The organism is Sulfitobacter sp. R18_1 (genome assembly GCF_017743915.1).
GTDB classification, from domain to species: domain Bacteria; phylum Pseudomonadota; class Alphaproteobacteria; order Rhodobacterales; family Rhodobacteraceae; genus Sulfitobacter; species Sulfitobacter faviae.
Genome location: NZ_JAGHRG010000015.1, coordinates 1 through 87,216 on the forward strand (window position 1 = coordinate 1; position 87,216 = coordinate 87,216).

Genomic DNA, 87,216 nt, shown 5'->3' on the forward strand with positions numbered 1-87,216 from the left:
CGCTCTGCGCTCACCATCCGCTACCATCGGCTCGAAGCATTCGAGGCGTGGAAATCCGCGGCACAGGCCGCTTGATCAACGAACAGCTTGCCAACTTGCAAATTCGGCGAGTTAACGTGACAACACCACCTTTTCTCCTGCAGCCGATATTTGCAAGGACCGCGCCACGCCCGAACTGTTGGAGCTTTCCGCAAAACTGGGCGCAAAATTCTCATATCGTGAAGCATCAGACCTATTGGCAACTTTCTTGCCGGATCAATCGGCGCGAACCTTCACCACGCTGCGCAACCGCACATTGGCCATAGGCAAGCGGATCGAAGAGGCTGAAAGGCAGCAGCGATGGTTCGAAAACCTGAACTATCCGGACAGAACGCAGCTCGAGCTTGCGCTCGCGGGCGATCCGGCAAGTGAATTTGTCTTCAACGTCGACACGGCACATATTCCCCTGATCAAGCGATACGGCGGTCGAACGTTTGAAGCGGTCGTTGGGCATTGCGGACGAGGTGGCAGAGGCGATCCGCCGGGACCTGTATTTGCTTTTGAAGGTACACATCCCAAAGAATTGAAGGTGACGGCTGCCCTGGCGTTAAAAGGGCAAGGCTACGCTGACCGGGGTGAAATCACCGTCATTTCGGACGGTGCTGAATGCCTGAAGCGCCTGGCGGGCATGCTCCCGCAACCGGTGGCTCATATCCTCGACTGGTTCCATATTTCAATGAAGGTACAGCCGCTTGCGCAACTCGCAGCAACGGTTCCGAAGCACATCTCGAACTTCGAGAACCGTGTCGAAAAAATAAGGTGGCGATTGTGGAACGGGCAAGCTGGCCGGGCGTTGGCCCTCATAGCAAGGGTTCGACGAGATGTTTCCAAAGACACGGTGCCAAGCATTTGGGCGCACCGCGCCGACAAATTGCTCGAAACCCTGCAAATCTACATAAGAAGAAACAAGGGATCGGTGGTCAACTATGCCGAGCGGTATCGAGATGGGAAGCGCGTTTCGACCGCACCGGCTGAGGCGAGCGTCAACAGGCTTGTTGCCAAGCGATTTGTGAAAAAGCAACAAATGCGATGGTCACGCACCGGAGCGCATTACCTGCTAAAAGTCCGGGCATCAGTGCTGAACGGAGATCTGTCTGACCGAACGAAATATGAAGTGCCAAAGCAGCCTATCCCGGGCAACATTGCGAGATTTATCAGCCCTACACCACCATTGCTCAAGGTGGCCTGACCCCACAGTTTTAAACGGTCCCTATCAGAATTAAAGGCAAAATCTCATATTTAAGGGCAAAGCTCAGCCGTTGATTTCGTTGGATTTCCCATCTCACAATTAAGGGCTACGCGACAGCAGCCCTTCAAGGGCATTTGGCGCATACACATGTTAGGTTGCCAAATAGCGGAGCCGATACCTCAGACAGCAAAACCGGCCTCAATCCTCACCAGAAGATGCTCTACGCGATCACGACCAAAATGGCTGCTCAGCAGATCTTGGGGTGCATGCATGTTCAATAACGGATGCTGGCGTGACAGCCATTCTTGTGCACGATCTTCAGATTTCAGCACGCGCTTCGCCATCTCAATCAACTGATCTCTAGTCATCGGCGCCCTCCTCTTAACGTCCTAAGATCATGGTGAACCTAACGCTGTCACAGCATGATAACTATAGGCACAAAAATATGAAGTCTCAGGCAGTTTATGACCTTGTGACACCTGAGACAGTCAAGAAGCGCACACTCTCCGCGTCTTCACGGGCAAAGCATGAGTAGGATATGAATGGGCATGATAATTTTTCTGATGCGTATAGGGAATGGATTGGCGCGCTGTTTCATCCAGGGCGCTCTCCTCGCGGAATTTTCCCATGACGCGACGGCATCCAATGAAAACCTCGAATTAGGGGCGGTTCAAGGTGATCACGCCTTCTCGAATGGCGGGCCAAATAAGAATCATACGAAAGGTAATCTTGCAATAAAATGGCTTAGTGAAAGATAAACGTACAATGCATCTAACCTTGGATACCGCCACTTGCATCCAGCTCACCTCAGCACAGTCGCAAACGCTGCATTCTTGACGGTTTTCCAAGTGGATTCTTGCCCACCCGATGCGCCTGCATTTTTTGGCGACCGAATCGACGGAAGCCAAAGTTTGTGTTGTTACCAGCCAGCGAACCTAACAACTTCAGCATCGCTCACCCGTCCTGCCAACGCGTCTTCGACCGCCTGCGCCAAGATCGCTGCGCCGCGCTTGGCCTCAGCCTCGCTCAAGATCAAAGGGGGCGTCAGTTCCAGCACGTTCGAATGCATCCCGACGTAGTAGAACACCGCATCCAGTTGCCAAGCCCGGAACACAGTCTTTCGGGCCAAGTCCGCATCAACCGCGTTGCTATCCGCAGCTATCAGCTCAACGCCGATGGCCAAGCCGCGGCCCCGGATATCGCCAACCTGCGGCAGATGCGCCGTCGCGCTGGCGATCTCGGCCATCAGAACATCGCCCACGCTTTGCGCCCGAGCCGCAAGACCGTTATCTTCAATCGCGGATAAAACCGCCAGCGCCGCTGTAGCGCAGACGGGATTGCCATGGAGCGTCTGCATTGAAAACGCCGTTGTGTGATCCATAATTTCGGCCGGCCCGATCACTGCCGAGATTGGCAGCCCGCCGCCCAGCCCTTTTCCCAGAACCACGATGTCGGGCATAAAATCCTCATGCTCGAAACAATGCAGCCTGCCGGTTCGCGCCAGCCCAACTTTGACCTCGTCGCAGACGGTCAGGATGCCGTAGCGCTCGCAGATTTCTGCCAGACGCTTCAGGAAAGTTGGAGGCGGCACGATCAACCCGCCGTCGGCCTGTATCGGTTCAATAAAGAAACAACCCACGTCCTCTCCGGGGCAAGTGGTGGTAAGCAAATGTTCGATATGCGCCAGCAACGCGGCGCCGCTGGCATCACCCTCAAGGGGCCGAAATGGATCGGGGTAAGGCACCAATGTCAGGCCACCTGATTTCGCGACCCCCTCTTGCGCGGTATGTCCGGAAACCGCCATCGAGCCTTGCGTTCCGCCGTGGTAGGCGCCGGAAAACGCCATCATCCGCGTCCGCCCGGTTGCTGCCGGCACCACCCGTGCCACGGTTTCATTGGCATCGCTGCCAGAATGCCCCAGCCAGACCCGTCGCTCCCCCGCCCCCGGGGTCAGCTGCAATAGCCGTTCAGCCAGCGCCACCGCCGGTTCGTTGGTTCCCGACAGGATCGACGCACCCGCTTGATCCGACAGCGCACCATCCACGGCCGCGCGCAGGGCCGGATGACTATGACCAAGACTTACAGCCCCCCAGGACGCCGACAGATCAAGCAGCTCGCGGCCGCCCTCCTCAATCAGGGTGCAGCCCGAACCGCCCGTGACAGCCAGCGGAAAAAACCGAAGTTTTTGCAATGCCGACAATGCGGCCCCATCCCGCGCGATCAGGGCGACGTCGGTCATAGGGCCTTCAACTCTTCGAGTAGTTCTTGCGTGGCCACCTGGCGGCAGTACCCCTTAATGGTAGAAATCGAATTATCCTGTCGGGCCTGGCTTTCGGTGGCGCAGGCATCGGTCACTTGGGTTACCAGATAGCCCAGATCACAGGCATCGCGGATCGCACCTTCAACGCATTGATCCGTCAGCAACCCGCAGATCACCAGTTGCTTTACACCCAGATTGCGCAGCACATAGTCGATATGGGTCGAAACAAAGACAGAGGAGGAGGATTTCGGGAACACAATCTCGTCCTCGCCCGGCGCAATCTGATCGATCACTTTGCCATCCCATGAGCCCTTGGCCACGTTGAAGCCGGTGATCTTGTAATCAAGGCTGCGGTCGCGCCCGTCCAGCGTCAGGCTTTCGATCGTGGTGTACATCACTTCGATCTGCTTTTCGCGGAAGGCCTTTTGCAGCGCCTGCATCCGCGGAATCACCTCTTCGAGCTGTTCAAACAGCCAGCCGTGCTTGGCTTGAAATTCTTCCTCAGTCAGGCCGTCGAATTCAGCACCGTCTCGATGAGCCGAAAAATTCTGGACATCCACGTACAAAAGCGCCGATTGCGCCGGAACGAGGGGAACATTGCGTGTCAACGTCATGTTAGACTTCCTTGAGATAGCGGTTAATGGCTGTGCTTAGGGTCTCTGCCCAAGCCGCCCGGCCTTGGGAATCCCTGATCTGGTCATTGCGAATTTCAATTAGCGAATGCGGCAGACCGCTGGCCTCGCCGTGCTGGGGCACGAACCAGTCGGACTCGTCGTCAATCTGATAGGGCTCATTCATGCCGATGGTTAACTCGGGTCGCGCCTCTTGAACCAATCGCGCCAAATGGGTCGAGGCATGGGTCTCGTGTCGGAACAGAAAACCAATTTCCCAAGGACGCGAGGTCTTGCCCAATGTCGGGGTGAAACTGTGGATTGCCAGCACCATCCGGCGCGACGGCTGACGCAGGTATTCCGCAACCTTTTCCTGGAAAGGCTCAAAAATCTCCCGCACCCGAGCGACGCGGGCTGCGTTGTCGAGTGCACGGTTGCCCGGCACCGACACCCCATGGTTGCTTTCCGGGATCGCATCGGGGGCCTCGGGCGGGCGGTTACAGTCGATCACCAAGCGGCTGTAGGATTGCAGCACCGCCGGCGCGTTGAGCGTCTCGGCCATCAGCCGTGTCACCGCTTCGGCACCGATATCCCAGCCCACGTGACTGTCGCGGTCGTCCGCCTTCATACCAAGCCCGTTCAGCGCCTGCGGCACCGCTCGTCCGGCATGTTCGCACACCAGCAGCACCGGATGGTTGCTATCGGGATTGAGCACCGTGACCGGGGCGGGATCATCCGCCCCCAGCAGGGGCCGTGTCGTGTCCAGCGTCATCGTCAAACCTTTACACTTTTAAGGGAAGCCGCCGGGATCAATCCGTTAGGCCTGAACAGCAGGACAAGCACGACGATGCTCAGCCCAATGGGGTCGCGGAATTCCTGCATCGCCGGCGGCAGGAAGGCGGCCAGATAGATCTCGATGAACCCCAACAAGAACCCTCCTGCCACAGCCCCACGAAGGCTGCCGAGCCCGCCAAGGATCGCGGCGATAAAGGCTTTTACCACCGGCAGGAAGCCCATATGCGGTGCCACAGAAGATCGCTGTGAAACCCAAAGCACCGCCGCCACCCCGGCCAGCAGCCCCGACAGGGCAAAGGCGCCCGCGATCACCGTATTGGCGCGGATGCCCATCAGCCGCGCAACGTTGAAATCCTCGGCCGCGGCCCGCATCGCGATGCCGGTCTTTTGCCGCTTCATGAATATATCGAGAAAGATCAGCATCACGATCGTCGCCACGATCGCCGCAATCTTGTTCACCCCGATCACCAACCCACCAAAGGTGATGGAATCCGAAAGCACCTGCGGCAAGATCACCGGTTGCGACCGGGTCGAGATCAGGTTCTGGAACAGCACTTGCAAGATCATCGAAACCGCGAAGCTGGTCACCAGCATCGTCGCGCCGGAACTGTTGCGAACGGGGCGGAAGGCGATCCGCTCCATCAACACTGCGGCGATCATCGCCACCGCAATCGCCAACGGCACAGCCAGCAGGAACGATACACCGGCAATGCCACAATACATCAGCGTATAGCCGGAAATCGTCATCAATTCACCGTGGGCAAAGTTAATCAGCCCCATGATCGAAAAGACCACCGCGAGCCCCAACGCCAGCAGCGCATAGGTGCCGCCCAAGGCGAAGGCATTGACCGTCTGTTGCAAAAGCAAGTCCATCATTCGCCTCCCAGATAGGCAGATTTTAAGGTGTCGGACTGCGCCAGATCGGCGGCACTGCCCGCGGCCACGATCTGGCCATTGGCAAAGACATAGCCGCGGTCAGCCACTTCAAGCGCCATTGCGACGTTCTGTTCGACCACCGCGAGCGTGACGCCCTGCCCGCGCAGCCGTTCTATCAGCTCGAACACCTGCCCGATGATCTTCGGCGCGAGCCCCAGCGAGGGCTCGTCCAGCAACAACAGTTTGGGATTACTCATCAGCGCCCGCCCCACGGCGAGCATCTGTTGCTGCCCTCCCGACAGGGTACCCGCGAACTGGTCGCGGCGTTCGTGCAGAATTGGAAAAAGGTCGTAGACCCGATCCCATGCGGACTTGACCGCCGCCTTGTCGGTGATCGCAAAGGCCCCCATCCGCAAATTTTCCGCTACGCTTAAGGAGCCAAACACCCGCCGCCCCTCAGGCGACAGCGTCATTCCCGCCGGCGCTAGCAATTCCGGCGCCCAATCGGTGATGTCTTTGCCCTTGAAATAAACCGCGCCGCTGGCCACGGGCACCAGCCCCACCAGTGCATTCAAGGTCGAGGATTTGCCCGCACCGTTGGCGCCAAGGAAGGCCACGATCTCGCCTTCCTTGATCTCAAAGTCGATCCCCCGCACCGCTTCAATCGGGCCGTAGCTGACCGCAAGGGACTGGACAGATAGAAGCGATGTCATGGCCATTGACCCTTATTGCATCCGCGGTGCTGGAATCAGCTCAGCGGTCGGGCTCGGCTGGCCCACAAGCTCACGTTCACCATCGGTGACACGGATCAGAGTCACCTCGCGCACTGGCATGCCGTTGGTGCCTTTGTAGGTGATCAGACTGGTCGCGCCGCGCACGTTCTCCAGCTCGGCCAGGGCATCGCGGATGGCAATCGGATCGGTTGTCCCCGCCGCCTTGACCGCCTCGGCGACCACGATCACCAGATCATAGCCCACGGCATTGAACACGGTTTCCGACGGGCTGCCGGTCGCGGCCTCATATTTGGCGTTAAACTCAGCCAGCGGGTTGCCCTCGGTTGCATGTCCGGCAGTGGTGAACACCACCCCCTCGCCGACATCGCCCAACGAAAAGGTCGTCGGGCTGTCGATGCCGTCCGAACCGATCATCTGACTGGTTACGCCCGCCGCGCGCAGTGCCTTGAGCATCGACGGAAAGTCGGGCTCGTAAGATGAGGTCATGATGACATCGGGCTGCGGATCAAGCGCCGCGATCCGGGTCGCAATCGCCGAAAAATCCTGCTGACCGATGGAATGGGTGTCCTGGCCGAGAACCTCGCCGCCCAAAGCCTCGAACACGTCGCTGAAGTATAGCGGCATGGTGGTATACTGGCTGTCTGGCGAATAGATAATATAGGCTGTCTCATGGCCCTGCTCGCGCGCCCATTCGGCGGACACCGTGGCTTGCACGTTGTCGCCGGGGAAGTTGGCAAACATGAAGTCGCCGCCGATCATCGGCAGGGTGGGCGAAGAAGCACAGGTCGAAATCGCTGGAATCTGCGCTGAAGTCACTGTCCCAATCGAGGCCAGCGCCGGGTCGGCGTCACACGGCAGCACGATCACTGACACGCCCTCGTCGGCCAGTTCCTGCACTGCGATGGCGGTCTGCGCTGCATCCGAGCGCACGTCTTTCTCTACCAGTTCGATCTTGATGTTGCCGTTGATCCCGCCTTCGGCGTTGATCTCGTCCACAGCAATATGCACGCCCTCGATCACCGGCCCGTCATAGCCCGCCAATCCGCCAGTCTGAGCGGTTGCCAGCCCAATCTTCAGGGTTTCAGCAAAGGTCGGTCCGGCAAGGGCCGCCGCCACTAAGGTTGATGCAAGTATTGTCTTTTTCATTGAACTTCCTCCAGTTGGTTGCCGTTGTCTTCTTGTTTTGGGCCGAGATAGGCCTCAATTACGGCCGGATCGTTCTGAATCTCTGCCGGGGTCCCTTCGGCGATCTTGTGCCCTTCGTTCAGCACCACCAACCGGTCGCAAAGCTGGTTGATTAGTTTCAGATCGTGATCGACCAGCAAGATCCCCAGCCTGAGATCACGGGTCAGACCGCGCAGGGTTTCCATCAAGTCATCGGTTTCATCGCGGTTCATCCCCGCCGCCGGCTCATCCAGAAACAGCAACGACGGCTCACAAGCCAGCGCGCGGGCAATCTCGACCCGTCGCTGATCGCCATAAGACAGCGTACCCGCATCTGCGTTCGCATGGCGGGTCACGCCCATCCGTTCCAGCGCGGCGCGTGTGCGGGCCTCGGCGTTGTGCCCGCCACGTGTCGACAGTGCCGCCACCAGCACGTTCTGGAACACACTCAAGGTTTCGAACAGTCGGATATTCTGGAAGGTCCGCGCGATGCCACGATCGGCGATGTCTTGCGACGCAAGCCCGGTCAGCGCCTCAGAGCCAAGGTGAACCTCACCCTTGGTCGGCACCAGCACTCCTGACAGCATGTTCATCAGCGTCGTCTTGCCCGATCCGTTCGGCCCGATCAGCCCGGTAATCTCGCCGGGAGTCAGCGTTATATCCACATTATTCACCGCCGTGAGCCCGCCGAACTGCATGGTCATGCCCTTGGCCACCAACGGTTCGGTGCTCGCGTTCTTTGCAATCTTGGATTCTTCCTCAGGCATAGGGCGGTGTGGGAACAGCCGTTCCTCCCATTCCTTCAGGCCCGCCAAACCGTCAGGCTTGCGGAACATCGCGAAAAGAATGATCAGGCCGATGCCAATCTGAGTGGTGCCAAAGACCGCTGGAACCTCAAGCCCGGCCAAGGAGAACCCACTCTCGAACCGGCGAAGAACCTCGGTCACCAGCGTGATCGCCACTGCACCGGTTATTGCCCCAGTAACGGTCGTCATGCCGCCGACAATCAGCATCGCCAGCAACAGGAAGGTATCGGTGAAATAGAATTTCTTGGGGCTGATCGCACCCAGAAAATGCGCGAGCAAAGCGCCCGATAAGGCCATCAGGGCCGCACTCAGCACAAAGGCAAACAGCCGCTCGCGCCGGATCCGAACCCCTACCGCACTGGCAGCGATCGCGTTCTCCCGTCCGGCCCGTAGCCGCAGTCCCGACACTGAATCGCGATACAGCCGCGCTACGATCAACGCCAGCACCACGCCCCCGGCCGCGACCCAAAGCGTGGTGACTGCTGGGATGCCAAAGAACGTTTGCGATCCGCGAGTAACATCGCGCCAACCAATGGCGACCCCATGCACGATGATCAAAAGCCCCAGCGTCGCGATCACCGCGGCCGACCCTTCTAACTTGCCGATCGCCAGACCGATGACCGCCGCCACCACGCAGGTCAGCAAGATCGCAACAATCGTCGCAGAAAAAATCCCCACCTCGGTCGTCGCGAGCCAACCAGGCAATTTCGGCAACGTCGCGATCTTAAGGTGTGCCGGAAGCGTAAGTAACGAGGCCGCATAAGCGCCAATCGCCATGAATGATAGATGCCCAAAGCTGAGGATGCCCGAGTTGCCGCTGTAGACCCCCATCCCGACCACCGCAATCAGCGAGATGTAGAACACGGTCAGCACCCGCTCACTCGCCGCGCCGACCGACGACGCGATCAGGGTCGCCGCGATCACAAGCGCGACAATCCCCAGAACCGAGGCGAATATATGCTTGCGTGGTGCAGTGATCATATCGAATCTCGCAGGTCAATTTCGGCCAGCATAGTGACCGTATTTTTTCAAAGTCAATAATATTGCCAGTCTTGACAAGATGTTTTCACAGGTGCTTCCTTCTTTGGAAAGGGAGAGCCAATGCAAGTTCGCGAACGCATAGAAAAATTGTCGGGCGATCTGACCGCGACTGAGCGTAAGCTTTCGACTGCACTCTTGCTTGACTATCCATTTGCCGGACTGGAACCGATCCAGGAACTCGCCCGTGCCACCAACACCTCGCCGCCCACGATCTCGCGTTTTGTCAGCAAACTGGGATTTCACGGCTATCAAGATTTCCAGCGCCATCTGATCGGCGAGCTGAAACAAGGCCAGCGCTCCCCCGTCGATCTGCAGGCGTCCAGCGCTCCGATTGAAGGCGCGTTCCTCGAGAACTTTCTCGAACGGGTCTGCACCCTTGTAAAAAGCGCAAACAAGGCTGTGTCCGAAGCCCAATTCGCACGCATCGCCGAAATGCTGGCAGATGAGAAACGCAGCATCTTTGTAATCGGCGGCCGGATGAGCGACCCGCTCGCGCAATACCTCTCGCGCCACCTACGTCAGATCCGCGCCAAGGTGTTCCATCTGCCCCCCGACCCCGACGTTTGGCCGGAATACCTGTTGCGAATGCGCGCTAAGGATGTGCTCTTCGTGATCGATTTTCGGCGGTACCAGCACAATCTGTCCGCGCTGGCGCTGAAGGCTACTCAGGCGCGCAATGTTCAGATCGTGTTGATGACTGACGAATGGCTCTCACCGATTTCAGCACAGGCCAGCGAAGTCCTCGCCGCCTCAATTGACGTCAGCACCCTGTGGGACAGCTACACCGGTGCCCTGGCACTGCTCGAGGCCCTGTTGACGCGCATCGCGGGCGACAACTGGGACCTCACGAAAAGCCGGATCGAGGAATGGGATTCCTTCCGGTTGGATTTTGGAGTTATCAAAGATGATTAAGACCCCCCTGATTTTCGCCGCCACCTCAGACCTTGCCGGCAAAACTCGCGGCAAGGCGTTCCCATTGGCAGACCTTGCCAAACGCGCCAAACGAGGCGTCGGCTGGACCCCGACCAACGTGATGATCACCTGTTTCGATACTATCGCGGAAAGCCCCTTCGGCTCGCTAGGCGATCTGTTGCTGATCCCCGACGAAGAGGCCGGCGTCGAGCTTGATTTCGAAGACGGCGGCCCGGTTGAGCGGATCATGCTGGGCGACATCACGGATCTCGACCGCAAGCCCTGGGATTTCTGTACGCGCTCTTTGCTCAAGACCGCGCTAAAAAGGCTCAAAGATGCGAGCGGCCTCAGGCTCGTCTCCGCGTTTGAGCACGAATTCCAGTTCAAGACGAGCGGCGATCAACCCGGCGGTGCCTTTGGCCATTCGGTGTTCTCCGAACGCCGGGTTTTCGGCGAAACGCTAATGGCCGCGCTCGGTCAAAGCGGACTGGGGGCCGACACCTTCATGAAAGAATACGGTGCCAACCAGTTCGAAGTTACCAATGATCCGGCGCAGGACCACCGCTCCGCCGATCAGGCCGTTATTCTGCGCGAAGTCACGCGGATGACCGCACAACGGTTGGGCGAAGATGTGACTTTCACCCCGATCCGCAATCCTGCGGGCGTTGGCAACGGCGTGCACATCCATCTGAGCTTTCTCGACGACGCCGGCGAGCCGGCCACCTATGACGCCCAGGGCGTCGCTGGAATGTCGCAGGCTACCGGCGCATTCATCGCTGGGGTGCTAAAATACCTCGACAGCATCATCGCACTGACAGCGCCCTCGGACGTGTCCTACCTGCGGCTGACGCCGCACCGTTGGTCCGCCGCCTACAACAACCTGGGCTTCCGTGACCGCGAAGCCTCAGTGCGGATTTGTCCGGTGACGGCGCAGGACAGCTCCAGCGTCGCGCGGCAATATAACTTCGAATACCGCGCCGCCGATGCCACCGCCTCACCGCATCTTGCCCTCGCGGCGATCATCCATGCCGGGGCGCAGGGCATCGAAGATGCCCTGCCCGCGCCGCAGGTCACAGAAGAAGACCTGTCCACCCTCTCCGCCGATGCCTTAGCAGAGCGCGGCTATATACGGCTGCCTGAAACCCTGACTGAAGCTCTGCAAAGATTCGAAGACAATGCAACCGTGCGGGGATGGTTCCCGGCCGACTTCGCCGCTGTCTATACCGCCCACAAACGCGGCGAGCTAGCCGCATTGGAGGGTAAAGACACCGCCACCCGCTGTGTCGCCTATGAAGAAGTTTACTAATGAAGCGCCGGCAATATTTGCGTCTTCGCGCGGGTTGGCAGCCGCAGGACAAAGGAATGCGGACGGATAAGCGGGGATTGCCAACTTATTTTCACCTGATTGAGAGGAGTGAGATCCTTGCCGGTCAAGCGGTCATTTCGGCAGCATAGTCTTCCCAGAGGCCGAAAGCGTCGGTCCTGGCGTGGCGGTATGAGATTGCGGAGAGTTGATAACGGCGGGGTCGAAAGACGGTGTTGATTTGATCATGGGCAGCCAAAAATCTCTGTGCCTGCCGGGGCGATTTGAACCGGCCCATGAGCTTCTCTCGCTTCCGGGTTGGTCGGTGCGAGCCCTCGATCCTGTTATTGATCCCTTTGTGGGCGCGGTGGTCGGCGTCCGGCGCCAGCTGACGGATCGGTTTGATATAGCTGCGCAACTTGTCCGTGATGATAACGCGGGGTTGGCCAAAACGGGCGATCAGTCGCCGCAAGAAGCGCCTGGCCGCTTTGGCGTTTCGCCTTGGCTGCACCAGAATATCGAGCACATCCCCGCTCCCATCCACAGCCCGCCACAACCATATCTTTGCGCCATTGATTGGCACGACAACTTCATCGAGGTGCCACTTATCTGTTGCAGCGGGCCGGTCGCGCTTGATGCAATCTGCGAAATGGCGGCCAAACCGGTTCACCCATTTACGAACGGTCTCCCGGCTGACGATTATGCCTCGCTCGGCGAGCAGATCCTCTACATCAGCCGTGCTCACCGCGAACCGGTGGTAGACCCACACGGCGTAAGCGACGACTTCGCGGGGGAACCTGAAACCTTTCAGGCGGGGCATCTCAGCTGGTATCCTCATGACGGCCGCCTAAACTCCACCGCAGGCGACGGCAAGTTGGCAATGCCGCACCCATTGCTCCCTGTCCGGAAGAGCGTCCGCTGCATTATTAGAGACATCGTTACCCCAAGCTGAGGATTGAGCGATGATCCGATATAACCCGTTCGAGGGGCACAGGTTTCTGCGCGAGGTCTTCCTGCTGGCGGTGCGCTGGTAGTGGCGTTATCCACTGTCGTACCGGCGCGTACAAGACATGCTTGCCGAGCGGGGTACACAGTTGACGCCTTGACCGTTCGCCGGCCGGCCCTGGCTTGCGGTTAATGCTCGGCGATTTAGTTGCGAGATGGGGGTGTTTCAAACGTTCTTCTGTAACATGTCGTCGCGCAGCGGAACGGTCTGGCGCTCAATCATTCTGTGCACCTCCGGTCGCCCCTCCCCCCGGTGCAAACGACGGATCCGGTCGGACAACTCTGCGTCCGACTGGGTACGGCGCTCATTGTGGCGCACGTATTCGCCCCAGGTCGGCACATGGTAACTTTCGCTCCAATGTTCGGGGTGGTGCAGATCGCGCAACAGCGCCCATTGTTGGGCCCCGTCACGGATCCGCACCCGACGCCGCAGAGCCATTGCGGCGAGGAACTCCGGTACATCCTCCTGAGCGATTTCGTAGTCCACCATGACCATCACCGGCCCGCTCCGATAGCTGAGGTCGAACCGCGTGTCGGGTTCCTTGAACCGGCCCAACGGATCGAGGTTCAGGCCGCTAAATTCCGGCAGCGGCAGGACGCGTCCGGTGAGCGCCCCGATCACCAGCATGACAGATGCACAGAGCAAAGCCGCCTCCGGTCCGCCCCGATCCGCAATCGCCCCCCAGATCAGACTGCCCGCGGCCATGCCGCCGAACGTACCGGTTTGATACAGCGCGATCACCCGGCCCACGACCCAACGGGGGGTGGACAGCTGAATTGTCACATTGAACATCGACAGTGACAGCACCCAACAGGCCCCGGCCAGCATCAGGGCGATGCCGGACAAAATGGGCTGGGTGCTAAACGCTAACCCGGCGCAACTGAACGCAAACCCAGTGAAGCCGCCCCGGGCGATCATCTCATTAGCAAAGCGCGCTCTGAGCTGCGCGTTTAAAAGCGCACCCACAACTGCGCCCATGCCGAAACAGCCCAGCATCACACCGTAGACAAAAGCCGTACCTTGCAAAATCTCCCGCACCACGACCGGCAACAGGGCCAGCAGCGCAATAGCCGACAAGCCAAACCAGAACCCGCGCAGGATCACCCGCATTAGGTTGGGCGACATCGCCACGTACCGCAGTCCTGCTGAAAAGGCATTGCCCATCGGCTCGCGCGGCAGGCGCATGTCCCGCAAGGGAGCTTTCCATCGCAACAGGGCAAGGATAATCGCAACATAGCTGAGCGCATTGACCGCAAAAGCCGCCGCTGCCCCGGCCAAAGCCACGATCGCACCGCCCGCCGCAGGGCCGATGCTGCGCATCAGATTGAATCCCATCGAATTGAGCGACACTGCCGAGGGCAGCTCTTCGCGGGTAACAATATCGCCCATCGTGGCCTGCCAAGACGGGTTGTGCAACGCGGTGCCGCAGCCGATCGAAAAGGTGAAGGCAAGCAGAAGCCACGGCGTCAGCCAGCCCTCGAAGGCCATGAACGTCAGCAGGACCGACACGCAGAACATGAAGCTCTGCGCGATCAGCATCACCCGACGACGGTCGAAGTTATCGGCAAAAACCCCTGCCAGAAGCGAGAAGATCATGATCGGCAGCGCCACGGAGCCTTGCACCAAGGCGACCATATTCTGCGAGTCCGACAGCGAGGTCATCAGCCAAGCCGCCCCGACAGCCTGCACCAGCCCGCCAAAGTTCGACGCCAGCGCCGCGATCCATAGCGATCGAAACGTCTGGTTGCGGAAAAGGATCAGCGGCGAAATGTGGTCTGGCACGGATGCAGCCTTTGATAGCGACCCTGTCTGAATAGGTTTGCGGCACGGCGCTGTCGAGGGTGCCGTGCCGACTGCCCCCCAGCACATCGGGGGCAGTCGTAGTGTTTACGTTGTCGAGGGCCTCAGGCGGCCTTTGGGTCGACCAGCGGCGGGGTCACATCGTCGGGGATCGGGCAGACGTAGGGCTCGATCTCCATACGACGGCGGTGATCCTGTTTGGCCCGCGCGAGCAGGTCTTTGTCGGCCATCAACATACGCGCGGTTGAGCCCATGATCTTGGCGGCATGGATCATGCCCTTATGCGCCGCCCCGGCCTTGCCCTGCGCGGTGATTTGCCAAGAATGGCCCGGCGTGCCGATCGCATGGGTCGCCACCCGCGCCTGCACTGTGGGCACCGCCCAAGAGACATCTGCCACATCGGTCGACCCCATCATCGCCGGTCCGCGCGAGTTGACGGGCACGACATAGTCGCACAGCGGTGAGTCCTTGCGCGGCGCCAGACCGTTCTGACGGTATTCGGCATTGATGTCCTCGTCGCTGAGCGTGGCCTGAATGCGTGCAGCATAATCCCGGTCAGTGTCGTCGAAAGGCACCCCGCCCAAGCTGTCCATCGCCTGTTGCATGGCCTCTTCCAGCGGGGTGTTGCCCTGCATGTTGGACACCGCCGACATGATCGAAATGTCGACCTTGGTCCCGGTCATCAATGCCGCGCCCCGGGCGATGTCCTGCACCCGCTCATTGAGCGACCGCATCCCAGACAGCGTGGTCGAGCGGATCGCATAACGGGTCACGGCGCGGGCTTGCACGACATTTGGCGCTGTGCCGCCCGCCTCCAGATAGGCGTTGTGAATTCGGCTTTCCTGCGGAATGTGCTCGCGCAGGTATTGCACGCCCACGTTCATCAGCTCCGCTGCATCCAATGCGCTCCGGCCTAAATGCGGTGCGGCTGCGGCGTGGCTGGCGCGCCCAGTAAAGGCAAAGTCCATCCGCGTGTTGGCGAGGCTTTGAGCCTCATCCACGCGCGTCATTCCGGAAGGGTGCCAACAGATCGCTGCGTCCACATCATCAAACGCCCCGTCACGGACCATGAACGACTTCGCCGCGCCGCCTTCTTCGGCGGGACAGCCATAGTAGCGCACCCGTCCCGGCGTGCCGGTTTCTGCCAACCAGTCTTTCAGGGCACAGGCTGCCAGCAACGCGGCAGAGCCAAGCAGGTTGTGACCACAGCCATGGCCCGCGCCGCCTTCTTCTACCGGCTTGGGATAGTCGACCCCGGCTTCTTGGCTCAGCCCCGGTAGCGCATCATATTCGCCCAGAATGGCGATGACGGGACCGCCCTCACCCGCCTCGCCCATCACCGCGGTCGGAATGCCCGCGACGGCCTCGGTCACGGCAAACCCTTTGTCCCGCAGCATTGCGGTATGTTCCGCGCAAGAGGCAAACTCGCCATAGAGCGTTTCGGGCGTGGCCCAAACCCGGTCGGACAGCCCAACCAGATCTTTCTGATGCGTCTCGACATGATCCCAGATGACATCGCTGTTCTGCATTTCTTTTCCTCTCTGATTTCTATCGCGGCTCAGGCGTTCACGGTGCCGGTGCCGACTCAGTCTTGTCAGACACCATGATCAGCATTTTGGGAGATGGCCCTGAAGCAAAACATACAAAAGAGCTTGCCAAAACCGTGCTTTTACATTTCCAGTAAAGCTTTACTCAACAAGCCTAATGAGAACTTCATGCAAGTTAGTGTTCGCGACAACAATGTTGACCAAGCTCTCCGTGTTCTAAAGAAGAAGCTCCAGGGGGAAGGCGTATTCCGTGAAATGAAACTCAAACAGCATTTCGAAAAACCTTCCGAGAAGAAAGCGCGCCGCCAAGCTGAAGCGATACGACGCGCTCGTAAGGTTGCCCGGAAAAAGTTAGAGCGTGACGGGACACTTTGAGCTGATCTGTCGCCCAGCCCAAGCGAAGTTGTCTGCAGCACTCAGTCTGCAGGCAACTCGATTTAACTCCCATTCCGCGAAGTTCGCGAAATAGAACTTTTATTTCTCACCGCAACGAGCGACAGCACTTCGGCACAGCGGACCTTAGTGCATCTTGCAGCGAAGGGCTGGTTTCCGCCCATTTCGTTGGAAAAACTCTTTGCTGCAACCGCAAATTTTAAGAATGTGGGAAATTCTTCTCCGAAGGTCTGATTGCGCCTCTTTAAGCAACCGAAATTTGCGCGGTTTAGAATTTTGTTCTACCAAATTTCGCTCGAACGCGCCGTATGAGAGTTTTTCAACACAATCCGCCCGATGCCGGCATTATTCAAAGCTGCAACAAGCGACCGCAACTCCTCCGACCGGCCCTGTGGCCATTGCGTGGATCATGAGATTATTGACCTCAACAAACCAGTCGACGCCCGAACCGCTAAGGATTCTTTTAAATTGCTTCTTCGGTTAATTTCAGGCTTTCTTCTATCGTGCGATAAAATTTCGCGTAGCTGGCCACTCTTAAGCGCTGGCCGTGCTCAGAAGCCGGTATCTCTGCCAATGAGCATTCGATGGCTGTCGCAGCACGATGCGCGCGCTTGGCAAAAACGCCGAGCATATTCGTAAAGGCGTCTTCTTCTACTTTGAAATAGTCTTGTCGGTCGCCGATCTCAGTTACCCGCCGAATAAGCTTCAGTGCTTCAAGCTTTCGAACACTGGAACTGATGCTTCCCCGGCTGGCCTGAAGAGATCCAGCAAGCTGTTGAAAGGACATGTGGCCGCCATCGTAGAGCAATAGCGCAAAGACGCGGCCAGCGGTGCGGGGAAATCCTTCGGATTGAGCAATCGTTCCAATTTTCTCAATAAACACCGAACGCACGGAGCTTTCTTCGTAGCATCTATCGAAGCTTCCCATTGTTTAATCCTTCTCCCGTCCCGCTCAGCCTCTACAAAGACCTCTAATTGAAGTCTGTTAGGCATGGCCGCTGTACCCTGACGTCGAGGTGTTCCCCCCCAGCGAACTCTTGACCCAATTTCTATCCCACTCTAAGAGACACAACATTCCTAACCGACCAGACGGTACAGTGTGAATAGCAAAAGCCAGCCTGCGGGTTCTACAAACGCGTCATTGAAAATTCTCGAGGCGGCGCGCGCGGTTGCTTCGCGTGACGGTGCCGGGAAGATTACCATCGACGCGGTCGCGCAGGAAGCGGGCCTCAGCAAGGGCGGTGTGCTCTATAATTTCCCAAGCAAGAAGGCCCTCATTTCTGGGTTGTTAGACCAAATGATATCCGCCCATCGTGACCTAATTGAGGCCGTGCCAGAACAAGCTCAGTCGCGTACGCTCCGTGGGCATCTTGAGACGGTGCTGAAGCCGCGTGATGGAGATGTCGACCTATCTATGGCGATCCTTGCGGCTGCGGCCTCGGACCCTCAATTGCTGGACTCGTTGCGTGCTGAAATGTCGGAGCAGATCGAGCATATTCTCTCTGAAACGCAGGACGCCTCCACCGCGATGGTTGTCGTTCTCGCGATCCAAGGCCTTCGATTCCAAAATCTGCTAAAGCTTCCCGACGGCGGCGCGGTTACCAGAGCACGCGCCGTCGAACGACTTAGGACATTGATTGATGAACTTGAATAAAACGCGTTTCGGCTGGAAACGAATAGGCTCAATTTCGGCACTCGTAGTTGCTGTGGTCTTCGCGGTGGCGTTGGCGACGGGACCATGGAGCCATCCTTGGGCCCAGACAGAAACGGTTGCCGAGGACAGTGCTAAGAGCAATGAGACTGCTGCGCTTGGTCAACCAGTAACGGTTGAAGTGACCGAAGTGGTCAGCCGTATGATCAGCCAATCTCGTTCTGTCACGGGGCGCGTTAAACCCGTGCGAACAGTCGATATTGCATTCCAGGTGCCGGGTCAGATCATTTCTATTAAGGTCGAGCCGGGGTCTCATGTTCAAAAAGGTGACCTGATCGCTCAGCTCGATCAGACGGACTTTGAGCTTGCGGTAGACCGGGCGCAAGCCTCCTATGATCTCGCGAATTCTGAACTGGAGCGCGCCTCGAGCCTGGCCGAACGGGGGGTCGCAGCCGATGCGCGGCTCGACTCCGCGCGCGCGCAGTTCGCGCAGGCAGATGTGTCGCGCCGCGAGGCCAAAAGGCGGTATTCCCAGACCCAGATTGTAGCACCTTTCGACGCGATCGTGGCGCGCACCTTTGTCGAAGAATACATCAATGTCACCTCAGCCGCACCCGTAGCGCGCTTGCAAGATATCAGTGAAATGCGGGTTTTGATCTCCATGTCCGAAGAACTTGCCGCCGTGGGACGCTCGGCCCCTGACGCCTACGATATCGTTGCCCAATTCCCCGCCGTGCCGGGATATACCGCCCCGCTCACCCTTCGGTCCTTTGCCACGGATGCTGATCCAACCGCCCAGACCTACGACGTGGAATTCGCCATTACCGGAGAGATCGATCCGCGCCTCCTGCCGGGTATGACAGCGGATGTGCGCATTTCGACAACCGCCTCCGAAAATCCGGAGGCCTCCTTTATCATTCCCGTCTCGGCGGTCGATACGACAAGTCGGACGGACCCATCAGTATGGGTCTATGATGAGACATCAGAAAAAGTCACCCGCAGAACGGTCCGGCTCGGTCTTCCGGTCGGTGACGAGTTCATCGTCTTAGAGGGGCTAGAGGACGGCGAGATGGTCGTGTCTGGCGGTTGGTGGCGGTTGAGCGACGATCAGACAGTGACGGTTTCGGGGCGTTGATCCCCTATTATTCAGCGAGACTTGGATAGACTCATGGCAATTAGCATTTCTCGCGCGAGCATCAGGCGCCCTGTAGCGGTCTGGCTCGCGATCATCTTTTGCCTTGTGGGCGGCTATTGGGGTTTGAACACGGTGGGTCGTCTCGAAGACCCCAATTTCACCCTGAAAACGGCGCTTGTCTTTGTCCCCTATCCCGGCGCGACTGCTGTTGAAGTAGAAGAGGAAGTCGCTGACGTCGTCGAAAATGCTTTGCAGCAGATGAAGCAGCTCGACCGGGTCGAATCCAAATCCATGCCGGGCATGGCGCAGATCACTGTCGAGATCGAGATGACCTACGGCCCGGATGAGATTCCGCAGGTGTGGGATGAAATGCGCCGACGCATCAACGATGTCCAAGGAGAGCTGCCCGCCGGGGCACGCCCGCCCATCATCAACGACGATTTCGGTGATGTCTATGGGATGTTCTATGCCGTTACGGCCGAGAACCTAAGCCCGTCAGAACAGCGTGACCTTGCCAAGAGCCTGCGGCTTGGGCTGGTCACCGTCGATGGGGTGGCCAAGGTTGAGGTTCAGGGCCTCGCTGAAGAAGTAATCGACATTTCGGTCCCCTCTTCGCGATTGACGGAGTTGGGTCTGCCGCCACAACAGATCTTGGGCATTCTTGCGGATGAAAATCAGGTTTTCACCAACGGTGAGATTACCGAAGGGCCGGCGCGGATCAGCCTGTCAGTGCCGCCGGGCTATGTCAGCCCTGAAGGGATTGAAGAGCTTCGGATTGGGTTGGCCGGACAGGTCGGACAGATCGCGATCTCCGACATTGCACGTGTCACGCGTGAAAAAGCTGAACAGCCCAGTCAGATCATCCGCCAAAACGGCGTTTCCGCTTTCACTTTGGGCGTGTCGGCCCTTACAGATCGCAACGTTGTTGAGGTCGGCGACGCTGTCTCAGCCCGACTGGAGAGCTTGAAAGCCGGTCTGCCAAACGGCGTGGAGGTTATTCCGGTTTACGAACAGCATCGCGTTGTCGATCAGGCGGTTTCAAGCTTTCTTGTCAGTCTGGCGCAATCCGTTGGCATCGTTGTCGCCGCCTTGATGCTCACCATGGGCTGGCGCGCCGGTCTGGTGGTGGGGGCAACCCTTGGGCTTACGGTGTTCTCGACACTGTTTTTCATGTCGGCTTTCGGCATCGCGATGGAGCGCATCAGCCTTGGTGCCTTGATCATTGCGATGGGCATGCTTGTCGATAATGCCATCGTCATTACCGAAGGCATGGTCATTGGCATGGCCCGGGGCAAGACCGCAGAAGATGCTGCCGCTGAGACAGAAACCGCGACATCGATCCCGCTTCTTGGCGCCACGGTCATTGGGATCATGGCATTCTCGGGCATCGGATTGTCGCCCGACGCGACCGGCGAGTTCCTGTTTTCGCTCTTCGCGGTCATTGCGATCTCGCTGCTGCTGAGCTGGGCGCTTGCTGTCACGGTCACACCCTATTTGGGTCGCCTGCTGCTCAGAGCGCCGAAAAATGGTTCCGACGATCCTTACAAAGGCGCGTTTTACGGCGCTTATCGCGGGTTCCTTTGGTTCGCGCTGCGGACGCAGGTGCTGGTCGTCGTGGTTATTCTGGGGATAACGGTTTGGTCTGTCATGGCCTTCGGCCAAGTAAAGCAAGCCTTCTTCCCCGCGTCGAACACGCCGATCTTCTATGTTCAGGTGCAGATGCCGCAGGGCACGGATATCAATGTCACCGACGCTGAGATGCGCCGCCTTGAAAAAATGCTTTTGGCGGAGGACAGCGTGACCGGTCTGACCACATTGGTCGGGAGCGGCGCGAGCCGCTTCATGCTGACCTATAATCCAGAGCAGGCCGATTCCAGCTATGGGCAGCTTATCGTCCGGGTTGACGACGCTGAAGTGATCCCGTCTATTGCGAACCGGCTTAACAGCGTCCTTCCTGCCGCGTTCCCCCATGCATTGATCCGGGTTGAGCAGATCGTATTCGGACCGCCCTCGGGCGCCGATGTGGCGGTTCGGTATTCGGGACCCGATCCTGTCGTCTTGCGGCGGCTCGCCGACGAAGCGATGAAGGTCTATGCGGAAGCTGGCACCATCACCAATCCCCGCACGAACTGGCGGCAGCGAGAAATCCTCGTTGAACCCGTAGTTGATGAATCCCGTATGCGGCTGGCTGGCACGACGCGTGGCGCGATTGCAGATACGATCCAATACGGCACTTCGGGCCTGCGGGTTGGCGATCTGCGCGAAGATGACGAAGTCATACCAATCCGTCTCCGCCTTCCTAAAGACGCACGCGACGGCGTTACTCAACTGCGCGACCTCTCCGTCTGGTCTGACGGAGCCGGGTCCTATGTTCCGATCACGAACTTGGTTGAACGGTTTGAGACACGTCTCGTTGAGGCGCTGATCCACAGGCGAAACCGAGAGCGGACCATCTCCGTGCTTGGCGGGTCGCGCGATGACCTGACTGCGGATGAAGCGTTCCGCAGTGTTCGGGCGGACATCGAGGCACTGCCGCTTCCTGAGGGATATGCGATGGAATGGGGTGGCGAATTTGAAAGCGCCAAAGACGCGCAGGCGAGCTTGGGCAAACAGCTTCCCCTTGGTTTCCTCGTGATGCTGACGATTTCGATCCTGATGTTCAACAAGATCCGCCAGCCGCTTATTCTTTGGCTTGTTGTCCCTATGTCTGTCACCGGCATGGTTCTGGGCCTGCTGTTCACCGGGTTGCCCTTTACCTTCACGGCTTTGCTGGGTTTCCTATCGCTTTCGGGCATGTTGATGAAAAACGCGATCGTTTTGGTCGAGGAAATTGACCAACAACGTGCGGAGGGTGTCTCCGACTACAAAGCCGTTGTCGACGGATCGGTCAGCCGATTGCGCCCCGTGGTTCTCGCAGCCGGCACGACAATCTTCGGTATGATCCCGCTGTTGCCAGACGCCTTCTTTGCATCAATGGCGGTGACTATCATGGGGGGGCTCGCATTTGCCTCGGTTCTGACGCTTGTCGCCGTCCCTGTGCTTTATGCTATTCTATTTCGCATACAATCAGAATAGCGACACGATAGAGATTGGGCTGCGGTAATTGCGGAAGATCAGCGTAGCTTCGTGCTATAAGTTTAGATCACGATGTTCGGTTTACCCAATCGCGCGAGGAAAGAGTGAGCCGTGTGCCGCTTATGTGAGGATAAGTACGTCCTTTCAGGCGGTAGCGCTGACGGCCCAGAGCATGCGTAATCGGGCTGCCTCTGTTCTGAGGTCGAGCTCCCGATAGGATCACAGGATAGCTGTGAATAAGGGAGATAGATGATGGACTATTTTGCCGGACTGGATGTGTCGCTGCGGTCATGTGCGCTTTGCATTGTGGATAGCAAAGGCGCGATCGTTCTCGAACGCGAGTTGGCATGTGATGTCGATGAGATCACGAACTGCTTGAAAGGCTTCATCCATCCGGTTGTTCGGATCGGTTTTGAAGCGGGCACAATGAGCCAACATCTTTTCTATGGAATGACCAATGACGGTTTCGACGTTGTCTGCATGGAAGCCCGACAGGTCAGCGCCGCACTGTCAGCGATGCGCAACAAGACAGATAAGAATGATGCCCGAGGGATTGCGCAGATATTGCGGACAGGTTGGTTCAGCCCGGTTCATATGAAGAGCCGTGAAGCCCACAACATACGCGCTTTGTTAAGCTGCCGCAAAGCCTTGCTCAACAAGACCATTGATCTGGCAAACGAGGTTCGCGGGTTGTTGAAGATCTTCGGACTGCGCCTACCAAAAACTGTCCAGCATGGCAGCTTCGATGACCTCGTGCGTCCCTTGATCGCTGCCGATGAGGTATTGTCTCAGGCAATGCTGCCGCTGCTGGATGCGCGCGTCGCGATATACAAAAACTACCTTGCCCTGGATCGGCGGGTCAAACGCGCGGCCCGCAATGATGACGTCTGCCTGCGGATGATGACTGTTCCAGGCGTCGGCCCGATTGCGGCACTTACTTTCAAAGCCGCCATCGATGATCCAGCTCGCTTCAAAAGCTCCCGAACCGTTGGCGCGCACTTTGGCCTTACACCTCGACGATATCAATCAGGCGAGCACGACAACCCAGGTCGCATTTCCCGAGCGGGAGACCGCGATGTTCGTGCAATTCTCTATGCAGCAGCCAATTCATTGCTGATGCGAACGATGGCTGGATCACAAATCAAGTCATGGGGAATGCGTTTAATGCGAACGAAAGGGAGACGCCGTGCAGTCGTTGCGGTCGCGCGAAAGCTTGCGGTTCTGCTGCATCGCATGTGGACCGATGGCACTGAGTTCCGTCCAGAGAGGGTGGAGGGCGTGGCATGATGTAACTACCCACCGCCCAACCTGAACGGGGTCGTCCCTCACCGGACGAGGTCTGTGGAAGAAGCCGAATATGGCTGCTGCGCAACGAGAAGCGCGTCCCAAAGCGAGGCTCTCCACTGCCAATCCGACACATGCGTGCAGCGATGACATCAGATCATCAGACAGACTGCGAAGAGAAGCGTGACCCGGATGAGTGACAACGACCCCAAACAACAAGGAAAACGAGCTTGACCCAAACGCCCAATTAGAGAAGCGGACATTGGTAAAGCCTCTGTCCAATGGCTGCTTCGAGCCCCTATTGACCATGCCGAAGTTGAAGCTATTCGCAGTTGCAGCATCGCCTGTTCAGCAAGCACGGCCCATTCCTGCCTTCCGAGTCTTAGAGATTTGCTGCGCAACAGCATGCAGAAAGCCGACGCTCCTCCGCGGGTGGCAAACGTTCTGATCCTTCGGAATTCGCTCTGGGCAATCTTCCAAAGTTTGCGGCACTTTCAAACGCTGAAAACAACCTTCCTTCAGGTCTCGTCAAGTGCGGATCAATCTGCCTTGGCCACAACTCCATCTGACAGCACATTGAGGAGTGGGCATTCCGGTGCGTCCGATCCGCTGCATTTCGCAATCGTTTCTGCCAAGATTGCCTCGATGTTTTGCAGATCCCTTATCTTAGCCCGCACGACATTGAGGTGATCCCGCCCACGTTTCTCGACTTCACCACAGGTATGGCTGCCGCGATCGACCATGCTGAGCAGTCCTCGGATTTCTTCCATGGTAAAACCCAGTTCTCGCGCTCGCATGATAAAGCTCAGCCTTTCCACATGCGCAGTTCCGTAACGGCGGTGCCCGGCGGGACTGCGCGGTGGGTCCGGCATCAAGCCGACACCCTCATAATAGCGGATGGTCTCAAGGTTGCAGCCGGTCAACTTCGCAAGATCGGAGCGCTTTAGGGCGCTCGCAACTCCGTGATCGCTCGACATGAAGTTTCTCCTTGATCCTGTAGTTGCTACAGACCCTATCTTGCCTGTCATGACGAAGGCAACCATGAGCACCGCGATGACAGGTCACACCCCTACGACCCCGACCGAACATGAAGATCGCTCCGGCTGGCTGGCCACCGGCGCCGGTGTGTTCGGAGCATTGGCCATGACATCTTGCTGCATTCTGCCGTTGGTATTGGTCAGCTTTGGCGTCACCGGGGTCTTCATCGGTCAACTTACCGCGCTCTATGCCTACAAATGGGTGACCTTCAGCCTCGCAACGCTCGCGCTCGCCTATGGGTTTTGGAAAGCCTATCGTCCGGTGCCGAAGGATGCTTGCACAGACGGCACCTGCGCGCGTCCGGTCGACCGCGGGCTGATGCGTGGCGTGCTCTGGGGCGCTTTGATTATCGTGCTTCTTGCGCTTGTCTTTCCAATATTCTCGCCCTTCCTTTTGACATTCTGACCATGAGGTCTCCTATGAAGCTGCTCATCTCTACCGCTGCGCTTATCCTCTCTGCCAGCGCAACATTGGCCGCAGAAGCGACTACGCGCATTGCTGTTGAGGGGCTCACTTGCCCCTCTTGCAGCTATATCGTCGCCACTGCCATGAAGCGCTTGGACAGCGTCGAAGTGCATGAGTTTATCGCAGGCGAGGCAGAAAATGGCCTCTATGTTCTACGCTACGATGATGCGCTGACAGACCCGCAGGCCATTGTCGCCGCTGTGACGGCCGTCGGCTATCGCGCTGCCTTGGATGCAGAGAGCGGATCGTGAGCGGCGTGGAGGGTTCCGACACCCAGAGTGGCCTGCTCAAGTTTGGGCTCATTGGCACGGTCATCGTCGCCCTTTGCTGTTTCACGCCCGTGCTGGTGATCCTGTTCGGCGCTGTTGGGCTGTCGGCTCTGCTGGGCTGGCTTGATTACGTGCTGTTGCCGGCGCTCGCCATCTTCATCGGCATCACAATTTACGCGCTTTGGAAGCGCCGCGATTCAGAGAGATCATCATGAAAGACACTAAATCCCCCCAGAGGAAATCTTATGACCTTGCCGTGATCGGCGCCGGTTCCGCAGGCTTTTCTGCCGCCATCACTGCGGCTGAAACCGGCGCGCGGGTGGCGCTCATCGGCGCGGGCACCATTGGTGGCACCTGTGTCAACGTGGGCTGCGTGCCGTCCAAGGCGTTGATCCGCGCGGTTGAGAGCCTGCATCATGCGGGTGCTGCGGCTCGGTTTGATGGGATAGAGGCTGAAGCCCACATGACCGACTGGGCGGCGACTGTCGCGCAAAAACAGGCGTTGGTCGAAGAATTGCGTGCGGCGAAATATGCAGATGTTCTGCCCCGGCATGAGAATGTCGCCTACGTCGAAGGCCGCGCGACATTCAATGATGATGGCAAGTTGACGGTTGATGGCAGTCTCTTCCCGGCAGCAAAGGTCATCATTGCCACGGGCTCTCGCCCCCATGTGCCTGCAATCCCGGGGATCGAGGACGTCGACACCCTCGACAGCACAACAGCACTGGAACTGAGCGCTCTTCCGGCCTCCATGATCGTCCTTGGAGCAGGCTACATCGGCGTGGAACTGGCGCAGCTTTTTGCGCGAGCCGGTGTTGCCGTGACGCTGGTCAGCCGCCGAGGTGTCTTGCCCGAGGCAGAACCGGAAGTGTCAGAGGCGCTGGCAGGTTACTTGGGCGATGAGGGCATCCGTGTGGTGCGCGCTAATGGCTATGATCGCATTTCGAACGGTGACAACCAAATCACGCTGCATCTCTCGGATGGCCAAGCACTGACATCGGAACGGCTCGTGCGCGCAACCGGCCGTGTGCCAAACACAGACGGGCTGAACCTCGCGGCTGCTGGAGTTGCAGTGGATGCGCGGGGCGGCATTCAGACCGATCCTCAAATGCGCACCGGCAATCAAAATATCTGGGCGGCGGGCGATGTCACGGGCCGTGACCAGTTTGTCTATATGGCCGCCTATGGCGCCAAGATCGCGGCGCGCAATGCGGTGGCGGGTGAGACCCGCAGCTATGACAATGCCACCATGCCTTGGGTCGTGTTTTCCGATCCGCAGGTGGCAGGCGTCGGTCTCAGCGAAGCGCAGGCCCGCGCTGCTGGCCATGAAGTGCTGACCTCCGTTCTGCCGCTGGATGCCGTGCCACGGGCCTTAGCGGCCCGCGACACACGCGGGTTGATCAAGCTGGTGGCCGAAGCGGGAAGCAAACGGCTGCTCGGCGCACAGATCCTCGCACCGGAGGGTGCCGACAGCATCCAGACCGCAGCGATGGCACTGAAGGCAGGACTGACCTACGAAGAGCTTGGCGACACGATCATGCCCTATCTGACCACCGTCGAGGGTTTGAAGCTGGCGGCACAGACTTTCGAGAAGGACGTGGCCGCCCTGTCTTGTTGCGCGGGGTAAAGGCATGGCAGATCCCTCCACCCATGATTGGCTGAGCACCCGGCGTGGCAGCCTGCTCGCGTGGGGCCTTCCCATAGCCGCGATGCTTCTGGCGATCCCACTTGCCGATGGCCCCAAAACAGCAATCTGGGTCGTCGCACTTGCTTGGATGGGCGTCGCCTGCCTGCGCAATGCCCGGCGCTGTGGCCGGGTGCATTGCCGCTACACCGGGCCGTTCCTACTGGTGATGGCGCTGCCGGTGTTGGCCTACGGCGTCGGCGTGCTGCCACTGGGCAGCGACGGTTGGCGTTGGCTTGGGCTCACGATCGGCGTCGGCGCGACCGGGATTTGGTGGCTCAGTGAACGGATACTTGGCCGATATCGTTGAACTTGAAACACACGCCTTCCAGCCTCTCGACTACAAGGACACTTCATGACCAAATCACTTGATCTGATCGTCATCGGCGCCGGCATGGCCGGGATCAACGCCGCGAAAAAAGCAGCCGGGGCTGGATGGTCCGCCGCCATTGTGGACGAACTGCCCTACGGTGGCACCTGTGCGCTGCGGGGCTGCGACCCGAAGAAAATGCTGAGGGCCGGGGCTGAGGCGATCGACGCAGCTCGTTTGCTCAAGGGCAAGGGCGTTGCAGGTGACCCGCGGATCGACTGGCCAGCGCTCATGAAACACAAAGAAAGCTTCACCGATCCGGTGCCGGAGAACATGGAAAACGGGTTGAAGAAAGCTGGCGTGAAAACGCTGCATGGGTCGGCGCGCTTTACCGCAGAGGATCGGATTGAGATCGAAGGCCATGGTGCGTTTACCTTCAAGCATGCATTGATCGCAACAGGCGCCAAACCGCGACCTCTGGACTTTCCCGGCGCCGAACGGCTCATCGACAGCACCGAGTTTTTGAACCTGCCGAACCTGCCCGAACGCATCGTATTCGTGGGCGGTGGATACATCTCTTTCGAGTTTGCCCACATTGCTGCCCGAGCAGGTGCCAAGGTCACCATTCTTGATCATGGCAAGCAGCAGCTGAAGATGTTCGACCCCGCTCTTGTCGGTATGCTGCTGGAGCGGAGCCGTGCTGTCGGGATTGAGATCATCGCCAATGCAGCGCCCGACCGAATTGACTCTGCGGGTGACGTAGAGCGCGTCACCTATAGCGTCGATGGCAAATCATATGTCAAAGAGGCGGACCTTGTGGTCCATGCCGCGGGGCGCGTGCCTGCCGTCGATTGCTTAGATCTAAGCGCTGCGGGCATTGAGACTGAGCAAGGCGGCGTCAAAGTCGAAGCATGGCTCCAGTCCACATTTAACCCACGCGTATATGCCGCTGGTGATGCCGCGGCCTCCCCGGGGAAACCATTGACCCCGGTGGCTGTTTTCGAAGGCAAGATTGCCGTGTCAAACATGCTGAAGAACAAACAAACCGCACCTGACTATACCGGCGTCCCCAGCGTGGCGTTCACCATTCCGGAACTCGCCCGAGTTGGTATGTTGGAGGAAGAAGCACGTGAGACTGGTGATGTGGAGGTATCATTCACAGATACATCCGACTGGTTCTCTCAGAAACGATTGGGAGAGACCCATGCAGGTGCCAAGATCATCTCTGACAAGAATGGTAAAATCTTGGGCGCGCATATGTTTGGTCCGGACTACGCGGAACTCATCAATATCTTTTCTCTGGCGATTAAGTTGGGGCTTACGGTTGACCAGGTAAAGACGATGCCGGCCGCCTATCCCACGGGGGCATCGGATATCGGTTCCATGTTTTAGGAACGCAAGGGTTCAGAGAATTGCCAAACTGTGCGTATTTGAGCGCGCAGGGCTAACTTCCGGTCAGCAAACGGAGGCCATGATTGGAGAACTCAAATGCGTCTGGCGAGCGTCTGCTATTGGTGCCGCCGTCGGCTGTCTTGCAACCGCAGCGAAGGTCTGGTTTTCGGCGCTTTCTCCAAGAGGTCTTCTCAACTGAAACGGAAACTGTGCGTCCGCAGCGAACGGCAGCAAAGTCCGCGAAGCTGCCTTTGGCGCCAAGCGCAGCGAATGTCTGCAATCCGCCCTTTTTGTAGAGAACATCTTCGCTGCAACTGCGAATTTCGGGAATGTAGGGATTCGTTTTCTGACAGGCAGGTTTCGCACCGTGACGCCGTTGAAATTTGGGTAGTTCGCAAATGCAATCGCCCAGTTTAAAGCATTTCTAATTTAACCTGAGGCATAGCCGGCAGCCTGAAAGTAGTTTGAACACTCCTGCGGGGAGTACATTGCGCAGATATCGCCAAGGGCTTCGAACACCGAGGTGAATGATCGCGCACTGATGCGTCTGAGGTGAGACTTCAATTTAGAGAAAGCCAACTCAATCGGGTTCAGATCTGGCGAATATGGCGGCAGATAGAGGAACCAGCATCCATGAGCCTTGAGCGCCGCAGCGGCTTCTTTGTTGCGATGGGTCGCGAGGTTGTCGAGAACGACTGCCGTGCCTGGCGCGATCTCAGGGATCAGGACCTTTTGCACATAGGCCGCGAAGGCTGGACCATCCATCGCGCCTTTGATCACCCAAGGTGCGATCAGAGCCTCATGTGTCAGCCCCGCAATCAGGGTTTGGGTTCCCCAACTGCCGAAGGGCGCATCCATCGTCAGGCGTGTCAATCGGCAGGCAATCTTGACCCCCTATCGGCATCCAAAAATGACCCCCATCGGAGCGCTCGGTAGCTGGCCCGATGCGGTGTAGCCTTCATACAGCGCAGCCGTATCGGGCCAGCGGGGTTTAGGTCATTCGCGGGTCTTGAAGCGCCAGCTCTCGTTGCCGGTTTCGACGATGTCGCAGTGGTGGGTAAGGCGATCGAGCAGTGCTGTCGTCATCTTGGCGTCTCCGAAGACTGATGGCCACTCACCGAAGTCGAGGTTGGTCGTCACGATGATGGACGTGCGCTCGTAGAGGCGACTGACGAGGTGGAAGAGCAGCTGGCCGCCTGTCTGTGCGAAGGGTAGATAGCCGAGTTCGTCGAGGATCAGAAAGTCGAGGCGGCATAAGAGATCCGCAGTGCGCCCCTGGCGATCTGCGCGGGCTTCGGCGTCGAGTTTGTTCACAAGGTCGACGACGTTGAAGAAGCGGCCGCGCTTACCACGGCGGATGCAGGCCCTGGCGATGCTCACGGCAAGATGGGATTTGCCGGTCCCGGTGCCGCCGATCAGCACGACGTTGCGTTGATGTTCAAGGAACTCTCCGGAGGCCAAATCGCGCACCAGCGTCTCGTTGACCGGCGTGTTCTCGAAGCTGAACTCATCGACCTCCTTGGCCAGTGGTAGTTTGGCAATCCTCATCTGGTATCTGATCGAACGCGCCTGCTTCTCGCTGATCTCGGCGTTCAAGAGGTCGCCGACGATCTGTTGTGGTTCGTGCTGACGCTTCACTGCTGTCGTGATGATCTCATCGTAGGCGGCTTTCATGCCGTAGAGCTTCAGATGGCTCATCGCATCCAGCACTTGTGATCTTTCCATGGTCGGGTCTCCTGAGGCTGTCGTAACGTTGGCAATCGGCCACGGGCTGGCAAGTCAGCCGCAACGCGTCCGGCGTATCAATGGTCATCGGCGGCGGCGGCTCACGACGTCGGGCCAAGATGTTGATGATGACTGAGGCGGCGGGAGCCCCTTCATTCAGGGCTTCGGCACAAGCGGCATCCACGGCATCCAGCCCGTCAGTCGGGATCATGCTCAGGATCTGAACCATCTGGCGGCCGCCGTTCGGCACCTTCCCAAGCTTGCGCTGCACACGCCTGATTGCTGGCGGCAGCTCCCAGTCCTTAAAGGCGCGCCATTCCTGAGCGCGCCAGGTTTGCGAGCCAGAACAGGGATGTAATGCAGCGGGTTGTAAATCGCCTTGTCGCGGCCGAAGGCTCGGTCGTGCTGCCCCACAATCTTCCCTTCCTGCCAGAACTCGACCCGCTCAGCATAAGCACGGATCTCAACTGGGCGACCGACGGCTCGGCCATCCACCGAGTAGCGGTTCTTGTCGAACCGAACGAGGCAGGTTTTGGACACCGAGGCAGGCAGCGCGTGGAAGCCATTGAAGGGGCCGACATACGGCACCAAGCTGGCGCGTTCTTGCTCGAACACCTCCCAAGTTGTCCGATCCCGGAGTTCGGGGTGCGGGTTGGACTTGGCCCAGGCAACGCACCGGTCTTCAAGCCAAGCGTTGAGTTCGGCATAGCTTTTGAACTTCGGTCGCGGGACGAAGAACCGTCGCCGGACAACGCCGACCTGGTTTTCGACCTGCCCCTTCTCCCAGCCCGAGGCGGGGGTGCAAGCGACGGGATCGACCAAGTAATGCCCGCACATCTGCTGGAACCGGCGATTGTAGGCGCGGTCGCGACCGACAAAGATTGTATCTACCGCCGTCTTCATGTTGTCATAAATCCCCCGAGCGCAGGCTCCGCCAAAGAAGGCAAAGGCCTTGTCGTGGGCGTCGAAAACCATCTCCTGTGTCTCGCGCGGGTAGGCTCGCACGAACAGCATTCGGCTATGGCAAAGGCGGACGTGCGCCACCTTCACTGTTGTCGTCGCGCCATCGATCACAACGACTTCATGGCTCCAGTCAAACTGATAGGCCTCACCAGGATCGAAGGTCAGCGGCACATAGGCAGCGGCCGACGCCTCCTGTTCCTCCTTGGACCATGAGGCCGCGTAGCGCCGGACGGCATCGTAGCCGCCGTCATATCCGAGGGCTCTGAGTTCTTCGAAGATCCTGATCCGGGTCAGCCTCTCACGCTTGGGCTTGCGCGCGTTCACCGCCAGCATCTCGTCGAGCTTGTCTTTCCAGGGCCCAATCTTCGGCTGCGGCTGGACCGTCCGCTCGTAGGTGAGCTCCGTCACACCGGATCGGATTACCTTGCGCACCGTGTTCCGCGATACCCGTAACTCCCGGCAAATCTGCTTAATCGGCTTCTTGTCCTGAAAATACGCCCACCGGATCTTCGCAATCCTCTCCACAACCAACATCCCACACTGTGCTCCCCGATAGCCTCGGGGGCATTATCCACATCAGTGTAAGGGGGTCATTTTTGGACGCCGATCACCCCTCTACGGGGTCAAAATTGCATGCTTGTTCACAGACAGACATATCGCACGCCTGATCAAGCGCACAGTCCTGGACGCTAAAATTCGGTCCGACTTGCCTGAGAAGGACCGGCTCGCACTGTTTTCTGGTCATTCGCTGCGTGCCGGCCTCGCCAGTTCGGCAGAGGTTGATGAACGCTATGTCCAGAAGCAGCTCGGGCACGCTTCGGCAGAAATGACCCGCCGTTATCAACGCCGGCGCGACCGGTTCCGAGTGAACCTGACGAAAGCAGCCGGGTTGTGACGTGGATCAGGTGTCTTCGGATTGCAAAGCCGAAAGTGAGGCAACAAGGCGAGGCAGATCGCTGCGGGAATGGAGTATATCCACGATGATGACCTCGTCCGATCGATCCAGAAAGACCAAGAAATGCTCCCCTGCCCTTATGAACCGCAGGTCTTCAGCATCATCAACGAGAACTGCGCAACTCCGGCTATGGGCTTGGCCATTCAGAATACTTTCACAGCGGTTGAGCAATTCGGCTTCGTAAAGCTCTGCTTGGCGCAACCCGAAAGTTTCGATCGTCCATCTGGCGATTTCAGTGAGGCTTGCTTCCGCACGTCGGGTCAGCCGGAAGGATCGGCTCATAAACGCGCGCGCGCAGTCGCAAAGGCCCTACGGATCGCATCTTTGCCACGGCCTTCAGCAAGATCACCTGCCTTGGCCTGCGCCAGACCTTCGAGAAGACTTTTGCGGATGCCCGTGATCTGCGCCTCTTCCTGCTCGAGCAGCCTCAGGCCAGCGCGCATGGCTTCACTCACATTCTGGTAGCGCCCGCACGCCACCAGTGCTTGAACCAGATGGTCTTGGGTTTCGGTCAGGACAACGTTGCGTGTCACCATGGGTCAGGTCTCCTTTTTTGGCAATATATGCCAACGCTAAGTCTCGGTCAATGGAGGCCGATCTTGGGCTAAGAACAGCCATCATGTAACCTCTTCTCCCGCCGTTATCTCGTTTCTGCGGCCCCTGCCCCGCGCGGAAGACGGTAGGAAGAAGTTATCTCGCGCCTGGGAAAAATAATACCGGATACTACCATCCGAAAGTTTTTTGTAACTCTACTTTGTATTTCAGCTTTCCTGCCCGGTCTATGCGGACGCCATTATTACAAGTTAGCATATCGAAGATCTAGGATGGGTTAAGGGAAGGTATTTGACCGCGGTCGTACAAGTAGTGAGCCAATTTGGCTTGATCCCAGTTCAAGAAGTCATGACCGTAAAAGGCGCGGATCAGCTGTTCTAGGCGCTCAGGGCTAAGACCTGCGCGATGGGACGCTTTGTTATTCCATGCCTCCTACAAAGTGTTCTACGCCTTCCTTTACTGCACAGGACGAGTAACCTAGGTCGATAACGCTGTTGTCTATCTGGATGATCGCGAAGTCTTCGTGCGAGAGCCCATCTCTGCGCACTTCGAGACCGCCGATGGGTTTAACTTCGTCTTGGACGCGGTATATTTAAAATATGGGAAATCGGTTGCTGAACGATCGGGGGGAACGCTTACCCTACGTTCCTACCTCGTTTGGCTGAATGAGAGCTTTGAAGGCAACCAGACCTTCTTTGCGGGCGATTTCAACCTGACTCCGACGAACCCGGTATGAGGCCCAGTCAGCCATAACGCGGCACCTGTGATAAGCGTAGGCGGCACTACGCGCAGCTCGGAAAACGGACTCATCGCCAACCTCTATGATAATTTCTGGACGCCTCGCGGCGTGAACCTTCCTATTCAGGCCAGCGGTAGGCTGGAATTCCCGCATCAAGTTCTGGGCGTCACCCATGCTTAGGGGCGTGAAAGCGTGTCGGATCATATCCCGGCTTGCATGTGGCTGAGCCCGGATGCCGAGCCGGTTATCTACCCAGCATCTAAAAATGTCCGCGGTCAATTTGCCAACGCGGCATTCCTTTCTGCCGATCCGGTTGAAGCTCCTGAAACGGGACCACCAGCAATCGGAAACAGGAACTTGAAAATTTACTATTTCCAAAGTAGCCCGACTATTCGAAGACCGGTTTAAACATACGAGTTGGCTCAACAATGAGGCCGCTGCGAGCCGCAGGGCGAAGAATTGCTATAGCTCGCGATTTGGAGATTATCTGTTTCTTCACAGGCTGAGGCTTTTCACGCAAGCTAGATAGCAATGATCAGAGCGACTCAGAAGGGTTTAGGATGTCTGTTATAATTGTTGGGATTGCCAACTTATTTTCACCTGATTGAGAGGAGTGAGATCCTTGCCGGTCAAGCGGTCATTTCGGCAGCATAGTCTTCCCAGAGGCCGAAAGCGTCGGTCCTGGCGTGGCGGTATGAGATTGCGGAGAGTTGATAACGGCGGGGTCGAAAGACGGTGTTGATTTGATCATGGGCAGCCAAAAATCTCTGTGCCTGCCGGGGCGATTTGAACCGGCCCATGAGCTTCTCTCGCTTCCGGGTTGGTCGGTGCGAGCCCTCGATCCTGTTATTGATCCCTTTGTGGGCGCGGTGGTCGGCGTCCGGCGCCAGCTGACGGATCGGTTTGATATAGCTGCGCAACTTGTCCGTGATGATAACGCGGGGTTGGCCAAAACGGGCGATCAGTCGCCGCAAGAAGCGCCTGGCCGCTTTGGCGTTTCGCCTTGGCTGCACCAGAATATCGAGCACATCCCCGCTCCCATCCACAGCCCGCCACAACCATATCTTTGCGCCATTGATTGGCACGACAACTTCATCGAGGTGCCACTTATCTGTTGCAGCGGGCCGGTCGCGCTTGATGCAATCTGCGAAATGGCGGCCAAACCGGTTCACCCATTTACGAACGGTCTCCCGGCTGACGATTATGCCTCGCTCGGCGAGCAGATCCTCTACATCAGCCGTGCTCACCGCGAACCGGTGGTAGACCCACACGGCGTAAGCGACGACTTCGCGGGGGAACCTGAAACCTTTCAGGCGGGGCATCTCAGCTGGTATCCTCATGACGGCCGCCTAAACTCCACCGCAGGCGACGGCAAGTTGGCAATGCCCGTCGCAGGTATGGAGCCCGGCGAAGTTCTGAAGACGCGACTGACAATGATACCGCTCATGCTGTTCACAGGGCGACCGTACGGACTCTGGCGAGACTGGTTTTTTAGCACAACCAAGCCCACGGTTTCTTGGAGCAAAACTCTGATCGACGGGCTCGCCTTCTTGTCGTTCCAATTGCCCGTTTATGCCGTAGTGCTGTTTTTCGTTGGAGCTGACCGAAGCGAAATTGTTTTGCTTCTTGTATCAACCGCTGTGCTGATGTTCGCAGTCAGCCGACCGTTCGGACTGTTCCTCGATGCAGTTCGCAAAGTTTCTGGTGTGACCTAGCCTGAATTTCGGTCACGCATTCGATGTGATATTGGACTCAAAGCGGCCATATTCCGCTTCGCAGCAATAGATCTGTCAGGCGGCCTCGGCGCTGCGCCCTGCCCTGCCCGTCTCCGATCTGGCGATCAGGTAGTCGCAAGCGCGCTGCGCGTCCGCGGCGTGCCGGAAGATCGCGCCCTTGTCCGACCGAAGAACGCGCAACCAGTTGTGGAGGTAGGCGGCATTCATCTCGAGCGTATGCGCGGTGAAGCCGAGCGTCTGACCCAGGAACACCGAGGTCAGTTCTGCGACGATCTCCTCGCGCGCGTAGGAGGTGATGCCAAACTTCGAGAACCCGAAATCACGGTTCAGTCGATGGGGGGCCTTCGTGGCATGGGCCAGCTCATGGGCCCAGACCCCGTAGAAATTGCGCGGGTCCTGGAACCGCGTGATGGATGGCATGTAGACCTTGTCCACGGGCGGAAAATAGTACGCCTCCGTCCCCGTGAAGACGGTCGTGATGTCGATGGCATCGAAAAACGCCTGCATGTGCGGGATGGGCTCGGACGGGGGATGTTCAGGCACCGGGTCCGGCTCGGGATGGAAGCTATCCGGCAAACCCTCGATCTGGCAGGCGTTGAATACGCGATAGGATTTCTGGAAGCGGAAGATGCGGGCTTCCTCGGAGCGATCATCGCTATCGCTGCGGTCGTCCTCGCCGCCCGCGTCTTTCCGGCTTTGGCCGTAATAGACGACGACAGAGGATTTCTCGCCCTTGCGGACCTTTGCGTCCAACGCATTGGCCTGCGGCAACGTCATCCAGAAGGGCGAGCTGTGGCCCGCCATCACGGTCCGCATCGTAAGCAGGAAGTTGTTCACCCCCTGGTAGGGTTCTCCGCCCACGCGCAGGGGACGAGAGCTGCCCCCTGCGGTCCATGGCTTGCGCCACGGCAGGACGCCGCGCTCGATGATGCGGATGATTTCGTTTGTGATGACCTCGGAGGCATCGAATTTGGGCGTGCGGGATCGGGCCATGGCTGGCCTCCTTTCGAGTATTGGTGAGAGGGAATGGTGATCAGATTGACTGACGGGGCCTCGGATCGTTGGCGATCCTGGCACCAAGCACTTCGACCATGTCGACGTAGGTGGTCAGCGGGACGGACTTGCCAGGACCCCAGGGTTCAGGGTCGACCGATCCGTCCCGCGTCACCCGCGGCAGGTTCGCAAAGGCAATCACATCGGTGACGGGTCGGATATCGATGAAGGGCGTCCCTCGAGCGACCGCAAGAACGGCCAACGGAAAGCGCTCGATCGGCGCGAGGGTCGAGACGGTGGTCCAACCAAGATGGATGAACGTGCCGCCCTCTCCGCAAATCACATGGGCATTCGGCAGCGTCGCCGCCTGCCTGAGATAGCCGAGATCACGCAGGACCGTCTTGCGCTCGAGCCGTTGTGCCTGCCCCGTCTGGCCGGTTCGGCGTAGTTCCTTGTGTCGCCACCACGAGGCAGCGGTCGCGCGCAACACGCGCAAGACACCTATTTGCATGGGAATGCCCTTCGTCAGGAACGACAGACCGGAATCCGGCCCGGACCCATCTGAGGGACCCCAAAGGCCCTCATTCGTCAGTCACAAAACCCGAAGGACACTTTCTCTTTTTCCGGCCCCTTTGGGCACACAACAAAACCGAAAAGCCCGGCCCTTCTGCCGAAGCCATTGATTTCATGCAGCAATTCCAGATCGGCAGGCAAGATCGGCAACGCATATCGGCAAAACCTTGCTTGAAAGTACGAAATGTGTTTATTTTTCAGTTACTTTGCAAACATGGGAGATCGGCAAAAATGCTGGAAACACCCGCCAGAATCGAACCCTGCTTCTTCGAGGAACATATTCCTACAGAATTCGCAGACCTTTCGGTCGACATCCAGAGGGAAGCCACCAGGCTGGGACAAGGGCTGCATCCTGACAGCGCAGCCGAGCTTGCCGATCTCGTCCGCGTGATGAACTGCTACTACTCCAACCTGATCGAAGGACACAACACACGCCCCCGCGACATCGAAAGGGCGCTGGCTGGCGCCGAGCTTGAAGAGGAAACCCGTCCTCTTGCCCTGGAGGCACGCGCTCATGTCATTGTTCAGCGTTCCATTGACGAGATGCATCGCAAGGGCACCCTGCCCCGCCCCACATCCGTCGCATTCCTGACTTGGGTCCATAAGAGCTTCTACGACGAGATGCCTGACGAGTTTCGGGTCATCGAACATCCCGATGGCACACAAGAGCCCATCGTTCCGGGGCGCATGCGCCAGGATGACGATCGGGAAGTTGCGGTCGGACGCCACCTACCCCCCTCATCATCGCGCGTTGCGGCATTCATGGACCATTTCGACAGACGGTTTCAGATTGCGGCGCGGTCTTCGAGCGGAAGGATCATCGCGATCGCCTCTGCACATCACCGGCTGAACTACATCCACCCTTTCCCGGATGGTAACGGCCGTGTCAGCAGGCTGATGTCTCATGCCATGGCCCTGACAGCGGGGATTGGTGGCCAAGGGCTCTGGTCCGTATCGCGTGGGCTGGCCCGCGGGCTGACCGACCGGGGTGAGTACAAACGGATGATGGATCTGGCCGACAGCCCACGCCGCGGAGACCGCGACGGACGGGGAAACCTGTCAGAAGCGGCACTGAAGACGTTCAGTGAATGGTTCCTAAAGGTGACGCTCGACCAGATCATTTTCTCAGCAAGATTGTTCGATCTCGGCGGATTGGACCAACGGTATCGTCGTCTCGTTGCAGATACCATCGATGACAAGCGAGCGCCGGAACTGATTTCGGCGGTTCTTCGGCATGGCGCACTGGAACGTGGTGACGCGCAGATTGTGCTCAAGACGTCCGAACGTACTGCTCGCAACACACTGAGTAAACTGACCGCCGCCGGATACCTGACTTCTGCCTCACCGAAGACGCCAGTTCGGCTGGCGTTTCCGTTGGATTATCGAGAGCGGCTCTTTCCAAACCTTTTTGGTGATGGTGACCTCCCACAATAACTCTAGGGATTTAGGGTGTAATGCCTGACCGCATATTTCTTCCATGGCCGGCGAGATTTCCAACAAGGCTCGCTCGTGTGTCACTTGTCCACCGCGGTGGACATCTGCTGGTCTGAGATAAACTGAAGAAGCACCACGCGCCGCTAGGTGCGTTTGGACAGTTGTGGTTGCCATAAGCGCTGTTTCCCGTTCGAAGTCCACCGCGGTGGACATTAGACGGTTTGCTCATTGGTTTTGGACAGTCGCTTGATCAAAGCTAATGGGTCAAATTGGTTTTGTCTTTGACCCAGGGTGATACTGTGGAAATACGCTCCAAAATCCCTGATGCGTTTTCCGAGCTGTAGCATGATGAAGATCGCGCATGACGTTTTCTGAGCTCCTACAGCATTCTTGGCTTTCTCGAAAGTTTCTGGGTGAATGCCCATCATGGGTGCAAGTGTTCGAGCATGGTTTTCAATGTCCAACCAGTTTCTAAGTCTCTCTGTGGAGAACGATGTCGCCTGATCGCAGACTGAGGTAAGCAAGTCTGGTTTCAGGGCCTCATCGCCTGTGTTGCTATCTAAATCTTTTTTTTCTTTTTTAGACTTAGATTGATGCCGGACAGTTTGTCCGTCATTGGCGGGCAATTCCATAGTTTCAGGTGGGTCATCCGGGGTAGATAAACTCTGGAATTCTGCATCTGTATTGGCGAGCAGAGCGTGGTATTCGGGGAGGCTCAGCTTCCTGCGTAGAGCTTTCCGTGCGTGGTTGATGAACGTGTTGCTGGGATCATGCTCTTCCAAATGGGCGAGCTTGGTAAGGATCTGTTTGCGAATAAATATCCGATCGCGCCGGTTATTCTCTATCTCTTGCGCGATGGCGATAAGCTCGCTCGCACGTTGGAGCAGGGGGGTGAGAGACAATCCATAACTGATGCACTCGCCGCCGGATGAGCGTACGCGGTAGCGCTTTCGGTTCGAGCTGTCATTGCGCTTGATGAATCCGAGCTCAACGAAGCGGTTGATGTGCCTGCGGAGTGTCCGTTCGTCGATCCCGCCAACGCGCTGGCAAATGGTGTAGTTGGACGCAAATACCGTTTCGCCGTTGCCAGGTTTCAAAAAGCTGAGCATTGCTTGAAGGGTCTGGATGTGGCCAGGACGAAGCCCGAACACGCTGCGCGCGTCTCTCAGGGCCCGGAAGATGGTCCAGATATCGATTTCAGATGCGGGAATTGAGCCGCATGATGCATCTGCACCAGCAGCCTCGATTGATAGTTTTGTAAATGCCATGATTTGATCACGATGACCGTTTGGCCCACAGCTTCCCTGTCTCCTCCCAAGATTTTATCTGGGAAAAGGCAGTAAAAATCGGTTCACCGAATCGGTGACTCTTGACCGGTTTGCTGGAGGTTGCTACATCATGAGTGCAAATCGAATGATGAGGGCTCTCCAGGGGAAACTTTGGGGGGCTCTTTTCTTTCTGGTCTTCGCTTTTCTCCTTTGCTCGGGTTCCTCTATGTGGCTTGGGTTAGGACCCAGAGCCGCTCTCATTCCGCCACTCATCGAAGAGTTGCAAAAGCGTAGCTTCCGCACGTTCCTCGAGCCACTGGCCGAATTCCGGGTTGTCCTTTTTGGCGATCTTGATGGCGATCGCTTTCTGATCGACTGTCAGCGTTCCGACAGTGTCGCCGCTCTCATTCTTGACGACGGACGTCACGCCGCGACTGGTCGGTTTCTTGTCTGCACGCGCCTTGTGCGAGCAAGCAGAATAGACTGCCTGAAATCTCTCGGGGCTTGGAGTGTCGTCGGGCAGGGCGGCGATCACCTCTTTGGCCGAATTCACCAAGTCTACCTTTCCCGATAGGGCCGCTAAATCACCCCACTGCCGTCTTCCGATGCCATGTGCCGGCCCGATAAGCTGAACAAGCCCATCAGGCAGTTGATCGATAACGACCCGGTGGTTGGACACGCCTTGCCGGGTTAACCCCAAAGCATCCTGAATGACGCCGGGTTTGTACCCAATTTCCTGCATCTCTCTGATAAACAGAGATTTTTCGATGAAAGACGGATCAAGTCGAAGGTTGTTTTCTTGACCCTGTGCGATAAGCGAGGCGTCGTCGTCCAATGTGCGAACGATTGCCTTGACCGTTCCTCCGATTTTGCGGATCGCTGCCAGTCTACGGCGGCCGTAGATGATGCGGTATCTGTCGGGTTGGCCCGATGGGCGGACCATGATCGGCACTTGTTGGCCATGCTTGCGAATGCTCTTGGCAAGCTCGTCGATACTCGTATCTTCCAGCACCAACCGATCGCGAAGGCCATCCATGTCAATCTGACCGGGTTCGATGTCCCGGATCGAATTGGCCGTGATTTCGCGCAAGGAGTCCCGCAAACCGCCAACAGAGCCGGGCAGCTTTGCAGTTTTTTGCAGGGTAGGCGAGGGAGCCGCGCTCTCTTTTTCGTCCTTCGGAGGTTGGTTGAAAATGTTTCTGGCCATCAGCGACGCCCCCATGCCATTTGGATCGTCTGCTCCAGTTCATCGGCAACGCCGTTCACGCTGGTCAGAGCGCGATCAATCGTTTTCCTGATGAACTGGCCGGGATCAACTTCATAGACGGTTTGCTGGGTCATTCCGGCGTCAGAGATTGCGGTAGACTTCAGCATGGGTTCAGTCATGACCTGGCCGGCGAGAATTGATCTCAGGTAGCCAGCCATTTGGGTCTGTGGCCCATCTGACGGCTCATACCTTGTGATCAGGAATTTGACGAAATCCCATGTCACACGGCGTCCAATCGCTTCTTCAACGGCCTTTACCGTTTCTGACGCAAGTTTCAGGAATTGGCTCATGGAAGCGATATCCAGCATTCCTGGCACGACCGTCACCAGGAGCCCTGTAGAGGCCGCCAATGCCGTGAGAGTCAGAAAGCCGAGTTGAGGAGGGCAGTCGATCAGTACGATGTCGTAATTTGCCTCTACCTCCTCAAGTGCCAAGGCGAGGCGCTCCGCAAAAATGGGCTGCATCCGACGGGCGAGCGCGTTTGCTGTCTCGGTTTCGTACTCCGAGAGCATCAAGCCGGCCGGAACCATGTCGAGTTTGTGAAAGTAGGTCTTTTGGATCACGTCAGAGAGCGGAACCTGATCCTCATATCTCAGAGCATCATAGATTGTTCCGCTCTCGGCGAACTCGAGCTCAGGCCGAAAGCCGAAAAATGTGGTCAAACTTGCTTGCGGATCGAGATCCAGGACCAAAACACGGTAGCCGCGCAAGGCATAACGCTGTGCAAGATGAATCGTCGCTGTTGTTTTCGACGAACCACCTTTGAAATTGACGACCGATAGCACCTGAAGTCGGTCGCCATCGCGTCGACCTGGCCGATACGATTCGGCGTTCTTTCCTGTGCGCCCCAAGATGTTGCGCAATTCGTCCACTTCTTGGGCTGTGTAGAACCGGTGCCCGCGGTTATCAGTATGCACTTCCGGGAAGCTACCGTCCTTGTGCCGGTTGCGCAGGTTAGACGTGCTTACGCGCAGGAGACCGGCAACTTCGGTCGAGCTGAAACGCCGCAAGGCTTTACGCTCTTCGGGTTCGAAGGCGATCTTCATCTGCCGATCCAAGGACTCGGCCAGATTGTCGGCAAACGTGCCGATGTCAGAAGAGCCTATGCCTTGCGCATATCCAACGTTTCGATCATCCATATCCTGCCGCCCGCTCTCGGCCTCTGTTAAGGCTCTTGATCATTTTGACGACGCACAACGTGTCTGACGCAATTTGCCGTCAGAATGGGAATGCCACGATCCAGTGAGTCCGGCAAGAAGAATCTAGATGTAGTGCAAAAGTTATCCACAGCACCTATAGGTGTTGCCACGCAAAAAAATCAGCAAGTCATTGAAATAGATATATTAAATGCAGATCTAACCGAATCGAGCCACCACTCTGTTGAGTTGGCACAATAGTAGCTAACCCCAAGCAACAAATGGCACTTTCTGCCTCCTGCGGAGTTTTCTCCCGGTGAAATTTTTTGGATTCGGGTCAGAAGCTACACCTGATCTTGGCTCGATTCGTACGGGATGAGGCCGAGTCGTTCCGCCCGCTCCAACAGCATTTTCACCGAAGACGGCTGCCAGCTGGCGCGTCCGCGCGGGGAGCGTTCGCGCATGGATTCCAGCCGGTCACAGATCGCCTGGAGCGTGATGTCAGGGTCCGCGCCCTTGATGCCAGCGACAATCGCGGGCAGGCGGTCGTCGGTTTCGCGTCGTCCAGCGCGACCAAGCACTTCATTGGGCAGAAACCCGTCGCGCACATAGGCTTTCACTGCGCGCAGAAGTCGGCTTTGCGTCCAGTGGCGGTCGTAGGGCAGGGAGCCATTGATGATCCGAAGCACATCTTCCCAGGCCATATCGGGTCGAAGTCGTCGGACATGTGGCACCCAGTCTTGAGCCGTCTCGTTCAGCCGCTCCATGTAGCCGTCTTGCCGCGCGAGCCGCACCTTGCGTAGCGCCGCTGGATCGCGGGCGCGTAGGCCCGGGTTCCCGCCGACCCGGCCCTTAGTACGGGCACTCGCCAGCCCCGCCTTGGTACGTTCGCGGATCAGCGCCCGCTCAAACTCGGCCGCGGCGCCCAGAACCTGCAGCGTGAACTTGCCTTGCGGGGATCCGGTGTCGATCGGGTCCTGAATGGAACGAAAGAACGCCCCCTTGGCCTCCAACCGTTCGATCACCTCGAGAAGGTGCGACAGAGACCGCGCAAGCCGGTCGATCCGAACGACAACCAGCGTGTCGCCCTTGCTGATGCGCTCCAATACCCGGGCAAGCACCGGCCGCGCGCGATTGCTGCCTGAAGCGTGCTCTTCATGGATCTCGACGCATCCCGCAGCTTGCAGGGCCTCAGACTAGGGCAGGGGGGTCTGATCCTCAGTGGAAACGCGGGCGTAGCCTATCAGGGGCATGAAAACAGGCCGTTTGCAATTTCAGGTATCGCTACTAAACGACCGTTTGTAAGCGAATGCAAGTGCCGGCTCTGTGGGGCTGTTCAGTCCAAAGCCCTTGGTTCCCTTACGCTGAGCGCGATCAGCGAGCTCTCGCAGACCATTGCGCGCACGTGCTATATAAAGTGTGCAGGCGCACCCTGACAAAACCCTTGGGTAAAATGCAAAAATGCCATATTTTGCACATATGGAGCCTCAAGCATGTATAAAGTATAATATTTTTGATGATCCTCTTGAGGATGCGGAGGAGCTTGAAGAGACTTCTGAGGACGACCTGTGGTTCCTGCCCGGTCCGATGGAAGAGGAGCCGCATTATCTGCCGCCCGGACCTAGGGCCGAAGTGCGTGAGACCGCTGTTCTTGACGATTGGCGACGTGCCGAGGCGGGCCATGCTGCCCGCCTTGCCCGTGTGGCCGGCCGGATCGGGGCGCTAGACGACCGTCTGAAGCGTGGCCCGGAAGGCTGGCGGCACAGGCTTGCGTTGATCGAGGCGGCAGACCTCAGCTGGTTTGCAGGCGACCGAATTGGCCCGGATCGGCTGGCGCTCTGGATATCCATGCGCTTGTCCGGCGTGCAGGACGACACCGCAGCGCTTGCGCGTGTCGGATGGGCGGTGCGGCGTCTTACAGGCGGTCCCGGCCCAGACGTGGACCTGTCCGCCTTCCTCGATCGCCGTGACCCCGAGAACATGGTGGATGAAGCCGAGCCCTTCGCGGATCGCGCGGGCGGGTGGCTTGACCTGATGGCGCAAGCCGCCGACCTGCACCCGATCACGCGTGCCTGCATGGGGTTTCACCTCTGGAGCCTCGCGGGCCTCGGACAGCAGAGCAACCGAATGGAAGCGGCGGTCACGGCGTCGCGCATTGCCGCGCATGAGGGCGAGGGGGCAATATTCGCACCCCTGGCCATGGGTGGGGCGGGGGCGCTGCGCGCCGGCGGCCCCCCGGCTGAACGTTTGGCGCGCGGGCTCGAGAAAATGGAAACGGCCTGCCTGACCGCGATGCGGCACCTCGACGATATCGAGACATGGTCGGCGCTGGCGGAAGCCGAGATGACCCCACTCTCGGGCAAGACGCCGCCAGCCCTGCGCGGAGTGCTGACCGAATGGCCCCTGGTCTCTGCCCCTATGGCCGAGGCCCTGACCGGAGCCAGCCGCGCCGCTGTCCAGCGCAACCTCGCCTGGATGGAAGCGCGGGATCTGGTCCGCGAGCTAACAGGGCAAGGACGGTTCCGAATGTGGCGCGCCACAAACTGATTGTCGAAGCGATCTGTGCGCGCCGATGTTGCGTCTATCCGCAGCACGGCTGAAACGGTGAGGAGCACCGTTTTGCAGATGCTCGAGGTCAAAGAGTTCGGCTGATCGGCTGAGACAATTCGGCTATCGCCACGTCCCCAACTACCATGAAAGCATTGTCGACTGGGTCGTGACCGGTCTGCGGGTATAAACCGGACAGACCATACAACGCTCCAAGCGACGAACGAGCCGTTGTCGCAATGGCATGTCGAGTGATGTCTTCTTGAAAATCGCCTTCGGAAAGAGCAGGGGCAGGACATGAAGCTGCAAAATCTCGAACGCCATCAAGCCTGGATCTACCTCGCTGCCATCCTTTCCGGTCTGGTCTTGGGCTCGCTCGCCCCCGGTATCTCGGGGGTGTTCGAGGCGCTGCTTTGGCCGGTGTTGGGGCTTATGCTTTTCACTACCTTCGCTCAGATGCCGCTAGCGCACCTGCCGCGCGCGACGCGCGACCGGCGTTTCATCGGCACCATGTTGATCGGCAATTTCGTCCTGGTGCCGCTGCTGGTCTGGGGGCTGATCGCGTTCCTGCCTGACGATCCTGCGCTTCGGCTCGGGGTGCTTGTCGTGCTGCTGGTGCCCTGCACCGACTGGTTCATCACATTCACCCATCTCGGTCGCGGCGATGCGGTGCGTGCCGCGTCCGCGACACCGATCCTCCTCGCGGTTCAGTTCGCCAGTCTGCCGCTCTTCCTTTGGCTTTTTCTCGGCGAGGCATTCTTTGAGCTTCTCGCCGCCGACCGCATTGCCGCCGTCTTTGCGGCGCTTGTCCTGCTGCCGCTCACAGCGGCTTTCCTGCTGGAGCGTTGGGCAGAGGCGCGCCCGGAGCGGGCCGCGATCGTAAATCGCCTCGCCTGGCTGCCGGTTCCGCTTCTGGCTGTCGTGGTGTTCCTGATCGCGGCCTCGCAAGTCGACGCGGTACGGGATGCGCTGCCGGTTTTGGCGCAGGTGGCGGGCGCCTACGTCGCCTACCTCGTCGCCGCAGCACTTCTCGGTGCGGCGACCGGGCGGGCGGCCGGATTGTCCACTAGCGGGTGACGAACGGTCATCTTCTCGCTCTGAACCCGCAACTCCTTCGTCGTACTTCCGCTGGTGCTGGTGCTTGGACCGGAGTGGAACGTGGCGGCCGTGGTCATCGTCTTCCAGTCGCTCGTCGAGCTCTTCGGCATGGTCGCCTATCTGTGGATCGTGCCGCGCTATCTGGTCCCCGAACATGCGGCGACCACGCAGGACTCCGCGGGGAACGAATGATCGCAAACAACGGCGCTGGCACCATTGTCCGCTTGGCTGACATGCATGGGCGTCCTCAACTATGGCCCTTCAGGTCACCTCCGTCAGCGCGTCGATCACAGGGCATTCAGGGACATCGTCACCGGTGCATTGCGCCACGGTGGAAGACAGCACGCGTTCGATGCGTTTGAGATCGTCGATCTTGGCGCGGACCGAGGCGAGATGCGAATTTGCCAGACCCTGCACCTCGCCGCAGGTCTGGGCACCGCCATCGACCAAGGCGAGCAGATCGCGGACTTCGTCGAGCGTGAACCCAAGCTCGCGCGCGCGCATGATGAAGCACAAGCGCGCGACATGCCGATCATCGTAGACGCGATAGTTTTTGCTGGAGCGCGGCGGCTCGGGCATAACGCCGATGTTCTCGTAGTAGCGAATGGTCTCGAGATTGCAGCCGGTCAGCCTGGCCAGATCTCCGCGCCTGAGGACCTTCACCGATCTGTGACGATTTTTCACGTTTGACCCTCTTGAGCCTGTACCTGCTACAGACCCTAGATTGAGATCATCACTGAGGCAAGGATGATTCGAACCATGACTGAAACCACATCCGCCGACCGGCAGACGGCAATGGACGAAACAGGGGCTGCCGACAAAAAGGCATGGACGACAACCTGGCTCGGCGCGCTTGGCGCGCTGGCGATGACCTCATGCTGCATCCTGCCGCTGGTGCTGGTCAGCTTCGGCGTTACCGGCGTTTTCATTGCGCAGCTGGGCGTTCTCTACCAGTACAAATGGATCACCTTCGCGCTGAGTGCCGCCTGCATCGGCTATGGATTCTACAAGGCCTACCGTCCGATCCCGACTGAGGCCTGCGCGGATGGCACCTGCGCGCGCCCCATGAACCGGAAACTCATGCGATCCATTCTTTGGATTGCCACCGCCATCGTCACCGTCGCGATGATCTTTCCCTATCTCACCCCATACCTTCTGTCCTACTGAAAGGCCGAACCCATGAAGTCACTCCATCTTGCCCTTGCGGTCGTTGGCACTCTCGCAGCTTCCCCCGCCAGCGCCGCCGAACAGCGCATCAATATCGGGGTAGGCGAACTGACATGCCCGACCTGCTCCTACACGGTGGCGGCGGCCATGCGGGGCGTTCCCTCGGTCGAGATCATCGACTTCATGGAAGGAGAGGAATTCGGCACCGGCACCTACATCGTCGCCTTTGATGACGAGGCCGCCGATCAGGACATGATCGTCGAAGCAATCCGCGCCACCGGCTATTCGGCGGACATCGTCGAGTCCGGCGATTTCTGATCGCATTCACCGACCCGCACTCGGAGCTGGAGACAGCATGACAGACATGAACAATAACAATGAACCCACGACCCTTTTGCGGCGCGGCCTCATCGGCAGCGTATTTGCGGCGATCTGTTGCTTCACGCCGTTCCTGGTGCTGATCGTCGCCGGGGTCGGACTTTCTGCCGTTGTTGGTTGGCTCGACTACGCGCTTTTCCCGATGCTCTTCGCCTCGCTGAGTGCGGTTGCATATGCCCTGTGGCAGCAAGCCGGCAGACCAGGGCACAGTCCGAAAGCCCTTCTCATCGGCTTGGCGGTTGTTCTTTCGGCTCTGCTGTTCTGGCTGGAGTTCCGCTTTGCTCTGCGGATCTCGGTTGCCGCCGCTTTGGCGGTGGCGGGATATGCGCTCTGGCTCAGAAAATCAGGCAGTTCAGCAGTGAGCCGGATCAAGAGAAACTGGCACAAGGAAAGGAACAGGTATGACCAAGACCTATGACCTCATCGTGATCGGCGGCGGCACCGCTGGAAATGGCGTCGCCCGGATGGCCGCGGATGCAGGCTGGAGCGTCGCCAGCATCGACAGCGAACCCCATGGCGGCACCTGCGCCCTGCGCGGCTGCGACCCCAAGAAAATGCTGGTCGCGGTCACCGAGGGTGTCGAATGGGCCGAAAACATGGAAGGCAAGGGGCTGGAGGCGCAACCTTCGGTCAACTGGCCCGACATGATCGCCTTCAAGCGCAGCTTCACCGAAGCTATGCCACCGCGCATCGAAGCCGGGTTGGAAAAAGCGGGGATCGACGTCTTGCATGGGCTGGCACGGTTCACCGGCCCCAATACGATCGAGTTGAACGGCGAGACCCTGACCGCGAAGCATTTTCATATCGCCACCGGCGCGCGGCCGATGACGCTGAACATCCCGGGCGAAGAGCATCTGACCACCAGCACCGAATTCCTGGAACTGCCTGAGCGACCGAACCGCATCGCCTTTGTCGGCGGCGGCTTCATCGCCATGGAATTCGCCCATATTGTCAAGCGGGCGGGCGCGCGCGAAGTGACAGTGCTGGAGATGATGGACCGCCCCTTGGGTCCTTTCGATCCCGACTTGGTCGCAATGCTGGTTGAGGCAACCGAAGAGCTCGGCGTCGATCTCCGCACCAAGGCGAAGGTGGCGAAGATCGAAAAGCAGGGCGACGAATTCACCGTCACGGTGGAAACTCCCGACGGCACCGAAACGATCACTTGCGATCTGGTGGTGCATGGCACGGGCCGGGTGCCCAATATCGATCGCCTTAACCTTGAGGCCGCCGGCGTCGAATACTCACGCCGTGGCATCAAGGTGAGCGACGCGATGCGCACCACCAATCCGGCGATCTTCGCCGCGGGCGACTGCGCTGCCAGTGGGCCCAAGCTGACCCCGGTGTCCGCCTTCGAAGGGCGTGTGGCAGGCAAGAACCTGCTGGCTGGAGAAGACGAGCGTACCGTGGATTATCCGCCGATCCCGTCGGTAGTCTTCACCCTCCCGATGGTGGCCACCGTGGGCTTGTCGGAAGCGGTGGCCAGGGAACAAGGGCTGAAGTTCGACACCCATTTCGAAAAGACAGGGGACTGGTATTCGTCGCTGCGCGTCGGCGCGAAACATACCGGATTCAAGGTTCTTGTCGAAGAGGGCAGCGGACAGATCCTCGGCGCGCATCTGATCGGGCCGGGCTCCGAGGAGCAGATCAATCTTTTCGCCATGGCCATGGGTGCCGGGCAGACCGCCAACCAGATCAAGGCCATGATTTTCGCCTATCCGAGCTATGCCTCCGACATCGGTTCGATGGTGTGATTCAAAATTATTGATCGGGGCCGTGTCGCGATACCGATCGCAAGCTAAGGAAGAACCAATGGACCAAACTGTAACGAAAGACGATTGCTGCACTGCCAGTGAAACCCGCGATGACAACTACGATCTCATTGTCGTTGGTGCCGGCTCGGCCGGGTTTTCTGCCTCGATCACGGCAGCCGATGCCGGAAAGCGCGTGGCGCTTATCGGGCACGGCACCACCGGCGGCACCTGTGTGAATGTCGGCTGCGTGCCGTCCAAGGCGATGATCCGCGCCGCAGAGGCGGTGCATGGCGGCGCGTCGGCCGCCCGGTTCCCGGGCGTCGAGCCCTGTGATCATGCGGTGGATTGGGGTGCCGTAGTGCAAGGCACCACCGATCTGGTCGAGGAGATGCGGCACAAGAAATATATAGACCTGCTGCCCGCCTATAAAAGCGTTACCTATATCGAGGATGGCCCGGCGCGATTGGTCGAGGGTGGCGTCGCTGTTGGAGGACGGGTGATATCCGCCCCGCGCGTCCTGATCGCCACCGGCTCGCGCCCCCACCTGCCAGCGATCGAGGGGATCGACACAGTGGAGCCCCTCGATTCCACCGATCTATTGACTTTGCCTGACCGGCCCGAAAGCATCTTGGTGCTGGGCGGCGGCTATATCGGCTGCGAGCTGGCGCAAATGGCTTCAAGGCTGGGGGTGAAGGTCACGCTAGTGACCCGCTCGCGCCTCCTGCCGGGCGCCGAACCGGAGGTGGCCCAGGCGCTGACGCAAGCGCTGAAGGCCGAAGACATCGCGGTCGAGACCGGTCTTGCTTACGTCTCGGTCGCGAAAGCTGCGGGCGGCGTCAATCTGATTGTCGAACGGGGTGGCAAGACCGAGGATCTGACCGCCGAACGGCTGGTTGTGACCACCGGCCGGATCGCCAATTCCGAGAACCTTGGATTGGAAGAGCTTGGCATCGAGACCGACGCACGCGGCTCTATCAAGGTCGGTCAGGACATGGCGACCACGCGTGCCGGCGTCTGGGCCGCGGGCGATGTCACTGACCGTGACCAGTTCGTCTACATGGCGGCCTATGGTGCCAAGGTGGCGATCAACAATGCCCTTGGATTGGAGCAGATGCGCTATGACAACGCGGCGATGCCGTGGGTCGTGTTTACCGACCCGCAAGTGGCCGGCGTCGGCCTTTCGGAGGTTGAGGCCAAGGCGGCGGGGCACAAGGTCAAAACCAGTGTGATCACGCTCGACAACGTGCCCCGCGCCGTCGCTGCACGCGATACCCGCGGCGTGATTAAGCTGGTGGCCGACGCGAAGACCGACCGCCTGCTGGGCGGTCAGATCGCAGCACCGGAGGGGTCGGACACGATTCAGACACTGGCAATGGCGCTGATATTCGGCATGACCGCACGGGCGCTCGGAGAGACGATCTTTCCTTATTTGACCACGGTCGAAGGGCTGAAACTCGCCGCACAAACCTTCGACAAGGATGTAGCCAAACTCAGCTGCTGCGCGGGGTGAAAAGACGAGAAATTCCGGCGACACCGACTCATAAGCAGCGCTCATTGTGAACCAGCGCGTACAAAGCCACAAAGTGCTTGTGGCGGTCAGCATTCTCTCGGCATGGAGGCTGACGGCGGTAACGGATAATCACATATTAGAGCCAGCAGTGCACATCCCACGTTCTGTCATTAGGTTGGTTATTGTGGCGGGGTTCATAAACAGACCGATCTCATCAAGATGGAAAGTGATCGGGAGTTGCCGAGAACGTCGCTGGGTCAACAATTGGTCATTACATTAGCCCTGTCTATTTGATCGCCCGCAATACAAAGAAAGAATCGCCATGAATACAGTTGATACTGATTCTCGCACAACAGGTTCACTACCCGCATTCAACGCCCGAACTTTAGGGTTAATGTTCGTCGCAGGTTTCTTTGCGACCGTCGCGTTCGATCTGTTGGGTCAGATCATCAGCCCGGGCTTGGGCTTTTCGCGGTTGTCACCGCACGGGCTAGCGAGGAGCTTACTCGGCAGCCTTGGTCTGCCGAACGGTGATTTCGCAGGATATTTCGTACATTTTTATCTTGTTGGCCTGATTGGCTATCCCGTCGGTTGGTTGTTCGTCTTTAGACCAATTTGGCACCGTATCGCGGGGCAGACGAACTGGTTTTTGCCCTCGGCGATTTATGGGTTCGGCCTGTGGGTGTTGGCCATCGGGGGCACTACTTCTGTCGCAGATCTTCCCTTCTTTCTGAATTTCACCGGCATTGCCTGGGTAGCGCTGGTGGGTCATATGCTCGGGACCGGGATCATGAAAAAGCGTGGCACGCTACAATTTCCGGGCCAGAGACCAGTCACTATGGATGAGAAATCACCGTCATTTGCCGGTAGCTCTATTGCAGGAAATGCAATTCTTGTTGACGGTGATCGTTGGACCCACTCCTGATGTGAGCCAAGCGAAAGAACCATCAGCTTTCGTCCGGAAACCTTCAATAGGAAGCGAAAACCGTGCGTATAGTCGAACTCGGTTCCGGATCATCCGAGTTGCTGGGCTGTGTCCACGACAGGTAAACCCCTTCATTCGTTCGCGCCGTGCGCGGGAAGTTGACCGAACCTGCGCCGTTGTTTCGCGCAATCAGTTGCAGGTCCTTACACTGCTGACCGGTTGTGATCTGGCAAGCAAGGATCACCTCGCTCTCATTTGCCCATTCGACCCACGTCACGAACGCAGTCTGAGGGTCCAGCATGAGAATATCGACCCGACCGGCGGGAATCCCGAGGCTGACTTTCGCCGGATCGCCAAAATTTCTGCCACCATCGGAAGAGAACGCAACCTTGACTTCCGGCTTGTCATTTGCAGCCGTGAACCAGGCCACGGCGGCTGTTTGACCGGCGGTCGCGATGGCGGGGCCATTGACCGGGCAGCCGGAGATTTCCCAGCCGTCATTGTGGACGTTTGTTGGTTCTGACCACATGCCGCCTTGGTGTCTTACGACAGATATATCCCTGATTTCCGCATCTTTTCTGTCGCGGTATGCGACAAGGACGGTGCCATCGTCCAGCGATGCGGCGGACGTCTGGCAGCATGAACAGGTCTGCGCATCGACAAGAACATCATCGGTTCGCGTACCTTCGGGCGTGATCCGGGTTGCGCGCAACTGCATTGCATCCGGGTAGTTGCTGGCTGCGCTGGTGAAAAGCGGCTTGTCATATGCGCGTCCGTCAAGCCAGACAGACATCAAGGAACCGTCTTCGAGCGGCTGGAGCGTGACAAAACCGTGTTGGCTAACCGACCGATCATCATGTGGCGTTATCGGTGCGCTCCATGTCAGGCCCTCATCCGGCGAAAGAGAGATCTTGACGTCATAGGCATAGTCGTTTTTGGAATTTTCCCACAGCCAGTGAGCCGCAAAGGTACCGTCATCAAGCGCAACAACGGACGGAAAATCGGCCCAGTTCACGAAGAGTTCGTCGGACACGGTAACAGTGCGGGCCGCGCTCCATTCTGCGTCTTCAAGGACCGACAATTTTACCGCAAACCCGGCAGGGTGTGGTTCGGTCCAACCCAGCAGGACCCGATCATCCTGCAGTGCGAACAGGGTGGGTTCCTGCGCATTGTTCCCGACCGGTGGGTCTAGGTCGGCGAACTCCAATGGCTCGGCAAGGACCATGCCCGCCGTCATGCCCATGAACAGATGGGCCACAATCACGCCAGAATGGATTTTTGATGGCATTGCGCACCTTTCCGATTATCAGACCAGCGTCATTCACAACCTGAGCATAGGCAAATTTTGGCGAGTGCCATGTAAACTTTTGTATGACGGGCCTGTGCTTGTTGTTAAGAGCGATATCCCGTTGTGGCACAGCTTCGCGTCAACGGTTGGCGCAACCACCGCTCCGACCTCAGCTGACTTGCATCCAGGTCGCCATGCCATCAGCCTGATGGCTCAGCATATGGCAGTGCAGCATCCACGCGCCGGGATTGTCGAGTACGCACACAATCGTCATCGTCTCGCCCGGCGCTACGAGGGTCGTGTCGCGAAGGTGGGTTCGCGCACCATTCTGATCGGTTTCCCAGAAATGGTGGCCATGCAGGTGGATACCGTGCGGAAAAGCAGTGTCGTTCACCATCCGCACCTGCACTGCTTCATCACGTCTTGCCGAAATCAGCGGTTTGTTCGGCAGACCGCTCACGTCGTTGAAGGCCCAGCCCCCGAACCCGCCGTGCGCGCCGTCCCCGGCACCGCCTTGCATGAAGAGATCTGCCGTTTGCGTGATCTCTCCGGGCGCGGGCACGAGGTTCGCGGGGAGGGGAGCTATCGGCGCAGACCGGATTTGTCGCTGACCGTTCAACATAATGCCCCCCAGTTCCTCGCCACCCGAAGGCACGGTTTCTCTTAGGATCACATCACCCGTCACATCTGCGATGATGTCGATGCGCTGCGCCGGTGCGAGTTTTAGATTGCCCAGCGAAACCAGCTCGGGCAGCGGCATCCCGTCATAGGCCACACAAAAGCCCGTCAGCCCGTCGATACGTATCTCGAAAATGCGATCCGGTGTCGGATTGATCAGACGCAACCGGATGTGATCCCCCAGCCGCGCCTGCTCAGACGACAGGAAGGTGGTCATCAAGTTCCCCAGCCTACCTGCTGTTATGAAATCAGCGCGGTCGAATTCCATGTCGAACTGGCCGGTGTCATCAAGCCGAATGTCGAAGAGGATGGCCGTGATGTCCTGATCCACGTCTGGCGGGGCAGGTTCTTCGACGATCAGGGGCCGAACAGTCCGCGGGCGACCTGTTCGTAGGAAAGGTAGTGGGAGTGATACCAGTAGGTTCCGGCATCGGGAACCGGAAACCGGAAACCGGTACTCGTAACCCTCATTCGGGATGATGACATCCTGTGTCAGCACGTTTACGCCGTCCATCGCGTTGGGCAACCGAATGCCATGCCAGTGTACGAGGGTCCCGTCCTCCAGCCCGTTTTCCACCCGCGCCCGCAGAATATCGTTCTGGCGCTGTCTGATTTCGGGGCCGGGACAGGTGCCATTGAATCCAAGCATTGCAATGTCCCGCGACCCGATCCGGGTGAAGGCCGGGCGTCAGGGTGACAGGCACCGAAGCCGCACTCAGGGGCAGGGGGAGCGTGGCTGCGCCAAGCGCAACCATCATCTGAAGACGCTTAAGCATGGGTTTCCGTGTATTCCGTTTCTGGGGCCTGCAACCCACATCCCCCACCGTTGCGGAAGGGCGTCCCGGCGAGATATATTGATACATTGCAGATCGGCGCCCAGGTTTGGCGGAATACCGGAGAGCACCTAACGTATCTGCAGGTCCTGAATGGCCGCAAGGATCTTTCCGTCGGTATCATCGCTGTCGGCTGTCACCGCAAGACCGACCAGAACCTTTGGCATGTCCCCGAACGCACGCACGAAATCGCGATCCAGGTTCACATTCTCGGTGAAGTTGCCGGTTTGCGCCGTTTGCAGAATTTTCGATTTGAGACCCGTCGAGTAGGGGCTGTTCAGCAATGCGCCTTTCGCATGATTGCCACCCCAGACATAAACCAGCGCCCGCGTATTGGGATCACGCAGCAATTTGCGCGCCGTTGTTCGGCCAAGCGTGCTTGCGGTCTGCGGATCGACGAATATGAAGTACAAAGCAAGATTGCGATCATCGCCGCCGCGCCGTGTGAGGTCGGTTCCCTTAACACCCTGCGTGACGGACCATTCCCACATTGCTGCCTTTGCGGTGCCAAGGGCTGCGCTGACCGGACGCCAGAGAACCGAAACCGTGCCATCGGAAATCACGTCCAGCCGCCGACCTTGCAGGCCGTACTCGTTCGAAAAGAGCCGCAAGAGGCCCTGTTCTTTCCAGCTTCCATCGAATGGAATTGTCTTTCCTTGCGCATAGAGGGGCGGGGCGTTTGCAGCTAATGCAACAAAAGCGATGAAAAGTGTCGCTGCGAGGGACCGTATAAACATCTGAACTCCTTTTGCGATGCCGCTGGTCCTGCTTTGATCCCGGTTATCACCATTATGTGCCGTCATGATCCGTTGAATTGTGCCGGGCGCGCGCAACTTCAATGAACATATCCGTGATCATAGATGTGGTTGCGCAATGGTCGTTGCAGGACGCGGGAGCGAATTCAGATCATGGAGCGCGACCTTGATCGGCTGATTTCCCGCGACGGACGGATCCAGTAGGCGGCGGAGCTTCCAACCGTTACAAACAAGTACAAAACTCATGGGATACAAGCGCCTGAACACATGGACGCGGGTGCCGATGTGCGTCATCTCTGGTTCAACGGAACCGACTCCCGCACGCAAGGATGGCACATTCACCACAGCGCTTTGGGCTGGGGACAACAGGGTTGAACGCGCCAACGTCCGTTGCGGGAAACAAAATGTGGCCTTGTGTGAAACAGGCAAAGGTAACAAAGAATGCTGACTTCGATTATCCAATTTCCTGACATCGGAACAGAGATTTTTGCCGTTGATATCGGATCGTTCCGCTTTGCCCTGCGTTGGTATGCGCTGGCCTATATTGTTGGCCTCCTTATCGGCTGGCGCATCTGTGTCGCATTGGTCCGCTCTTCGTCAGTCTGGGGGGCCGGGGCGCCGCCGCTGCAACCCAAGCAACTGGAAGACCTGCTGACATGGATCATTCTGGGCGTGATCGTGGGGGGCAGGCTGGGGTTCGTGCTTTTCTATCAACCTCAGTACTATTTTCAGAACCCCGTCGAAATCTTCATGGTCTGGCAGGGTGGTATGTCATTTCATGGCGGCTTTTTCGGCGTGGTCGTGGCCACCTTGCTTTTTTGCTATCGCAACGGCGCACCCGTTCTATCAACGGCGGATCTGCTCGCTGTTGCAACACCACCGGGTCTTTTCCTCGGTCGGCTGGCCAACTTCACCAATAACGAGCTTTGGGGCCGTCCGACCGATGTGCCCTGGGCGGTGGCATTCCCCGGCGAGGCGGCCCAGTCCTGTGCGGGCGTCGTGGGCCTGTGTGGCCGCCATCCGTCCCAGCTTTATGAGGCTCTTCTGGAGGGTATCCTGCTTGGCTCGGTCCTGATCTTTCTGGCCTGGAAACGCGGTTGGCTGCGCTTTCCCGGAAGCCTTACTGGCCTGTTCCTGGCGGGATACGGAAGCGCAAGGTTCCTTGTCGAGTTCTTCCGGCAGCCTGATATGCAGTTCGTCACGCAGGACAACCCGATTGGACATGCGGTTCATTGGGCGGGCTATGGGCTGACAATGGGCCAACTGCTGTCGTTGCCGATGATTATCCTTGGCGCGGCCCTGATCGTATGGTCCCGCAGGCGTGTGACGGTTAATTCTGCGGATCTGGTGTCGACATCAGATTCTTTGTGAATATCCGAGCGTAGTGTTGGCGAAGTGACCATTGCGGCCTGGGTCCGCATATGAGCCTTGGGCGCGTGCTCAATGATGCGGCTTGCGTCCTTTCGCAATCATCAGATGGTGCTCTTGATGATGTACACCGATTGTCATCAGACCAAAGAAACCAAGGCCCTGTATTTGTTCACCATCGCCACCCACGATCAGTGCGACACCATCCTCCATTTCTTCTGACGCAACACTCCAGCCTGTTTCACCGGCAAGGAACGGTGCATGGGCGGGAACCATTGTGTTGATGGCCGACAGGACACGCGGGCTGCCACGCACTTCGAACCGTGCCCCGTCGGGCCGCAGAATGCGGGTGACCTCTGCCTTTCGTGTCAAAAGGTCCATATCGACCAGATGGTCCCTCAGTTTGTCGATATTGACGGCGCCCCAATCGGTTTCGGGATCGGCCTGGAGCAGCACAACTATTTCGGCCAATGCGGCGAAGGCGGACTGGCCGGTTTCCTGGGGCGTCGGACGCGTGACCCATGGATGAATGCATTTGTTGCGGCGTAACGGGTGTCGCAAGCAAGACAGCGAAGAGAACGGGTATCAGTCGCATGGACCAGCCTTTCCTGAGTGTATTCGGATTCAGCCTAGTACCTGATCGGACCCTGAAATATGATTTGGATCATATGATGCCTGAACCCTATAATCTCATACCGCCCTCCGCCTTGCGTCCGCTGACGAGGGCCGCAGGGGATACGGTCTTTCGTCAGGGCGCGCGGACCTGCGGCCTTTATGTTGTTAAGTGCGGGCGCGTTCATCTTGAGCGTGTCGGCCCGGATGGCGAACGATTTATCATCTACCGTGCCGAGCCCGGGATGAGCCTTGCCGAAGCATCGGTGTTTTCGGATAGATACCACTGCGATGCGGTCGTGGCGGAGGCTGGGGCGTTTGTACAGATCGACAAAGCGGCGGTCTTGTCTGCCTTTGCAGATCCGGATTTTGCACGCGCCTATGCGCGGCAAGCGGCACAGCAGATACAAGCGCAACGTCAGGCGCTTGAGATCGTAGGCATCCGCCGCGCAGAAGAACGGGTCTATGCCGGTATGGTGGCGGGCCTGCTTGAAAGCTCCGTTGTCGATTTTGCCAGCGCGCTGCACCTTTCGCACGAGGCCACCTATCGGGCCTTGCGAAAGCTTGTGAATGATGGCCGGATCGCAAATCCGACCCGGGGAACGTATCATTTGCGCCCCTGAATGGATCAGCCGGACCATGCCCGGTTCGAGATAACAAAAGGTGCGGTAGCAAAGCTTGGCGGGTATTTCGCTTGCCCGATAACAATGAGAATTGCTGCCCGCGACGATGACCTGTTTTCAAAGATCGCCGTTATGCCCTGTCTTACTGCTCGCCGCTGAAAGGTCGATTGCCTCAGCGCCGCTTTCGTCGAAGCACCGTGTTTCGATCTGCAGGGTTGCGAAAAAGAACCCGAAGTCCTTACGCAGCATGTCGTAGGCGGTTTGCAGGACCTCTTCTTGATCTGTGACACGCAGATGCGCGGAGAAGACATGCTTGCCACTTGTCAGCGCCCAGGCATGAATATGGTGAACATCGGAAACCTCGTGCAGTTCTTCAAGGGTACGTTTGATTTCAGGCAGACTCACTTCGGGAGGCGTGCCTTCCATCAAAAGATGCGCCGCTTCTTTCAGCAATCCCCAGCTCGCCCATAGCAGGACAAACCCGAACGCCATGCCAAGCAGCGGGTCGATCAGCAGAAACCCGGTGAATTCGATTGCGAGGGCGGTCACGATGATCAACAGACTGCCAACAAAGGTCTGGATGATATGCCAGAACGCTCCCTTCGTGTTCAGATCTTCCTTGCTTTGCTTCCAGATCAGCGCAAGCGAAATGAACTCCGTAAAGAGCCCCCCGGCAGCCGCAATCAGCATCGGACCCGTTGGAAGATCAATTGGCGCAGACATGCGCATGGCAGCCATCGCGATGACAACAACCGCCATGGCCAGCAAGAAGCCGCCATTCACAAGGGCGCCGATGATTTCGGCGCGCGCCCAGCCAAAGCTCCGCTCTTCATCCGCCGGACGCAACGCCATACGCGCCGCGACAATGGCGACCAGCACACCGCCCACGGCCGAAAAGGTATGGAACGCGTCGGAGATGACCGCGATTGACCCTGTCCATAGGCCAATCGCCAGTTCAATCACAAAATAGATGCCGGTCAACTAGGCTGATATCGCCAGCCCCTTGCCGCCGGACGGCATATGCCCCTGATGTCCGCCTGCCATCATCTATCTCCTTAGTTTGCGACTAAAGCCGTACCCGTCGCAGCCGCAGTGCATTGCTAATGACGGAGACCGAAGACAGGCTCATCGCGGCGGCGGCGATCATCGGCGACAGAAGAAGGCCGAAAAACGGGTAGAGAATACCAGCCGCGATGGGCACACCTGCGGTATTGTAGGCGAAGGCAAAAAACAGGTTCTGCTTGATGTTTCGCACCGTTGCCTTTGCCAATCGGCGCGCACGCACGATGCCGACAAGATCACCACCCAGAAGGGTGATGCCTGCGCTTTCCACGGCAACGTCGGCACCGGTGCCCATCGCAATGCCCACATCAGCCGCCGCCAGGGCAGGGGCATCGTTCACGCCGTCTCCTGCCATGGCGATCCGGGCCCCTTCTTGTCTGAGGGAGTCCACCAATGCCTTCTTGTCTTCGGGCAAGACGCCTGCGTGGACTTCATCAATACCCAGCTTTGCGGCGACGGCTTCGGCGGTTTTCTGATTGTCACCGGTTGCCATTATGACCCTGAGACCGAGGCGATGAAGGTCATCGATGGCGTCTGCCGTGGACTCCTTGATGGGATCGGCAACAGCGACAATGCCGGCAAAAGTGCCATCTATCGCCACAAGCATTGCTGTCTTTCCAGATTCACGAAGGTCGTCCGCAGCAAATTCCGCAATCGAAGCGTCAACGTTGATCTCTGCCATCATGGCGGGATTCCCAAGTGCCACGACCTGGCCATCGACCATGCCTTTCACGCCCTTGCCAGTCACGGCTTCGAATTCCGTTGCGTTCGGAAGCGTCAGCCCCCGTGCCAGCGCACCCTCGACTATTGCTTCGGCCAGCGGATGTTCGGAGCCCCGTTCGAGGGCCGCAGCCATTGTCAGCAGGTCATTTTCAGCCTTGTCCCCCGTGGGCACCACGTCTGTCAGCTTGGGGCGCCCTTCGGTGAGTGTTCCGGTCTTGTCAACGATGACGGTATCGACACGCGCCATGCGTTCCAGTGCTTCGGCGTCTTTGATCAGAACGCCAGCCTGTGCCCCGCGGCCCGCCGCCGTTGTGATCGAAATGGGCGTCGCAAGGCCCAAGGCACAGGGGCAAGCAATGATAAGAACGGATACGGCTGCAGTAACAGCGAAGGCGAGCGCGGGATCGGGCCCTAAGAACAGCCAGACAACGAAGGATATGATCGCAATGACGACAACCGTCGGAACAAAGACGGACGATACCCGGTCCGCCAGACCCTGAATCGGCGCGCGCGACCGCTTTGCACCTGCCACCATGTCCACGATCTGGGACAGGACCGTGTCCGCACCGACCTGTGTGGCCCGGATCGCCAATGTGCCGTTCTTGTTGATCGTGCCGCCTGTGACCCGGTCGCCTTGTGTTTTCTCGACCGGCAACGGCTCTCCGGTGATCATACTTTCGTCGATAGATGAATGCCCTTCGAGGACCTCGGCATCGACGGGTATGCTGTCGCCGGGGCGTACCCGCAACCTGTCACCCTCAACAATGTGTTCGAGAGGTGCGTCATATTCCGTCCCGTCCGGCAGGATCCGCCGCGCCGTTTTTGGTGCGAGATCGAGCAATGCACGGATGGCATCACCCGTCCGTTCGCGGGCGCGCAACTCGAGCACCTGACCGACAAAGATCAGCGCAACGATCACAACCGCAGCTTCGTAATATGTCCCGACGCTTTGGCCGTTTCGATACGCTTCGGGGAAAATGCCGGGCAGGAATGTTGCGGCAAGCGAATAGATATAGGCAGCCCCGACGCCAAGCGCGATCAGGGTCCACATGTTCGGCGATATATTCCTGATCGATTCCCACCCCCTTTTGAAGAAGGGAAGAGCCGCCCAGAGAATGATCGGGGTTGCGAGGACGAATTCGATGTAGACAGCCGTCTGATGTCCGATCCATTCCCGCACAGGTAGGCCGACCAGTTCACCCATCGTCAGGATAACCAGCGGAACGGCGGCTGCCGCGCTGATCCACATGCGTGTTGTGAAATCGGACAACTCTTCTGACGGCTCGTCCGATGGAAGCATCGGTTCAAGCGCCATGCCGCAGATCGGACAGGACCCGGGCTCATCCTTCAGGATTTGCGGATGCATCGGGCAGGTCCATTGCGTACCGGCCTCGCCATGTGCTGGTGTCTTTTGGGCGTTTCCCGACGCATAGTAAAATGGGTCTTTGCCAAACTTGGTTTCGCAGTTTTCCGAGCAGAAATGAAAGACCTCTCCATCATACTCGGCACTGCGCGTGTCTTCGTCTATCTCGACGGTCATGCCGCACACCGGGTCGGTCGCTGTATCTGGGTCTGATGCGGTCGAGGTGCGCGTCATGTCGTGATGATGTTCTTGGTCCGTGGCCATCTTCTAATTCCCGTTTTCAAGACAATTGAACACATAACCCTTCCAGTTACTGGAGGGTCAAGACTCTTCCGACAACGCTGCGTATGAATTTTATGGGCCTTCGCGATGCGCGAAGCTCCTGTCAGCCCAGGGTCAGTATCATGTCTTCCGAAACGGACATCGTGGGAATATGCAGGTTCTCCGGTGCCGGACCCTTTCGAATGCGTCCTGCTGTATCATAATGGGAGCCATGACAGGGACAGAACCAACCACCAAAATCGCCGGCTCCGTCACCAAGTGGTACACATCCCAGATGCGTGCAAACGCCTATCATGACCAAGAAATTCTCATTTCCCGCCACTGCCCTGTTTGCATCGGTGGCCAGGTCATCTCCGGATATGTTGGGATTTCTGGCGACGGTATCAGGAAGGGAAAGCACATCTTCCGAACGGGCCTGCGCGATTTCCGCGTCGGTCCTGTGCCGGATGAACACCGGCTTGCCGAGAAAACTGACAGTCAATTGCGTTCCGGGTTCCACACCGGAGATATCGACGCGGATCTGGGACAGCGCGCGGACATCGGCGGATGGGTTCATCTGATTGAGCAATGGCCAGACCGCAGCCCCTACGGCAACCGCGCCCGTTCCGGCGGTGGCGTAGTACAGGAAATCCCGGCGGAGTTGTGGTGTTTGTGTATCCATAGCGATTCACGGTCGCAGCTTCCTGTGGGGGAAGGTCAATGGTAAAGTAGGCAATCACGGTTTTCATTTTTGCTGACATACTCAGACTTAGGAAGCGTTGGTTGACCGATTTGTTCGCCAGAGCGCTGCGACCAGCAACGGTGCGGCAGTCATCAATCCAAGACCGATGATGATCCACTCAGCAGTGCCGAAATCTCCCGACATGGCCTCTGCTCCGAAATGCGCGAGCAGGAAACTGGCTGGAAGAATGCCTGCCAGAGTTGCGATCAGGAACCGCCAAAGGCGCAGGCGGCTGAGACCGGCAGCGTAGCTCATTGCGTCAAACGAGATGAAGGGCAAGAGGCGAGACGCGAACACCGTCAACATCAACAGATTTTGAGAGCCCAATAACCCGAAACCGGCCTTATCCCCAAGCCAGCGCTCAACGTGGTCGCGCCCGATATAGCGGGCGATGATGAATGCCACGAGTGCACCCAGTTCCGACCCGATGGCGACATAGACAGCTCCGGCAACATGACCATACGCCGCGCCTGCCACCAGTGCGACCGGTGCACTTGGAATGGGGCTTGCCACGATCGAAACCATCATGAGCACGATGATGAGCAACGGTCCCAAAGCGCCGGCCCGCTCTATCCAGACCTCGATAGTCTCGCGGGCTATCGCCGGGCCATATCCCATTGCCCATATGGCTATCAAAAGTACGCCAAGCGCAACCACCAACCATAGCCCAACCCGATGCAGGCGCGGTTTGCTAAGCGGCATGGAGCACCAAAAGAAAGAGAGCTGCGAAGACAATTGGCCTTTGCTCGGGCAAGATGAAATGCATAGGCGCAGAGATGACGATCAACAGCCCGCCGGCGAGGGTCAGCCGCTTGATGTGCAATTCGGTTTTCATCTCAAACCTCTATCGAGGAATAGGATTCCCCTAAAGGTTCCTGTCAGCGGAGGGTAAAGGGATTTCTGCGCTAAGCAACACTGAATTGCCCCATCATGCCGCCGTCTTCGTGTTCCAGAATGTGGCAGTGATACATGTAGGGCGCAGCCGCTGAGGCAGGTTTTTCGAATTTCATCGCAAGCTCCACTTCACCATCCACCAGTACCGTATCCTTCCAACCCCTGTTCTCTGCACGCGGTGCCGTACCGTTTTCCGACAGGACCTGAAACCGGACGCCGTGAACATGGAACGGGTGCATCATCATGGCCCCACGCACAATCCAACGCTCGATGCTGTTGAGTTTGGTGGAAAAATTGAGCGTTCCCGAATCGTATGACGCGCCGTTGATCGAAAATCGGTTACCGGACCGCGAGAACATCATCCCCATGCCCATCGACATATCCAGTGACAGACGTCGGACTGGCGCGTCCTTGACCGCAAGATCAGGCAACTGCCCGTCCAGAGAGCCGGGCAGGGCGTCGATGCGAACCGGAAGGGTTGTGTCGACAGCGAAAGGCAGCACGGTGAATGGACTGCCGGAACCGCCGCCGCCCATCATTCCGCCCATGGCCGAATTAATGATATCGTCGGACTTCAAAACACTGTCCCGCCCGCTTGTGAAATCCACAAGCACTTCTGCGCGCTCTCCTGGTGCAAGGGTCAGGCGGTTCAGCGCAATCGGTCGATCCAGAAATCCGGCATCTGTCGCGATGAGATGAAGCGACCGGCTGTCAGACATGGACAGGCGGTAAACCCGCGCATTCGAGCCGTTGACGACACGGCACCGCACGATCCCCTTCGGAACCGCTGCCGACGCGCCGATTTGACCGTTCACAACCATTGTGTCGCCCTGAAACCCGTTCATGGACTGGTGCATGCCGGGATCGTATTTCAGGCGTCCGCGCCAGTTGAACTGACGGTCCTGCAATACAAGGGTCAGATCATCGACCCCGTAGGCGGATGGCAATCCACGGGCGTCATCCGCGTCATCCGTCACCTGCAGAACACCCGCCAGCCCCAGCATGACCTGCCGTGCCGTCGCGCCGTGAATGTGGCTGTGATACCAGGCCGTTGCCGGGGGCTGGTCAAGGTCCAGCACCGGCTTCCAGGTGTCTCCCGGTGCGATGGCCTGATGTGGTCCGCCATCGAACTCACCGGCAACAACCAACCCGTGCCAATGCGCCGACATCGGCTCGCCAAGCGTGTTGTGCACCTCTGCCCGTGTCTCGACCCCGGCCTGCACCCGGATCGTCGGGCCAAGGTATCCCTGGTTGTAGCCGAACGTTTCGCTGGCGGCACCGTCGTCAAAACGGGTCTCGCCCGTGCGGGCTTCCAGCTGAAAAAGCCGGGATGTCGTCGCATCGAGAAGGGGAGGATACGCGAGCCTCTTGTCCGATGCCGCGAATGCAGCCGATGGCAGGGCAAATGCAGCCCCAAAGCCTGCGGCATGGCCCAACAGTTCTCGACGGTTCAACAGTTTCACTTCAACTCAATTCCTCTGGCAGCGCCGCCAGAGCCATATCGACACTGACGACCGGATAACCGCCCGCGATCCAGCCCGGTCCGGCGGCAGAACCGAGCATGCCTTCGGATACGTCAAGAAAGCCGCTGTAGCCAGCCTGCCGAAGACTTCGCATGACGCGGCCAGACCGCCCGCCTGTCGCACAGATGAGCGCGACAGGCCGCCCTTCGGCCCGTTCCCGGGCGGCAAAAAGCCGCTCGGCGAAACGGTCCTCATGCAGGCTGATGGGCCAGGTACCGTCGGCAACGCCGGTGTCGGTCCATTCCGGTCGCGACCGAACGTCGATCATCCGGATCAGGTCCTGTTGCAGCGCATCTGCTGCCATGTCCGCCGACCAGACCTCGGCGGTCTGGGCGACAGCCGAGAAAGGTGCAACGGAACTGGCCAACATCGCAAGGCTTGCGCCGCGGCGCGTCAGAAAGAAGGCCATAATTTGCCCCCATCAAGCTGAGTGCCGCAGGCTTGACCCTTATTCGCTGTCATGATGACCTTCCATGTCCGTTCCGGTGGAAGTACCGTTCATTTTGCTCATCCGTGTACCGGCATCTTCCATCTCGTCCTGAGAGATCTGGCCGTTACCGTCCGCATCGAGATGCTGAAAGCGATCTACCATGCGCGCGCGCATTGCGTCCATATGCAAGGCTTCGAACTCGTCAAGTGTCAACGCTCCATCGGAATTCGCATCGAACTCCCGCATTTTTTCGGACATCTGCGCGGCCATTTCATGAGGCTGTCCACCGGACATCATTGTCGACATCATGTCCCGATCCATCATTCCCATCATGTTGCCCTGGCCACCCATCATAGCGGCATGCATCTTCATCATTTTTCGCATCATCGGCATCATGTCCCCGCCCATCATGCCCATCTGATTGTCGCCATCGCCCATCGCCATGCCGGACATATTCCCGCTGTCAGGCTTGCTGTCGGCAGCCCCGTCGGATTCCGCAAATGCTGTTTGCGCCATGCCAACCGCGATCACCACGCCAAGCGCAATAATTTCTTGTTTTTTCATTTCTCATTCCTTTCAGACTTACCCTAGATACATTGGCGTTATAGCGCTTTGATTAAAGGCCAAGCGCGGGCCGTTTTGTAATCATTTGTCACAGCATCCTGTTACAAACGGTGACAAAGCAACCACTCACAGTTCGCCGGACGATTTGCTAGACAGACGTCGATCCAGTGAATTCATTGAAGAGGCTGATGATCCTTTGACACCTGAAATCGGTCATTTCGCGCTGGCACTGGCCTTGGCCATGGCGCTTGTTCAAAGTGTGCTGCCCATCCTCGGTGCGGGGCGCGGAAACATCCTGTGGATGCAGTCTGCCAGATGGTCCTCGTTCGGTCAGGTTTTCTTTGTCGGCATCGCGTTTCTGGCGCTGATGCAAGCCTTCGTCACAAGCGACTTCACGGTCAAGAACGTGGTGGAGAATTCCAATTCACTCAAACCGATGCTGTTCAAGGTGGCAGGCACCTGGGGCAGTCACGAAGGATCCCTGTTGCTGTGGACCCTTATCCTGACGGTGTTTGGTGCGGCGGTCGCCCTCTTCGGATCGAACATTCCTCTGTCGCTGAAGGCAAGAACGCTGTCGGTGCAGGCCTGGATCAGTGTCGGTTTCCTGACTTTCATGCTGCTGACGTCCAATCCCTTCGACCGCGTTTTCCCTCCGGCAGACGACGGTCAGGACCTCAACCCATTATTGCAGGATGTCGGTCTCGCCATGCACCCGCCGCTTCTCTACTTCGGGTATGTCGGGTTCTCGATTGTCTTTTCGTTCGCGGTTGCCGCCCTGATCGAAGGGCGGGTGGACGCGGCCTGGGCACGGTGGGTACGTCCGTGGACGCTGGCTGCCTGGATGAGCCTGACCGCAGGCATCGCGCTGGGATCCTGGTGGGCCTATTATGAGCTTGGCTGGGGCGGCTGGTGGTTCTGGGATCCCGTTGAGAACGTCAGTTTCATGCCATGGCTGATGGGCACGGCACTGCTGCATTCCGCAATCGTGACGGAGAAACGGGATGCGTTCAAAAGCTGGACAATCCTTCTGGCGATCCTGACTTTTTCCCTATCGCTCTTGGGCACGTTCATTGTCCGATCGGGCCTGCTGACCTCTGTGCATGCATTCGCGGTCGACCCGGAAAGGGGACTTTATATCCTTGGATTGCTGGCCGTTTCGATCGGCGGTTCCCTTGCTCTGTTTGCCTGGCGCGCGCCGACAATGGAGCCCGGCGGCCTGTTTAAGCCGATCAGCCGGGAAGCGGGGCTATTGGTGAACAACCTGCTGCTGGCCACGGCCACCGGCATTGTGCTGTTCGGCACCTTGTACCCGCTCTTCTACGAAGCCGCGACGGGCGGTGAAAAACTGTCGGTGGGGCCGCCCTTCTTCAATGCGTCCTTTATTCCCGTGATGCTGCCGCTCGTCTTTGCGATGGGGCTGGGGCCTTACCTGTCCTGGAAACGTGCCGATCTGGCGGGCGTTCTGCAGCGGTTGCGTTTCGTGGTCGTTCTGGCCGTGCTCGCGACATTGGTGACCTGGTATCTCGCCGAGGGCGGTCCGGTGTTGGGGTATCTGTCGCTGATGCTTGCATTCTGGCTGTTTTTCTCAACCCTGCGGGAATGGGCGATGCGCATAAAGCTGTTTGAGGCACCGTTCCCGGAATCGGTGCGCCGTGCACGCAACCTGCCCAGATCCTCTCATGGGATGACACTGGCTCATGCGGGGCTCGCGATGGCGATGTTCGGATTTATCGGCTCGACGGTCTGGAAATCCGAGGAAATCATCTTTGTCCGGCCCGGTACAGAGGTCAGCATTGGTGGGTTCGATGTCACCTTTGAGGGGGCCGAACGTGTGCGTGGGCCAAATTACTTCGCGGATCGTGGCACGCTTCGTGTGGCCCGGGAGGGGAACTATGTCACCGATCTCTTCCCGGAGCGGCGTACCTATCCGGTCGCGCAAACCACCACCACAGAGAGCGCCATCAGATCGACAATGGCCGGTGATCTCTATGCGTCCATCGCAAATCCGGCCGCCGAGGACGAGAGCACGCAAGGGGCTTGGACCCTGCGCATCCTGTATGAACCTCTGGTCAACTTTATCTGGATCGGATCGGCGATGCTTGTGCTTGGTGGGGGTCTTTCGCTGTCTGACCGGCGGTTGCGCGTCGGGGCACCCCGTCGCAAGGCGACAGCGCCCGCAGCACTTCCTGCGGAGTAGGCATGGGACGTATACTGGCATTCATTCCGCTGGCAATCGCGGCCATTTTCGGGGGGTTTTTTCTGTGGGGCTTGAACCCGGACCGGGACCCGAACAACATTCCTTCGGTTCTGATCTCGCAGCCGGCACCCGAATTCGATCTGGCCGCTGTCGACGGGTTGGAGACGCCAGGGCTTTCCCGCGCCGATCTGGTCGGGAACCCGCGACCGGTCATCGTGAACGTGTTTGCCTCGTGGTGCGTGCCCTGCCGGGCCGAACACGGGGTTCTGACCCAGATGGTCGAAAAGGACGGGCTGACGTTGTTCGGGATCAATTACAAGGACAAGCCGGAGGATGCGACTAAATGGCTTGCTGAGCTTGGCAATCCCTACGAAAGGATCGGGTCTGATCTGAGCGGCAGAGTGGGGATTGAATGGGGCCTTTCGGGCGTACCTGAAACATTCATTGTCGGCTCTGACGGGACGGTGTTGTTCAGATATGTCGGCCCCGTCGTGGGCGAAACGGCGATTTCCACATTCAGGGAAGCATTGATCCAGGCTGGCGCGTTAGCAAGGGGCCAGAACGGATGAGGTATATCGCATTTGCTTTCATCCTGCTGCTTCCGGTGACGGCCTTGGCGGTCGAGCCAGACGAGATGTTGCAGGATCCTGTACTGGAGCAACGCGCCCGTGAAATATCACGGGAACTGCGCTGCGTTGTCTGCCAGAATCAGGACATCGACAGCTCCAACGCCGGGGTTGCGCGGGACCTGCGCATACTGGTGCGCGAAAGGCTTGTTGCCGGTGACAGCGACAAGGAGGTCATCGCGTACATCCACGCCCGGTATGGCGATTATGTCCTGATGCGCCCGCCCCTGAATCGCGCCACTCTCGCGCTCTGGATGGCGCCCTTCGTGTTTGCGCTTGTTTCGCTGCTTGTCGGCTGGACCGTCATTTCGAGAAGCCGGCGCAGGGCTGCCGCAACGGGATTTTCCGATGACGAAAAAGCGGAAATTGCGCGTTTCATTGAAGAGAACGCTTCAAAGGACGGTTCATGATCTGGTTGGTTTTCGCCCTGTTATCTGTTGTCGGTCTACTTTTCATGGGCCTGCCGCTGCGCCATCGGTCCTCGCAGGCACCGGTCCCGGCTGACACGTCGGATGCGGTCCTCATGGACCAGTTGGATGAGGTTCGGCGAGACCTTGAGCGCGGTGTCATTTCCGACGCCGAGGCCACGGCGGCGGAGCAGGAGATCAAGAAGCGGATCCTCGTGCAGTCGCGCCGGTCTGTTCTGTCAGACGGGAAACCGACGGCAGGGGGCCGCTTGATGGTCGTTCTGAGCGCAGTGTTCGTGCCGGTTTTCGCTTTCGGATATTACTCCGCAATGGGCTCGCCAGAGATCCCCGGTGTTGCCTTTGCCGAACGAGCCGCTGAACGGCAGGACGCGGCGGAAATCGCCGATCTGACAGATCGTCTGTATGTCCGGCTCAAATCGGACCCTCAGGGGGGTGCCTCGGAAGGCTGGATGCTGCTGGGTCAAACCTATTCGAAAATGGGCCGTTTTGCTGATGCTGCCGATGCCTATCAGGTTGTCGCGCAACGACCGGAGGCCGATTCCGCCGTGTTCTCCATGTTGGCCGAGGTTCTGATCTACGCGGAGCAAGGTGTGGTGACAGCTGAAGCGGACTCCGTAATTGATCGGGCTTACGAACTGGATCCTTCCAATCCCGGTGCTGCCTTTTTCAAGGCAGTCTCGCTGGAGCAGAAGGGCGATGGCGCACAGGCTCATGAAACGCTGGTGGCCCGGCTGGACGATGCAGAGGGGTTTTTCCCCTGGATGGAAAGCTTTGTTGGCGAAGCCAACCGGATTGGCGCGAAGATCGGCAAGGCTCCAATCTCGCTGGCCGACTATGCCCCGGGGGTCAGTGCGCCCGGCCCGACACAGGAAGACATCGAAAACGCGCAGGACATGAGTGTGGAGGAACGACAGGATTTCATCCGGTCGATGGTCGAACGGCTGGCCACGCGGCTGGAAGATGAACCTGACGATCTTGATGGATGGATGCGGCTTGGCAATGCCTATTCGGTTCTGGGCGATACCGCGCCGGCAGTCACGGCCTTTGAACGCGCTGAAATCCTGTTGTCGGTGGTACCGATAGATGATCCGCGTCGCCAGGCCGTGCAAAGCGCGTTGGAACGGTTGCGCCCTTAGTGGCGCGGGCGGCTATCGCAGTGCTGGTGAATGTGCGGCAGGGTCAAGGTTCGATGCTTAATCGAAAGCCCACCCGGTCCGGCCATCGTCGCAGACTATTTCGTGGGCAGTTCCTTCAGACTGACCGACCAAGCGACATCCTACGGGAAGCATGACGTCGTGTGCCGCATCCCGTGTCACGGAAGGGGGCTCAAGTGGGCAAAGCTTGCCCGAGGCCGGCTGGGCACAACCGCCGAGGGCCAGAATACTTGCAATCGGAATTCCGATTGTCAGCCGCGTTCTAGCGGGCGCGTACCAGTTCTCGTTCGGGAGCTTGGCCATCTTCAAATTCTGCATCCACAGTCGCCTCGTTCGCCTGTTCAACTTTTGACCCGTGACACGACTTCCCCATCATCCTGTGCATGACGACATGCGCGCCAAGACAAAGTGCGAGCGGCGCAAAAAGGCCGACGTTGCCCCACAGACCCGCGATCGTGCCGCCTGCAATAAAGAACGCGGCAACCGGCAGAAACATGACGGCACAACACGACATCATCCCATATTGCATCAGTTTCGATGACCCTGCAGATTTTTCATTTTGAGTTTCAGACATGTCGCACTCCTGTAGATGCTCGGGCTTTTCTTGCGACGTTCCAGTCAGGTAAGGTCAAGCGTACATTCCGATACAATTGATCAGATAACAGTCAGCGAGCATTCTACTGGGATGGCCCCCTCAGGTTGCCAGACCTAACGCGTAGGACAGGACTGTGACGAGGAGGATCGGGGTCAGGCTGAACAGCAAGGTCATGCTCATTGTCCTGAACATGGTAGGCTTCGATGCTTCGCCAGAAGGTTCTGTCAGAACCCCCAGAAGCGCGATGAAGGTGCCGGGCGCGAGAGCGTAGAGATATACGCCCGAGATGTTCCCAAACATGAACGACCGTTCGAGCGTTGGTCCGACAACGCTCAACGCTGTTGCACGGCTGCCGTTGAACGAGCCGAACAGATCGGCCGACATCACATAGACGGCAATGTGAACCCCAATGAATGCGACACTCCGCAGCAGGCCATCTAAAACCAGGTAAACGATCGGCCGATGCCGGTACTGTTTCAGCGCGACCGATGCGGAAACGAACCCCAAGTAATTCACGAGGAAAACGACCACAAACCCATTGGTCAAGACCTGCCGGAGGAAGCGCGAGAGCGCGGTCCCATTCGTCAGCAGCAGCGTCGCAAAACCAGGCGTTACGAGGATGTAGACAAGCAGGAACGGCAATATGCTTGCCAAGCTCAGAACGGATACGTTCCAACAAAATCTGCCGAATGGTAAGGACGGAGAAAAACTTTGTCGGAACGTATCGCGGGCAAACATGTCAGCCGTGGGTTGCGAAGACTTGCGTCGACCCGTCCATCAGTACCAGCAGCACATCATAGGGATCACCCTGGGGGCCCATGCCGGGCGAACCCATGGGCATCCCCGGTGCTGTCAGCCCGCGCGCGACAGGCTTTTCGCTCAGCAACCGCTCGATGTCAGCCGCCGGCACGTGACCCTCAACGAAGTATCCGCCCACGGACGTCGTGTGACATCCTGCCAGTTCTGGCGCGATGCCGTGTTTCTGCTTCAGAACCTGAAGCGTGTCGTAATCCACGTCCTCGACCGATGCCTTGAAACCGGCAGAGATCATCTCATTTACCCAAGCGCCGCAGCAGCCGCAGGTCGGTGTCTTTGTCACCTGCAACGTCGGTGCGGCGGTTTGCGACAAAGCAGGCCCGGCCAGGACCATGCTGAGTGCCGTAAGGCCAAATTCACGTCTGTTCATTTAAAACTCCTCGATGTTCTGCCTTAACTCGATGTTCTGCCTTAAATAGTTGCTCGTTATCCCGGAGTCGACTACCCGCCCTGTTACATTTGGCTACAAACACGGGATGGGCGTCCCTTGGTGAAAATGACTATGTTGGCGGCATGAGCGATCTGCCACGCATCTTGGTCGTCGATGACCATTCCGAGATCCGGAAATCCGTCACCAGTTATCTGGAACGCAACGGCATGCGTGCTTCAGCGGCGGAAAATGCAGTAGAGATGGACGCAAGGCTCGCGGAAGCGCGGTTCGATCTGATTGTTCTCGATGTCATGATGCCGGGGGAAGACGGACTTTCTGCGTGCAGGCGATTGCGCAAGGAAGGGCACACCCCTATCCTGATGCTGACCGCATTGGGTGACGACGAAGACCGCATCGCTGGTCTCGATGGCGGGGCGGACGATTATCTCGCCAAGCCGTTCAATCCCCGGGAACTGGTGGCGCGGATCAACGCGATATTGCGTCGGACGCAGATGATCCCAAAACCGGATGATTTTGCAGGAAAAACGTTGAAGTTTGCACACCTAAAGCTGGATTTCGATGGCCGTACACTGATTGACGAAGGCGGTTCGCGCACGCAACTTACATCCGGTGAACTCAAACTCCTGACCCTGTTCCTGCAAAGGCCAAGGACGGTCATTGGCCGCGACGAACTTCTCAAACTCAGCACTCGCAGGGTCGCCGGTCCATTGGACCGAACCATCGACAATCAGGTGAGCCGGTTGCGCCGGAAGATGGAAGAGGACGTTTTGCGCCCGAAGATCATCGCGACTGTCCGGCATGGGGGATATAGTCTTTCCTGCGATGTCGAGATTTGCGAATGAAGCTGCTTCCGCGGACGTTGCGTACACAGATTGCCCTTCTGGTCCTCGGAGTCTTGATCCTCGCACAAGCTCTGAGTCTCTGGTTTTTCGTTGATGAACGCTCTTTGGCCGTTCAGGCCGCAATCGGTGCCGAAGCCGCCGGACGCGCCGCAAATGTCGCACAGTTGATTGAAGGCGCACCCCCGGAATTGCATGCCCAGATCGTCCGCGCTGCAACGTCTCCGCTCGTACGGTTCGACCTGACAGACGAGCCATCGGTCGCACACGGACAACACGATGACGGTGGGGCGGTCGAAGCGCGGATACGGGCACTGCTTCAGGAAAGCTACAGCCGGGATATTCGGGTTGAGGTTCATGAAATTGAAGGAGGTCTCCTGCCCCTTCCAAACCTGTCCCCGGAAATGGCGCAAATGCATACCGAAATGATGCAGGGCAGCCTTGCGGCCATTGAGATGGAGCTGTCCATTGCGTTGTCCGGTGGGAATTGGCTCAACATCGAGACGCGGTTCGAACGGCCGCCTCTGCAATGGTCGCTGGCGACCAACATATCCTTTGCACTGACTGCGGGCCTTCTGCTGGTTGCAAGTTTCTGGTTTCTTCTGTCCCGACTGACCGGACCACTCAACGATCTCGCGACTGCGTCCGAACGTCTGGGCCGCGGCGCCGCTTCGGGCGATTTGCCGGTCGTTGGGCCAACAGAAGTTCAGGACCTGACCCGTGCGTTCAACATCATGCAGGATCGCCTGACGCGATTTGTCAGTGACCGGACCCAGATGCTTGCGGCGCTTGCGCATGATCTGCGCTCGCCTTTGACGGCGCTCAGGGTGCGGGCCGAAATGGTGGATGAGGAAGACACGCGCACGTCCCTGGTTGCGTCAAGCGAAGAGATGCAGCGGATGGTTGATGCAACACTCGATTTCGCCAAGGGTGTCGGACAGCATGAAGAGGTCCAATCGGTTGATCTGCACGAACTGATCACCGGTATGGGCTTGGACAAGGTTCAGGTGACCAACCAGGGTCCGCTGATCGTATCCGTGAAACCAAGCGCGATGGGGCGCGCCCTGCGAAACCTGATTGAGAACGCGATCCGCTACGGGAATGAGGCCAGGGTTTCGTGGCAACGCATGGGCAGTGACGTAGTGGTCACCATCGACGATCAGGGGCCCGGTATTCCCGACAATCAGCTGGAGGCTGTTTTCGGACCCTATGTCAGGCTCGAGACGTCGCGATCACAGGATACCGGCGGTCATGGCCTAGGGCTGTCGATTGCGCGCAGCATCATCCTTGAGCACGGTGGTTCGATCAATCTGAAAAACCGCACTGATGGGGGTTTGCGGGCAGAAATCACGCTGCCCGTCAAACAAAGCGCCGAGCCAGCCCCGAAAGAGGAAGGCTCGCCACATATGGCGCGGGTTGTTCGTCACCTCAAACCCGACTAGTTTAGTGAGACAAGTATATGAAACGAAGATATTTTCTGACTTCTGTTGCAGCTCTTTTGGTGAGCGGAAAAACAGCATTCGCGCATAGTGACGCAGAGCACGACCGGCGCGTCGGGTCATCTATGGTGCCCCCAGAGCAGTTGCCCCGCGAGGTTCCGTTCACCGAGGCAGACAAGCCGGGAGAAATACATGTCGATCCGAACCAGTTCGCTTTATTTTGGACTTTGCCGAACAATCGGGCAATCAGGTATACCGTCGGAATTGGTCGGGAGGGGCTCTATGAATCCGGCGAGTTCTATGTCGCGCGCAAGCAAAAGTGGCCGCGGTGGACGCCCACACCCGCCATGATTGCCAGAGATCCTGACCGATATCTTCGTTTTGCGGGCGGTGTGCCCGGTGGGCTGAACAATCCACTCGGCGCCCGCGCCTTGTATCTTTACCAGCCAGGGCGTGGGGACACCTACCTGAGAATTCACGGCACAACGGATCCGACGACGATTGGTCAACGTGTCTCGAACGGCTGTGCAAGGCTTACCAATAATCAGATCATCGAGCTTTATGAGAAGGTCCCGCTCGACACGCGTGTTGTCCTGAAGCCCATCGAGGTTTGAGGCAGCAGCGCGAGGACGTGCCCGTTGGCCGCGATACATATCGTTACATAAAACCGGCCCCCGGACTGTTCATAAAATGCGACGGCGCGGCTAGTCTGACGGGCAAGCAGACAACAATATGAGGCCATATGATGACCCGCAAGCGAACAGGTCTATCGCGTCGTGCATTCACGGCAGGTGCTGCATCGGCAGCTTTCGCAGCCCCTTCCATTTTGCGTGCACAGGTGGATCAAACCGGTCTCCGAAGAAACATTTCGTCGTTTCGCACTCATGCATGGCAGGATAGCTTTGACGCGTTGGGCAAGGGCATCATCATCGCGGATACCACCACCCGCGTGATGCAACATTGGACATCTGATGGCGAAATGCGCATTTATCCGACATCGGTTCCCTTGTCTGACGAGCTGACAAAGCGCGGCTACACGACAGTCACGTTCAAGGACCCCGAACCTGACTGGACCCCTACACCCTCCATGCGCGAACGTGACCCGTCTTTGCCAGCCTATATGCCGCCCGGGCCGGATAACCCGTTGGGCGTCCGTGCCCTGCACCTGAGTTGGACGTACTACAGGATTCACGGCACCCATGATACGCGCAAGATCGGAAGACGCTCTTCAAGCGGGTGTATCGGTCTCTACAACGAGCAAATCATCGAGGTGTTCGAAAGGACACCGGTCGGCACGCAGGTACGATTAATCTGATGTCGAAGTCCGGCATCCTGATTGCGGCGTTTTTTGTCGTCGGTGGCGCGGTTGTGATCTGGCAGCAATTGCAGCCATCGTCTTCGATGCCCGGCCACACAATGACAACGCCTGATCTTTCGCAGACGGAAGAGGGCGCGCCGATTGCAGACGTGGTTGTGCCTGCTGAATTCTCAGCAAATGCCCAATTGGGAAAGCGTGTTTTCGATGGCGCTTGCGCCGCTTGTCACGGTGCGAATGCTGCCGGACAGAATGGCGTGGCACCGCCGCTTGTCCACAAGATCTATGAACCGAGCCATCACGGTGACGCCGCTTTTTTGCTTGCCGCGAAACAAGGTGTCAGAGCGCACCATTGGAAGTTTGGCAATATGCCGCCAGTTGAAGGCGTCACGCCCGGCGATGTGAAGATGGTTGTTGCATATGTGCGGGAACTTCAGCGCGCCAACGGGATCAATTGACAGGAATGACCAACTTGAACATGAAGATATGGATTACTGCCATTGCGATCGGGACGACCGGCGTTGCTGCCTTGGCGCATTCCGGAGCAACCGGCGTGGTGCTGGAGCGGATGCAGGGCATGTCCGCGATGGCCAAAACACTCAAGACGCTATCACCCATGATGCGGGGTCAGGTACCTTATGACGCCGATGTCGTCCGCAGGGAAGCTGGCGCGATGATCGGCCATGCCGGTGAGCAAATGACGCGACTGTTTCCTGAAGGCTCGGGTGGCGGAGTGTCCAAGGCGTTGCCGTCGGTCTGGGAAAACAGCGAAGAGTTCGCGGCCCTTGCGCAAGAGTTGAGAACAGCCGCCGAAGGATTGAAGTTGAGCGCAGGCAATGGGTTGGCCGCAGCACAGGGCAACGGTAGCGAATCAATGATGGGCGGCGCCACTGACGGGATGATGGGTGGCGGGTCCGCGCCTGCAATGGGAGGGGGCATGATGGGATCGGACCTTCCCATGACGACCGAGATGTTTGCGGACATGCCGACCGACCGTGCGTTCGCGATGGTCGCCCAGACCTGTTCGGCCTGCCACCAGAAGTTCCGCAAAGAGGACAAGTGATCAGATGCGGTGGTGGCGTTGGATCATCGGTGCGGGGGTCGTCGGCGGCATCGGCGTTGTCGCGGCAACGATAGCCTGGCCGATCGGTGCGCCAGTCTCGGACCTGACCCTGCAAGGCGATGCCCAGCGGGGGTCGTATCTGGCGCGCGCCAGTGGATGCATTGCGTGCCACACCAACTTTGAAGCTGGCGGGGCGCCATTGGCAGGAGGAGCGCCGCTCCGGACCGATTTCGGGACATTCTATCCGCCAAATCTGACCACCGATGTCGAATTCGGGATTGGCGGCTGGACAGTAGAAGAGTTTGCAAAAGCGGTAAGGCAGGGAATTTCCCCGGACGGAGACCCCTATTATCCCACCTTCACCTACCCGTTTTATGCAAATTACACGGATCAGGACATTGCCGATCTGTGGGCCGCGTTCCAGACCGTGCCAGCCGTGAATGTGCCGACCCCGTCCCATGAGGTGCCTTTTCCGTTCGATCAGCGATGGGGGATGAAACTTTGGCGGGCGGCTTTTCTGACAAAGCCTGACACCGCACCAGAGGCGGACCGAAGCGATGCTTGGAACAGGGGCAAGCTGCTGGTCAACGGGGCGGCACATTGTGCTGCCTGCCACACAACGCGGAACTTTGCAGGCGCACGCATAGTATCGAAGAGGTTTTCCGGCAACGACGCCTTGCCGGGAGGTGGCAAAGCACCTTCGATCCGGACGCGCGATCTTGTGTCCGAAGGCTGGACAACAGACGATATGGCTTATGCATTGCGATCTGGCATAACGCCGTCTGGCGACGTATTTGGTGGATCAATGGCCGAAGTCGTGCGCTATGGCACGGGCTTTCTGAGCGACGCAGACCTGAATGCGATGGCCACCTACCTGCTGGACAACAAATCATAATCTTGGGAACCCACGAATGATCACGCTCAATCGCCGCCAATTTCTGGCAACATCTGCTGCGTTCAGTGGTCTGTCGGCCAGCACTGGATTTGCGGGCACGCCATTCGCGACCCTGACAGCCCAGCAAAGCGACGTGCAGCTGCTGCCCGGCAACTATGGCAAGACATCGCTTTGGTGCTTTGACGGCGGCTCACCCGGTCCGGAGATTCGCGTGGCGCAGGGGGGGCGTGTCCAGCGCAGATTGGTCAACCGGTTTTCTCAGGGAACGTCGACGCATTGGCACGGCATCCGCATCGACAATGCGATGGATGGCGTTTCCGGCCTGACACAGGATGTGGTCCAGCCGGAGGAAACATTCGACTATGACTTTACTGTCCCGGATGCCGGGACCTATTGGTACCATGCCCATAATAGGTCGTTTGAGCAGGTGGGCAGAGGGCTTTACGGTGCACTGATCGTGGAAGAGGCCGAGCCTCTCGACATTGATCGCGAGGAAGTCCTGATCCTGGATGATTGGCTTATTGCCCCCCAAACCGCGCAGATCAAAGACGACTTCGGAGCGCCTCATGATCTCAGCCACGCAGGGCGCATCGGCAACCTGCTGACGACCAATGGAACCTTCAATCTGGGCCTGAGTGCACGCAAGAACGAAAGACTGCGCTTGCGGCTGATCAATGCTGCCAATGCGCGCAATTTCCAACTGGGGCTGGAAGGCCTTGACGGTTGGGCGGTTGCTTTGGACGGCATGCCCCTGGCTGCACCCATTAAGGTGACGGAGCCGATGATCCTCGCTCCGGCTCAACGGATCGACCTGATCGTCGATGTGGTCGCGGATGTTGGTGAAACGGCTCATATTCTTCAGTTCGGCCGGGAAGAGGCCTTCAGCCAGGTTACATTCGAGGTCGTTGAGTGGGGCTCGAAAAATCGTCGAGACGCGCCTTTGGCCTTGCCGCCGAACGACCACAGGATGGTCGACTTGAGTGAAGCCACGATGCTCAGCCTGAGTATGGAAGGCGGTGCCATGGGGCGGATGAGGTCCGCTTCCCTTGGGGGCGAACTCAAGCCGATCGGCGAGATCGTCGAGGCCGGGTATTTCTGGTCGTTCAACGGCAAAGTGGACGGGATCAACGGTGATCCCCTTGCGCGGCTGGACCGCGGCCAGAATGTACGATTGAAGATCGTGAACGACACGGCGTTTCCGCATGCGATGCACCTGCATGGCATTCACTTCCACGAGGTCGCCGAAAACGGCACCCTCGGACCGCTGCGTGACACGACCCTTCTTGAACGGGGTCAGACGCGCGAGATTGCCTTTGTGGCGGACAACCCGGGCCAATGGCTGCTACATTGCCACATGCTGTCGCATGCGGCTTCGGGCATGATGACCAAGATCGTCGTTGGATGACCCCGCGATCCGTCTATCTTGCGTTGGGCGTAGTTACCGTTGCGGTGGCTACCATATTCCTGTGGACCCGGTCCGGCGGAACCGACCATACGGCGGAAAACCTCATCAACTCCTCAGCCGATGTGGCCGCGGGCGAAGTCCTCTATGCCGAAAATTGCGCCGCGTGCCATGGCGCAAATCTGGAAGGTGAAGAAAACTGGCGCAGTCCGCGTGATGACGGAAGCCTGCCCGCACCGCCGCATGATGCAAGCGGCCACACTTGGCACCACGCGGACAGCATGCTGTTCGCCTACACCAAGCTGGGGGGCGCCGAGGTTCTCGCGGCGCAAGGCGTTGACTTCAACAGCGGCATGCCCGGTTTCGGCGACCAACTGAGCGACGGGGAAATCTGGGACATCCTCGCATACATCAAGTCAACATGGCCGGAGCGTGAACGCGCCACGCAAGCCGAGCGCACGGCCCAGGATATTGCCTCACAAGGAGACGGATAATGAAAAGATTCTTGGCTACCACCGCACTGTTAATGCTTCCGATCGCTGCGATTGCAGACGGCATGGACGAAGACCGGATCAAGGAACTGGTGCTGGAAGCCATCCGCGAGAATCCGGGCATCGTGTTCGAGGCCGCGCAGTTGTTCGAACAGCAACAGCAGGCGTTGCAGGCGCAAGCCGCAGCGCAGGTTTTCGATACGGAAAAAGCCACGCTTGAAAATGATCCCAATGCGCCCGTTCTGGGCAATCCGGATGGCGATGTCACGGTTGTCGAATTCTTCGACTACAACTGCCCCTATTGCCGCCGGGTTAAACCTGAAATGGAGGCCCTGCTCGCTGCTGATCCCAACGTCAGGGTCGTTTACCGGGAATGGCCCATTCTGGGGGACGGGTCGGTTTTTGCCGCCCGCGCGGCGCTGGCGTCCCGAAACCAGGGCAAATATGAAGAGTTTCATTGGGCCATGATGCAACTGAAGGAACGCGCAGAGGAAGCATCGATTCTCCGCACTGCGGAAGACATCGGCCTCGATGTTGCACAGTTGCGTCGCGACATGAACGGACCGGAAATCGAAGAACACATACAGACTTCCATGCGGCTTGCGCAATCTCTGGGGTTCAGTGGCACACCTTCATTTGTGATCGGCGACAGTCTTGCGCCGGGCCTGATCCAGGCGGACCAGATGATCGAGCTTGTCGATCAGGCACGGGCCGCCGAATAAGGACAATCCTACGCGGCTGAAGCGTCGTAGCCAGCGTCAGCGATGGCTTGCCGCACGGTCGCCTGTTCCAATGTGCTTTGGACAGTGACAAGGCGAAGGTCCAGATCGGCCGTGACAACGGCTGATGGATCCTTTGCCTTGATGCCGCTTTCTATAGCGGATGTGCAGTGTCCACAGCTCATTTTCGGGACGGAAAAAATCATGAAGGCCTCCATTTTTGGTACAACCTCAGACTTGGTCGTTCCATCGGGAGGAAGGTCAAGCAAATATCAAAAAAAATTAGATACTCTCTTGAGCTTCCAGCAACTGGAAGCCCTATATCAGGGTAAGTTCAACCGAGGAGGCCCTCATGACCGACCCCAATACGATACGTCTATCCGTTTCCGGCATGAACTGTGCGTCTTGTGTGGGCAGGGTTGAGAAGGCTTTGAACGAGGTTCCGGGCCTTTCGAACGTCAGTGTCAACCTTGTGAACGAAACGGCTCAATTTCAGATGGATAATCCGGCCACCACGGGCGTGGCGGTCACGGCCCTCTCGAACGCCGGATACCCGGCACGGACGGGGCGCGTAACATTGAACGTAGACGCCATGTCCTGCGCGTCCTGTGTCGGTCGGGTTGAAAAGGCGCTTGTACGGACACCCGGCGTATTGAATGCGGCGGTCAATCTGGCAACCGAAACGGCTGTGGTAGAGTATCTGCCAGATGCCATCACCCCGGAAAAGATTGCCCGGATCAGTACGGAGGCGGGGTACCCGGCCGAGATTGCGCAGAGCGATGCGCACGAGGACCGATCGGACCGCAAGGCAGAAGAAGCCGACGCGCTGGCGCGCCGTGTCATCCTTGCCGCGATCCTGACCGTGCCGGTGTTCGTTCTGGAAATGGGAAAACATACCATACCCGGCTTTGAGGGCCTGATTGAGAGCACAATCGGCATTCAAACGTCATGGCTGATCCAATTCGCGCTTGCCACGGTGGTTCTTTTCGGACCGGGTTGGGGGTTCTTTGCGAAGGGCATTCCGGCGTTGATCAAGCGTGCCCCGGATATGAACAGCCTTGTCGCACTGGGAACCGGGGCGGCGTGGACTTATTCCGTAGTCGCGACCTTCCTGCCTCAGGTGCTGCCTGACGGTGTGCGCGCCGTCTATTTCGAAGCAGCGGCGGTTATTGTCGTTCTGATCTTGTTGGGTCGCTGGCTTGAAGCGCGGGCCAAGGGCAAGACCGGTGCAGCCATTCAGGCCCTTCTTGGTCTGCAGGCAAAGACAGCCAGGGTCCTGCGTGACGGGCAGGCGACCGAGGTTGACATCAAGGAACTGCGGATCGGCGATCAGATCCTCGTGCGTCCCGGTGAAAGGCTGCCTGTCGATGGCGAGGTCACAGAAGGATCAAGCAACGTCGATGAAAGCATGATCACCGGTGAACCCCTCGCCGTGCCAAAGGCTGCTGGCGAACCGGTGACCGGCGGCACGGTGAACGGCACCGGGAGCCTGACCATAACGGCGACGCGAGTCGGGGCGGATACCACGCTGGCGCAGATTATCCGCATGGTCGAAGATGCTCAGGGGGCCAAGCTGCCGATCCAAGGCCTAGTGGATCGCGTGACCATGTGGTTCGTGCCTGCCGTTCTGGTTCTGGCGCTTGCGACTGTGGTTGTCTGGCTGCTGGTCGGTCCCGATCCGGCTCTGACCTTTGCGCTTGTGGCGGGTGTCTCCGTTCTGATCATTGCGTGCCCCTGCGCCATGGGGTTGGCCACGCCCACCTCGATCATGGTGGGGACAGGACGCGCGGCTGAGATGGGGGTGTTCTTCCGCAAGGGAGATGCGCTGCAACATCTGGATGAAGTTGGCGTTGTCGCATTGGACAAGACCGGGACGGTCACGCAAGGGCAACCCAGTTTGACAGACCTCATCACGGCCGACGGCTTTGACCGGGCAGAGACACTCGCCCTCATCGCATCTGTCGAGGCGCAGTCTGAGCACCCGGTGGCAGAGGCCATTGTGCAGTCCGCAAAGAGCGAAGGCCTGTCCTGGCCCGATGCGACGGAATTCCGGTCCGTGACCGGCTACGGTGTCGAGGCGCTTGTCCAGGGCCGCAAGGTTCATGTCGGTGCGGATCGCTTCATGGTGCAGCAGGGCATTGACACCAGCCCGCTGGAAGACCGCGAAAGGGCCTTGGCCGAAAAGGGACGCACCGCGCTTTATGCTGCGGTGGACGGATCCCTGGCGGCCGTGATTGCCGTGGCAGACCCGGTCAAATCCTCCAGCGCCGAAGTGATCGCAGCTCTGCATGATCGAGGGATCAAGGTCGCGATGATCACCGGAGACAAGAAGGCCACGGCAGATGCCATCGCCCGCGAGGTCGGGATCGACCATGTCATTGCAGGGGTGTTGCCGGATGGAAAAGTCGCCGCCCTGGACGAATTGCGGCAAGGGAACAGCAAGATCGCCTTTGTCGGAGACGGCATCAACGACGCGCCAGCGCTGGCCCATGCCGATGTCGGCATCGCCATCGGAACCGGCACGGATGTCGCAATCGAAAGCGCCGACGTGGTGTTGATGTCGGGCGACCTGCGCGGCGTGGTGAATGCCATCGACGTGTCGCGCAAGACCATGCGCAACATACGGCAGAACCTTATCTGGGCCTTTGGCTATAACGTCGCGCTGATCCCTGTGGCGGCGGGCGCGCTTTACCCGGCCTTTGGATTGCTCCTGTCGCCGGTGTTTGCCGCCGGGGCCATGGCGCTGTCCTCCGTGTCGGTTCTGACCAACGCGCTGCGGCTGCGACGGATCAAGGCGACGATGTCGGAACAGGATCCGCCCCACGACGCGGAGACGAAATTCGCAACGCAGCCCGCAGAATAGGAGACAGGTGTGAACATCGGAGAAGTATCAGAACGCGCGGGTTTGCCAGCGAAGACAATCCGCTACTACGAAGACATCGGCCTTGTCCGGCCTTTGCGCAGCGACAACGGCTATCGCGCCTTTCGCGACAGCGACATCCACAAGCTCGCATTTCTCGGTCGCGCCAGGACGTTCGGGTTCTCGATCGAAGACTGCCGCACGCTGCTTGATCTCTATGAAGATGAGACGCGGGAAAGTGCACAGGTCAAGGCTGTCGCTCAAGAGCATCTGGCCGCCGTTGACGAAAAAATCGCCCAGCTCAAGTCGATGCGAGAGACCCTGGCTCACCTCGTTGACGCCTGCCAGGGCGATCACCGCCCCGATTGTCCAATCCTGAAAGATCTGGCCAAAGACCCGTAACGCACGATGCCTGGGCCAGACATTTATGGGGTTTCATGCCGTTTCGATATATCGTCTTGAAACCCTCCAGCGCTGGAATGTTGTTCCTCCACAAATAGAATCCATGATGGAGAGATCAGATGTCTGAAGATGCGATCGGGAAATCTCGTGGCGGGTCCGACACCCGTTCAAGTGAAGGTGCAGCACATTCGGGAGGCCATTCAGGTTCATCCTATGGCCGGTTTCTGGCGATGGTCGGCACATCGACTGCGATCATGTTCGGCCTGATGTACATCAACTCGTACTCCTTCGAACATGTCTACTGGAGCGAAACCCGATTTTACATGACGTTCATCATGGGCGCGACGATGGCGACCGTGATGCTCCTTTTCATGTTGAACATGTACAAGAACAAGGGCGTCAACGCCGCGATCATTCTCGGGTCTGTCGTGATGTTCGCCGGCGCGCTCTGGCTCGTGAGAAGCCAGGAGACCATTCAGGACGAAAGCTGGATGAGCGCGATGATTCCGCACCACTCCATTGCGATCATGACAAGCGAACGGGCCGAGCTGACAGATCCAAGGGTCGAGGCGCTGGCTTCGGAAATTGTGACGGCGCAAAACCGCGAAATTTCCGAAATGCGTTTCCTCATAGATGACATTGAGGCAAATGGCGAAGCCGGTCCTGAATGGCCACTTGGTGAAGCGGACGGTCCGGCTGAAATGGAGGGGCTTCAAGAAGCGATTGCAACCCCGGTGATTGCCGGAATCCGTCCTGCACCGCTCAAAGCCGAAGAAATAACACGCGCACTGGGGTCCGACGGACAATGCCGTTTCATTCGCGCCGTGAACGCCGATCCCATTCTGGTCACGGACGGGGCGGGGAACGGCGTCGCCAAGATATCCGGATCGCTGGTCAACTTCACGTCGCAAGACACAGTGACGTCCGGTGGCGTCCTGTCTGCCGATGGTGGCCAATTCACGCTGGCGCCGGGTGACGCGGACGGTGAAGACGCCACCCTGCTGTTTGAATTGACGGGAGAGACGCCTCTGACTGTCGGATTTACCGGGTATTGGACCTGCAACGGTTAAAGGATTTAAAGGAACGCGTCATGACGAGAGAGGCAAAATCCACCCCGAAGACGGCGGTTTTGTACCGAATGGTGATGGAGGAGCATGTTTGTCCCTATGGGCTGAAAATCGAAGGACCTGCTTGAGCGGGAGGGGTATTCGATTGAGGACCGGCCTCTGAACACCCGCGAGGAAACGGATGCTTTCATGGAAGAACACGGTGTCGAAACGACTCCGCAGACCTTTATCGGCAATGAAAGAATTGGTGGCTATGACGCGCTGAGGGAATTTTTCGGCCAGGACGTAAAGGATGACGACGAGACGACTTATCAACCCGTCATTGCGATATTCGCGGTCGCATTCCTTATGGCGCTTGGTCTCAGTTGGGCGTTTTACGGTTCGATCCTGACGCTGCGGGCATTCGAGTGGTTCATCGCGATCTCGATGAGCTTTCTTGCTGTTCAAAAACTGCAGGACGTCGAGACGTTTTCCACGATGTTTCTGAACTACGATCTGCTTGCCCAGAAATGGGTGCGCTATGGGTATGTCTATCCCTTCGGCGAAGCACTTGCCGGTATTCTCATGGTCGCCGGTGCCTTGGTCTGGATCAGCGCGCCTGTTGCACTGTTCATCGGTACGGTCGGAGCGGCTTCAGTTTTCAAGGCCGTCTACATCGATAAGCGCGAGATCAAGTGCGCCTGCGTGGGCGGCGGTTCAAACGTGCCGCTGGGTTTCGTGTCCCTGACCGAAAACCTGATGATGATATTCATGGGCGTCTGGATGTCGGCGCGTGCGATGGGCCTCTTTTAGGCCTAACCATCCGTTTTCAAAGCGGTCACAGGGTCGCCAAGTGCAGCCCTGCTCAGCGCGTCGAGAACGGCTTCGGACGTCAGAACCTCGGACAGGATGATCCCGTCTGGCGCGTTTGGCCCGTAGACGATGTTGAACGGGATGCCAAACCTGTTGTGGCTTTCCAGATACCGGGAAATGTCAGTGCTGGGCCTAGTCCAGTCTGCCCGCATCGCAACGACATTATCACCCCGCAGTTGGTCGACCACGGGCGCACGGTCCAGCACCAGCGTCTTGTTGGCCTTGCACGTCAGGCACCAGTCTGCGGTCACGTCGACAAAGACGGTTTTTCCCTGCGACACCAGTTTCGGTATCTCGGAGCGATCGAACGCGACCCAGTCCTGGCCCACCGCTCTCGTCTGCGGCGGGATTGTCAGCGCCGTCGGCACCAGAAGGCTGAGAACAGCAACCACCACCAGCGCTGTCGGGCGCGTCAATCTGCCCGGCAAACGTATTGTTGCGAGAAGAATGAAAAGGCTCGTCATAAGCAGCACGGTCATGGCCACCCGGCCACCCGCCACCCCTATCAGTACCCAGAGCAGCCAGATCGCGGTCCCGGCCAGAAGACCGGCAAGCACCCATTTGACGACAACCATCCAACGTCCCGGGCTGGGCAACAACCGGACCAGACCAGGCTTCCCCGTCAGAACCAGATAGGGCAGGGAGAGCCCAAGCCCCAGAGCCGTGAAAACGAGAATGACATCAATCGGGCGCCCGGACAGGGCAAAGGCAACCGCTGTCCCCAAAAACGGGGCCGAGCAGGGCGTGGCCAGCACCGCCGCGAAGGCGCCTGTTGCAAAATCTCCGCCATACCCGTCGCGACCGCTTGATCTGGCCAGCCGTGACTGCAACCCGGAGGGCAATGAAACTTCGAACACCCCGAACAGATTGGCAGAGAACACGGCAAGCACCAGAAACATGACGGTCAGGAAAACAGGGCTTTGGAATTGCAGGCCCCACCCAACGGTGACGCCGACGGATTGCAGAACCAGAATGATTGCGGCGAGGGCCCACATGAACACCAGAACGCCAAGCGCCGACATCAGGAACCCATTCCGGACCTCGTGCGCTGGCTTGTTTCCATGATTGAGAACCGATGTCAGCTTGATGGACAGGACAGGCAGAACACAGGGCATGACATTCAGGATCAGACCGCCAAGAAAGGCAAAGGCCGCAATCGCCAGGATTTGCGTCAGATCCGGCAGGTTCGCCATAACCTCGAATGGTGCACCCGGGATGCGGTCTGACCAAGCGGGCTGCGCTGTCACCGCGCGTGATCCATCGGTCAAAGTCAGTTGCAGGGGCGGCGGATCCTCCCCTTGCGCGAGAAGAGGCAGCTTGGCCCAAAGGGCTGTTCCCGCATCATCGGTTCGGATGTCCGGTTTGCCAAAGGTGAATTCCGGCCCCAGTTCCGGAAAGATATCCGGCTTCACAAAGGCATTCGCACTGCGCGCCGTCACATAAAGCGCATCATCCGCGATCACCGCCGTTTCGACAATGATGTCGCTCTCTTCGGGACCAAGCGGCACCCGCTGGGCATACTCCGAAATCAGGCCCGCCGCCTTCGCGTCAATCCCGGTGCCCGCCGGAATTGTCAGTGCGAGATCGAAATCATGCGGCACACAGACAGTCGAGCACGCCAGCAATGAAACACGCGCCTGCAATGTTGCGGACTGGCCCGCAGTTTCGAGAACTGCCTGAATGGGCAGGACGACACGGGTCTTGTAGCCAAAATTCTCGATGCCGAATGCCGTGAAGCGCTCAGGCGCGGGCCAGAGCATCTGTGCGCTCACCAGATTTTCCGATCCATCCCATGAAATTTCAGGCGGCAGACCCACCTCGCCGGGCGAACGCCAATAGGCTTTCCAGCCCTCGGCCAGCTCGACATCCAGGCCAAGGGAAAGGGTTCTGGAGGTTTCCGCGACCCCATTTTCAACGGAGATGAGCCGGGCCGTGATTGTTGAATTCTCGTAGGTATCGCTCGATGCAGCAAAGCCCATGGAGGCCCAAAGGCAAGCCATGAGAAGGAAGAATAGGCGCAACGTGGTTCGCATCATCTTTTGGCTCGCTTCCACCCTTGTCCCGAGATCGAAATCCGAAGCACCTCTATGGCTGCATCTCCCGGTTGGTCAACTTTACAAACGGATACAATGTCGTTTGTGAAGCCATCCCGCTGCGAGAATAACGCGACGAAGTCCGCGTTCGTAGCAGGAAGGCCAATAGAAGCTTTTTTCTTCATTGAACATTTCAATCGCAACCGCGGCCTCCAACCTTCCAGCGCTGGAAATTGAAACCAAATGCGGATGACTTAGTTGAACGCTTAGCAATTGAGAGAAGGAAGAAGAGGTGTTGTCACATTAACGGTCCTGAGGTTGCTGGTTCATTGATCTGGGCGTAGGCGGTGTCGATGCAGACACAAAAGATCAGCTACAAACGCCACCGGTTTCCGCCTCAGATCATCGCTCATATTG

Annotated in this window: 85 protein-coding genes and 4 pseudogenes; 46 read left to right on the plus strand and 43 right to left on the minus strand. The window is 58.4% G+C overall.

Annotation, left to right across the window (positions count from 1 at the left end):
• Positions 1-235 precede the first annotated feature (235 nt).
• On the plus strand, positions 236-1,228 hold the full coding sequence (locus J7392_RS22130; protein ID WP_209219474.1) for a hypothetical protein: 993 nt from the start codon (positions 236-238) through the stop codon (positions 1,226-1,228).
• 179 nt (positions 1,229-1,407) lie between these two features.
• Here the strand turns inward: J7392_RS22130 and J7392_RS22135 are convergent, their stop codons facing one another.
• The 8 genes from J7392_RS22135 to J7392_RS22170 all read right to left on the minus strand — a co-directional run bounded on the left by J7392_RS22135 (position 1,408) and on the right by J7392_RS22170 (position 9,398).
• On the minus strand, positions 1,408-1,596 hold the full coding sequence (locus J7392_RS22135) for an MbcA/ParS/Xre antitoxin family protein (protein ID WP_120352513.1): 189 nt from the start codon (positions 1,594-1,596) through the stop codon (positions 1,408-1,410).
• 551 nt (positions 1,597-2,147) lie between these two features.
• Positions 2,148-3,467, minus strand: coding sequence for an aspartate aminotransferase family protein (locus J7392_RS22140; protein ID WP_209219475.1), 1,320 nt, complete (start codon positions 3,465-3,467; stop codon positions 2,148-2,150).
• The gene (locus J7392_RS22145; protein ID WP_120352514.1) at positions 3,464-4,102 is read right to left on the minus strand and encodes an isochorismatase family cysteine hydrolase; all 639 of its coding nucleotides are present in this window, start codon (positions 4,100-4,102) and stop codon (positions 3,464-3,466) included. The genes J7392_RS22140 and J7392_RS22145 overlap by 4 nt, the downstream gene beginning before the upstream one ends.
• Position 4,103: 1 nt before the next feature.
• Entirely contained in the window at positions 4,104-4,871 is a 768-nt protein-coding gene (locus J7392_RS22150; protein WP_120352515.1) for an N-formylglutamate amidohydrolase, read from the minus strand.
• A gap of 2 nt (positions 4,872-4,873) precedes the next feature.
• Positions 4,874-5,770, minus strand: coding sequence for a branched-chain amino acid ABC transporter permease (locus tag J7392_RS22155; RefSeq protein WP_247744723.1), 897 nt, complete (start codon positions 5,768-5,770; stop codon positions 4,874-4,876).
• Complete coding sequence (locus J7392_RS22160) at positions 5,767-6,483, minus strand: ABC transporter ATP-binding protein (protein ID WP_120352517.1); 717 nt, start codon at positions 6,481-6,483, stop codon at positions 5,767-5,769. Before J7392_RS22160 ends, J7392_RS22155 begins: the two co-directional genes overlap by 4 nt.
• Before the next feature lie 12 nt (positions 6,484-6,495).
• Complete coding sequence (locus tag J7392_RS22165) at positions 6,496-7,650, minus strand: ABC transporter substrate-binding protein (RefSeq protein WP_120352518.1); 1,155 nt, start codon at positions 7,648-7,650, stop codon at positions 6,496-6,498.
• Positions 7,647-9,398: a branched-chain amino acid ABC transporter ATP-binding protein/permease gene (locus tag J7392_RS22170; RefSeq protein WP_348540726.1), complete on the minus strand. Its 1,752-nt coding sequence runs from the start codon at positions 9,396-9,398 to the stop codon at positions 7,647-7,649. Before J7392_RS22170 ends, J7392_RS22165 begins: the two co-directional genes overlap by 4 nt.
• 177 nt (positions 9,399-9,575) lie before the next feature.
• Between J7392_RS22170 and J7392_RS22175 the strand changes: the two genes are divergently transcribed.
• Together J7392_RS22175 and J7392_RS22180 are read left to right on the plus strand one after the other, a co-directional pair.
• Positions 9,576-10,427: a MurR/RpiR family transcriptional regulator gene (locus J7392_RS22175; RefSeq protein WP_120352520.1), complete on the plus strand. Its 852-nt coding sequence runs from the start codon at positions 9,576-9,578 to the stop codon at positions 10,425-10,427.
• Positions 10,420-11,733, plus strand: coding sequence for a glutamine synthetase family protein (locus J7392_RS22180; RefSeq protein ID WP_120352521.1), 1,314 nt, complete (start codon positions 10,420-10,422; stop codon positions 11,731-11,733). The genes J7392_RS22175 and J7392_RS22180 overlap by 8 nt, the downstream gene beginning before the upstream one ends.
• A gap of 124 nt (positions 11,734-11,857) precedes the next feature.
• Here J7392_RS22180 and J7392_RS22185 read toward each other — a convergent pair whose 3' ends face one another.
• The 3 genes from J7392_RS22185 to J7392_RS22195 form a co-directional block, all read right to left on the minus strand.
• Complete coding sequence (locus J7392_RS22185) at positions 11,858-12,568, minus strand: IS6 family transposase (RefSeq protein WP_209219476.1); 711 nt, start codon at positions 12,566-12,568, stop codon at positions 11,858-11,860.
• A gap of 333 nt (positions 12,569-12,901) precedes the next feature.
• Positions 12,902-14,518, minus strand: coding sequence for an MFS transporter (locus J7392_RS22190; RefSeq protein ID WP_209219477.1), 1,617 nt, complete (start codon positions 14,516-14,518; stop codon positions 12,902-12,904).
• A gap of 122 nt (positions 14,519-14,640) precedes the next feature.
• The gene (locus tag J7392_RS22195; protein ID WP_209219478.1) at positions 14,641-16,065 is read right to left on the minus strand and encodes an amidohydrolase; all 1,425 of its coding nucleotides are present in this window, start codon (positions 16,063-16,065) and stop codon (positions 14,641-14,643) included.
• 186 nt (positions 16,066-16,251) lie between these two features.
• Here J7392_RS22195 and rpsU point away from each other — a divergent pair, with 186 nt between their 5' ends.
• Entirely contained in the window at positions 16,252-16,458 is a 207-nt protein-coding gene (gene rpsU / locus J7392_RS22200) for a 30S ribosomal protein S21 (RefSeq protein WP_209219507.1), read from the plus strand.
• A gap of 481 nt (positions 16,459-16,939) precedes the next feature.
• Here rpsU and J7392_RS22205 read toward each other — a convergent pair whose 3' ends face one another.
• Positions 16,940-17,404, minus strand: a complete 465-nt coding sequence (locus J7392_RS22205; RefSeq protein ID WP_209219479.1) for a MarR family transcriptional regulator — start codon at positions 17,402-17,404, stop codon at positions 16,940-16,942.
• Positions 17,405-17,575: 171 nt separating this feature from the next.
• Here J7392_RS22205 and J7392_RS22210 point away from each other — a divergent pair, with 171 nt between their 5' ends.
• The 4 genes from J7392_RS22210 to J7392_RS22225 all read left to right on the plus strand — a co-directional run bounded on the left by J7392_RS22210 (position 17,576) and on the right by J7392_RS22225 (position 23,624).
• On the plus strand, positions 17,576-18,130 hold the full coding sequence (locus J7392_RS22210; protein WP_209219480.1) for a TetR/AcrR family transcriptional regulator: 555 nt from the start codon (positions 17,576-17,578) through the stop codon (positions 18,128-18,130).
• Complete coding sequence (locus J7392_RS22215; RefSeq protein ID WP_209219481.1) at positions 18,117-19,262, plus strand: efflux RND transporter periplasmic adaptor subunit; 1,146 nt, start codon at positions 18,117-18,119, stop codon at positions 19,260-19,262. The genes J7392_RS22210 and J7392_RS22215 overlap by 14 nt, the downstream gene beginning before the upstream one ends.
• A gap of 33 nt (positions 19,263-19,295) precedes the next feature.
• Positions 19,296-22,337 carry an efflux RND transporter permease subunit gene (locus J7392_RS22220; RefSeq protein WP_209219482.1) on the plus strand — a complete coding sequence of 1,014 codons (3,042 nt, stop codon included), beginning with the start codon at positions 19,296-19,298 and terminating at the stop codon, positions 22,335-22,337.
• A 252-nt stretch (positions 22,338-22,589) separates the two neighbouring features.
• A complete protein-coding gene (locus J7392_RS22225; RefSeq protein ID WP_209219508.1) occupies positions 22,590-23,624 on the plus strand; it encodes an IS110 family transposase in 1,035 nt (344 codons plus the stop codon).
• Between the two features lie 536 nt (positions 23,625-24,160).
• Here J7392_RS22225 and J7392_RS22230 read toward each other — a convergent pair.
• Positions 24,161-24,598 carry a helix-turn-helix domain-containing protein gene (locus J7392_RS22230; protein WP_209219483.1) on the minus strand — a complete coding sequence of 146 codons (438 nt, stop codon included), beginning with the start codon at positions 24,596-24,598 and terminating at the stop codon, positions 24,161-24,163.
• A gap of 64 nt (positions 24,599-24,662) precedes the next feature.
• Here J7392_RS22230 and J7392_RS22235 point away from each other — a divergent pair, with 64 nt between their 5' ends.
• The 6 genes from J7392_RS22235 to J7392_RS22260 are packed head-to-tail and all read left to right on the plus strand — an operon-like array spanning position 24,663 to position 28,779.
• A complete protein-coding gene (locus J7392_RS22235) occupies positions 24,663-25,064 on the plus strand; it encodes a mercuric transporter MerT family protein (RefSeq protein WP_247744724.1) in 402 nt (133 codons plus the stop codon).
• 14 nt (positions 25,065-25,078) lie between these two features.
• Entirely contained in the window at positions 25,079-25,375 is a 297-nt protein-coding gene (locus J7392_RS22240) for a heavy-metal-associated domain-containing protein (RefSeq protein WP_209219484.1), read from the plus strand.
• Complete coding sequence (merF, locus tag J7392_RS22245) at positions 25,372-25,608, plus strand: mercury resistance system transport protein MerF (RefSeq protein WP_242406962.1); 237 nt, start codon at positions 25,372-25,374, stop codon at positions 25,606-25,608. Before J7392_RS22240 ends, merF (J7392_RS22245) begins: the two co-directional genes overlap by 4 nt.
• Positions 25,605-27,020: a mercury(II) reductase gene (merA, locus tag J7392_RS22250; RefSeq protein ID WP_209219485.1), complete on the plus strand. Its 1,416-nt coding sequence runs from the start codon at positions 25,605-25,607 to the stop codon at positions 27,018-27,020. The genes merF (J7392_RS22245) and merA (J7392_RS22250) overlap by 4 nt, the downstream gene beginning before the upstream one ends.
• A 4-nt stretch (positions 27,021-27,024) precedes the next feature.
• Entirely contained in the window at positions 27,025-27,387 is a 363-nt protein-coding gene (locus J7392_RS22255; protein WP_209219486.1) for a hypothetical protein, read from the plus strand.
• A gap of 45 nt (positions 27,388-27,432) precedes the next feature.
• The gene (locus J7392_RS22260) at positions 27,433-28,779 is read left to right on the plus strand and encodes an NAD(P)/FAD-dependent oxidoreductase (protein ID WP_209219487.1); all 1,347 of its coding nucleotides are present in this window, start codon (positions 27,433-27,435) and stop codon (positions 28,777-28,779) included.
• A gap of 429 nt (positions 28,780-29,208) precedes the next feature.
• On the opposite strand, the gene J7392_RS22265 is transcribed toward J7392_RS22260, so the two are convergent.
• The 3 genes and pseudogenes from J7392_RS22265 to istA form a co-directional block, all read right to left on the minus strand.
• Positions 29,209-29,652, minus strand: coding sequence for a transposase (locus tag J7392_RS22265; RefSeq protein ID WP_209219488.1), 444 nt, complete (start codon positions 29,650-29,652; stop codon positions 29,209-29,211).
• 123 nt (positions 29,653-29,775) lie between these two features.
• The gene (istB, locus tag J7392_RS22270) at positions 29,776-30,504 is read right to left on the minus strand and encodes an IS21-like element ISPkr1 family helper ATPase IstB (RefSeq protein WP_209219489.1); all 729 of its coding nucleotides are present in this window, start codon (positions 30,502-30,504) and stop codon (positions 29,776-29,778) included.
• Positions 30,434-32,001: pseudogene (gene istA, locus J7392_RS22275) on the minus strand (IS21 family transposase). Before istA ends, istB begins: the two are co-directional and overlap by 71 nt.
• 112 nt (positions 32,002-32,113) lie before the next feature.
• Between istA and J7392_RS22280 the strand changes: the two are divergent.
• Positions 32,114-32,362, plus strand: a pseudogene (locus J7392_RS22280) (tyrosine-type recombinase/integrase); the annotation flags it as partial.
• A 6-nt stretch (positions 32,363-32,368) separates the two neighbouring features.
• On the opposite strand, the gene J7392_RS22285 reads toward J7392_RS22280, so the two are convergent.
• The 3 genes from J7392_RS22285 to J7392_RS22295 form a co-directional block, all read right to left on the minus strand.
• Positions 32,369-32,704 (minus strand): type II toxin-antitoxin system RelE/ParE family toxin, encoded by a 336-nt coding sequence (locus tag J7392_RS22285; RefSeq protein WP_209219490.1) that lies wholly within the window; start codon positions 32,702-32,704, stop codon positions 32,369-32,371.
• Positions 32,701-32,958, minus strand: a complete 258-nt coding sequence (locus J7392_RS22290; protein ID WP_209219491.1) for a type II toxin-antitoxin system ParD family antitoxin — start codon at positions 32,956-32,958, stop codon at positions 32,701-32,703. Before J7392_RS22290 ends, J7392_RS22285 begins: the two co-directional genes overlap by 4 nt.
• 1,384 nt (positions 32,959-34,342) lie before the next feature.
• Complete coding sequence (locus J7392_RS22295; RefSeq protein ID WP_209219476.1) at positions 34,343-35,053, minus strand: IS6 family transposase; 711 nt, start codon at positions 35,051-35,053, stop codon at positions 34,343-34,345.
• Positions 35,054-35,110: 57 nt separating this feature from the next.
• On the opposite strand from J7392_RS22295, the gene alaE reads away from it, so the two are divergent.
• Complete coding sequence (gene alaE / locus J7392_RS22300; RefSeq protein ID WP_280634625.1) at positions 35,111-35,428, plus strand: L-alanine exporter AlaE; 318 nt, start codon at positions 35,111-35,113, stop codon at positions 35,426-35,428.
• Positions 35,429-35,503: 75 nt separating this feature from the next.
• Here alaE and J7392_RS22305 read toward each other — a convergent pair whose 3' ends face one another.
• Positions 35,504-36,442, minus strand: a complete 939-nt coding sequence (locus tag J7392_RS22305; protein WP_209219493.1) for a zincin-like metallopeptidase domain-containing protein — start codon at positions 36,440-36,442, stop codon at positions 35,504-35,506.
• Between the two features lie 40 nt (positions 36,443-36,482).
• Complete coding sequence (locus J7392_RS22310; protein WP_209219494.1) at positions 36,483-36,953, minus strand: hypothetical protein; 471 nt, start codon at positions 36,951-36,953, stop codon at positions 36,483-36,485.
• A 293-nt stretch (positions 36,954-37,246) separates the two neighbouring features.
• On the opposite strand from J7392_RS22310, the gene J7392_RS22315 reads away from it, so the two are divergent.
• A complete protein-coding gene (locus tag J7392_RS22315; RefSeq protein WP_209219510.1) occupies positions 37,247-38,449 on the plus strand; it encodes a Fic family protein in 1,203 nt (400 codons plus the stop codon).
• Positions 38,450-38,661: 212 nt separating this feature from the next.
• On the opposite strand, the gene repC is transcribed toward J7392_RS22315, so the two are convergent.
• From repC to J7392_RS22335, 4 genes and pseudogenes are all read right to left on the minus strand, one after another.
• On the minus strand, positions 38,662-39,717 hold the full coding sequence (gene repC, locus J7392_RS22320; protein ID WP_067937703.1) for a plasmid replication protein RepC: 1,056 nt from the start codon (positions 39,715-39,717) through the stop codon (positions 38,662-38,664).
• A 238-nt stretch (positions 39,718-39,955) separates the two neighbouring features.
• Positions 39,956-40,924, minus strand: a complete 969-nt coding sequence (repB, locus tag J7392_RS22325) for a plasmid partitioning protein RepB (RefSeq protein ID WP_247744726.1) — start codon at positions 40,922-40,924, stop codon at positions 39,956-39,958.
• Complete coding sequence (gene repA / locus J7392_RS22330; protein ID WP_067939622.1) at positions 40,924-42,123, minus strand: plasmid partitioning protein RepA; 1,200 nt, start codon at positions 42,121-42,123, stop codon at positions 40,924-40,926. Before repA ends, repB begins: the two co-directional genes overlap by 1 nt.
• Before the next feature lie 341 nt (positions 42,124-42,464).
• A pseudogene (locus J7392_RS22335) lies at positions 42,465-43,373 on the minus strand (recombinase family protein).
• Between the two features lie 226 nt (positions 43,374-43,599).
• Between J7392_RS22335 and J7392_RS22340 the strand changes: the two are divergent.
• From J7392_RS22340 to J7392_RS24400, 3 genes are all read left to right on the plus strand, one after another.
• A complete protein-coding gene (locus J7392_RS22340) occupies positions 43,600-44,667 on the plus strand; it encodes a hypothetical protein (protein WP_065324511.1) in 1,068 nt (355 codons plus the stop codon).
• 297 nt (positions 44,668-44,964) lie between these two features.
• Complete coding sequence (locus J7392_RS22345; RefSeq protein WP_227512167.1) at positions 44,965-45,744, plus strand: arsenic resistance protein; 780 nt, start codon at positions 44,965-44,967, stop codon at positions 45,742-45,744.
• Positions 45,745-45,825: 81 nt separating this feature from the next.
• Positions 45,826-45,957 carry a hypothetical protein gene (locus J7392_RS24400; RefSeq protein ID WP_264753311.1) on the plus strand — a complete coding sequence of 44 codons (132 nt, stop codon included), beginning with the start codon at positions 45,826-45,828 and terminating at the stop codon, positions 45,955-45,957.
• Positions 45,958-46,026: 69 nt separating this feature from the next.
• Here the strand turns inward: J7392_RS24400 and J7392_RS22350 are convergent, their stop codons facing one another.
• Positions 46,027-46,428, minus strand: coding sequence for a helix-turn-helix domain-containing protein (locus J7392_RS22350; RefSeq protein ID WP_037953553.1), 402 nt, complete (start codon positions 46,426-46,428; stop codon positions 46,027-46,029).
• Positions 46,429-46,524: 96 nt separating this feature from the next.
• Here J7392_RS22350 and J7392_RS22355 point away from each other — a divergent pair, with 96 nt between their 5' ends.
• The 6 genes from J7392_RS22355 (at position 46,525) to J7392_RS22380 (ending at position 51,496) form a co-directional block, all read left to right on the plus strand.
• A complete protein-coding gene (locus tag J7392_RS22355) occupies positions 46,525-46,932 on the plus strand; it encodes a mercuric transporter MerT family protein (RefSeq protein ID WP_009824452.1) in 408 nt (135 codons plus the stop codon).
• 12 nt (positions 46,933-46,944) lie between these two features.
• Positions 46,945-47,250 (plus strand): heavy-metal-associated domain-containing protein, encoded by a 306-nt coding sequence (locus tag J7392_RS22360; RefSeq protein ID WP_048535538.1) that lies wholly within the window; start codon positions 46,945-46,947, stop codon positions 47,248-47,250.
• Positions 47,251-47,287: 37 nt separating this feature from the next.
• Positions 47,288-47,728 (plus strand): mercury resistance system transport protein MerF, encoded by a 441-nt coding sequence (merF, locus tag J7392_RS22365; RefSeq protein WP_081285561.1) that lies wholly within the window; start codon positions 47,288-47,290, stop codon positions 47,726-47,728.
• Entirely contained in the window at positions 47,712-49,061 is a 1,350-nt protein-coding gene (locus J7392_RS22370) for an NAD(P)/FAD-dependent oxidoreductase (RefSeq protein WP_050672455.1), read from the plus strand. Before merF (J7392_RS22365) ends, J7392_RS22370 begins: the two co-directional genes overlap by 17 nt.
• 58 nt (positions 49,062-49,119) lie before the next feature.
• Positions 49,120-50,571: a mercury(II) reductase gene (gene merA, locus J7392_RS22375; protein WP_050672454.1), complete on the plus strand. Its 1,452-nt coding sequence runs from the start codon at positions 49,120-49,122 to the stop codon at positions 50,569-50,571.
• 322 nt (positions 50,572-50,893) lie between these two features.
• Positions 50,894-51,496, plus strand: a complete 603-nt coding sequence (locus J7392_RS22380; RefSeq protein WP_227512168.1) for a hypothetical protein — start codon at positions 50,894-50,896, stop codon at positions 51,494-51,496.
• 43 nt (positions 51,497-51,539) lie between these two features.
• Here J7392_RS22380 and J7392_RS22385 read toward each other — a convergent pair whose 3' ends face one another.
• The 3 genes from J7392_RS22385 to J7392_RS22395 form a co-directional block, all read right to left on the minus strand.
• On the minus strand, positions 51,540-52,784 hold the full coding sequence (locus tag J7392_RS22385) for a sialidase family protein (RefSeq protein WP_209219496.1): 1,245 nt from the start codon (positions 52,782-52,784) through the stop codon (positions 51,540-51,542).
• Positions 52,785-52,953: 169 nt separating this feature from the next.
• Positions 52,954-54,111, minus strand: coding sequence for a multicopper oxidase family protein (locus tag J7392_RS24455; protein WP_348429606.1), 1,158 nt, complete (start codon positions 54,109-54,111; stop codon positions 52,954-52,956).
• A gap of 255 nt (positions 54,112-54,366) precedes the next feature.
• Positions 54,367-55,134 (minus strand): DUF3047 domain-containing protein, encoded by a 768-nt coding sequence (locus J7392_RS22395; protein ID WP_231886351.1) that lies wholly within the window; start codon positions 55,132-55,134, stop codon positions 54,367-54,369.
• Between the two features lie 357 nt (positions 55,135-55,491).
• On the opposite strand from J7392_RS22395, the gene lgt reads away from it, so the two are divergent.
• A complete protein-coding gene (gene lgt / locus J7392_RS22400; RefSeq protein ID WP_050672452.1) occupies positions 55,492-56,421 on the plus strand; it encodes a prolipoprotein diacylglyceryl transferase in 930 nt (309 codons plus the stop codon).
• A gap of 69 nt (positions 56,422-56,490) precedes the next feature.
• Here the strand turns inward: lgt and J7392_RS22405 are convergent, their stop codons facing one another.
• The gene (locus J7392_RS22405; RefSeq protein ID WP_009824461.1) at positions 56,491-56,874 is read right to left on the minus strand and encodes a hypothetical protein; all 384 of its coding nucleotides are present in this window, start codon (positions 56,872-56,874) and stop codon (positions 56,491-56,493) included.
• 65 nt (positions 56,875-56,939) lie between these two features.
• Between J7392_RS22405 and J7392_RS22410 the strand changes: the two genes are divergently transcribed.
• On the plus strand, positions 56,940-57,653 hold the full coding sequence (locus J7392_RS22410; protein WP_247744727.1) for a Crp/Fnr family transcriptional regulator: 714 nt from the start codon (positions 56,940-56,942) through the stop codon (positions 57,651-57,653).
• A 117-nt stretch (positions 57,654-57,770) separates the two neighbouring features.
• On the opposite strand, the gene J7392_RS22415 is transcribed toward J7392_RS22410, so the two are convergent.
• The 8 genes from J7392_RS22415 to J7392_RS22450 all read right to left on the minus strand — a co-directional run bounded on the left by J7392_RS22415 (position 57,771) and on the right by J7392_RS22450 (position 65,215).
• A complete protein-coding gene (locus tag J7392_RS22415) occupies positions 57,771-58,634 on the minus strand; it encodes a cation diffusion facilitator family transporter (RefSeq protein WP_227512169.1) in 864 nt (287 codons plus the stop codon).
• Between the two features lie 85 nt (positions 58,635-58,719).
• Entirely contained in the window at positions 58,720-61,065 is a 2,346-nt protein-coding gene (locus tag J7392_RS22420) for a heavy metal translocating P-type ATPase (protein ID WP_043847221.1), read from the minus strand.
• A 121-nt stretch (positions 61,066-61,186) separates the two neighbouring features.
• Complete coding sequence (gene petA, locus J7392_RS22425) at positions 61,187-61,744, minus strand: ubiquinol-cytochrome c reductase iron-sulfur subunit (protein ID WP_009824465.1); 558 nt, start codon at positions 61,742-61,744, stop codon at positions 61,187-61,189.
• A gap of 87 nt (positions 61,745-61,831) precedes the next feature.
• The gene (locus J7392_RS22430) at positions 61,832-62,506 is read right to left on the minus strand and encodes a TVP38/TMEM64 family protein (RefSeq protein ID WP_043847219.1); all 675 of its coding nucleotides are present in this window, start codon (positions 62,504-62,506) and stop codon (positions 61,832-61,834) included.
• Complete coding sequence (locus tag J7392_RS22435; RefSeq protein WP_009824469.1) at positions 62,496-62,639, minus strand: hypothetical protein; 144 nt, start codon at positions 62,637-62,639, stop codon at positions 62,496-62,498. Before J7392_RS22435 ends, J7392_RS22430 begins: the two co-directional genes overlap by 11 nt.
• 70 nt (positions 62,640-62,709) lie before the next feature.
• On the minus strand, positions 62,710-64,161 hold the full coding sequence (locus J7392_RS22440) for a multicopper oxidase domain-containing protein (protein WP_043847217.1): 1,452 nt from the start codon (positions 64,159-64,161) through the stop codon (positions 62,710-62,712).
• Position 64,162: 1 nt separating this feature from the next.
• Entirely contained in the window at positions 64,163-64,630 is a 468-nt protein-coding gene (locus J7392_RS22445; protein ID WP_043847215.1) for a rhodanese-like domain-containing protein, read from the minus strand.
• A gap of 39 nt (positions 64,631-64,669) precedes the next feature.
• Positions 64,670-65,215: a calcium-binding protein gene (locus tag J7392_RS22450; RefSeq protein WP_043847211.1), complete on the minus strand. Its 546-nt coding sequence runs from the start codon at positions 65,213-65,215 to the stop codon at positions 64,670-64,672.
• A gap of 196 nt (positions 65,216-65,411) precedes the next feature.
• Here J7392_RS22450 and J7392_RS22455 point away from each other — a divergent pair, with 196 nt between their 5' ends.
• The 4 genes from J7392_RS22455 to ccmI are packed head-to-tail and all read left to right on the plus strand — an operon-like array spanning position 65,412 to position 69,602.
• On the plus strand, positions 65,412-67,412 hold the full coding sequence (locus J7392_RS22455; RefSeq protein WP_043847210.1) for a heme lyase CcmF/NrfE family subunit: 2,001 nt from the start codon (positions 65,412-65,414) through the stop codon (positions 67,410-67,412).
• Between the two features lie 2 nt (positions 67,413-67,414).
• Positions 67,415-67,981, plus strand: coding sequence for a DsbE family thiol:disulfide interchange protein (locus tag J7392_RS22460; RefSeq protein WP_009824474.1), 567 nt, complete (start codon positions 67,415-67,417; stop codon positions 67,979-67,981).
• A complete protein-coding gene (locus J7392_RS22465) occupies positions 67,978-68,448 on the plus strand; it encodes a cytochrome c-type biogenesis protein (protein WP_209219497.1) in 471 nt (156 codons plus the stop codon). The genes J7392_RS22460 and J7392_RS22465 overlap by 4 nt, the downstream gene beginning before the upstream one ends.
• Positions 68,445-69,602 carry a c-type cytochrome biogenesis protein CcmI gene (ccmI, locus tag J7392_RS22470; protein ID WP_209219498.1) on the plus strand — a complete coding sequence of 386 codons (1,158 nt, stop codon included), beginning with the start codon at positions 68,445-68,447 and terminating at the stop codon, positions 69,600-69,602. Before J7392_RS22465 ends, ccmI begins: the two co-directional genes overlap by 4 nt.
• Before the next feature lie 280 nt (positions 69,603-69,882).
• On the opposite strand, the gene J7392_RS22475 is transcribed toward ccmI, so the two are convergent.
• The 3 genes from J7392_RS22475 to J7392_RS22485 all read right to left on the minus strand — a co-directional run bounded on the left by J7392_RS22475 (position 69,883) and on the right by J7392_RS22485 (position 71,401).
• A complete protein-coding gene (locus J7392_RS22475; protein ID WP_209219499.1) occupies positions 69,883-70,194 on the minus strand; it encodes a DUF2933 domain-containing protein in 312 nt (103 codons plus the stop codon).
• 120 nt (positions 70,195-70,314) lie between these two features.
• On the minus strand, positions 70,315-70,857 hold the full coding sequence (locus J7392_RS22480; RefSeq protein ID WP_209219500.1) for a hypothetical protein: 543 nt from the start codon (positions 70,855-70,857) through the stop codon (positions 70,315-70,317).
• 97 nt (positions 70,858-70,954) lie between these two features.
• Positions 70,955-71,401, minus strand: a complete 447-nt coding sequence (locus J7392_RS22485; protein ID WP_005619190.1) for a DUF411 domain-containing protein — start codon at positions 71,399-71,401, stop codon at positions 70,955-70,957.
• A gap of 143 nt (positions 71,402-71,544) precedes the next feature.
• Here J7392_RS22485 and J7392_RS22490 point away from each other — a divergent pair, with 143 nt between their 5' ends.
• The 10 genes from J7392_RS22490 (at position 71,545) to J7392_RS22535 (ending at position 79,588) form a co-directional block, all read left to right on the plus strand.
• Entirely contained in the window at positions 71,545-72,264 is a 720-nt protein-coding gene (locus tag J7392_RS22490) for a response regulator (RefSeq protein ID WP_209219501.1), read from the plus strand.
• The gene (locus J7392_RS22495; RefSeq protein WP_209219502.1) at positions 72,261-73,703 is read left to right on the plus strand and encodes an ATP-binding protein; all 1,443 of its coding nucleotides are present in this window, start codon (positions 72,261-72,263) and stop codon (positions 73,701-73,703) included. The genes J7392_RS22490 and J7392_RS22495 overlap by 4 nt, the downstream gene beginning before the upstream one ends.
• Before the next feature lie 17 nt (positions 73,704-73,720).
• Positions 73,721-74,314, plus strand: a complete 594-nt coding sequence (locus tag J7392_RS22500; RefSeq protein WP_209219503.1) for a L,D-transpeptidase — start codon at positions 73,721-73,723, stop codon at positions 74,312-74,314.
• A 128-nt stretch (positions 74,315-74,442) separates the two neighbouring features.
• Positions 74,443-75,015 (plus strand): L,D-transpeptidase, encoded by a 573-nt coding sequence (locus J7392_RS22505; protein WP_209219504.1) that lies wholly within the window; start codon positions 74,443-74,445, stop codon positions 75,013-75,015.
• Positions 75,015-75,473, plus strand: coding sequence for a cytochrome c (locus J7392_RS22510; RefSeq protein ID WP_005619178.1), 459 nt, complete (start codon positions 75,015-75,017; stop codon positions 75,471-75,473). The genes J7392_RS22505 and J7392_RS22510 overlap by 1 nt, the downstream gene beginning before the upstream one ends.
• Positions 75,474-75,478: 5 nt before the next feature.
• Positions 75,479-76,078, plus strand: a complete 600-nt coding sequence (locus J7392_RS22515) for a cytochrome c (RefSeq protein ID WP_009824484.1) — start codon at positions 75,479-75,481, stop codon at positions 76,076-76,078.
• A gap of 4 nt (positions 76,079-76,082) precedes the next feature.
• A complete protein-coding gene (locus J7392_RS22520) occupies positions 76,083-76,973 on the plus strand; it encodes a cytochrome c (protein ID WP_009824485.1) in 891 nt (296 codons plus the stop codon).
• A gap of 16 nt (positions 76,974-76,989) precedes the next feature.
• Complete coding sequence (locus tag J7392_RS22525) at positions 76,990-78,378, plus strand: multicopper oxidase family protein (protein WP_209219505.1); 1,389 nt, start codon at positions 76,990-76,992, stop codon at positions 78,376-78,378.
• The gene (locus J7392_RS22530) at positions 78,375-78,869 is read left to right on the plus strand and encodes a cytochrome c (protein WP_005619169.1); all 495 of its coding nucleotides are present in this window, start codon (positions 78,375-78,377) and stop codon (positions 78,867-78,869) included. The genes J7392_RS22525 and J7392_RS22530 overlap by 4 nt, the downstream gene beginning before the upstream one ends.
• On the plus strand, positions 78,869-79,588 hold the full coding sequence (locus J7392_RS22535) for a DsbA family protein (RefSeq protein ID WP_050686574.1): 720 nt from the start codon (positions 78,869-78,871) through the stop codon (positions 79,586-79,588). The genes J7392_RS22530 and J7392_RS22535 overlap by 1 nt, the downstream gene beginning before the upstream one ends.
• Positions 79,589-79,596: 8 nt before the next feature.
• Here the strand turns inward: J7392_RS22535 and J7392_RS22540 are convergent, their stop codons facing one another.
• Entirely contained in the window at positions 79,597-79,791 is a 195-nt protein-coding gene (locus tag J7392_RS22540; protein WP_043847225.1) for a heavy-metal-associated domain-containing protein, read from the minus strand.
• A 146-nt stretch (positions 79,792-79,937) separates the two neighbouring features.
• Between J7392_RS22540 and J7392_RS22545 the strand changes: the two genes are divergently transcribed.
• The 4 genes and pseudogenes from J7392_RS22545 to J7392_RS22560 all read left to right on the plus strand — a co-directional run bounded on the left by J7392_RS22545 (position 79,938) and on the right by J7392_RS22560 (position 84,706).
• Entirely contained in the window at positions 79,938-82,448 is a 2,511-nt protein-coding gene (locus J7392_RS22545; RefSeq protein ID WP_043847201.1) for a heavy metal translocating P-type ATPase, read from the plus strand.
• Between the two features lie 9 nt (positions 82,449-82,457).
• Positions 82,458-82,847 carry a Cu(I)-responsive transcriptional regulator gene (cueR, locus tag J7392_RS22550; protein ID WP_005619161.1) on the plus strand — a complete coding sequence of 130 codons (390 nt, stop codon included), beginning with the start codon at positions 82,458-82,460 and terminating at the stop codon, positions 82,845-82,847.
• A 119-nt stretch (positions 82,848-82,966) separates the two neighbouring features.
• On the plus strand, positions 82,967-83,917 hold the full coding sequence (locus J7392_RS22555; RefSeq protein WP_050686576.1) for a DUF305 domain-containing protein: 951 nt from the start codon (positions 82,967-82,969) through the stop codon (positions 83,915-83,917).
• 20 nt (positions 83,918-83,937) lie between these two features.
• Positions 83,938-84,706: pseudogene (locus J7392_RS22560) on the plus strand (MauE/DoxX family redox-associated membrane protein).
• A 2-nt stretch (positions 84,707-84,708) separates the two neighbouring features.
• Here the strand turns inward: J7392_RS22560 and J7392_RS22565 are convergent.
• Positions 84,709-86,802 (minus strand): protein-disulfide reductase DsbD domain-containing protein, encoded by a 2,094-nt coding sequence (locus tag J7392_RS22565; protein ID WP_247744729.1) that lies wholly within the window; start codon positions 86,800-86,802, stop codon positions 84,709-84,711.
• Positions 86,803-87,216: the final 414 nt, after the last annotated feature.

Bases quoted from the DNA above. Each gene is read 5' to 3' on its own strand.
- J7392_RS22135 (WP_120352513.1), bottom strand. From the start codon at position 1,596: ATGACTAGAGATCAGTTGATTGAGATGGCGAAGCGCGTGCTGAAATCT.
- J7392_RS22140 (WP_209219475.1), bottom strand. From the start codon at position 3,467: ATGACCGACGTCGCCCTGATCGCGCGGGATGGGGCCGCATTGTCGGCA.
- J7392_RS22145 (WP_120352514.1), bottom strand. From the start codon at position 4,102: ATGACGTTGACACGCAATGTTCCCCTCGTTCCGGCGCAATCGGCGCTT.
- J7392_RS22150 (WP_120352515.1), bottom strand. From the start codon at position 4,871: ATGACGCTGGACACGACACGGCCCCTGCTGGGGGCGGATGATCCCGCC.
- J7392_RS22155 (WP_247744723.1), bottom strand. From the start codon at position 5,770: ATGATGGACTTGCTTTTGCAACAGACGGTCAATGCCTTCGCCTTGGGC.
- J7392_RS22160 (WP_120352517.1), bottom strand. From the start codon at position 6,483: ATGACATCGCTTCTATCTGTCCAGTCCCTTGCGGTCAGCTACGGCCCG.
- J7392_RS22165 (WP_120352518.1), bottom strand. From the start codon at position 7,650: ATGAAAAAGACAATACTTGCATCAACCTTAGTGGCGGCGGCCCTTGCC.
- J7392_RS22175 (WP_120352520.1), top strand. From the start codon at position 9,576: ATGCAAGTTCGCGAACGCATAGAAAAATTGTCGGGCGATCTGACCGCG.
- J7392_RS22180 (WP_120352521.1), top strand. From the start codon at position 10,420: ATGATTAAGACCCCCCTGATTTTCGCCGCCACCTCAGACCTTGCCGGC.
- J7392_RS22185 (WP_209219476.1), bottom strand. From the start codon at position 12,568: ATGAGGATACCAGCTGAGATGCCCCGCCTGAAAGGTTTCAGGTTCCCC.
- J7392_RS22195 (WP_209219478.1), bottom strand. From the start codon at position 16,065: ATGCAGAACAGCGATGTCATCTGGGATCATGTCGAGACGCATCAGAAA.
- rpsU (WP_209219507.1), top strand. From the start codon at position 16,252: ATGCAAGTTAGTGTTCGCGACAACAATGTTGACCAAGCTCTCCGTGTT.
- J7392_RS22205 (WP_209219479.1), bottom strand. From the start codon at position 17,404: ATGGGAAGCTTCGATAGATGCTACGAAGAAAGCTCCGTGCGTTCGGTG.
- J7392_RS22215 (WP_209219481.1), top strand. From the start codon at position 18,117: ATGAACTTGAATAAAACGCGTTTCGGCTGGAAACGAATAGGCTCAATT.
- J7392_RS22220 (WP_209219482.1), top strand. From the start codon at position 19,296: ATGGCAATTAGCATTTCTCGCGCGAGCATCAGGCGCCCTGTAGCGGTC.
- J7392_RS22225 (WP_209219508.1), top strand. From the start codon at position 22,590: ATGGACTATTTTGCCGGACTGGATGTGTCGCTGCGGTCATGTGCGCTT.
- J7392_RS22230 (WP_209219483.1), bottom strand. From the start codon at position 24,598: ATGTCGAGCGATCACGGAGTTGCGAGCGCCCTAAAGCGCTCCGATCTT.
- J7392_RS22235 (WP_247744724.1), top strand. From the start codon at position 24,663: ATGAGCACCGCGATGACAGGTCACACCCCTACGACCCCGACCGAACAT.
- J7392_RS22240 (WP_209219484.1), top strand. From the start codon at position 25,079: ATGAAGCTGCTCATCTCTACCGCTGCGCTTATCCTCTCTGCCAGCGCA.
- merA (WP_209219485.1), top strand. From the start codon at position 25,605: ATGAAAGACACTAAATCCCCCCAGAGGAAATCTTATGACCTTGCCGTG.
- J7392_RS22255 (WP_209219486.1), top strand. From the start codon at position 27,025: ATGGCAGATCCCTCCACCCATGATTGGCTGAGCACCCGGCGTGGCAGC.
- J7392_RS22260 (WP_209219487.1), top strand. From the start codon at position 27,433: ATGACCAAATCACTTGATCTGATCGTCATCGGCGCCGGCATGGCCGGG.
- istB (WP_209219489.1), bottom strand. From the start codon at position 30,504: ATGGAAAGATCACAAGTGCTGGATGCGATGAGCCATCTGAAGCTCTAC.
- J7392_RS22285 (WP_209219490.1), bottom strand. From the start codon at position 32,704: ATGAGCCGATCCTTCCGGCTGACCCGACGTGCGGAAGCAAGCCTCACT.
- J7392_RS22290 (WP_209219491.1), bottom strand. From the start codon at position 32,958: ATGGTGACACGCAACGTTGTCCTGACCGAAACCCAAGACCATCTGGTT.
- J7392_RS22295 (WP_209219476.1), bottom strand. From the start codon at position 35,053: ATGAGGATACCAGCTGAGATGCCCCGCCTGAAAGGTTTCAGGTTCCCC.
- alaE (WP_280634625.1), top strand. From the start codon at position 35,111: ATGGAGCCCGGCGAAGTTCTGAAGACGCGACTGACAATGATACCGCTC.
- J7392_RS22305 (WP_209219493.1), bottom strand. From the start codon at position 36,442: ATGGCCCGATCCCGCACGCCCAAATTCGATGCCTCCGAGGTCATCACA.
- J7392_RS22310 (WP_209219494.1), bottom strand. From the start codon at position 36,953: ATGCAAATAGGTGTCTTGCGCGTGTTGCGCGCGACCGCTGCCTCGTGG.
- J7392_RS22315 (WP_209219510.1), top strand. From the start codon at position 37,247: ATGCTGGAAACACCCGCCAGAATCGAACCCTGCTTCTTCGAGGAACAT.
- repC (WP_067937703.1), bottom strand. From the start codon at position 39,717: ATGGCATTTACAAAACTATCAATCGAGGCTGCTGGTGCAGATGCATCA.
- repB (WP_247744726.1), bottom strand. From the start codon at position 40,924: ATGGCCAGAAACATTTTCAACCAACCTCCGAAGGACGAAAAAGAGAGC.
- repA (WP_067939622.1), bottom strand. From the start codon at position 42,123: ATGGATGATCGAAACGTTGGATATGCGCAAGGCATAGGCTCTTCTGAC.
- J7392_RS22340 (WP_065324511.1), top strand. From the start codon at position 43,600: ATGGAGCCTCAAGCATGTATAAAGTATAATATTTTTGATGATCCTCTT.
- J7392_RS22345 (WP_227512167.1), top strand. From the start codon at position 44,965: ATGAAGCTGCAAAATCTCGAACGCCATCAAGCCTGGATCTACCTCGCT.
- J7392_RS22355 (WP_009824452.1), top strand. From the start codon at position 46,525: ATGACTGAAACCACATCCGCCGACCGGCAGACGGCAATGGACGAAACA.
- J7392_RS22360 (WP_048535538.1), top strand. From the start codon at position 46,945: ATGAAGTCACTCCATCTTGCCCTTGCGGTCGTTGGCACTCTCGCAGCT.
- merF (WP_081285561.1), top strand. From the start codon at position 47,288: ATGACAGACATGAACAATAACAATGAACCCACGACCCTTTTGCGGCGC.
- J7392_RS22370 (WP_050672455.1), top strand. From the start codon at position 47,712: ATGACCAAGACCTATGACCTCATCGTGATCGGCGGCGGCACCGCTGGA.
- merA (WP_050672454.1), top strand. From the start codon at position 49,120: ATGGACCAAACTGTAACGAAAGACGATTGCTGCACTGCCAGTGAAACC.
- J7392_RS22380 (WP_227512168.1), top strand. From the start codon at position 50,894: ATGAATACAGTTGATACTGATTCTCGCACAACAGGTTCACTACCCGCA.
- J7392_RS22385 (WP_209219496.1), bottom strand. From the start codon at position 52,784: ATGCCATCAAAAATCCATTCTGGCGTGATTGTGGCCCATCTGTTCATG.
- J7392_RS24455 (WP_348429606.1), bottom strand. From the start codon at position 54,111: ATGCTTGGATTCAATGGCACCTGTCCCGGCCCCGAAATCAGACAGCGC.
- lgt (WP_050672452.1), top strand. From the start codon at position 55,492: ATGCTGACTTCGATTATCCAATTTCCTGACATCGGAACAGAGATTTTT.
- J7392_RS22410 (WP_247744727.1), top strand. From the start codon at position 56,940: ATGGATGAATGCATTTGTTGCGGCGTAACGGGTGTCGCAAGCAAGACA.
- J7392_RS22420 (WP_043847221.1), bottom strand. From the start codon at position 61,065: ATGGCCACGGACCAAGAACATCATCACGACATGACGCGCACCTCGACC.
- petA (WP_009824465.1), bottom strand. From the start codon at position 61,744: ATGGATACACAAACACCACAACTCCGCCGGGATTTCCTGTACTACGCC.
- J7392_RS22430 (WP_043847219.1), bottom strand. From the start codon at position 62,506: ATGCCGCTTAGCAAACCGCGCCTGCATCGGGTTGGGCTATGGTTGGTG.
- J7392_RS22435 (WP_009824469.1), bottom strand. From the start codon at position 62,639: ATGAAAACCGAATTGCACATCAAGCGGCTGACCCTCGCCGGCGGGCTG.
- J7392_RS22445 (WP_043847215.1), bottom strand. From the start codon at position 64,630: ATGGCCTTCTTTCTGACGCGCCGCGGCGCAAGCCTTGCGATGTTGGCC.
- J7392_RS22450 (WP_043847211.1), bottom strand. From the start codon at position 65,215: ATGAAAAAACAAGAAATTATTGCGCTTGGCGTGGTGATCGCGGTTGGC.
- J7392_RS22460 (WP_009824474.1), top strand. From the start codon at position 67,415: ATGGGACGTATACTGGCATTCATTCCGCTGGCAATCGCGGCCATTTTC.
- J7392_RS22465 (WP_209219497.1), top strand. From the start codon at position 67,978: ATGAGGTATATCGCATTTGCTTTCATCCTGCTGCTTCCGGTGACGGCC.
- ccmI (WP_209219498.1), top strand. From the start codon at position 68,445: ATGATCTGGTTGGTTTTCGCCCTGTTATCTGTTGTCGGTCTACTTTTC.
- J7392_RS22475 (WP_209219499.1), bottom strand. From the start codon at position 70,194: ATGTCTGAAACTCAAAATGAAAAATCTGCAGGGTCATCGAAACTGATG.
- J7392_RS22485 (WP_005619190.1), bottom strand. From the start codon at position 71,401: ATGAACAGACGTGAATTTGGCCTTACGGCACTCAGCATGGTCCTGGCC.
- J7392_RS22490 (WP_209219501.1), top strand. From the start codon at position 71,545: ATGAGCGATCTGCCACGCATCTTGGTCGTCGATGACCATTCCGAGATC.
- J7392_RS22495 (WP_209219502.1), top strand. From the start codon at position 72,261: ATGAAGCTGCTTCCGCGGACGTTGCGTACACAGATTGCCCTTCTGGTC.
- J7392_RS22500 (WP_209219503.1), top strand. From the start codon at position 73,721: ATGAAACGAAGATATTTTCTGACTTCTGTTGCAGCTCTTTTGGTGAGC.
- J7392_RS22505 (WP_209219504.1), top strand. From the start codon at position 74,443: ATGATGACCCGCAAGCGAACAGGTCTATCGCGTCGTGCATTCACGGCA.
- J7392_RS22510 (WP_005619178.1), top strand. From the start codon at position 75,015: ATGTCGAAGTCCGGCATCCTGATTGCGGCGTTTTTTGTCGTCGGTGGC.
- J7392_RS22515 (WP_009824484.1), top strand. From the start codon at position 75,479: ATGACCAACTTGAACATGAAGATATGGATTACTGCCATTGCGATCGGG.
- J7392_RS22520 (WP_009824485.1), top strand. From the start codon at position 76,083: ATGCGGTGGTGGCGTTGGATCATCGGTGCGGGGGTCGTCGGCGGCATC.
- J7392_RS22525 (WP_209219505.1), top strand. From the start codon at position 76,990: ATGATCACGCTCAATCGCCGCCAATTTCTGGCAACATCTGCTGCGTTC.
- J7392_RS22530 (WP_005619169.1), top strand. From the start codon at position 78,375: ATGACCCCGCGATCCGTCTATCTTGCGTTGGGCGTAGTTACCGTTGCG.
- J7392_RS22535 (WP_050686574.1), top strand. From the start codon at position 78,869: ATGAAAAGATTCTTGGCTACCACCGCACTGTTAATGCTTCCGATCGCT.
- J7392_RS22540 (WP_043847225.1), bottom strand. From the start codon at position 79,791: ATGATTTTTTCCGTCCCGAAAATGAGCTGTGGACACTGCACATCCGCT.
- J7392_RS22545 (WP_043847201.1), top strand. From the start codon at position 79,938: ATGACCGACCCCAATACGATACGTCTATCCGTTTCCGGCATGAACTGT.
- J7392_RS22555 (WP_050686576.1), top strand. From the start codon at position 82,967: ATGTCTGAAGATGCGATCGGGAAATCTCGTGGCGGGTCCGACACCCGT.
- J7392_RS22565 (WP_247744729.1), bottom strand. From the start codon at position 86,802: ATGATGCGAACCACGTTGCGCCTATTCTTCCTTCTCATGGCTTGCCTT.